Genomic DNA, 87,463 nt, shown 5'->3' on the forward strand with positions numbered 1-87,463 from the left:
GAGAAGATCGAACCGTTGAAAGCGCCATACATCACTGCGATTCCAACTCCTTCCAGGCTTCGATGATCTGAAGCAAGCCACTGTCGAAAACCGCATAACTCTTTGAATCTCAAGGAGTTTTCCGTTTCGACTGCGCCGGAAGTGGGGCGAATTATAGACTTCCAGAATTTGCCGTCAACCGTTAATTTCACTTTTCTTTCAATAACTTGCAGATTGGCTAAAAAACAGACAATTCGCCGTCGAATATGAGGAAAAACCAGCGCCTTCTATATAGAAGGAGATCTTAGAGCACCCCAGCGCCCTTAAGCTCAGCCACCGCACCCGCACTGAGACCCAGCACGCGCTGTAAAACTTCCAGCGTGTGCTCGCCTAATAAAGGAGGAGCATGACGATACTCGACAGGCGTCTCTGACAGCCGAATCGGGCTGGCCACTTGAGGCACCAATCCGGCGAGCGCGTGCGGCAGCTCGATAGCCAGACCGCGCGCCTTCACCTGCGCGTCTTCAAATACCTGCGACAAATCATTGATCGGCCCACAGGGCACACCCGCTTGCTCCAACCGGGCTACCCACTCGGCCGTGGTCTTGAAGACCGTGGCCTGGCGGATCAATGGAATCAACACTGCGCGGTTCGCCACTCGCAGCTTGTTCGTCGCGAAGCGCGGATCATCCGCCCACTGCGGCTGCCCCGCCACTTCGGCAAACTTGCGGAACTGCCCGTCGTTACCCACGGTGAGGATGAAGTCGCCATCAGCCGTAGGAAAATCCTGATAAGGCACGATATTCGGATGCGCATTACCCAGACGCTTTGGCGCATTACCTGTGGTCAGGTAGTTCATGGCCTGGTTGGCCAGACAGGCGACCTGCACATCGAGCAATGCCATATCGATATGCTGACCACCGCCATCATGGTCCCGATGGGCCAACGCCGCCAGAATCGCCACCGTCGAATACAGCCCGGTCAGGATATCCGTCAATGCCACCCCAACCTTCACCGGACCAGCCCCTTCATCGCCATCGGGCCGGCCGGTCAAGCTCATCAAGCCGCCCAGCCCCTGAATCATGAAGTCATAGCCGGCACGCTTTGCATACGGTCCGGTCTGGCCGAAGCCGGTGATGGAACAATAGATAAGATTCGGGTTGATCGCTTTCAGCGAATCATAGTCCAGCCCGTACGCCGCCAGACCGCCGACCTTGAAGTTCTCGATAAGAATGTCCGACTTCGCCGCGAGGTCCCGCACCAGCTTCTGCCCTTCGGCACGTGTGAAATCGATGGTCACCGATTGCTTGTTACGGTTCGCCGAAAGGTAATACGCCGCCTCGGACGTATTCTCGCCATACGCATCTTTAAGGAAGGGCGGCCCCCAGGCACGCGTGTCATCACCATTGCCGGGGCGCTCGACCTTGATCACCTCGGCGCCAAGGTCAGCGAGGATCTGCCCGGCCCACGGCCCGGCCAGCACTCGCGATAAATCCAGTACCCGCAGATGCGACAGCGCGCCCATGGTCAGCCCTCCTATTAATAGAACGCCTGCAAACCGGTTTGCGCCCGCCCGAGGATCAAGGCATGAACGTCGTGAGTACCTTCATAGGTGTTCACCACCTCAAGGTTGACCAAGTGACGGGCCACACCGAACTCGTCAGAGATGCCGTTGCCACCGAGCATGTCGCGAGCCATACGGGCGATGTCCAGCGACTTGCCGCACGAGTTGCGCTTCATGATCGAAGTGATTTCGACCGCAGCGGTGCCTTCATCCTTCATGCGCCCCAGACGCAGGCAGCCCTGCAGGGCCAGCGTGATCTCAGTTTGCATGTCGGCCAGCTTCTTCTGGACCAATTGCGTAGCGGCCAAAGGGCGACCGAACTGCTGGCGATCCAGAGTGTACTGGCGCGCGGTGTGCCAGCAGAATTCGGCAGCGCCCAATGCCCCCCAGGAAATGCCATAGCGCGCAGAGTTAAGGCAGGTGAACGGCCCTTTCAGGCCACGCACGTCGGGGAAAATGTTCTCTTCCGGCACGAACACGTTGTCCATCACAATTTCACCGGTGATCGACGCCCGCAGGCCGACCTTGCCATGAATCGCCGGCGCGCTCAGGCCTTTCCAGCCTTTCTCCAGGACGAAGCCGCGGATGTCGCCGGCATCGTCTTTGGCCCAGACCACGAAGACATCGGCGATCGGGCTGTTGGTGATCCACATCTTTGCGCCAGTCAGGCTGTAGCCGCCGTCGACTTTACGCGCGCGGCTAATCATCGCGCCGGGATCGGAACCGTGATTCGGCTCGGTCAGGCCGAAGCAGCCGATCCATTCGCCGGAGGCCAGTTTCGGCAGGTACTTCTGCTTCTGCGCTTCGGTACCGAATTCGTTGATCGGCACCATCACCAGCGAAGACTGCACGCTCATCATCGAGCGGTAGCCGGAGTCGACGCGCTCTACTTCACGAGCGATCAAGCCGTAGCTGACGTAATTCAAGCCGCTGCCGCCGTACTGCTCTGGGATAGTCGCGCCCAACAGGCCGATTTCACCCATTTCACGGAAGATTGCCGGGTCGGTTTTCTCATGTCGGAAAGCTTCGAGGACACGCGGTGCCAGGCTCTGTTGAGCGAACTGCTCGGCGGTGTCGCGGATCATGCGCTCTTCTTCAGTGAGCTGTTGATCCAGCAGCAGGGGATCGATCCAGTTGAAACTCGCTTTACCGCCCATGGGTGTGTCCTCGCAAATCGGGTGAATTAACGTGGCATTGATCCTAGGCGCGGTTCTCGTTGGCGGCAAACGAGGATTTCGCATGCTGTTGTGTGATTTTCTCACTTCGAAACGGCGTAAACTGCCGTTTGCCCGACGTATCAGTGAGATTAACGTACATGCGCAGGAAGATCCCCAGCACTGCCGCTTTGATCAGCTTCGAAGCCGCCGCACGCCACGAGAGCTTTACTAGGGCCGCCGAAGAACTTTCGCTGACTCAGGGCGCGATATGCCGACAGATCGCCAGCCTCGAGGAGTTTCTCGGAGTGGAACTGTTCCGGCGTTCGCGGCGCGGCGTAAAGCTGACCGAAGCAGGCCTTTCCTACAGTCGTCGTGTGGCGACTCAGCTTGATGCCGTCGAGCGCGACACCCTTTCAGTGATGGGCCAACAAGGCACCAACGTGATAGAACTTGCCGTAGTGCCTACGTTCGGCACGCAATGGCTACTGCCACGGCTCAAGGATTTCCAGCTCAAGCACCCGGAAGTCACCGTTAACCTGACCAACCGCACCCGGCCCTTCCTGTTTGCCGATACCGAATTCGACGCTGCGATCTACTTTGGCGACGCCGATTGGTCCGGTACCGAGTCCCACCGGTTGATGGGCGAAAATCCGATGCCGGTGTGCAGCCCCGCCCTACTCCACAACAAAGAGCAACTGACAGCTCAAGCCATCGCAGAATTGCCCCTGTTGCAACAGACCACTCGCCCGTATGCCTGGCGTCAGTGGTTCAACTCACAACAACTGAACATCCCCCGAGACATGACAGGGCCGCGCTACGAACTATTCTCCATGCTCGCCCAAGCCGCGATGCACGACATGGGGATTGCGTTGATTCCACCTTTCCTGATTCAGCGCGAACTGGCTGAGAAACGCCTGGTGATTGCCAACCCCCAAGCACTTACGAGCATCAAGGCCTATTACTTGATGATTCCCGAGCGAAAGGTCGAATCGGCGTCGCTCAAGGCTTTTCGCGACTGGTTGGTGAATCAGGCACATAGCTACAGCCTAGAGGAATAAGGGCATACAGCACTTCTTGACTGCGTAGTCAGAAAACAGAAAGCACTACAGATATAACTATTTGTCGCAATTTCGCTGACTGTATCCGAAAGTCGTACAGACGTCCCAGAAGCACCTAATTACGTGGCTTTGAGCCTCTGTTGGCGACGCATTAGTGCCTATTCACGCCACCGATGAGAAATTTTTCCATCTTCAGCCAGAATCCTTACAGGGCAAGGTCTGCAAGGGATTCAACTGGCCATCTGCGACATTCGGTCACGGCATGACTTGTAGTTAATTTTCCGTCACCCGTCATAATCCCTTGAAGGGCATAAAGTTCGCCTGCAAAATGCCGCGCCCCGCTCTGATTCGGCGGGACCGTGCTGATCGGCCGCCCCAGTCGCACCATCCGCAGTGCCTGGGTTTACTCAATAAGATCACGCAGGAGATTTGACGTGCACATTGGTGTTCCTCTCGAAACCCAGACCGGTGAAACGCGGGTTGCTGCAACCCCGGAAACCATTAAAAAGCTGATCAGCCAAGGTCATAAGGTCACTGTGCAAACCGGTGCAGGCGTCAAAGCCAGCATCGTCGACAGTGCCTATGAAGCGGCAGGCGCAACCATTGGCAGTGCCAACGATGCGTTTGGCGCCGAGCTGATTCTCAAGGTGGTCGCCCCAAGCGATGCCGAACTGACGCTGATCAAGCGCGGAACGGTGCTGGTGGGCATGCTCAATCCGTTCAACAACGAAACCCTCGCGAAAATGGCCGAGTGCGGGATTACCGCGTTTGCCCTGGAAGCGGCACCACGCACTTCGCGGGCGCAGAGTCTCGATGTGTTGTCATCGCAGGCGAACATTGCTGGTTACAAAGCGGTGTTGCTGGCCGCGCACTACTATCCGCGTTTCATGCCGATGCTGATGACTGCCGCGGGTACGGTAAAAGCGGCGCGGGTGCTGATTCTCGGCGCGGGCGTGGCCGGGTTGCAGGCGATTGCCACGGCAAAACGTCTGGGTGCAGTGATTGAAGCGTCTGACGTGCGTCCAGCGGTGAAAGAGCAGATCGAGTCCCTCGGCGCGAAGTTCGTCGATGTGCCTTACGAGACCGATGAAGAGCGCGAGTGCGCCGTCGGTGTCGGCGGTTATGCGCGGCCGATGCCAGCGAGCTGGATGCAGCGCCAGGCCCAGGCCGTTCACGAACGTGCGAAACAGGCTGACATTGTCATCACCACCGCGCTGATTCCGGGCCGCAAGGCACCAACGCTGTTGAGTGCAGACACCGTGGCGCAGATGAAGCCGGGTTCGGTGGTCATCGACCTCGCTGCCGCTCAGGGTGGCAACTGCCCGCTGACCGTGGCCGACCAGGTTGTCGTGGAAAACGGCGTGACCATCATCGGTCCGACCAACCTGGCTGGTGAAGTAGCTGCGGACGCCTCGGCACTGTACGCACGCAATCTGCTGGACTTCCTCAAGCTGGTGTTCACCAAGGAAGGCCAGTTCGACGTCAACCTCGAAGACGACATCCTCGCCGCGTGCCTGATGTGCCGCGACGGCCAAGTCATCCGCAAAAACGCCTAAGCAGGGATTCAGACGATGGAAGAGCTTATCTCCCCCGGTATCTACAACCTGATCATCTTCGTGCTGGCGATTTATGTCGGTTATCACGTGGTCTGGAACGTTACACCTGCGCTGCACACACCGTTGATGGCAGTCACTAACGCCATCTCGGCAATCGTGATCGTCGGCGCCATGCTTGCGGCCGCATTGACCGTGACCCCGCTGGGCAAAACCATGGGCACGCTCGCCGTGGCACTGGCGGCGGTCAACGTCTTCGGTGGTTTCCTGGTCACCCGCCGCATGCTCGAGATGTTCAAGAAGAAAGCCCCGAAAGTAAAAGAAGAGGCGCCGAAGTAAATGAGCATGAATCTCGTCACGACGCTCTACCTGATCGCGTCGATCTGCTTTATCCAGGCCCTTAAAGGCTTGTCGCACCCGACCACCTCGCGGCGCGGCAACCTGTTCGGCATGCTCGGCATGGCGTTGGCCATTATCACCACGGTTGGCCTCATCTATAAGCTGGGCGCAGAGCTTGCGACTGCCGGCATTGGCTATGTCATCGTCGGCCTGCTGGTCGGCGGCACCGCCGGTTCGATCATGGCCAAGCGCGTTGAAATGACCAAGATGCCGGAACTGGTCGCGTTCATGCACAGCATGATCGGTCTGGCCGCCGTGTTCATCGCTATTGCAGCGGTGGTCGAGCCGCAATCGCTGGGCATCGTCAAACAGCTGGGCGATGCGATCCCGGCGGGTAACCGTCTGGAGCTGTTCCTCGGGGCCGCGATCGGTGCCATCACCTTCTCCGGTTCGGTAATTGCCTTTGGCAAGCTTTCGGGCAAGTACAAGTTCCGCCTGTTCCAGGGCGCTCCGGTACAGTTCAGCGGTCAGCACAAGCTGAACGCCGTACTGGGATTGGCGACGCTGGCACTCGGCCTGACCTTCATGTTCACCGGCAACCTCACCGCGTTTGCGCTGATGCTCGCGCTGGCATTCGTGATGGGCGTGCTGATCATCATCCCGATCGGCGGCGCCGACATGCCGGTCGTCGTGTCGATGCTCAACAGCTATTCGGGCTGGGCGGCAGCGGGTATCGGCTTCTCGCTGAACAACTCGATGTTGATCATTGCAGGCTCCTTGGTGGGTTCGAGCGGTGCGATCCTCTCGTACATCATGTGCAAGGCGATGAACCGTTCCTTCTTTAATGTGCTGCTGGGTGGTTTCGGCAACACCGCCGATGCCGGTCCGACCGGCGCGAAAGAAGCACGCCCGGTGAAATCCGGTTCGGCTGACGACGCGACCTTCCTGCTGACCAACGCTGACACCGTGATTATCGTGCCGGGTTACGGCCTGGCGGTGGCTCGCGCACAACACGCCTTGAAAGAGCTGACCGAGAAGCTGACCCATCGCGGCGTGACCGTGAAGTACGCGATCCACCCAGTGGCTGGGCGCATGCCAGGGCACATGAACGTTCTGTTGGCAGAGGCCGAAGTGCCTTACGACCAAGTGTTCGAGATGGAGGATATCAACTCCGAATTCGGCCAGGCCGACGTGGTGTTGGTGCTCGGTGCGAACGACGTGGTCAACCCGGCCGCGAAGAACGATCCGAAGTCGCCGATTGCCGGCATGCCGATCCTTGAAGCGTTCAAGGCCAAGACCATCATCGTCAACAAGCGTTCGATGGCCAGCGGTTATGCCGGCCTGGACAACGAACTGTTCTACCTCGACAAGACCATGATGGTCTTCGGCGACGCGAAGAAAGTCATCGAAGACATGGTTAAAGCCGTCGAGTAATCTCCCGCAGCGATAACGAACGCCCCGACTTGTCGGGGCGTTTTAGTTTGCGCAAAGCGCTGGACAATTTGCCGCGTTGTTGCCGATCCGGTAACGGTGTTTTACTTGAAAGCCGCTAAATAGACGCCTCATTTGCGACCTTGGTAGCGGGACAGGCGCCCGGCAAATTCACTAGACTGCGCATCCTGCTACTCGCTGCCCGAGAAATCATTCATGTACCGTGACCGTATTCGCCTGCCTTCGTTGTTGGACAAAGTGATGAGCGCCGCCGACGCCGCTGCTCTGATTGAGGACGGCATGACCGTCGGCATGAGCGGCTTCACCCGTGCCGGCGAAGCCAAAGCCGTCCCGCACGCACTGGCCGAGCGCGCCAAGGTCACGCCGCTGAAGATCAGCCTGATGACGGGTGCCAGCCTGGGCAACGACCTCGACAAGCAATTGACCGAAGCCGGCGTACTGTCACGACGCATGCCGTTTCAGGTCGACAGCACCCTGCGCAAGGCGATCAACGCCGGCGAGGTGATGTTCATCGATCAGCACCTGTCGGAGACTGTCGAGCAACTGCGCAATCAGCAGCTGAAGCTGCCGGACATCGCCGTCATCGAAGCCGTCGCCATCACTGAACAGGGCCACATCGTGCCGACCACTTCGGTAGGCAACTCGGCCAGCTTCGCGATCTTCGCCAAACAGGTGATTGTCGAAATCAACCTGGCGCATAACGCCAACCTCGAAGGCCTGCACGACATTTATATCCCGACGTACCGCCCGACGCGAACGCCGATCCCGCTGGTAAAAGTAGACGACCGTATCGGCAGCACGGCGATACCGATCCCGCCGGAAAAAATCGTTGCCATTGTCATCACCCAGCAGGCGGACTCGCCGTCCACGGTGTCGACACCGGACGTTGATACCAACGCCATCGCTGAACATCTGATCACCTTTTTCAAGCAGGAAGTCGACGCCGGGCGAATGACCAACAAGTTGGGCCCTCTGCAGGCCGGGATCGGCAATATTGCCAACGCGGTGATGTGCGGCTTGATCGACTCGCCGTTCGAAGACCTGACCATGTACTCCGAAGTGCTGCAAGACTCGACCTTCGACCTGATCGATGCTGGCAAGCTGAGCTTTGCCTCGGGCAGCTCGATCACCCTGTCGGAACGACGCAACAGCGACGTGTTCGGCAATCTGGAGAAGTACAAGGACAAGCTGGTGTTGCGTCCGCAAGAGATCTCCAACCACCCGGAAGTGGTGCGCCGCCTGGGAATCATCGGCATCAACACCGCGCTGGAATTCGACATCTACGGCAACGTCAACTCCACCCATGTCTGCGGCACGCGGATGATGAACGGCATCGGCGGCTCCGGCGATTTCGCGCGCAACGCGCATCTGGCGGTGTTTGTGACCAAATCGATTGCCAAGGGCGGCGCAATTTCCAGCGTGGTGCCGATGGTCAGCCACGTTGACCACACCGAACATGACGTCGACATTCTGGTGACCGAGGTCGGTCTGGCCGACCTGCGCGGCCTGGCACCGCGCGAACGTGCCCGTGTGATTATCGACAACTGTGTGCATCCGGATTTCCGCCAGGCGCTGAATGACTACTTCACCGCAGCCTGTGCCATGGGTGGGCACACGCCACACATCCTGCGTGAAGCCTTGAGCTGGCATATCAATCTGGAAGAAACCGGACGCATGCTCGCGGTGTAATCGCACAGATAAACCATCGGCGTACACGCAGTGTGTGCCGATGGACTTTCGCACACGTCCTTTCCTGCAAAAACTGTACTGCTGTACCGGTCTATTCCCACGGCAATAGACTGCGATTTAGACTGAATCGGGCATAAATGCACTCAATCGGTGCGGACAGGTACAGTTTGCTCGATTTTGACCCGTACACCGCGTATAAACAGTTAACTGGTCACTCACAATACAGCTGAACTGTATCTACAGAGACTAGGCAATCGAGAGGATCATGGGCACCAGTCAAACCACTACCTGATCCCGCCACAAGCGGAAGGATGTCAACCATGGAACGTACACTCAGTTCCGAACTGTTCTTCGAAGACAAAGCTGCAAAAACCCAGGCTTCCCTGCCTCTGCGCGTTCTCGCCAACCTGATGTTGTGGCAGCGCCGCATCTCCAGCCGCCATCAACTGGCTCGTCTGGATTCGCGTCTGCTGGCTGACGCCGGTATCAGCGAAGCACAACGCTACGAAGAGCTGAGCAAGCCGTTCTGGCGCTAAGTAGCGTCGCTGGCTCTGGTCGCCAAGACCCACCGCCAGCAACCCGAATTGAATAAAACAGAACCCGTCGTGGGAAACCACGACGGGTTCTGTCGTTTTGGACTGCGGTGCCTCTAGCGTGCCGGTTTGCGGCCGACCGTTACAGTTTTATAAACACAAACAATCACCATAACAGTTATGAAAAAGGCACTTGCAAGGGCTGCCATCACTGGGCGAACCGCGCCCGCCAGCCTAATATCCACACAGTACGTGGCGAACGTTAAGCAACTGGCGTCTGACTCCTCAGATACCGAGCCACCTCTCACTACGGTTTATCCAAAGGAGTTACACCATGACCCGTCTTCGTCTGCTCAGTGCCGCTGCCCTGCTGGCTATGGCTACCAATGCCAGCGCTACCAGCTTCATCGTGACCACCGACTCCCTCGTCGGCGCTCTGAAAGCGTCTTCCGACGCCACGTCGGATGTGACGTCCTCCTTTCGTGACGACAAGATCGTCCTGGCCGCTCGTGACGACGCCGCCAGCTTCGTCGCCAGCGAAGGCGAGATCCGTGGCGTGAAGCTGGAAAGCGCGCTGGACCACATTCGCCACCAGGCGCCACAGTTGCAGGCCACCGACGCCCAGTTGGCTCAGGCCATCCTGACGATCTAAGCGACAGAACTGATCGGGACACTTCGCTCGTGTCCCGATGTTTCAACGCTGGCTCTGGTCCGGGCATTGCGCTAGCCTTTGAGCTCGCCAACCATTACCGAGTCTCATGCGTTTTCTTTCAAATCTGCTGCTCCCTCCTGCTGTATTGATGGTCTGCTGGGCGACGCCTGCCAGCGCCTTCGATGCCTTCAACGCGTCGACCCAAGGCACCGTTGTCAGCGGTTACGCCACCAGCATGGTGTCTTCTGCACCGTTCGACCGTAAACTGCTGCTCGCCGCTCACGATGACGCGGCGGTATTCGTTGCCAGTGACGGTGAATGGCGAGGTGCCCGGCTGGAGTCCGCGCTGCATTATCTGCGCAAGACCCGGCCAAAACTTCATGCCAGCGACCTTGAACTGGCCGAGGCAATTCTCGTCCAATAGTTATCCTTGTCCTTCCGGAGTCGTTCCATGCGTAGCCCGCTGATTGCTGCCGCCCTTGGCCTGTTTTTGTTGGCCGACGTGGCCCAGGCGCAAACCCTGGTAGCCACCAGTAACATCATCGTTCGTGCCTCCCAGCGCACCATCGATTTCACCTCCGACACCACCACGTCCATCCGCGATTCGAAAATCATCCGCGAAGCCCATGACGACGCCGCCAGTTTCGTCGCCAGCAACGGCGACATCCGCGGTGCTCACCTCGAAGCCGCGCTCAATACCCTGCGTACCCGCGTGCCGGAAGCGCGTGATGCCAGCGATCAGGTACTCGCCGAAGCCATCCTCGCACTGTGAGGTCCATGGGTGCCTGGCTGCTGGCCGGGGCGTTGTTGCTGATCGGCAACAGCGCCCACGCCGGCCTGCAACTGCGGCTCAAGACTGACGGTCTGAGTCCGGCTCAACAACAGGCCAGCCAGGCGCTGATCGATGAGGCCCTGCAGAAGCTGCCGCCGAGCTTCATCGAGCGGCTGGACCGGCGCATTGATGTCGGCTGGACCGACGACATGCCCGCCAACGCCTACGGTCAGGCCACGCTGGTTGCCGAACTCGACCTGAACCGCAAGTTGCTGCCCGGACTCACCGACGGCAGCGCGGCGAAAGAGAAAACCAATCGCCCCCACGGCACTGTGCGTCAGGAACTGCTCGCAACGGTGTTGCACGAGATCACTCATATTTACGACCGCGCGCGCTTATGGCCGGGCGCCGAGCGCACGCTGATCCAACGCTGCACCCGGCGTTTCGATAGCGCAGGGCTGATCGGTATGCCCGATGAATGTCGCGGGCAGAATGGCCGTCGCTTCACCCTCAGTGACGACCCGCGCCTGCTCGACCTTGCCGGCTGGCAGCAATATGTCGGTCGTCGCGGCGAGCGTGAACAACACAACCGGCAGATCGCCCGCAGCCCTGATCTGTACGAAATTTCCAGCCCCAAGGAATTCGTCGCGGTCAACATGGAGTACTTCCTCCTCGACCCGAGCTACGCCTGCCGCCGCCCGGCGCTGTATCGCTACTACAAGGACCACTTCGGCTGGGCGCCATCGGCCAAGGACACCTGCAGCAAGAGCTTCGCCTTTTTGAATGCGGGCAATGACTTCGCCAGGCAGCCCTTGGGGCGCGTCGATCCGGAACGCGTCTATGCCGTCGATTACCTGCTGGCCGAGGCGAATCAGAACTGGGTCAGCCGCTGGGGCCACAGCATGTTGCGCCTGGTCATCTGCGCACCGGGCCGCCCGCGTGGCCCGGATTGCCGCCTCGACCTCGATCAGCATCTGGTGTTGTCGTACCGTGCTTTCGTTGGCGACGTTCAGCTGTCGAGCTGGGACGGACTGGTTGGCAAATACCCCTCGCGCCTGTTTGTATTGCCGTTGGCACAAGTGATCGACGAATACACCAAGACCGAATTGCGCAGCCTCGCCTCCGTGCCGCTGAAGCTGTCCCGCGAGGAAATCGAAGGCGTGGTCGAACATGCCGCCGAGATGCACTGGAGCTACGACGGCAACTATTTTTTCCTCTCTAACAACTGCGCGGTGGAAGGCTTGAAACTGTTGCGCAGCGGCAGCAACAACAGCCAACTCGTTGGGCTCGACAGCATCATGCCCAATGGCTTGCTCGAAGTGCTAAAGGGCCGTGGTCTGGCCGATACCAGCGTGCTGGATGATCCCAAAGAGGCGCTGCGTCTGGGTTATCGCTTCGACTCATTCCGTGATCGCTATCAGGCGATGTTCGATGTGCTGAAGAAGCAATTGCCGATCAAGCAGACCACCGTCGAGGACTGGCTGTCGTTGACAGCCGAGGAACGCCGGGAATGGTTCGAACGAGCCGACCTGCGTACCAGTGCGGCGCTGCTGCTATTGGAGCAGGCCAGTTTCCGTCGGCAGTTGCTGCTCGCGCAAGACGAGGTCAAACAGCGCTACCTCGGCGCGCGCGAACTAGAGAATGGCGGCATGGATAAAGCCAACGCCACCTTGCAGCAGATCCTCGCCAACAGCGGTTTCCTAAGCCGTCCGGCGGAGCTGCTCGACTCAAAAGGTTATGGATTACCGCAGCCAAGCGAGTTTGACCGGCTGGAAGCAGAAAGCAGTCAGCGGCAGAAGAAGCTGCTGGCCCTGTCCGGCGATCTCGATACCGAAGTGCGCAAGCTGCTGGAGCCCAAGCGAGCCGCCGAGATAGCCGCCAGCGAAGCCAATGTGAAGCAGATCGGCGAACACCTGCGCAAACTGCACAAAGCCTCGGGCGGATTGCAACTGCCCTGATAACAAAAAAGGCTTCAGAACACCTGTTCTGAAGCCTTTTTTCTTTATATCCAGCGGGCTTAGCCGCGAGCCTTGCGCACACCTTGCGACAGCGCTGAACAAAGACTCAACACACCGTCGATCGCCTGCTCAGGCGTATCAGCACTGGCGATGTGATCGATCAACGCCGAGCCCACCACCACACCGTCCGCCAGACGCGCGATCGCCGCGGCTTGCTCCGGCGTGCGAATACCAAAACCAATGCTGATCGGCAGATCGGTGTGCCGACGCAGACGCGCAACCGCCTCTTCGACATGCTCCAGCGTCGCCGCGCCCGCCCCGGTCACGCCCGCAACCGACACGTAGTAGACAAAACCGGAACTGCCGTTGAGCACCCGTGGTAGACGCGCATCATCGGTGGTCGGCGTGGTCAGGCGAATGAAATCCAGGCCGGCCGCCTGCGCCGGGTCGCACAGCTCTTCGTTGTGCTCCGGCGGCATGTCGACCACGATCAGGCCATCAACGCCGGCGTCTTTGGCCTCAGCAATGAAGCGCTCGACGCCGAATTTGTGGATCGGGTTGAAATAGCCCATCAACACCAGCGGCGTGTCGCTGTTGCCTTCACGGAACTCGCGAACCATTTGCAGGGTTTTCGCCAGGTTCTGTTTGGCGCCCAGCGCACGAATGTTCGCCAATTGGATGGCCGGGCCGTCGGCCATCGGATCGGTAAACGGCATGCCCAGTTCAATCACATCGGCACCTGCCGCCGGCAAGCCTTTGAGGATCGCCAGCGAGGTGTCGTAGTCAGGATCGCCAGCGGTCACGAAGGTCACCAGTGCGGCGCGATTCTGTTGCTTGAGGTCGGCAAAGCGGGTTTGCAGGCGGCTCATCAGTGTTTCTCCTGCTGCGATTGTTCCATATGGTGCATGACGGTCTGCATGTCTTTGTCGCCACGCCCGGACAGGTTGACCACCATCAGGTGATCCTTCGGCAGCTTCGGTGCGCGCTTGAACACTTCAGCCAGGGCGTGGGCGCTTTCCAGCGCTGGGATAATCCCTTCCAGGCGGCAGCATTTGTGGAACGCTTCGAGCGCTTCGTCGTCGGTCACCGAGGTGTACTGGACGCGGCCGATGTCGTGCAACCAGGCGTGTTCAGGACCGATGCCCGGATAGTCGAGGCCGGCGGAAATCGAATGAGCGTCGATAATCTGGCCATCGTCGTCCTGCAGCAGAAAAGTCCGATTGCCGTGCAGCACGCCCGGAACACCGCCGTTGAGGCTGGCCGCGTGCTTGCCGGTTTCGATGCCGTAACCGGCTGCTTCGACGCCGATGATTTCAACGCTCTTGTCATCCAGGAACGGGTGGAACAGGCCCATGGCGTTGGAGCCACCGCCGATGCACGCTACAAGGCTGTCTGGCAGACGACCTTCCTGGGCTTGCAACTGGTCGCGGGTTTCTTTGCCAATCACGGCCTGGAAGTCACGAACCATCGCCGGGTACGGGTGCGGGCCGGCCACGGTCCCGATCAGGTAGAAGGTGTTGTCGACATTGGTCACCCAGTCACGCAGGGCTTCGTTCATCGCATCTTTCAGGGTGCCAGTGCCAGCGACTACCGGAATCACTTCGGCGCCCAGCAGCTTCATGCGAAAGACATTGGCCTGCTGACGTTCGATGTCGGTGGTGCCCATGTAGATCACGCAGTCGAGACCGAAGCGCGCAGCAACGGTGGCCGTCGCCACTCCGTGCATGCCGGCGCCGGTCTCGGCGATGATGCGTTTCTTGCCCATGCGCCGCGCCAGCAGGATCTGGCCGATGCAGTTGTTGATCTTGTGCGCGCCGGTGTGGTTAAGCTCTTCACGCTTGAGGTAGATCTTGGCACCACCGCAGAACTCGGTCAGGCGTTCGGCGAAATACAGCGGGCTCGGACGTCCGACGTAATCACGCTGGAAGTAGGCCAATTCTTCTTTGAAGGCCGGATCTTCCTTGGCCGCTTCGTATTCGCGGGCCAGGTCGAGGATCAACGGCATCAGGGTTTCTGCCACGTAGCGACCACCAAACGCGCCGAACAGGCCGTTGGCGTCAGGGCCGTTACGCAGATCAGAGGTGTTCGAAGTCTGGGTCATGGGTCGCTCCAGGTGGATTCGGTCAAAAGACAATGACGACCACTCTACCCCTGACCTTCCAGGCTGAAAACCGATAAGATCGCCACAACCTGTCAGGAAAACTCACAGATATCATGAGCCACGACCTTCCACCGCTGAATGCCTTGCGTGCCTTCGAGGCCACTGCCCGTCTGAACAGCGTCAGTCAGGCTGCCGAGCAGCTGCACGTTACCCATGGGGCTGTCAGCCGCCAGCTCAAAGTGTTGGAAGAACACCTCGGCGTCAGTTTGTTCGTCAAGGACGGGCGCGGCTTGAAACTCACAGATGCCGGGGTGCGTTTGCGCGATGCCAGCGGCGAAGCGTTTGATCGGTTACGCAGTGTTTGCGCCGAACTGACGCAAAGTACCGCCGATGCGCCGTTCGTGCTCGGCTGTTCCGGAAGCCTGCTGGCGCGCTGGTTTATTCCCCGCCTGGGACGTCTGAATGCCGACCTGCCGGACTTGCGCTTGCATTTGTCGGCCGGTGAAGGTGATCTCGATCCGCGTCGGCCCGGGCTGGATGCTTTGTTGCTGTTCGCCGAACCGCCGTGGCCGGCAGACATGCAGGTTTACGAGCTGGCGGCAGAGCGCATCGGCCCAGTGATGAGTCCGTTGTTCAGTGGCTATCAGCGCTTGCGCACAGCGCCCGCTTCGGCATTGCTCAAAGAACCGCTGCTGCACACGACGTCGCGCCCGCAAGCTTGGCCAAGCTGGGCGCAGCAATACGCCCTCGACGCCAAGGCGTTAAGGCTTGGGCAAGGATTCGAGCATTTGTATTACTTGCTGGAGGCTGCGGTGGCAGGCCTGGGCGTGGCCATCGCGCCGGAGCCGCTGGTGACTGAAGATTTGAAGGCCGGGCGCCTCGTTGCACCGTGGGGCTTTTGCGAAACCCCGGCGCAACTGGCGTTGTGGCTACCCAAGCGCGCCGCGGACGGGCGCGCCCGGCAACTGGCGCAATGGCTCAAGAACGAGCTGCGCCAGACGGATCACTCGCCGCGCTTGAACAGCAAATAAGCCGCCAGCAGACCGATTGCACCGACCGCCACGCCGGCGGTGGTCCACGGATGCTCCTGCGCGTAGTCGCGGGTCGCGATGCCGGTCTCGCGGGTTTTCACTTTGACTTCTTCATAAGCGTCGCTGAGCAGGTGGCGCGAGTGCTTCAGCGCACTTTCAGCATTGCTTTTCAGCGCCTTGAGGGTCTTGCGCGACTCGTCCGAAGCATCGTCTTTCAGGCTTTCCAACGATTTGAGCAGACTCTCGATCTCGGCTTCCATGCTTTGCAACGAGGCTTTACGTAAAGAGGTGTTGGCCATGGTGGCTCTCCTGCATTGGTGATGAGTGGCGTGTGTTGGTTGGGACTTCGCCGCTTCGAGAAAGTGCAGAAAATCTGAACTTCGGCAGCGCAACGCCGCCGAAATCAACAGAACGATTCACTGCTAGTCTCAATTCCACACGCCAAGGAGATCGCCATGAGTGACCATCACACCTACAAGAAAGTCGAGCTGGTCGGTTCGTCGACCACCAGCATCGAAGACGCCATCAACAACGCCTTGGCCGAAGCCAATAAAACCCTGCGCAACCTGGAGTGGTTTGAAGTGACCGAGACCCGGGGTCATATCGAAAACGGCCAGGTGGCACATTTTCAGGTGACGTTGAAAGTCGGTTTCAAGATCGCCGCCAGCTGAGTTTGGTCCGGTCTTCTGAACTTGCGCGCTGGCGGAGTGCCATAGGGAATGGCAAAGCGCTATAGGTGAGCGTATCGGGCGAGGTCTCGATGCGCGCCTTTTTCAATCCGACCAGGAGTGCAACCGATGAAGAAGATCATGTTGGCAGTAGGTTTGTTGAGCCTTGCCGGTGGTGCGTTTGCAGCCGGCAAGCCTTGTGAAGAGCTGAAAGCCGAGATCGCGGCGAAGCTCGACGCCAAAGGTGTTTCCGGCTATTCGCTGGAGGTAGTCGACAAGGGCGCGGCGGCTGACGCCAAAGTGGTCGGGACCTGCGAAGGTGGCAGCAAGGAAATCGTCTACAAGCGCGGTTGATTGCGCCTGAAATACAAAAGCCGACGCGGATGCGTCGGCTTTTTTGTGCACATGATTTTTCTTTGTAGGAGTGAGCCTGCTCGCGATGGCATTTTTTCAGTCGCAGCATTTGTGACTATTACACCGCTATCGCGAGCAGGCTCACTCCTACAGGAGAACGCATTAACCCTTCATGACCTGCGCCAGCAGCTCGTAGGAGTGCAGGCGGTCGGCATGCTCATACAGATCACAGGTAAAAATCAGCTCGTCAGCCTGGGTCTGCTCAATCAGCACCTCCAGCTTGGCGCGGATCTTCTGCGGGCCGCCGACCATTGCCAGGCCGAGGAAATCACCGACGGCTTCACGTTCGTGGGGCAACCACAGGCCGTCCATGGTTTTCACCGGTGGGCGCTGCACCAGGCTCTGCCCACGCATCAACGCGAGGATGCGCTGATACACCGACGTCGCCAGGTAATCGGCCTGTTCGTCGGTATCCGCTGCTACCAGCGGCACACCCAGCATCACGTAGGGCTTGTCGAGTACCGCCGACGGCTTGAAGTGGTTGCGATAGACGCGGATCGCCTCGTGCATGAAGCGTGGCGCGAAGTGCGAAGCGAAGGCGTAAGGCAGACCACGCTCGCCCGCCAGCTGGGCACTGAACAGGCTGGAACCGAGCAGCCAGATCGGCACGTTGGTGCCAGTGCCGGGCATTGCGATCACGCGCTGATCCGGGGTGCGCGGGCCGAGATAACGCACCAGTTCCGCGACATCTTCAGGAAAATCGTCAGCGCTGCCGGAGCGTTCGCGGCGCAAGGCGCGGGCGGTCATCTGGTCGGAGCCGGGCGCGCGGCCCAAGCCCAGATCAATCCGTCCCGGGTACAGGCTTTCCAGGGTGCCGAACTGCTCGGCAATCACCAACGGCGCATGGTTGGGCAGCATGACGCCGCCGGAGCCGACCCGAATCGACGAGGTGCCGCCTGCCAGATAACCCAGCAGTACAGATGTCGCCGAACTGGCGATGCCGTCCATGTTGTGGTGTTCAGCGACCCAGAATCGGGTGTAACCGAGTTTCTCGACATGCTGTGCCAGGTCCAGCGAATTGCGCAGTGACTGCGCCGGGCTGCCGTTCTCGCGCACCGGCACCAGATCGAGGGTAGAAAATTTTACGTCGGACAGTTGTTTCATAAGCCTGCATCTCCGGGTGAGGAGGCAGGCTTTTCTTGCGAACGAAAACCTGCCAGATCCATAAGCGTGTTTTGTGCAATAAGGGCATATACCCGAGATTCAATAGCAGCGAAGAAATTTCCTACTAAAAAAGTCAACGATTCAGCCAGGCTGAACTTTGTTCCGCCGTCTATCCTCAGAAGCCTTGCAGGCAACAACCACGACGGCGCGGCGTTGCGCGCCACATTTAGGAGGCAGACATGGCTATCGTGAAAAAGGCATCCGCGCATTGGGAAGGCGACCTGAAAACCGGTCTCGGCTCGATTTCCACCGAAACCGGCGTCCTCAGAGAAGCCCCCTACGGTTTCAAGGCACGCTTTGAAGGCGGCAAGGGCACCAACCCCGAAGAACTCATCGGCGCGGCCCACGCCGGCTGCTTCTCCATGGCGTTTTCGATGATTCTTGGCGATGCCGGCCTGAAGGCGGACAGCATCGACACCAACGCTGAAGTGACCCTCGATCAGGTCGATGGCGGCTTCGCGATCACCGCAGTGAAGCTGATTCTCAAGGCGAAGATCCCGGGCGCGACTCAGCAGCAGTTTGAGGAGTTGAGCAACAAGGCCAAGGAAGGGTGCCCGGTTTCCAAGGTATTGAATGCGAAGATTACGCTGGAGGCTTCGCTGGTCAGCTGATTTGGCGTTTGCTGGTCTGACGCTATCGCGAGCAGGCTCACTCCTACAGGGGATCGCATTCCAACTGGATAAATGCGGTCCCCTGTAGGAGTGAGCCTGCTCGCGATAGCAATCTGAACATCACGCACATCTCAAGGTGTGAGCAAAGTCAGAACCCGCTCGATGAAAATGTGGTCGAATAATCGACAGCAGCTTCAGCGCACGCCCGTGCGCGCTGCCTCAAGGAGCTTCACTGATGAAACGTATTGGCTTGGCGATTCTCTGCAGTGCACTGGCCATGTCCGCTATCGCAGCCCCCAAGGACTGCGAAGAGCTCAGAAAAGAAATCGAAATCAAGATTCAGGCGAAAGCCATTCCGTCGTATACCTTGGAAATCATCACCGCTGAGGAAGCGAAACAGCACGACGAGGCCATGATCGTCGGTTCGTGTGAAAATGGCACAAAGCGAATCATCTACCAGAAAAACGGCAACTGAACCGCTAGATGATGCAGTTGAATTCCCGGTCTTCAGCAACGATCTCGCGCTTGGCGTTGTACAAGCGTGCGCTTGGGGTGAACGCCAACGAGCGCCCTTCCAGCAGATAACGCTGACCGGCCTCGAAGTGGTCGTAACGGATCGTCAGGTAACACAGACGCTCTACCGGGCCGGTCATCAGACTGCCACCGCCGCCAAACACTTCGAAGTCGAAACGCACCCGCAACTCATGGCTACCGGGCGTTACCTGAAAAAAACGGCCGTCGCGCAATCGCTGGTTGTCGAGACGTTCGGCCATCAACAGCTTGCCGCCGGGGCTTGGCGTCGAGAATTCGACCCAGGCCATTTGCGGGTCGACGGCCGGTAACGGCGCCTGACAACCGGCGACAAGACTGGCGATGAGCAACAGCGGCAACCTACGCATGACGGATATCCACAGTTCTGAATCACCAGCATAGCGCCGATCAGCTGCTCTGGCAGCCCGCCGGCGTGCCCTGACCGACGACTTTGCGCTGTTCATCGTAGAGCTTGGCCCATGGCCGGAAGCCGATGCTGCCAGCCTGCAGTTGATAACGCTGGCCGGCGTTGAACTCCTTGAATTTCACGCTCAACTGACAATCGCGCCACAACGTTTCGGCATCGGGGCCTATGTTGGTCGCCTCCACCGGGAATTGATAACGCACCTTCAACTCATGACTGCCGGGCTGTACTTCGAAATAACGTTTGTCGATGGCCTGTCTGGCATCGACTTGCAGCGCTTGCAGCGCAGTGTCCGGTTGCCGGGCATCGAGATCGATCCAGGCTTGCGAAGGGTCCGGATCGGGCATGCCAAAATTGGCACAACCGGCCAGCATCAGCAGGCTTCCTGTCAGCACTAACATGCGCATAGCGGTGCTCCTAAAGGCGGGATAGTCTTGCGTGCAGACTCTCCGGGGGATTTCTTATTGTGATCAGGCCGTTTTCAAGCCTTGGGTTACTTGATCGCGTTTTTGCGTTTTTGTTTCCGGGTGTGTTGTTTTTGTTGCTCAACGGTTGCGCCAGCGTCAGCTATTACGGCCAGTTGGCCAGCGGACAACTGCAATTGCTGCGCGCGCGCGAACCTGTGGAAAAGGTCATCGCCGACCCAAGCCGTGACGCAACTCTGCGGGTCCACCTGGCCCAGTCGCAGAAGGCGCGCGCCTTCGCCAGCGAACACCTGCACCTGCCCGACAACCAGAGCTATCGCCTGTACGCCGACGTTGGGCGCCCGTTCGTGGTGTGGAACGTGTTCGCCACAGCAGAGTTTTCCCTGACCCCGCAAAATCACTGCTTCCCGATTGCCGGCTGCGTTGCCTATCGCGGCTATTACAGCCAGAGCGCCGCGCGGGGCGAAGCGGCAATCCAGCGCCTGCAAGGCATGGACGTGGCGATTGGCGGCGTCGAGGCTTACTCGACGCTGGGCTGGTTCAACGACCCGATTCCCAATTCCATGATGGGCTGGGGCGATGAACGTCTGGCCACGCTGATCTTTCATGAACTGGCCCATCAGCGTTTCTATGTGAAGGACGACACCGAGTTCAACGAGTCCTTTGCCACGTTTGTCGAGCAAGAAGGCACGCGGCAATGGCGCGCGTTTCGCGGGCTGCCAGCGGAGTCGGACGCCAGGCTCAAGCAGCGTGACCAGTTCATCGGGCTGATACTCGACACGCGTTCACGGCTGGAGAAGCTGTACGCGCAGCCATTGGCGGCCGAGCAGATGCGCGAGCGCAAAGCCGCGGAATTCGAACGCTTGCGCCGCGATTATCGGGCCATGAGGGACAGCCAATGGGCCGGGGACAAGCGCTATGACGCCTGGGTCAATGCGCCGCTGAATAACGCACGGTTGTTGCCGTTCGGGCTGTACGACCAGTGGGTCCCGGCGTTTGCCGCGTTGTTCAGGCAGGCAGGAGGGGATTGGTTGAGGTTTTATGCCGAGGTCGAGCGGTTAGGGAAGTTGCCGGTTGGTGAGCGCAAGGCGGCTTTGAAAGGACTGGCAGATCCAGATAGCTGAGGTGGTTGTGAGGACCTCATCGCGAGCAGGCTCACTCCTACAGGGGGGAATGCATTCCAACTGTAGGAGTGAGCCTGCTCGCGAAAGCTGTTTCATCAGCGCTGCAAAAACGCCTGATGCAACTCGGCCAGTGTCTGGAAGTGATAAACCGGTGCCTCGGCCGTCAACTCCTCGAAACTACCAAACCCATAGCCCACCGCCACCGCCGCCAGGCCATTGCTGCGCGCCCCGATCAGGTCGTGTTTACGATCGCCAATCATCAGGGTCTGCGTCGGATCCAGCCCTTCTTCGGCGAGCAAGTGTGCAATCAGCTCGACCTTGTCGGTCCGCGTGCCATCCAGTTCGCTGCCGTAAATCACTTTGAAATGCCGGGCGAAATCAAAATGCCGCGCGATCTCACGGGCAAACACCCACGGCTTGGACGTCGCGATGTACAACTGGCGTCCCTGGCCGCTAAGCGTTTCCAGTAGCGGCGTCACCCCGTCGAACACGCGGTTCTCGTAGAGACCGGTGACTCTGAAGCGCTCACGATAGAAATTCACCGCGTCCCAGGCCTTGGCCTCGTCGAAATCGTAGAACTGCATGAACGCTTGCAGCAGCGGCGGGCCGATGAAATGTTCCAGTTTGCTCAGGTCGGGTTCATCGATGCCGAGCCTGGCGAGGGCAAACTGAATGGAACGGGTGATGCCCTCACGCGGGTCAGTCAGGGTGCCATCGAGGTCGAACAGTACGGTTTGATGATGCATGGGAATTCCTGGGCGGTGGCGAATCGATTCAGAGTGTGTCGTAGCCTTCGGCCAGATGCAGGTCCTTGAGCTTCACATAGTTCGCCGCGCTGTAGGTGAAGAAGGCGTTTTCCTTTTCGCTCAAGGGCCGCACCTGTTTCACCGGGCTACCCACGTAGAGGAACCCGCTTTGCAGGCGTTTGCCCGGCGGCACCAGGCTGCCGGCGCCAATGATCACGTCGTCCTCAACCACCGCACCATCCATGACGATGCTGCCCATGCCGATCAGCACGCGGCTACCGACTGTGCAGCCGTGCAGCATGACTTTGTGGGCAATCGTCACGTCATCGCCGATCAATAAAGGGAAGCCGTCCGGGTTGAATGGGCCGGCATGGGTGATGTGCAACACACAGCCATCCTGGACGCTGGTGCGCGCGCCGATACGGATCCGGTGCATGTCGCCGCGGATCACCGTCAATGGCCAGACGGAGCTGTCTTCGCCGATTTCGACGTCGCCGATCACCACCGCGGAGCCGTCGACAAACGCGCCTTTGCTCAACTGCGGGGTGTGATTCTGGTATTTGCGAAGGGACACGATTAGTTCTCTCTCTGTCGCCGATAGCTGCGGTGAGTGTCGATTGTAATTAAGATGGGCGCATGTTTCTTCCAGCCAAGGTGCCAACCGTGAGCGTGAACAACCCTCTGCTGCAGTCCTACGACCTGCCACCGTTCTCCACGATCCGTGCCGAACATGTCCTGCCGGCCATCGAAACCATTCTGGCCGACAACCGCGCTGCGATCGCCGACATCCTCAAGACCCAGGGCCAGAACCCGACCTGGGCGGGTCTGGTGCTGGCGATGGACGAACTCAACGACCGCCTCGGTGCAGCGTGGAGCCCGGTCAGCCATCTTAACGCCGTGTGCAACAGCGCCGAACTGCGTGAAGCCTATGAGTCGTGCCTGCCGGCCCTGAGCGCTTATTCCACCGAAATGGGCCAGAATCGGGAGCTGTTCCAGGCCTATGAAGCCCTGGCCAACAGCCCGGAAGCTGCGGGCTTCGACGTGGCGCAAAAAACCATTCTGGAACACGCCCTGCGCGATTTCCGCCTGTCGGGTATTGATCTGCCGGAAGCGCAACAGAAGCGCTACGCCGAGGTGCAGAGCAAACTCTCCGAGCTGGGCAGCCGCTTCTCCAACCAGTTGCTCGACGCCACCCAGGCGTGGACCAAACACGTCACTGACGAAGCCGCCCTCGCCGGCCTGACCGATTCGGCCAAGGCGCAAATGGCCGCTGCCGCTCAAGCCAAGGGCCTCGCCGGCTGGCTGATCACCCTCGAATTCCCTAGTTACTACGCCGTGATGACTTACGCGCAAGACCGTGCGCTGCGTGAGGAAGTCTACGCTGCCTATTGCACCCGCGCCTCGGATCAAGGCCCGAACGCCGGTCAGAATGACAACGGTCCGGTGATGGAAGAGATCCTCGACCTGCGCCAGGAATTGGCCGGCCTGCTGGGTTTCGCCAGCTTCGCCGAGCTGAGCCTGGCCACCAAAATGGCTGAGTCCAGCGATCAGGTACTGAGTTTCCTGCGCGATCTGGCCCAGCGCAGCAAACCGTTCGCCGAACAGGACCTGCAACAGCTGCGCGCCTATGCCGCCGAACAGGGTTGCAGCGATCTGCAAAGCTGGGACAGCGGTTTCTATGGCGAGAAGCTGCGTGAACAACGCTACAGCGTTGCCCAGGAAACCCTGCGCGCCTACTTCCCGATCGATAAGGTGCTGGGCGGTCTGTTTGCCATCGTCCAGCGTCTGTACGGCATTGAAATCGCCGAACTCAAAGGCTTCGACACCTGGCACCCGGACGTGCGCCTGTTCGAGATCAAGGAAAACGGCCAGCACGTCGGCCGCTTCTTCTTCGACCTCTACGCCCGCGCCAACAAGCGTGGCGGTGCGTGGATGGACGGCGCCCGCGACCGTCGCCGGACTGTTGACGGCGTGCTGCAAAGCCCGGTAGCCAATCTGGTCTGCAACTTCACCCCGGCTGACAGCGGCAAACCGGCGCTGCTGACCCACGATGAAGTCACCACCCTGTTTCACGAGTTCGGCCATGGCCTGCATCACCTGCTGACCCGCGTTGATCATGCCGGCGTATCGGGTATCAATGGCGTGGCCTGGGACGCGGTCGAGCTGCCGAGCCAGTTCATGGAAAACTGGTGTTGGGAGCCGGAAGGCCTGGCGCTGATTTCCGGTCACTATGAAACCGGCGAACCGCTGCCTCAGGACCTGCTGGAAAAAATGCTCGCGGCGAAAAACTTCCAGTCCGGCCTGATGATGGTGCGCCAGTTGGAGTTCTCCCTGTTCGACTTCGAACTGCACGCCACTCACGGCGATGGCCGCAGCGTGGCGCAGGTGCTCGAAGGCGTGCGCGACGAGGTCTCGGTAATGCGACCACCGGCTTACAACCGCTTCCCCAATAGCTTCGCGCACATCTTCGCTGGCGGCTATGCGGCGGGTTACTACAGCTACAAGTGGGCAGAAGTACTGTCCGCCGATGCCTTCTCGAAATTCGAAGAGGACGGCGTACTCAACGCGGACACCGGTCGCTCCTTCCGCGAAGCGATTCTGGCCCGCGGCGGCTCGCAGGCACCGATGGTGCTGTTCGTCGACTTCCGTGGCCGTGAGCCGTCGATCGACGCGCTGTTGCGTCACAGCGGCCTGAGCGAGGACGCGGCAGCATGAGCGAGGGGCCTGTAATCACCAAGAAACGCTTTATCGCCGGGGCGGTCTGCCCGGCGTGCAGCGAGCCGGACAAGTTGATGATGTGGAACGAGGATGGCGTGCCGCACCGCGAGTGCGTGGCCTGCGGTTATTCCGACACGCTCAACGAACAAGGTCTGTCGGTGCCTAAAGAGCTGGGCACGCGAGTAAACACCAGCGCCTTGAAGCCTGCGCCGGACAAAAAAGTCCAGGCCGTGCAGTTCTTTCCGAACCCGAAGTTGAAGAAAAAGCCCGACGAGCCACAGTGAGTCGGCACCGCCCCCCTGCCGATTGTCGGATGGGGGGTGGTAACTATCTACCACCTCGTCCCTGCGCTTCCTGATTAGGCTGGTCAATCCAGCCATACCTCATGGAAGACGCCATGCCTGACACCAATCCGCTGCTACAACACTGGACGCTGCCACCCTGGTCGGCGGTGCGCGCCGAGCACCTGGTGCCCGCGATCGAAACGATCGTTGCCGACAACCAACGGATCATCAAAAACGTCATCGCCACTCAGGTGGAGCATCCCAACTGGGACGATGTGGTCATCGCCATCGATGAAGCCGACGCGCGCCTGCACGAAACCCAGGCGGTCATCGAATTCCTGACGGTGATCCGTTCCGACGATCCCGACTGGTTACAGCAGAGCGCCCTGAGCAGCGTTGTCGCAGAACAATTCATCGCCGCGAAAAGCACTAATCCGGCATTGCTCCAGACCTGCCAACGGCTGGCAAACAGTTCGATTGCGGCCAGCTTCAGCGCGTCACGCAAAGCCTCGCTGGCGAAGATCCTGCGTGAATTCCAAATGGCGGGAACCGGACTGCCGGACGCTCAGCGGGAAAAACTCGCGCAATTGAACACCGAGATCGACCTCATGCAGAAGCTGTTCATGAGCAATCTCAACGCTGCCAGTGGCGCCTGGAGCAAGCACATTGTCGACGTCTCCCTCCTGGCAGGGCTGACGCCCGTCATGCAGGCGCATCTGGCGGCCAATGCAAAACAGGCAGGACTTCCCGGCTGGCGACTGACACTGGAGCAGAACACCTATCAGCAAATCATGACTCAGGCGCAAAATCGCGCGCTGCGCGAGGAGTGCTACAGGGCGTATTGCACACGTGCTTCGGATCAGGGGCCTGATGCCGAACACCTCGACAACGAGCCAGTGTTGATGGTGTTGCTGGCCTTGCGTCACGAAAAAGCCCGAACACTGGGCTTCGATAATTTCGCCCAACTGCGCCTGCTTGATCGTCTGGCCACTGACACCTCTCAGGTCAGCGCTTTTCTGCGCAGACAAATAGCGCTCAATGCCGCCTCTCTGGCGGTTGAAACCGAGGAGCTGCAGGCTTTCGCTCGGGAGCAGGGCATCGAGCAGGTCGAAGCCTGGGATCAGGATTTTCTGGCTGAGCAGTTTCGTCGTCAACGCGTGGACGGCAAGCTGGATGACTTGCGCGAATATTTTGCGCTGGACACCACGTTGCGCAGCCTTTGCCGATTCAGCGAGCATCTGCTCGGGATCAGAATCAGCGAAGACACCCAAAGCGAGCGCTTCGACGATAACGTCCGCCTGTTCGAAGTCAGCGAACATGGCCAACCGATTGGCTACGTCTATGTCGACCTGTTCCGCCGCGCAGCCGGCAATGACTATGCCTGGACGGGCGTGTTGCGCAACCGGCGAGTCAATGCCGAAGGCCGGCCAGCGCTGCCGATTGCCTCGCTTCAGAGCAATTTTACCGCCGCAGCCGCCGGCCATGAAAACCTGCTGTCGCACCATGACCTGCGCGTATTGCTGCACGAGTTCGGGCATTGCCTGCACCACGTCCTTACCCGTTCGCCGCATTACAACCTCTCGGGTATTTCGCAACTGAGCCGCGACGCTGCCGAATTCATCGGGCAGCTGTTTGAACAATGGGCGCACTCGCCAGAGTTTCTGCGCTGGCTGGCCATTCATCACAAAACCGCCGAGCGCCTGTCCGAAACCCGGATAGCCACCGCGTTGACCGCCCTTGACGCGCAACGCAGCCGGGAAACCGCCATGTTATTGATGAGTGCGCGATACGATTTCGAACTGCACCGCAGTCACGGCGACGGACGCAGCATTCAGCAGGTATTCGACGACGTGCAACGCGAATTCACCCAGTTGGCGATACCGGATTACTGTCGGTTTGCCAACAGCTTCGATTATCTGGCAACCGGGTACGAAGCTTCGGTGTACGCCTATAAATGGTCAGGGGTGATGGCCAGCGAAGCCTTCAAACGCTTCGAGCGCGAGGGCGTGTTCAATCCGCAAACGGGCCGGGATCTGCGCGAGACGCTCCTCTCGGGCGATACGCAGTCACTGCCCGCTGCGCTGGAAACCTTCCTTGGCCAACCGATCAGCGACGCACTGTTTGCCGGGCTGCCGAACTGATCAGCGCTGGACATGAGCCGAGTCGAACCAGCTCTTCATTGAGCAGATGGCGAATGCACTGGTGCTGCATTCGCCATTGACCCAGGCTTCACGCAGCCGGTCGACATCGACTTGCATCACGTAGCGCACACTGTCGCGAAAGTGCTGGCTGTCGCCAAAGCCGCCCTCGGTCATCTCCTTGAGCGCCTGCTCTTTGGTCCAGCCCTGCACCACCAACCGGTACATGGCCGCCATCAGACCGGTGCGATCAGAACCGTGCTTGCAATGCATCAGCACCGGGCCGTCTGCTTCGGCGGATTGAATCGCGCGCAAGACCTTGAGCACATCGCTGTCATCGACATGATTGGTGCGATACGGCAACTGCACCTGCTTGATGCCAGGCTCCGACAGCCAGGCGCTGTCCGCTTCGGGCAGGAAATTGATCACCGTGACGACGTGCAGATTTTTCAGTAGCGGCACCGCGCCAGCGCTGGGCAAGGCGCTGCGATACAGCGTCGGTGACAGGCGGAACAGGTTGAACTGCGCCTCGACTGGCTGCGCCCACTCGGCCGGGCGAGACTGCATCGCGTCGGCAGCCCGGGCGGCGATGCCATGCAACAGGGCAATCAGGGAAAAACACAACACAGGGAAAAAGCGCACTTGGGACATGCTGGGCTGACCGTTTCGGCAATGTTCGTTGAAGGAATCGCAGCTTCGGTGTTTGGCGGTCAAGGCGTCGTGAGCGGGCCGTCAAAGAATCGTGAACCGTTGCGTTCGCGGGCTTTTTTCCGCGCAAGCGGTTTTTCTTGATGCTTAGCCTGCTACCATTTGTCACATGATGTTGCAGACGTGTCGCCTTTTCCCGGGCCAGACTTCCGTCATCGCAACGCGAAATCCCTCGAGCTGCTCGCAGAAGCGGCTGACTTTTTTGCCTGATGAGGTGCCCTTCCATGTCTGATCAAGATCAAGACAACCCGCGGCGTGAGTTTTTACGCAAATCCCTGACCCTGATCCCGGTGGTCACCCTGGCCAGCACCGGCCTGGGCAGCAGCGTGCTGCAAGCCGCCCCGCAAAGCGCGCCAGCCGCTGCCGCGCCACAACCTGCCTCCACCGATGCGCAGGTTTACCAGCCGAACTACTTCACCGCCGAAGAATGGGCGTTCATCAACGCCGCCGTCGCGCAACTGATCCCCAACGATGCCCAAGGCCCGGGTGCGCTCGAAGCCGGCGTGCCGGAATACATCGATCGTCAGATGAACACGCCGTATGCCGCTGGCGCCCTCTGGTACATGCAAGGCCCGTTCAACGCCGACGCCGCGCCGGAAATGGGCTGGCAGAGCAAATTGGTGCCCAAGGACATCTATCGCCTGGGTATCGCCGCCACGGACCAGTGGGCAAAAGCCCTCAACGGTAAAACATTTGCCGAGCAAGACAGCGCTACCCGAGACGAATTGCTCAAGCAACTCGAAGCCGGAAAACCACAGTTTGACGCCGTTCCGGCGAAGGTTTTCTTCAATCTGCTGCTGCAAAACACCAAGGAAGGCTTCTTCTGCGACCCGATCCACGGTGGCAATAAAGGCATGGTCGGCTGGACCCTGATCGGTTTTCCCGGCGCTCGCGCCGATTTCATGGATTGGGTGGAACGCAACGAGCCATACCCCTTCCCGGCAGTGTCGATTCGCGGCGAGAGGGCGTAAGGATGGCAACGGTAATGAAGAAGGTTGATGCAGTCATCGTCGGTTTCGGCTGGACCGGCGCGATCATGGCCAAGGAATTGACCGAAGCGGGTCTCAATGTGCTGGCGCTGGAGCGCGGGCCGATGCAGGACACCTACCCCGACGGTAACTATCCGCAGGTGATCGACGAACTCACCTACAGCGTGAGGAAAAAACTCTTTCAGGACATCTCGAAAGAGACCGTCACCATCCGCCACAGCGTCAACGACATTGCCCTGCCGAACCGCCAGTTGGGCGCGTTCCTGCCGGGCAACGGCGTCGGCGGTGCCGGATTGCACTGGTCGGGCGTGCACTTTCGCGTCGATCCGATCGAGTTGCGCATGCGCAGCCATTACGAAGAACGCTACGGCAAAAGCTTTATTCCCAAGGACATGACCATCCAGGACTTCGGCGTCAGCTATGAAGAGCTGGAGCCGTTCTTCGACTTCGCCGAAAAAGTCTTCGGCACCTCCGGCCAGGCCTGGACGGTGAAAGGCCAATTGGTCGGTCAGGGCAAGGGCGGCAATCCTTACGCGGCGGATCGTTCCAACCCGTTCCCGCTTGAAGCACAGAAGAACACGGTATCGGCACAGCTGTTCGGCGAAGCGGCTACAGAAGTCGGTTACAAACCTTACAACCTGCCTTCGGCCAATACTTCCGGGCCGTACACCAATCCCTACGGCGCGCAGATGGGCCCGTGCAACTTCTGCGGTTTCTGCAGCGGCTACGTCTGCTACATGTATTCGAAGGCCTCGCCGAACGTGAATATTCTGCCGGCGCTCAAGCCCCTGCCGAATTTCGAACTGCGGCCCAACTCCCATGTGCTGCGGGTCAACCTCGACAGCAGCAAAACCAAAGCGACCGGCGTGACTTACATCGACGGCCAGGGCCGCGAGATCGAGCAGCCGGCGGATCTGGTCATCCTCGGCGCGTTCCAGTTGCATAACGTGCGCCTGATGCTGCTCTCCGGCATCGGCAAACCGTACGACCCGATCAGCGGCGAAGGCGTGGTCGGGCGCAACTTCGCCTACCAGAACATGGCGACCATCAAGGCGTTCTTCGACAAGGACACCCACACCAACAACTTCATCGGCGCCGGCGGTAACGGCGTGGCGGTGGACGACTTCAACGCCGACAACTTCGACCACGGCCCGCACGGCTTCGTCGGCGGCTCGCCGATGTGGGTCAACCAGGCCGGCAGCCGACCTATCGCCGGTACGTCGACCCCGCCAGGCACTCCGGCCTGGGGTAGCGCGTGGAAACGTGCGACTGCCGATTACTACACCCATCAGGTGTCGATGGACGCCCACGGCGCGCATCAGTCCTACCGTGGCAACTACCTCGATCTCGATCCGGTGTACCGCGATGCCTACGGCCTTCCGTTGCTGCGGATGACGTTTGACTGGCAGGAAAACGACATCAAGATGAACCGCTTCATGGTCGAAAAAATGGGCAAGATCGCTGAGGCCATGGGCCCGAAAGCCATTGCGGTGATTGGCAAGAAAGTCGGCGATCATTTCAACACCGCGTCGTACCAGACCACCCACCTCAACGGTGGCGCGATCATGGGCACCGATCCGAAGACCAGCGCGCTGAACCGCTATCTGCAGAGCTGGGACGTGCACAACGTGTTCGTTCCGGGGGCATCGGCGTTCCCGCAGGGGCTGGGTTACAACCCGACCGGTCTGGTCGCGGCATTGACCTATTGGTCGGCGAAAGCCATCCGCGAGCAGTACCTGAAAAACCCCGGCCCGCTGGTTCAGGCTTAAGGAGCGATGACCATGAAAAACCTCGTTATCGCCACCCTGGTCCTGCTCGGCAGCGCCTCCGTTCATGCCGCTGAAGCTGATCAGAATCTGATCAAACAGGGCGAATACCTGGCCCGCGCCGGTGACTGCGTGGCCTGCCATACGGCCAAGGGCGGCAAACCGTTCGCTGGCGGGCTGCCGATGGAAACGCCGATCGGCACGATTTACTCAACCAACATCACTCCGGATAAAACCGGGGTGGGTGATTACAGCTTCGAGGATTTTGACCAGGCGGTGCGCCATGGTGTCGCCAAAAACGGTAGTACGTTGTACCCGGCGATGCCGTATCCGTCCTATGCCCGTGTCAGCGAAGGCGACATGAAAGCGCTGTATGCGTATTTCATGCACGGCGTCGAACCGGTGGCGCAGGACAACAAGGCCAGCGACATTCCGTGGCCGCTGAGCATGCGCTGGCCGCTGATGGGCTGGCGCTGGCTGTTTGCGCCAAAGGTCGAGGACTACAAGGCGACAAGTGACGATGCGGTGATCAATCGCGGTGCTTATCTGGTGGAAGGCCTCGGCCATTGCGGCGCCTGCCATACCCCGCGCGCACTGACCATGCAGGAAAAATCCCTGAGTGCGGCGGACGGCAGCGAATTCCTCGCCGGCAGTGCGCCGCTCGAAGGCTGGATCGCCAAAAGCCTGCGCGGTGATCACAAGGATGGCCTCGGCAGCTGGAGCGAGGAGCAACTGGTGCAGTTTCTCAAAACCGGACGCAGTGACCGCAGCGCGGTGTTCGGCGGCATGAGCGATGTGGTCACTCACAGCATGCAGTACATGACCGATGCCGACCTGACCGCGATTGCTCGCTATCTCAAATCGCTGCCGGCCAGTGATCCAGCGGATCAGCCGCATCAGTACGATGCGAAAGCGGCGAAAGCTTTGTGGAACGGGGATGACAGCCAACCCGGCGCCTCGGTGTACATTGACAACTGCGCGGCGTGCCATCGCACCGACGGCCATGGCTACACCCGGGTGTTCCCGGCGTTGGCGGGCAACCCGGTGCTGCAAACGGAAGACCCGACTTCGCTGATCCACATTGTGCTCAAGGGCGGAACCTTGCCGGCGACACACGCCGCGCCATCGACCTTCACCATGCCCGGTTTCGCCTGGCGCCTGTCGGACCAGGAAGTGGCGGATGTGGTGAGTTTTATTCGGGGCAGCTGGGGTAACAAGGGAGCGTCGGTAAGCGCTGATGAAGTCAGCCATTTACGCGCCAGCGATATGAGCAGCACGTCCAACGATGATCTTGGTCAAGTGACCCAGAGCAAATAAAAAACTGCCCGCCTATATAAGGCGGGCAGTTTTTCATGCATTTCAAATTTCAACTTTGAGCATTTAACAATGTCATGGATTCATGATATTGACGTAAGCCTTGGCCAATGCCAGCAACTTGTTCTTGTCATCCGCATCAATATCACCGTCGCCATCGATATCCTTGTCATTACGCACATCGAAAGTTGTTCCTCCATCATAAGAGGCGGCAATAATAATTCGCGAATCCAGCAGGGACTCGGTCGGAACCGCATTGCGCGCGTCCCAGCCGGCTTGCTTCAGCGCGAATTGTATCGACACCAGTACTTCGTCTGGGTCAACCGGAGTTGGGCCGAGTTTTTGCAGAAAGATGCCACGCTGGTTGAAGCTGGACATTATTAATTCCTTTTAAATAGAGTTATAAGAGTTGCAACACGGCGAATACTAACGGGATAAACAGCACGCCTGATACTTAAAAGGTGTGTCTTCGGATTGCGATAATAGTTGGAATAGTTGGCAACTTTCGCGTTAATAATTTTATGGATAGACCTGAGCGCCCAACGGCAGTAGCTATCATTTGAAGCACAGGATACTGTATGCACATACAGCCAACAGGATGCCTGCGATGTCAATCTCCCCGCCCCTTCGTGGTCGCGGCACCGCGACCAACCCGCACAACCGCTTCGCCCCCAGCCGTTCGGTGGCCGAGGACGATGGCTGGTATCAGGAAGTGCCGGACACGCAAAACACCGAGGTGATCATCGAAAAGGCCAAATCGATCATCACCCGCAACACCTCGCCAGACCTGCCCTTCGACCGCTCGATCAACCCCTACCGCGGCTGCGAGCACGGCTGCATCTATTGCTACGCGCGACCCAGCCATGCCTATTGGGACATGTCGCCAGGCCTCGACTTCGAAACGAAGCTGATCGCCAAAACCAACGCGGCCCAAGTGCTGGAAGAGCAGTTGGGCAAAAAAGGCTATCAATGCGCGCCGATCAATCTGGGCTCCAACACCGATCCTTATCAGCCGATCGAGCGCGAGCACAAAATCACTCGCCAGACCCTGGAGGTGCTGCTGCGCTATCGCCACCCGGTGACCATCGTCACCAAGGGCTCGCTGATTCTGCGCGATCTCGACTTGCTGACTGAACTGGCGCAACAACGGCTGGTGGCGGTGATGATCAGCCTGACCACCCTGGACGACGAGCTCAAGCGCATCCTCGAACCGCGTGCCGCTGCGCCCAAGGCGCGCTTGCGCGCAATCCGGGTGATGCGCGAAGCGGGCATTCCCGTCGGGGTGCTGTGTTCGCCGATGATCCCGATGATCAACGACAGCGAGATCGAAAGCCTGCTGACCGAGGCCCACGCGGCGGGCGCGCAGAGTGCCGCCTACATGATGCTGCGCCTGCCGCTGGAAGTCGCGCCGCTGTTCGAAGAGTGGTTGCAGGCGCACTATCCGCAACGCGCCGCGCATGTGCTGAGTCTGATTCGCCAGAGTCGTGGCGGCGAGCTCTACGACAGCCGTTTCGGTGCACGAATGCGCGGTGAAGGGCCATTTGCCGACCTGCTCGCCCAGCGCTTTGCCAAGGCAATAAAAAAGCTCGGCTTGAACAAGCGTGATGGCTATAACCTCGATTGCACAGCCTTCTGTCCGCCGGGTCGCCAGATGTCGTTGATTTAGCGACAATTGACGCAGGGTTGAAGGGTTGGAATCCTTCCGTCGAAACGCCCGGTCACGTTTTTTGTGACCTGGAACACACGTTCTAGAGCGTTTGATTCAGTTTCAGTTAAGTTTCGGCGGCTACCTTGTTCATCGAGTGACTGACGGGTCGGGATGACCCGGATGGTTTAAACAGCCACTGGCTTCATACCGGAATACCGGGGCAAGACTCCCTGAATCCGCACAAGAGGATGAATCATGAGTGACAAGGATAAACAGTCGTTGGCTGCGTCGGGGCAAACCCCGGAAGCGGAATCCGCCGATGCAGCGCTGCGACAGATCGTTGACGGCTTTTTGCGTTTTCACCATGAAGTTTTTCCGCAACAGGAAGAACTCTTCAAAAAGCTCGCCACCGCCCAGGCACCCAAGGCCATGTTCATCACCTGCGCCGACTCGCGCATCGTTCCCGAGCTGATCACCCAGAGCTCGCCGGGCGACCTGTTCGTGACCCGCAACGTCGGTAACGTCGTACCGCCTTACGGTCAGATGAACGGCGGCGTTTCCACCGCCATCGAGTACGCGGTCCTGGCGCTGGGCGTGCAGCACATCATCATCTGCGGCCACTCCGATTGCGGTGCGATGCGTGCGGTACTCAATCCGGACAGCCTGGAAAAAATGCCTACGGTCAAAGCCTGGCTGCGCCACGCCGAAGTCGCGAAAACCATGGTGCACGACAACTGTCACTGCGCCGACGAAAAAGAAAGCATGCCGATCCTCACCGAGGAAAACGTCATCGCCCAATTGCAGCACTTGCGTACCCATCCTTCGGTAGCCTCACGCATGGCGAACGGTCATCTGTTCATCCATGGCTGGGTCTACAACATCGAAACCAGCGAAATCAAAGCTTACGACGCGGACCAGGGACGTTTCCTGCCACTCGACGGCAGTCATCCGATTCCTGTGGCGACGCCCAAAGCGCGCTTCTAAATCTTCCCAACAATCTGTGTGGTATGACGCCGGCCGCTGACTCAGCGGCCCGGCATCCCCACGCCTGAAGAAAACTTCGGGAGAATCGCCATGCGTGCGGCTCAATTGAAAGCTGTGTTGCCACGGGAGCTGCTCGCTTCCGTGGTTGTGTTTCTGGTCGCCCTGCCGCTGTGCATGGGCATCGCCATTGCCTCGGGGCTGCCGCCGGCCAAGGGTTTGATCACTGGCATCATCGGCGGTCTGGTGGTGGGCTGGCTGGCCGGCTCGCCGCTGCAGGTCAGCGGGCCGGCAGCAGGGCTGGCGGTGTTGGTCTTTGAGTTGGTGCGCCAGCACGGCATCGAAATGCTCGGGCCGATTTTGCTGCTCGCCGGCTTCCTGCAACTGGTCGCCGGACGCCTGAAGCTCGGCTGCTGGTTCCGGGTCACCGCGCCAGCGGTGGTCTACGGCATGCTGGCGGGGATCGGCGTGTTGATTGTGCTTTCCCAAGTCCATGTGATGCTCGACGCCTCGCCCAAGCCTTCCGGACTGGATAACCTCACGGCGTTCCCAGGTGCGGTGGCGCAGGCCTTGCCGTCATTTGGCTGGCAGGCCGGTTTGCTCGGTCTGTCGACGATTGCGGTGATGTGGCTGTGGGAAAAATTCCGCCCGCATAAGCTGCGCTTCATTCCCGGCGCGTTGCTGGGTGTAGGCCTGGCGACGGGAGCCAGTCTGATGCTGGCGTTGCAGGTCAAGCGCGTCGAGGTCCCGGCGAATCTGGCCGAAGCGATTGATTGGCTGAAACCGGCCGATTTGCTCAGCCTCGCCGACCCGACGCTGCTGATCGCGGCGTTTGCCGTAGCGTTTATTGCCAGCGCCGAAACCCTGTTATCGGCTGCGGCTGTGGATCGTATGCACAGCGGCGTGCGTTCGGATTTCGACCGCGAACTGTCGGCCCAGGGTGTCGGCAACATGCTCTGCGGCCTGGTCGGTGCGCTGCCGATGACCGGGGTGATCGTGCGCAGCTCGGCCAACGTTCAGGCCGGTGCGACCACGCGTTACTCGACAATTTTCCATGGCCTGTGGCTGCTGGCGTTCGTGCTGTTGCTGTCGAGCGTGCTGCAAAGCATTCCGGTGGCGAGCCTGGCGGGTGTGCTGGTGTATACCGGGTTCAAACTGGTCGACCTGAAAGCCTTCCGCGGCCTGAGTCGTTACGGACGCATGCCGATGTTCACCTACGCCGCCACGGCGCTGGCGATCATCTTCACCGACCTGCTGACCGGCGTGCTGATCGGTTTCGGCCTGACCTTGGTGAAGCTGGCGTTCAAGGCCTCGCGCCTGAAGATCAGCCTGATCGACCTGCCGCAGGACGGCGAGATGGAATTGCGTCTGGTCGGCGCGGGGACATTCCTTAAAGTACCGGCGCTGACACAGGTGCTGAACTCGATTCCACACGGCACGACGGTGCATGTGCCGCTCAACAACTTGAGCTACATCGACCATTCGTGTCTGGAGTTGCTGGAAGAGTGGGGCCGGGCGAATGCAGCGAAGGGTTCGAAGCTGTTGATCGAATCCCGCGGGTTGAAGCGCAGGCTTGAGGGCCGGGTGCGGACCAATACCGGGATTGGTGCGGCCGGCTAGAAATTCTGGCTGCGCGCAAAACCCTGTGGGAGGGGGCTTGCTCCCGAAAGCGGTGGTTCAGTCAACATTGATAGTGACTGAGACATCGCCTTCGGGAGCAAGCCCCCTCCCACATTGGCTTCCCGCAAAGTCCCGGGGTCAGGCAGCTGGCTGATCCAGCTCCAGTCCCACGCCCAAGCGGCGACTCATGCACGGCCAGCGTTTCCACGCCGCGCCAGTGTCCGGACTGCTGAGTTTCTCGCGGTAGGCTTCCACCGATTCCAGGGCAAAGCTCTCGTCGTTGAGCATCTCGTCGAAGGCGTGATGCACGACTTCATCCAGCTGGTTGGCAAATTCTTCACCGATCAATTGGTGAGCAATCAGGTTGGCGACCGTCATGTCCAGCGGGATCAGCGGCTGGCCGAAATGCTTGATGTACAGGTCGTTGACCTCTTCGACAAACCGGTGCGCCAGATAGGCTTCGTCCAGCAGGCTGTCCAGACCGACATGCCCGGCCATGATTGCCGGCGGCTGGAGGAAATACTGCTCGGCGATTTTCAGTACCGGTTTGATCTGCGATTCGATTCCCGCTTCCCTGGCCACTTCATTGGCTGCGTCCAGCAGGTCTGGCACTTCATCGATGTAGGCGGCGACAAATCGCGTCAGCACGCCTTGGGCGTCGGCTTCCGGCAACTGGATCGCCGGGTGTAGATGGGGCAGCTTGCTTTCCAGCTGACGGGTCAGCAGGCCGGTGTCTTTTTCGTGCTGTTGGGCTTTTTGGATCTGCTCGCGCAATGCGGCGGTGTTCATGAAAACTCCAGGAAACAAGGCAATGAAATAGGGAAGACATAACTTAGCTGGCTTACGAAAAACGCTAAGACGCATTTGTCATAATTATTTCATCCTTGATGCACCTGCGTTATATCCATTTGCCACCACTCGTCTGCATCCTTCTCCATTCGTGCCCTTGAATGCAAGTCCCGGCTGTTTCAGTTCATTTACGTCTTCGGGTTGCAATTCTCGGTCGCTGTCTATACTCGCCAATGAATGGAGTTAGCTGATGACGCCCGACTGCACCTGCAGCAAGGCCCGGCGATTCAAGTTCGTAGTCTGATGCAGCCGCTCCCTTGCCGCAGGCGATACGCCGGCGGGATAACAAGAACGATAAGGGGAACCCGCAATGATGCGACATCCACATGTCTGGATGGGCCTCCTGTTGTGGTCGATTTTCAGCCAGGCCAACGCGGCTTGGACTGTGAATATGGCGCCTGGAGCGACTGAAATCAGTCACGCAGTATTCGACCTGCACATGACCATTTTCTGGATCTGTGTGGTGATCGGGATCATCGTCTTCGGCGCCATGTTCTGGTCGATGATGGTGCACCGCCGCTCCACCGGGCAGGTCGCGGCAAAATTCCACGAAAGTACCGGCGTCGAGATCATGTGGACCGTCGTGCCGCTGCTGATTCTGGTGGCCATGGCCGTTCCCGCCACCGCCACGCTGATCAAGATGTACGACACCAGCGAAGCGGACATCGATATCCAGATCACCGGTTATCAGTGGAAGTGGCATTACAAATACCTGGGTCAGGACGTCGAGTTCTTCAGCAACCTGGCCACCCCCGCCGAGCAGATCCACAACAAGGAAGCCAAGGGCGAGCATTACCTGCTCGAAGTCGACAAGCCATTGGTGCTGCCGATCGGCGCCAAGGTGCGCTTCCTCGTCACCTCCGCCGACGTCATCCACTCATGGTGGGTGCCGGCGTTCGCAGTCAAACGCGATGCGATTCCCGGATTCGTCAACGAAGCCTGGACGCGCATCGACAAACCCGGCCTTTACCGCGGCCAGTGCGCCGAACTGTGCGGCAAGGACCATGGCTTCATGCCGATCGTGGTCGAGGTCAAGGAGAAGGCCGACTACGAAGCCTGGCTCGCCGAGCGCAAGGCCGAGGCGGCGCAGCTCAAAGAGCTGACCAGCAAGGAATGGACCCTCGACGAGCTCAAGGAGCGCGGCGACAAGGTCTATCACACCGCTTGCGTGGCCTGCCACCAGGCCGAAGGCCAGGGCCTGCCGCCGATGTTCCCGGCGCTCAAGGGCTCGAAAATCGCCACCGGCCCGATCAAGGATCACCTGAGCATCGTCTTCCACGGCAAGCCCGGCACCGCCATGGCGGCGTTCGGCAAGCAATTGTCGGAAGTCGATATCGCCGCGGTCGTGACGTACGAACGTAACGCCTGGGGTAACAACAAGGGCGACATGGTCACGCCAAAACAAGTGCTGGAGCTGAAACAGGCGGAAAGCCAATGAGCCGGTCAATTGCGTACTGCGTGAACCGGTCGGGGCCAGACGCCCCGGCCCGCCCCGTCCACTCACTTGAAGGAGACCGGCCATGAGTGCTGTCATCGATGACCACGGTCACGCCGACCACGCCCACGGCCCTGCCAAAGGCCTGATGCGCTGGGTGTTGACCACCAACCACAAGGACATTGGCACCCTGTACCTGTGGTTTGCGTTCTGCATGTTCCTGCTCGGCGGCTCGTTCGCCATGGTCATTCGTGCCGAGTTGTTCCAGCCCGGCCTGCAGATCGTGCAACCGGAATTCTTCAACCAGATGACCACCATGCACGGCCTGGTGATGGTCTTCGGCGCGGTCATGCCGGCGTTCGTCGGCCTCGCCAACTGGATGATTCCGCTGATGGTCGGCGCGCCGGACATGGCCCTGCCGCGGATGAACAACTTCAGTTTCTGGCTGCTGCCGGCGGCGTTTCTGCTGCTGGTGTCGACCCTGTTCACGCCGGGTGGCGGGCCGAATTTCGGCTGGACCTTCTACGCGCCGCTGTCGACGACTTACGCGCCGGAAAGCGTGACGTTTTTCATCTTCGCCATTCACCTGATGGGCATCAGCTCGATCATGGGCGCGATCAATGTGGTCGCGACCATTCTCAACCTGCGCGCCCCCGGCATGACACTGATGAAAATGCCGCTGTTCGTCTGGACGTGGCTGATCACCGCATTCCTGCTGATCGCAGTGATGCCGGTGCTGGCCGGGTGCGTGACGATGATGCTGATGGACATTCACTTCGGCACCAGTTTCTTCAGCGCCGCCGGCGGTGGTGATCCGGTGCTGTTCCAGCATGTGTTCTGGTTCTTCGGCCACCCCGAGGTGTACATCATGATCCTGCCGGCGTTCGGCGCGGTCAGCCAGATCATCCCGACCTTCGCGCGCAAGCCGCTGTTCGGCTACACCTCGATGGTCTACGCCACGGCGAGCATCGCCTTCCTGTCGTTCATCGTCTGGGCGCACCACATGTTTGTGGTCGGCATTCCGCTGGTGGGCGAGTTGTTCTTCATGTACGCGACCATGCTCATCGCGGTGCCGACCGGGGTGAAAGTGTTCAACTGGGCCAGCACCATGTGGCAAGGCTCGATGACCTTCGAGACGCCGATGCTGTTTGCCGTCGCGTTCGTCATCTTGTTTTCCATCGGCGGCTTCTCCGGGCTGATGCTGGCGATCGCCCCGGCGGACTTCCAGTATCAGGACACCTACTTCGTCGTCGCGCACTTCCATTACGTGCTGGTGCCGGGGGCGATCTTCGGAATTTTCGCCTCGGCGTACTACTGGCTGCCGAAGTGGACCGGACACATGTACGACGAAACCCTCGGCAAACTGCATTTCTGGCTGTCGTTCGTCGGCATGAACCTGACCTTCTTCCCGATGCACTTCGTGGGTCTTGCAGGGATGCCGCGGCGGATTCCGGACTACAACCTGCAGTTCGCCGACTTCAACATGGTCTCGTCGATTGGCGCGTTCATGTTCGGCGCCACGCAGATTTTCTTCCTGTTCATCGTGATCAAGACCATCCGTGGCGGCGAGCCGGCGCCGGCCAAACCGTGGGATGGCGCCGAAGGGCTGGAGTGGAGCGTGCCGTCGCCGGCGCCGTATCACACCTTCACCACGCCGCCGGAAGTGAAATGAAAACCTCACCAGCTTGCACATTCCCTCGTGGCGAGGGAGCTTGCTCGCCGTTTCGGGGGAGGCATGAACCATGGCTGACTCGATCTCGCTGAAGAAACTGGTCACGCGCCTGTTGCTCGTCGTGGTGGCGATGTTTGTCTTCGGCTTCGCCCTGGTGCCGATCTACGACGTGATGTGCAAAGCCTTCGGCATTAACGGCAAGACCGGTGGCCAGTACGCCGGTGAGCAAGTGGTCGACACCTCGCGCCAGGTGCGCGTGCAGTTTTTGTCGACCAACACCGCCGACATGCCGTGGGATTTCTATCCCAAGCACGACGAGCTGACCGCCAACCCCGGTGCGGTCAACGAGATGGTGTTCATCGCGCGCAACCCCACCGACAAACCGATGAGCGCACAAGCGGTGCCAAGTATCGCGCCGAGCAACGCGGCGGCGTATTTCCACAAGACCGAATGCTTCTGCTTTACCCAGCAGGTGCTGCAGCCCGGTGAACAGATCGAAATGCCCGTGCGTTTCATCGTTGACCGCGACATGCCCAAGGAAGTGAAGCACCTGACGCTGTCCTACACGCTGTTCGATATCACCGCCCGACATCCGCCGGTGGCCGTTAGCACTGGCGGTTGAGCGTGCCCGATAAGGAGAACAATAAATGGCAACTCATGAGCACTATTACGTCCCGGCCCAGAGCAAATGGCCGATCATCGCCACGGTCGGAATGTTCGTCACCGTGTACGGCCTCGCGACCTGGTTCAACGATCTGAAGGCGGCGCGTCCGGATTCCCACGGCCCGCTGATCTTTTTCGTCGGTGGGCTGCTGCTGGCGTACATGCTGTTCGGCTGGTTCGGTGCGGTGATCAAGGAAAGTCGCGCGGGGCTGTATAGCCCGCAACTGGATCGCTCGTTCCGTTGGGGCATGAGCTGGTTCATCTTTTCCGAAGTGATGTTCTTCGTCGCCTTCTTCGGCGCGCTGTTCTATATCCGCGTCGTTTCCGCGCCTGGGCTGGCCGGCGAAGGCAGCAAGGGCCTTTCGGAGATGCTCTGGCCGAACTTCGAATATGTCTGGCCGCTGCTGAACAACCCGGACCCGAAACTGTTTCCGCCGCCCAAGGACGTCATCAGCCCGTGGGGCTTGCCGCTGCTCAACACCATTTTGCTGGTCAGCTCCAGCGTGACCATCACCATCGCCCACCATGCGCTGAAGAAAGGTCATCGCGGCGCACTGAAACTCTGGCTGGCGATCACCGTGCTGCTGGGCGTCGCGTTTCTTGGCTTCCAGGCTGAGGAATACATCCACGCCTACAAGGAACTTGGACTGACCCTCGGCTCGGGCATCTACGGCGCAACGTTCTTCATGCTCACCGGGTTTCACGGCGCCCACGTGACCATCGGCACGATCATTTTGTTCGTGATGCTGATGCGCATCATGAAAGGCCATTTCGACAACGAGCACCAGTTCGGTTTCGAAGCGGCGAGCTGGTATTGGCACTTCGTCGACGTGGTGTGGATCGGCTTGTTCTTCTTCGTCTACATACTCTGAAGCGGCAAGCCTCTAGCTGCAAGCTACAAGCTTTAAGTCAAAGCAGTACGGCTTCTAACTTGCAGCTTGCCGCTTGAAGCTTGCCGCTCGCGTCTACCACGGCACGTGGGAGACCAACTGGCCGCTGTAGAAACCCCAGGCCATCAGGCCGACGGTGACGGCGGCCAGTGCCACCCGAACACTCAAGGCGATGACCAGGCGATTTGAACTGCTGTCGTCCTTGACCAGGAAAAACAGGCCGCTGAACAGGCTGATCACCGTGGCAATCAGCATCAGGACGATCGCTGCTTTGAACATGGCAAGACTCCGGGGGACAGGCGATGCATTTGAGTATAGCGATCGTGACAACTGACTTTGTGGCGCAGCCATGAAGCACTTTCGCCCGGGCGTAATACCGACGGTGGTGGTCGCGTTGTTGCTGCCGCTGATGGTTGCGCTGGGCTTCTGGCAACTGGGCCGGGGCGCTGAAAAAACCACCCTGCTCGCCAGCTACGCCGAACGTCGCGTGGCCGAACCGATGGCCAGCAGCGAATTGCCGGGCAGTGCTGACCCGGCTTATCGCCGCGTGCAGCTACATGGCCAGTTCGATGCTGCTCATACCCTGTTGCTCGACAACCGCCAGCGTGGCGGCAAGGTTGGCGTCGAGTTGCTGCAACCGTTCCAGGATCAGCACACGGGGTTGTGGCTGCTGGTCAATCGCGGCTGGTTGCCCTGGCCGGACCGGCGCGTGCCGCCGCAATTCAGCACACCCGTCGAGACACTGACACTCGACGCCTGGGTCTACGTCGCCCCGGGCGCGACGTTCCAGTTACACGCCGACCCGGTCAGCAGTGTCTGGCCGCAAACCATTACCGCCGTCGAGCCGGCCAGACTCTGGCAAACCCTGGAACGCGACGGTTTCGCCTACGAACTGCGCGCCGAGCCCGGTCCGGTCAGCTATCAGACGGATTGGCCGGTGGTTGCGATGGGCCCGGAAAAACACCTCGGCTATGCCGTGCAATGGTTTGCCATGGCCACGGCCCTGCTCGGCCTCTACCTCTATCTTGGCTGGCACAACGCAAAGGAGAAACGCCATGGGAAGCGCCATGAATCCACCCAGCATGTCTGAAGCCAAACCCGCCCTCAGCCGTCGGCGCGGGCGCATTCAATTGCTGCTGATCGTGCTCGGCGTGGTCGGACCGATGCTGCTCGCCACCGGCATGTACAAGTTGCAGTTCTGGGTGCCGGAAGGACGCAGTTATCACGGCGAACTGATCGGCAACGGCCAGACCCGCGCCGACCTCGGCGTGCAGGCCGATGAGCAGCGCTGGCAGATTCTGGTGACAGCGCCGAAGGACTGCGCAGTCGACTGCCAGCAACTGGTGTATCTGGCGCGGCAGATCCAGATCAGCCTGGGCCGCGAAGCCGGACGCGCCAGCCACGCTCTGGCCGCCGCGCAACCGCTGAGCGCCGACTACGCCGCCAGACTCGACCGCGAATACCCGCAGTTGCAACGCTATCCGCTGGATGCCGGCGTGTTCGCCAGGACCACCGGCGACAAGGCGGCGCCGCAGCTATGGATCGTCGACCCGCACGGCAATCTCGTACTGCGCTACGAGCCGAATGTGAAAGGCAAGGATCTGCTCAACGACCTGCGTCACCTGCTGAAACTGTCGAACATCGGATAAGGGCATCGTCATGGCCAAACCTGGATTTCGCCTCGCGCTGTTTGCCACCCTGCTGGCACTGATTGTGGTGCTGCTTGGCGCCTACACGCGCCTGACCCACGCCGGCCTCGGCTGCCCGGACTGGCCGGGCTGCTACGGCTTTATCAGCGTGCCGGACAGCGAGGCGCAACTGGCCCATGCCGAACTGCATTTTCCCGACGCGCCGGTAGAAGCGCACAAGGGCTGGAACGAGATGATCCACCGCTACTTCGCCGGCAGCCTTGGCTTGTTGATTTCGGTGCTGGCCGGACGCGCCTGGGTCAACCGCCGCCACCCGGGGCAACCGGTGAAGCTGCCGCTGTTTGTGCTGGCGGTGGTCATCGCCCAGGCGGCGTTCGGCATGTGGACGGTGACGCTCAAGCTCTGGCCGCAAGTGGTTACCGGGCATTTGCTCGGCGGTTTTGCCACGTTGAGTCTGCTGTTTTTGCTGACGCTGAGGTTGTCCGGCGTGCTGCCGGCCCTGAGCGTGCCCAAGCGCTTGCAGTATTGGGCGACCGCGGGGCTGTTATTGGTGATCGGCCAGATTGCGCTGGGTGGCTGGGTCAGTTCCAACTACGCGGCGGTGGCCTGCATCGATTTTCCAACCTGTCATGGACAATGGCTGCCGCCTGCGGATTTCGCCAACGGCTTTCACCTGACTCAGCACATCGGCCCGAATTATCTCGGCGGACAGCTGGACAGCGATGCGCGCACGGCGATTCACCTGACCCACCGGATCGGCGCATTGCTGGTGACGTTGGTGCTGCTCGGTCTGGCCTGGCAGTTGAAAGTCGTCGGCATGACCCGTCTGGCCGCTCTGGTGCTGGTCGCCCTCGCCGCGCAGATCACCCTCGGGATCAGCAACGTGTTGTTTCATCTGCCGCTGCCGGTGGCCGTCGCCCATAACGCAGGCGGCGCGGCGTTGTTACTGACGCTGGTGCTGGTCAACTATCACGCGCGCACCAGTCTGCTCCAGGTGGCGCAACCGACGCTGGCGCGCTGGCGCTTCAGCCCGAATAAACCTGCCGTCGCGCCCATTGCATTAAAAGGAGAAACGCCATGGCGAGTCTGATCGGCGAACGTCCCGCGCAAGCGCTGTGGCGCGATTATCTGGAACTGACCAAGCCCAAAGTCGTGGTGCTGATGCTGATCACCTCGCTGGTCGGCATGTTCCTCGCGACCCGCGCCGGAGTGCCCTGGACGGTGCTGGTGTTCGGCAACCTGGGAATCGCGTTGTGTGCCGGCGGTGCGGCGGCGGTGAATCACGTAGTGGACCGGCGCATTGACGCGGTGATGGCGCGCACCCACAAGCGACCGTTGGCCGAGGGCCGGGTGTCGCCGGCGGCGGCGCTGACTTTCGCCCTGGTCCTGGCGCTGCTCGGTCAGGCGTTGCTGCTGACGTTCACCAATCCGTTGACCGCATGGCTGACCCTCGCCTCGCTGCTGGGTTACGCGGTGGTCTACACCGGTTTCCTCAAACGCGCGACACCGCAGAACATTGTCATCGGCGGCCTCGCCGGCGCCGCCCCGCCGCTGCTCGGCTGGACCGCCGCCACTGGCCACGTCAGCGCCGAACCGCTGCTGCTGGTGCTGATCATCTTCGCCTGGACCCCGCCGCACTTCTGGGCGCTGGCGATTCATCGCAAGGAGGAATACGCCAAGGCCGACATTCCGATGCTGCCGGTCACCCACGGCGAGCACTACACCAAAGTGCACATTCTGCTGTACACCTTCGCGCTGCTGGCGGTGAGCATGTTGCCCTACGTGATTCACATGAGCGGCGTGCTGTATCTGATCTGCGCGCTCGGCCTGGGCGCAAGGTTTCTGCAATGGGCCGTGGTGCTGTACCGTGGCACTCGGCCGCACGCGGCGATCAACACCTTCAAGTACTCTATTTATTACTTGTTCCTGTTGTTCATCGCCCTGCTCGTAGACCACTACTTACTGTTGAACCTATGACCCGAACCCAGAAAACCGTCTTCATCCTCGTGGCCGTGATCGCGCTGATCCTGGGCCTGACCGTCAACAAAGTGCTGAGCGGCAAGGGCCAGGGCGACCCCACCGCGCTGATCGACGCCGGGATCATCCTGCTGCCGCAAAGCCGCAACCTGCCGGACGTGACGATGACCGATCAGGACGGCAAACCAGTGGCCATCGATGAGCTGAAAGGCAAATGGAGTCTGTTGTTCTTCGGCTACACCTTCTGCCCGGACATCTGCCCGACCACTCTCGCGCAACTGCGCCAGATCAAGAGTGAGCTGCCCAAGGACGCGGTGGACAAATTACAGGTCGTGCTGGTCAGCGTGGACCCGAACCGCGATACGCCAAAACAGTTGAAGCAGTATCTGGGCTATTTCGATCCGCAGTTCATCGGCCTGACGCCGGCCTCGATTGAAGAACTGCAAAAAGTCGCCAATGCGGTGAGCATCCCGTTTATTCCGGCCGATACCAGCAAGCCGAATTACACGGTAGATCACAGCGGCAATCTGGCAGTGATCGGCCCGGACGGCACGCAGCGCGGGTTTATTCGGGCGCCGCTGAACAATGCCAAGCTGGTTGCGCAACTGCCGGCGATGCTTAGCCGCAAGTAACCCCATGATGAAACCCTGTGGCGAGGGAGCTTGCTCCCGCTCGGCTGCGCAGCAGTCGTAAACCCCAATTGATCCGGTGTAACGGTTAAATCGCATTAGCCGGTTTTGGGGCCGCTTCGCAGCCCAGCGGGACGGTGCGACGATTCGACAAGCTCCCTCGCCACAGATGCCGGCACCCGCAGTAGCTGTGTTTCGGATAAAAAAAGGGGACGCACATGGCGTCCCCTTTTTTGTAGCAGCAACCGGAATCAGAACGCCGGCAATACCGCGCCTTTGTACTTCTCGGTGATGAACTTTTTCACTTCCGGCGTGTGCAGCGCCGCCGCCAGCTTCTTCATCGCATCGCTGTCCTTGTTGTCGGCACGGGACACGAGGATGTTGACGTAAGGCGAGTCGTTGCCTTCGATCACCAGCGCATCCTTGGACGGATCGAGCTTGGCTTCCAACGCGTAGTTGGTGTTGATCAGCGCCAGATCGACCTGGGTCAGCACGCGCGGGATGGTCGCGGCTTCCAGTTCACGGAATTTCAAGTCTTTCGGGTTGGTCGCGATGTCTTTGATGGTCGACAGAATGTTGGTCGGGTCCTTCAGGGTGATCACGCCAGCCTTGGCCAGCAGCAACAGCGCACGGCCGCCGTTGGTGGCATCGTTGGGAATGACCACGTTGGCGCCGCTTGGCAGCTCTTCGATTTTCTTGACCTTGCTCGAGTAGGCGCCCAGCGGCTCCAGATGCACGCCGGTCACAGCGACGAGGCTGGTGCCCTTGGCCTTGTTGAATTCATCCAGGTACGGCTGGTGCTGGAAGAAGTTGGCGTCCAGGCGCTTTTCGGCGACCTGTACGTTCGGCTGAATGTAATCGGTGAAGACCTTGACCTTCAGATCCACGCCTTCCTTGGCCAGGGCTGGCTTGACGAATTCGAGGATTTCCGCGTGCGGCACCGGGGACGCGGCAACGGTCAGGGTTTCGGCATGGGCCGAAAACGCAGCAACGGCAGCGAAAGCAGCAATCAGTTTTTTCATTCAGCTAACTCCTTTTGATGGCGCCCGCCAGCGAAGGCCGGCGCCTCTTGATGACAACAAACCGTTATTTGCGCGAGAAATGCACGACCAGTCGGTCGCCAACCATTTGCAGCACCTGCACCAGAACCAACAGTAGCACCACGGTGACAATCATCACGTCGGTCTGGAAACGCTGGTAACCGAAACGGATCGCCAGGTCACCCAGACCACCGGCACCCACCACGCCGGCCATCGCCGTGTAGGACACCAGTGTAATCGCCGTCACCGTAATCGCTGCGAAAATGCCCGGACGTGCTTCCGGCAGCAAGGCGTTCATGATGATTTGCCGCGTGGTCGCGCCCATCGACTGGGTCGCTTCAATGATGCCGCGATCGACTTCACGTAACGCGGTTTCCACCAGCCGCGCGAAGAACGGGGTCGCCCCCACTACCAGCGGCGGAATCGCACCGGCCACGCCCAGCGACGTACCGGTGATCAGCACGGTGAACGGAATCATCACGATCAGCAGAATGATGAACGGCAACGAACGCAGAATGTTCACCGCCAGCGACATGAACGCGTAGAGGACACGGTTTTCCAGCAACTGACGCGGGCTGCAAAGGAACAGCAGCACACCCAGCGGCAGGCCGAGCAACACGGTGAACAGCAGCGAACCGCCGAGCATCAGCATCGTGTCGTTAGTGGCCAGGCCGATTTCGAGCCAGTCGATGTTTTGGAAGAACAGTTTGATCGCCGCGACTGCGGCGTCGTAATGCTTGATTGCAGCGTCGAACATTTCCATTAACGCAGGACCTCCATGTGAACGTCAGCGGCGGTGAAGCGGGCGAACGCCGCTTCCATGTCGCCACCGGTGACGGCGAGGGTCAATTGCCCGTACGGAATGTCTTTGATGCGGTCGATGCGACCGGCGAGGATGCTGTAGTCGACCCCGGTTTCCCGGGCGACAGTGCCGAGCAACGGCGCGTAGGTCGCGTCGCCCTGGAAGGTCAGGCGCACGATGCGCCCGGGCACGTGAGCGAAATCGTCGCGTTGCTCGTCCTCGTCGATCTGCTCGCTTTCCTGGACGAAACGCTTGGTGGTCGGGTGTTGTGGATGCAGGAACACATCGGCCACCGACCCCTGCTCGACGATCACGCCGGCATCCATCACAGCCACCTGATCGCAGACGCGACGGATCACGTCCATCTCGTGGGTGATCAGGACGATGGTCAGTTTCAGCTCACGGTTAATCTCGGCCAGCAATTGCAGGACCGACGCGGTGGTCTGCGGGTCGAGGGCACTGGTGGCTTCGTCGCACAGCAGAATCTTCGGCTTGGTCGCCAGGGCGCGGGCGATGCCGACGCGCTGCTTCTGGCCGCCGGACAATTGCGCCGGGTACTTCTTCGCGTGGTCAGACAGACCGACCCGCGCCAGCAACTCGTCGACGCGCTGAAAGATTTCAGTGCTCGACAACTCACCGGCCAGGGTCAGCGGCAACGCCACGTTGTCGGCGACGGTCTTGGAGGCGAGCAGGTTGAAGTGCTGGAAGATCATCCCGACCTGCTGGCGGAAACGGCGCAAGCCGTTGGCGTCCAGCGCGGTGACTTCTTCGCCGTCGACGATGATCTTGCCGCCGCTGGCGTTTTCCAGGCGATTGATCAGACGCAGCAGGGTACTTTTGCCCGCACCGGAATGGCCGATCAGGCCGAACACCTGGCCGTTCTCGATAGAGAGACTGGTCGGGTGCAGCGCGGGAATATCCTTACCGGCGACGCGGTAAGTCTTGTGGACGTTTTGAAACTCGATCACGTAGCGAACCTTGTGGGGCGCGTTAGAAAAGGATCAGCGGTTAGCCGGGCGCGCATTTTAGCCTGTCCGTATAGAGGTTCTTAGCATTTATTTCGCAATTAACCTTCGATTTGGCAATAACGCGATCAAAGGTCATATAAACGGAACGGCTGAAACGCTCATCAGTCACTAAGTAAGCGACTTGAAACCCTGGGTGCCGTGCCCGGGAATCACTCAAGGGTCTGCGGAAGGCATCCGGGGCCAAACGAGGAGTTTACGTCTGATGAGCATCAAAAAGCCTGCACCTGATAAAAGCGAGATGGCCGGGACCGATACCCCGGATCGCGCCAATACCAACGCCAAACTCGACAGCCTGGAAAAATTCCGCTCCGACGCTACCGGCCAGGCGCTGCGTACCAATCAGGGCGTGAAGATCGCGGACAACCAGAACACCCTCAAGGCCGGTCCGCGCGGGCCATCGCTGCTCGAAGACTTCATCATGCGCGAGAAAATCACGCACTTTGACCATGAGCGCATTCCAGAGCGCATCGTCCATGCGCGCGGCACTGGCGCGCACGGCTTCTTTCAGAGCTACGAGAACCATGCAGCACTGACCAAAGCTGGTTTCCTACAGGACCCGGGCAAGAAAACCCCGGTCTTCGTGCGTTTTTCCACGGTGCAGGGGCCACGCGGTTCCGGCGATACCGTGCGTGACGTACGCGGTTTTGCGGTGAAATTCTTCACCGACGAGGGCAACTTCGACCTGGTCGGCAACAACATGCCGGTGTTCTTCATTCAGGACGCGATCAAATTTCCTGACTTCGTGCACGCGGTGAAACCCGAGCCGCACAACGAAATCCCGACCGGCGGCTCGGCTCACGATACCTTCTGGGACTTCGTCTCGCTGGTGCCGGAATCGGCGCACATGGTGATCTGGGCGATGTCCGACCGGGCGATTCCAAAAAGCCTGCGCAGCATGCAGGGTTTCGGCGTCCACACCTTTCGCCTGATCAACGTCGAGGGCAAATCGCGCTTCGTCAAATTCCACTGGCGCCCGACGGCGGGTACTTGCTCGCTGGTATGGGACGAAGCGCAAAAGCTCGCCGGTAAAGACACCGATTACCACCGTCGCGACCTGTGGGAAGCGATCGAGATGGGCGACTACCCGGAGTGGGAACTGGGCGTGCAGATCGTCGAAGAGGAAAACGAACACGACTTCGATTTCGACATCCTCGACCCGACCAAGATCATTCCCGAAGAAATCGTACCGATCACACCACTGGGCAAAATGACCCTCAACCGCAACCCGGACAATTTCTTTGCCGAAGTCGAGCAGGTCGCTTTCTGCCCGGGCCACATCGTACCCGGCATCGACTTCTCCAACGACCCGTTGCTGCAAGGCCGGCTGTTTTCCTACACCGACACGCAAATCAGCCGACTCGGCGGGCCGAATTTTCATGAATTGCCGATCAACCGTCCGGTGGCGCCGTTCCATAACGGCCAGCGCGATGCGCAACATCGCACGACGATCGACAAGGGCCGCGCCTCTTATGAACCCAACTCGATTGACGGCGGCTGGCCGAAAGAAACCCCACCGGCGGCACAGGACGGTGGTTTCGAGAGCTACCCGGAGCGCATCGACGCGGCGAAGATCCGCCAGCGCAGCGAGTCGTTCAGCGATCACTTCTCCCAGGCCCGGCTGTTCTTCAACAGCATGAGCGAGCATGAGAAAGAACACATCATTGCCGCTTACAGCTTCGAGCTGGGCAAGGTCGAGCGTGAATTTATCCGCGCCCGCGAAGTGAACGAAATCCTCGCCAACATCGACCTGACCCTGGCCAAGCGTGTTGCGCAAAACCTCGGTTTGCCGGCGCCGGTCAAAGGCACGGTCGAGGTGCGCAAGACTGCGCTGGAACGCTCCCCGGCGTTGAGTCAGGCCAACCTGCTGCCCGGCAATATCAAGACGCGCAAAGTGGCGATTCTCGCCGCCAATGGTGTGGACGATGCGGCCATCGATGCGATGAAGAAAGCGCTGGAAGCCGAAGGCGCCCACGCGAAACTGCTCGGCCCGACCTCGGCGCCGGTGAAAACCGCAGACGGCAAGGCGTTGGCGGTGGATGCATCGATGGAAGGCATGCCCTCAATCGCGTTTGACGCGGTGTTCGTGCCGGGTGGCGCGGCTTCGATCACCGCTTTAAGCGGCGACGGTGTGGCGTTGCATTATTTACTCGAGGCTTACAAACACCTGAAAGCAATTGCGCTGCACGGTGAGGCCAAGCAACTGCAGGACTTGCTGAAGCTGGACGCGGATGCGGGGTTGCTGCAGGGCAAGGATGTGGGTGCGCTGACCAAGCCGTTCTTTGCCGCGATTGGCGAGCATCGGGTGTGGGCGCGGGAGCCGAAGGCCAAGGCGATTCCAGCCTAAAAATCTTCGCTGAAAGTAACAACGCCATCGCGGGCAAGCCCGCTCCCACAGGGTCATATTGTCCTTGTGGGAGCGGGCTTGCCCGCGATGCTTTTTATGGCTTGCGCGGACTTAAAACCATCTGCGCCGGCACTGTGCGCAAAATCTGCTTCTCGATCTGCAGATCAAAATCCGGATCAAGCTTTTTCACGCGCTTGCTCAGCAACGTTGCCAACCACGGATAATCCGCCGTGCGCGGTGCCTGGATGCTGACAGCGCACTCGTAGTACACCACGTCGGCGGCGATCGCATCGAGTTGGCGCTGAAGCTTGTGAATATCGCCGATGTTCAAGGCAACCGTGGTGCTTTCGGCAGTCGGGTCGATCACCTTGGCTTTTGGCTTGGCTTCGGCGGCCAGCAAGGCAGCTTCGGCCTTCTCCAGCTCGGCTTTGCGCGCCTCGGTGATGGCGCCGTTGACGCCGCCGGTCAGTGCCGGAGCCGTGGGCATCAAGGCACGGGCACGGCTTAACGCGGTCGCCGCAGCGTTGACATCGCCTTTTTGCAGGACGATCTGGCTGCGACGCAAATACGCCTCGGCCAGTTGTCGCTGGTATTGCTCCAGGGACTGGTCGTTGGGGGATGCGGCCTGCAACGCGGCCAACTGGTCTTCGGCGGTGGCCAGTTCGCTGCTGGCCAGGCTTTGCTCCAGCTGTGCGATGGCCGTAGCTCGCGCATCGGGGACTTCAGCCACCGGTGGCGTGCTTTGGCAGGCGCCCAGCAGCACTGAAAATGCGACAAGGAGCAGATAACGGGAGGCGAACGGCTTCATTCCTGCGACTCTCTAATTGCGCAAAAAGCGAGCAAGTCTACACCCCTCGACGGGGCAGAACAAAACTCAGCAGAAACAATGCGGCCGCTGTCACAACGATTGACGGTCCGGCCGGGGTGTCCTTGAACCACGACAGCGCCAGCCCGCCACACACCGCGAGCATGCCCAGCAGGCTGGCGCCCAGCGCCATCTGCTCCGGGGAGCGGGCGTGACGCTGTGCCGCAGCGGCCGGGATGATCAGCAGCGAGGTGATCAGCAACACACCGACGATTTTCATCGCCACCGCGATCACCACCGCAATCAACAGCATCAGCGCCAGGCGCAAAGCCGCCACCGGCAGGCCTTCAACCCTGGCCAGTTCTTCGTGCACGGTGACCGCCAGCAGCGGCCGCCACAGGGTCACCAGCAACACCAGCACTGCCGCCGTGCCGCCGAGAATCCACATGAGATCGGTCGGACTGATCGCCAGCAGGTCGCCGAACAGATAGGCCATCAGGTCGATCCGCACTTCATGCATGAAGCTTAGTACCACCAGGCCAAGAGAGAGCGTGCTCGGCGCAAGAATTCCCAACAGCGTGTCAGAGGCCAGTGGCTGGCGTTGTTGCAGGGTCACCAACAGCACCGCCAGCAGCAGGCAGCCGACCGTCACCGCGACGGTAGGACTGACATCGAGCAAGAAGCCCAACGCCACGCCAAGCAATGCGGCATGGGACAAGGTGTCGCCGAAGTAGGCCATGCGCCGCCAGACCACAAACGAACCCAACGGCCCGGCCACCATTGCCAGCGCCAGACCTGCAAGCAGGGCGTACAACAGAAAATCAGCCATGCTTGCAGTGGTCTCCATGAACGTGAGGCTGCCCGGCAACCGGGCCTTTGACCACCGAACCGTGCAGGTCATGGGCATGGTCGTGATGGTGGTGATAGATCGCCAGGCTCGGCGCGTTCTTGCCGAACAACTCGACAAACGCAGGGTCGCCGCTGACTTGCTCGGGGTGCCCGGAGCAGCAGACATGGCGATTGAGGCAGACCACCTGATCGGTGGTGCTCATCACCAGATGCAAATCGTGCGAGACCATCAGCACGCCGCAACCGTGGCGGTCGCGCAGACGGGTGATCAAGCTGTACAGCTCGGCCTGGCCGGCGACATCAACGCCCTGCACCGGCTCGTCGAGCACCAGCAGTTCCGGCTCGCGCAGCAGCGCCCGGGCCAGCAGCACGCGCTGCATTTCGCCGCCGGACACACTCTGCACCGGACTGTCGATAACGTGTTCGGCGCCGACTTCCTTCAGCGCGACCAATGCGCGCGTACGGTCAACGCCCGGCACCAGACGCAGGAAACGCAGGACCGAGAGCGGCAAGGTCGGATCGACGTGCAGCTTTTGCGGCATGTAGCCGACGCGCAGCTTCGGCTTGCGCCAGACGCTGCCGCTGTCCGGTTTCAACAGCCCGAGTACGGCGCGCACCAGGGTGGTTTTGCCGGCGCCGTTGGGGCCGATCAGGGTGACGATCTGCCCCGGCTCGACGCTCAGCTCGATGTTGTCCAGCACGGTCTGTCCGGCAAACGTGACGGCGACCTGGTCCAGACGAATCAACGCGTTGCTCATCAAGCCCCCTGGCACCCGGAGCACAGGCCGACGACTTCGACGGTCTGTGCCTCGACAATGAACCCGACCTCTTTGGCGCTATTGATGATCGCGTCGCTGATCACTTTTTGCTCAAGCTCAATGGCCGCATGGCACTCGCGGCAGATCAGGAACTGACCCTGATGCGCGTGTTCCGGGTGGACACAGCCAACAAAGGCGTTCAGCGACGAGATGCGGTGGACCAGGCCATTTTCCAGCAGGAAGTCCAGCGCGCGGTACACGGTTGGCGGCGCGGCGCGGCGGCCATCCTGCTCGCTGAGTACGGCAAGAATGTCATAGGCGCCCAGCGGCTTGTGACTCTGCCACACCAATTCCAGCACCCGGCGGCGCAGCGCGGTCAGGCGCAAGCCTTTCTGGGCGCACAAGGCATCGGCCTCGGACAAAGCGCTGTGCACGCAATGTGAGTGGTCGTGGGGACGGCTGGCGATCGGTGTAATAGGCATGGGCGGCGACGAGATTTGATAGAGACGTTATTATGTTACCCGTTCTCGCCTCCTTGAGTGGTCATCGTGTCCCGACTTTTTTCTGTTTTTGTAGCTTTTGTTGCCAGTTTTCTGCTGATCGGCTCGGCTCAGGCCGAGGTCAAAGTCCTCACCAGCATCAAGCCGTTGCAGTTGATTGCCGCTGCCGTGCAGGACGGCGTGGCGATTCCCGAGGTGCTGCTGCCGCCAGGTGCCTCGCCGCACAATTACGCGCTGCGCCCATCCGACGTACGGAAAGTGCAGTCAGTCGATCTGCTGTACTGGATCGGTCCTGACATGGAAGGATTCCTGCCGCGCGTGCTCAGCGGTCGCACCTTGCCGAGCATCGCCGTGCAGGATCTGCCAGGGCTCAAACTGCGTCATTTCGGCGAGGACAACCACTCTCACGCCGAAGAGGCCGACGAGGCCGACGAACATGATCACGACCATCGCCCCGGCTCGCTGGACGCGCACTTGTGGCTGTCACCGATCAACGCTCGGGTGATTGCCGACAGGATGGCCGCCGACCTGAGCGCCGCCGACCCGGCCAACGCCGAGCACTATCAGCGCAATGCCAAGGCTTTCGATGAACGCCTGGATGCGCTGGATCAACGTTTGAAGAAGCGCCTGGCCAACGTTGAAGGCAAGCCGTACTTCGTTTTCCACGAAGCCTTCGACTACTTTGAAGACGCCTATGGGCTGAACCACGCCGGGGTATTCGCCGTGGCCGCCGAGGTGCAGCCAGGGGCGCAGCACGTCGCGGCGATGCGCAAGCGCTTGCAGGAAGTGGGCAAGACGTGTGTATTCAGCGAACCGCCGTTGCGTCCGCGTTTGGCGGAAACGCTGGTGGCCGGTTTGCCGGTGAAACTGGCCGAGCTGGATGCGTTGGGTGGCTATACACCGGCGACGGCTCAGGGTTATGAGCAGGTGCTGGAGAAACTCGGCAACGACCTGGCCGGGTGCCTGGAGTCGCTGTAATCCTGTAAACCCTGTGGCGAGGGAGCTTGCTCCCGCTTGAGTGCGCAGCACTCACAAAATCTGCCTAGCAGAATCTTGGGGCCGCTTCGCAGCCCGGCGCGAGCAAGCTCGCTCGCCACAATTCAAAGCGAGAAAGGTAGAGGGCTGCTGATCTTCTGCCGCTGCGCCAAGCGCTGTTCGAACTCCCTCGGATCGTGAATCAACACGTCCTGCCCGGCGAACTGCTCAGCCGCGATCAAGCGTGACAGCCAGAACCGCACACACGCGACGCGCAACATCGTTGGCCACAACTCAGCCTCCGCCGCCGTAAACGGCCGCAGCGCCGCGTAAGCTCCGAGGAACGCCCGCGCGCGCGGGCCATCGATCACGCCCTCCTCATCCGAACACCAGTCGTTCAAGGCGATCGCCACGTCATACAGCATCGGCCCCGAGCAAGCGTTGTAGAAGTCGATCAGCCCGGTCAGGTGCGTGCCTTCGAACATCGCGTTGTCACGGAACAGATCGGCGTGAATATTGGCCCGTGGCAGCGCGAGAATCCTGTCCTTTTGTGCGGTAATTTCATCCAAAGCCTTTTGCAGCAAGGCCTGCGGCTCATCGCTCAGGTGTGACAGGAACTCGCCACCCTCCTCCAGCATCCAGTCCAGGCCACGATCGGTCTTGCGCTTGATCATGCGCTCGCCCTGAGTCGCCAGGTGCAGGTGCGCCTGCAATTCGCCGACCTGCGCGCAATGCTGGGCGTTGGCGATCTTGATGTGTTTGCCGGACAGGCGCGGCTGCAGCAGCGCCGGTTTGCCTTTGAGTTCACGCAACGCCACGCCGTCAGTGGTGCGCAGCGCGTATGGCACCGGCAGATCGGCATGGTGCAGCACATCGAGCAGGTCGATGAAGAACGGCATCTCCTGCACCGGCCCGCGTTCGACCAGGGTCAGGACAAATTCGCCCTGCTCCAGGCTGATAAAGAAATTGGTGTTTTCGCTGCCGGCGGCGATCCCCTGGAAATCAAGCAGGCGGCCGAGCCCGTAAGGGGCGAGAAAGGTTTCCAGCTCGGGCCGAGCCAGGGGAGTGAACACAGACATGTCTTAACTGCCAGTACGGGCGCCGCAAGATGCGGCGCCGAGTGAATTAAAAACTTACTTCCATTCGAAAATCTTCCATGACGGGATCAGCATATCCGGCTGATCCGAGCGGATGAAGTTGGCATCCGTCCCATCGGCGCGCACCAGAAAGTACGGCGGCGCGCCCTTGGGCGTGACTTTGATCGCATACAGGAAACCGTTCTGGCGGTACTCCTGAATGGTCTTGTCGCCTTCCGTGCGGATGGTGACCTCGGGGTCGCCGCCCGGCGCATCATCCGCCGCCATCGCGGCCAGTGGTGAGACAGCGATCAACCCGACCAGCAGCAAGCGATTTAACGTACGCATGATAACCTTGTCCCTTTGTCGTCAACGGTCCCGCTATTCTAGCGCCGGACCCGCCGAAAAGGTTGATCCTGCTCATGAGCCAAGCCCCCCTCGTCCTGGTGGACGGTTCGTCTTACCTGTATCGCGCCTTTCACGCGCTGCCACCGCTGACCACGTCCAAAGGCCTGCCGACCGGCGCGGTCAAAGGCGTGTTGAACATGCTCAAGAGTCTGCGCAAGCAGTACCCGGACAGCCCGTTCGCCGTGGTGTTCGACGCCAAGGGCGGGACGTTTCGCGATGAGATGTACGCCGAATATAAAGCCAACCGCCCGAGCATGCCCGATGACATGCGTGTGCAGATCGAGCCGCTGCACCAGAGCGTGATCGCCCTCGGCTTCCCGCTGCTGTGCGTGGACGGCGTCGAGGCCGACGACGTGATCGGCACCCTCGCCCGCAGCAGTGCGGCGGCGGATCGCCCGGTGATCATCTCCACCGGCGACAAGGACATGGCGCAACTGGTCGACGGCCACATTACCTTGGTCAACACCATGTCCGGTAGCTCGATGGATGTGGAGGGCGTGAAGGAGAAATTCGGCGTCGCACCGGAGCAGATCATCGATTATCTGGCGCTGATGGGCGATTCCTCCGACAACATTCCGGGCGTGCCGGGCATTGGCCCGAAGACCGCATCCGGCCTGCTGGTTGGCGTCAATGGTGGTCTGACCGAGCTGTACGCCAACCTCGACATCGTGCCGACCCTGCCGATTCGCGGCGCTAAAACCCTGCCGGCCAAGCTCGAAGAGCACAAAGAGATGGCTTTCCTCTCCTATCAACTGGCAACCATCAAAATCGACGTGCCGCTGGACATCGGTCTCGATGATTTGCAGATGGGTCCGGAAGATCCGGCCAAACTCTACGAGCTGTACTCCCTGCTGGAATTCAAGAGCTGGTTGAATGACCTTGATCGTGACGCCAAGCGCCTGGAACTGAGCGCGGCTGTCGAGCCTGCGCCGGCCGCCGATCTGTTCAGCACGCCAGAAGCCGAAGCGCCTGCCTCCGCTCAAGCCGCGTACGAAACCATCCTCGATCAGGCACGCTTCGACGCCTGGCTGGAAAAACTGCGTAACGCCAGACTCTTCGCCTTCGACACCGAAACCACTGGCATCGACGCGCAGCAGGCGCAACTGGTCGGTCTGTCGTTCGCCGTGCAGGCCAACGAAGCCGCCTACATCCCGCTGACCCACTCCTACATTGGTGTGCCTGAGCAACTGGATCGCGACACCGTGCTGCGCGCGCTCAAACCGATTCTCGAAGACCCGAACAAACTCAAGGTCGGCCAGCACGCCAAGTTCGACATGAATATCCTGGCCAACTGCGCCATCGGCGGCGATCAGAACGACGGTATCACCGTGCGCGGCATCGCCTTCGATACGATGCTTGAATCCTATGTGCTCAACTCCACCGCGACCCGTCACGACATGGACAGCCTCGCGCAGAAATACCTCGACCACACCACGGTGAGTTTCCAGGACATCGCCGGCAAAGGCGCCAAGCAGCTCACGTTCGACCAGATCGCCCTGGAGCAGGCCGGGCCGTATGCCGCCGAAGACGCCGATATCACCCTGCGTCTGCACCAGACTCTGTTTGACAAGCTCAGCGCCATCCCGAGCCTGGCGAGCGTGCTGACCGACATCGAGATCCCACTGGTGCCGGTGCTGGCTCGTATTGAACGCCAGGGCGCGTTCGTCGATGCCGAACTGCTGGGCATCCAGAGCATCGAGCTGGGCAACAAGATGGTCGCGCTGGAGCGTGAAGCGTTCGAGATCGCCGGGGAAGAATTCAACCTCGGCTCGCCCAAGCAACTGGGGGTGATTCTCTACGAAAAACTCGGCCTGCCGGTGCTGAAGAAAACCGCCAAGGGCCAGCCATCCACCGCCGAAGAAGTGCTGGCGAAGCTTGCCGAGGACGATCACCGCTTGCCGAAGGTGCTGATGGAGCACCGCTCGATGAGCAAGCTGAAAAGCACCTACACCGACCGCCTGCCGGAGCAGATCAACCCGCGCACCGGGCGCATCCACACCTCGTATCATCAAGCCGTGGCCTCGACCGGTCGCCTGTCCTCCAGCGATCCGAACCTGCAGAACATCCCGGTGCGCACCGCTGAAGGCCGACGTATTCGTCAGGCTTTCGTCGCCCCCAAGGGCTACAAACTGCTGGCGGCGGACTATTCGCAGATCGAACTGCGGATCATGGCGCATCTGTCCCGCGATGAAGGGCTGATGAACGCGTTTCGCAACAACCTCGACGTGCACACCGCCACCGCAGCCGAAGTGTTCAAGGTCGAGCTCGACCAAGTGACCTCCGACCAGCGTCGCAGCGCCAAGGCGATCAACTTCGGGCTGATCTACGGCATGGGTGCGCAGAAGCTTGGCAAGGACATCGGCGTCGATACCAAGACCGCCAAGGCCTACATCGACACTTACTTCGCCCGTTATCCGGGGGTTCGCGAGTACATGGACCGCACCCGCGCGCAAGCGGCGGATCAGGGTTACGTCGAGACGTTCTTCGGTCGCCGCCTGTACTTGCCGGAGATCAATTCGAACAAGCCACAGGAACGCGCCGCTGCTGAACGCACAGCGATCAATGCCCCGATGCAGGGCACGGCGGCCGACATCATCAAGAAAGCCATGGTGGCTGTGGATAACTGGCTGGCGACCTCCGGGCTGGATGCCCGGGTGATCCTGCAGGTCCACGATGAATTGGTACTGGAGGTTCGCGAAGATCTGGTCGCGCAGGTCGGTGCCGAAATCCGTGTGCACATGAGCGAGGCGGCGAAGCTGGATGTGCCGTTGCTGGTCGAAGTGGGCGTGGGCAACAACTGGGATGAGGCTCACTAAGCCCTTTGAGGCCCGTGTTGCCGCGAGATCGCGTCGCGGCAGCACAGGCAAAATCAGCTTAGTCCGAAACGCGCTTGAACTTATTCCAAAGCTTTTCGAAAAAAATCTGAACTAATCTGCCAACCGAACACTCAGAGGTACTGAATGGCTGGTGAAGCCCTTCGATGCTCCTATGTTGTGTTAAGTGTTGGCAGATATCTGAACCCCGCCCTAGCGGTTCGGAACTTAAACCCCGGAACTTCTCCCTCCCCAATGAAGTCCGGGGCTTTTTTTGCCCAAAATTTGTCTGTAGCGCGCTCATGCTGCGTTGAAAGCACAGCTCAAATGCTCATTTAGGTCCCCTAAAGTCGAGCGCGACCCCGGCCGCTTTTCACTGTACTTTCGCCTTGCCTGAGCACACTACAAACAAATTTCCATATCCCGATTTACTCGGCTGCCGCCTCGACGCCTTTGTCTGCCAGTTCCATCCAGTTGGCCAATACGGTGTAGGCCTCTTCCAGGCCCATGCGTTTTGGCGCGGAGAACAGCTGAATGGTGATCGAGTCGCCCCAGCCTTTGCGGATTTCCGACTGTACTTTCAGCAGCGTATTTTTTGCGGCGCCGTAGGTCAGCTTGTCAGCCTTGGTCAGCAGAATGTGCATCGGCATGCCGGCAGCCACGGCCCAGTCGAGCATCAGCAGGTCGAAGTCGGTCATTGGATGGCGGATGTCCATCATCAGAATCAGACCCTTCAAACTCTCGCGGCCACCCAGATAAGCCTCAAGGTGACGCTGCCAGTGCTGCTTGAGCGGGATCGGTACTTTTGCGTAACCGTAGCCCGGCAGGTCGACCAGACGCCGATCATCGTCTAGCTTGAAGAAGTTCAACAGCTGTGTGCGACCCGGGGTTTTCGAGGTACGCGCCAGGCTGGCATGCGTCAGGGTGTTCAATGCGCTCGACTTGCCGGCGTTGGAACGACCGGCGAAAGCCACTTCGAAGCCTTCGTCGTCAGGGCATTGATCGACTTTGGCGGCACTGAGCATGAACGTGGACTGTTGGCACAGGCCGAGGATGGGATTCTTGAGTTGCATGGGATTTCCGATGTGGGCGGCGCCGGGATTGGGCGCGGAACGCGGTGTCGCTTCCGTTTCAGTGACGCCAGTATATAATGCCGCAGATTTTGTGTGTGCTTTGTCCCAGCGAAGGATGAAGTTCACGAGAGCGACAGACTTTGATTGCGCATTAGAACGCAGAACGCTCTCAACCCTGAAAAGGTCGTTTTATGACGAAATGGCTGCTGGCTGCCGGAGTCTTGATGCCGCTTTACAGCGCACAGGCTACACAGGATCCGGAAGCTGTGTACAACCGTGTTTGTGGTGCCTGTCATTCCGGCCAACTACCCATGGCGCCCGAAAGAGGCGATCAGGAAGCTTGGACGCCGAGGTTGGCGAAAGGTATGGGGACGCTGGTGCAACACGTGACCCAGGGTTTCAAGGCGATGCCGCCGCGTGGTTTGTGCATGGACTGCAGTGCCGAGGATTACCAGGCCATCATCCTGTGGATGAGCGAGAGTAAACCCGGTCCATAACTTAACCCTTAGCCGTAGTTGGATTAGCTGATGAACAAATTGATCGTGAGTCTGCTGTTGACCGTGGGAATTTCAGGCTTCGCCCATGCTGCCGGCGATGCCGCAGCAGGCCAGGCGAAAGCCGCCGTTTGCGGGGCCTGCCATGGCCCGGACGGCAACAGCATGGCACCAAACTTTCCGAAACTGGCGGGCCAGGGTGAGCGCTATCTGAACAAGCAACTGCACGACATCAAGTCGGGCAAGCGCGTCGTTCTGGAAATGACCGGCCTGCTGACCAACCTGAACGATCAGGATCTGGCCGACATGTCCGCCTGGTTCGCCAGCCAGAAAGGCAGCGTTGGCGCCGCCGATCCGAAGATCGTCGCACGCGGTGAAGCGCTGTTCCGTGGCGGCAACCTGGAAAAAGGCCTGCCAGCCTGCACTGGTTGCCACTCGCCGAATGGCGCGGGCAACGCGGCCGCAGGGTTCCCGCACCTGGGTGGCCAACACGCTCAATACATCGCCAAACAACTGTCCGACTTCCGCAAGGAAGAGGCCGGACGCAGCAACGATGGCGACGCGATGACCATGCGCACCATCGCACGCAAGCTGAGCGATGAAGACATCGCTGCCGTTTCCAGCTATATCCAGGGCCTGCACTAAGGCCTTGATTCCAGCGTTGAACGCGGCGCGCAACGCCTGCCACGTTAACGCTCGATTAATCCTTCGCAGCAAGTATAAAAAGGGTGGCTTTGGCCGCCCTTTTTTGTGGCCGCTGCCGTTACACTACAGCACTCATGCCCGCCAGGATCTGTCCCGAACAACCCGCGCGAGGCGACCCAAATTGTCCAGGAGTAAAGCATGCGTAATCTGATCATCAGCGCCGCCCTCGTCGCTGCCAGCCTGTTCGGCGTGACCGCCCAGGCCGCTGAAGCCCCTGCCGCCCCTTATGTTGAACTGGCTAACCCGGTCCCGGTTGCGGTGCCTGGCAAAATCGAAGTGGTCGAGCTGTTCTGGTACGGCTGCCCGCATTGCTACGCCTTTGAACCAGTGATCAATCCATGGGTTGAAAAGCTGCCGTCCGATGTCAACTTCGTGCGCATTCCCGCCATGTTCGGCGGCCCGTGGGACGCTCACGGCCAGATGTTCCTGACTCTGGAAGCCATGGGTGTCGAGCACAAGGTTCACAACGCCGTGTTCAACGCCATTCAGAAGGAACACAAAAAGCTCACCGACAAAAACGACATGGCTGACTTCCTCGCCACTCAGGGCGTGGACAAGGACAAATTCCTCGCCACCTTCGACTCGTTCGCCATCAAGGGCCAGATCGTCAAGGCTCGCGAGCTGGCCAAGAAGTATGAAATCACTGGCGTGCCAACCATGATCGTCAACGGTAAGTACCGCTTCGACATCGGCTCCGCCGGCGGCGCCGAACAGGCGCTGAAACTGGCCGACCAACTGGTCGCCAAAGAGCGTGCCGCCACCAAGGCCGCTGCCAACTAAGCGCGGCAACCGCCATGCGCCGCTGGAAGTCCGAACGCATCGTTGGCCTGCATGATCCGCAGGTCAACGAGCATCACCTGGCATCGACGGGCTTGCCCGCGGATCAGCGTCTGCGCCTGCTCAGCTTCAACATCCAGGTCGGCATCAGCACCGAGCGCTATCGGCATTACCTGACCCGCAGTTGGCAGCATCTGCTGCCGCACACCGGGCGCTCGGGCAATCTGCAGAAGATCGGCGACCTGCTCGGCGACTTCGATCTCGTCGCCCTGCAGGAAGCCGATGGTGGCAGCCTGCGTTCAGGCTACGTCAATCAGGTCGAACACCTGGCCCACCTCGGCGCCTTCCCCTACTGGTATCAACAACTCAATCGCAACCTCGGCCGGCTGGCCCAGCACAGCAATGGCGTGCTCAGCCGTCTGAAGCCGTGGGCGATCGAAGATCACCCGCTGCCCGGCCCGAAAGGTCGCGGCGCGATCCTGCTGCGTTTCGGCGAAGGCCCGGAAGCGTTGGTGGTGGTGATGATGCACCTGGCCCTCGGAGCGCGGACGCGCAGCCTGCAACTGGCCTACATCCGCGATTTGATCGGTGGCTATAAACACCAGGTACTGATGGGCGACATGAACACCCATGCCAGCGATCTGCTGGAACAGTCGCCGTTACGCGATCTCGGCCTGCTGGCCCCGCAGGTGGAAGCGACCTTCCCCAGCTGGCGCCCACAACGTTGCCTTGATCATATTTTGCTCAGCCCGACCCTGACCCTGGAAAAGGTCGAGGTGCTGGCCCACCCCATTTCCGATCACCTGCCGGTCGCGGTGGAAATTCGTCTGCCGGGTTCGCTCATGGCCGATGCATTGCCCGCGTTGAGCCCTGCCCCTCGCGGAACCTGTGAATGAGCGACGAAGCCCAGCGCTGGAAAGAGAAGTACCTCAAAAGCATCGAACAGCAGGACAAGCTCGAACGACGCTGGGCCGCCCGGCTCGATTTGCTGCGACGCGGACTGGTGCGCAGTACGCTGGCGGCCGAGGGCACCGACAAAGTCGTCGATCAATGCATGAAGGAGATGCGCGAGGTAGTACGCACCGACGACATGGACGCCGGCCTCGCCGCCCTGCTGCCACGCCTGGAAAAAGCCGTGCTCGACTCCGAGCAGCGCCGTGAAACCCGGATCGATCAGGTCAGCACCGCGCTGACGGCACTGGTCACGCAGTTGCAGTCCTTGCCGCTGCCACGCGAAGTCGCCCAGCCATTGAAGAAGTTCGCCAAGCAACTGGACAGCCGCGTCGGTTCGGCACGGGAAATGCCACTGCTGCTCAGCGAATTGAGCGGGCTGCAAGGCAAGGCGTTGAGTCACTTGGAGACGCCAACCGAACCGGGGCGTCCGGGGTTGCTACAACGACTGTTCGGCAGTCGCGACAGCGAGGAAATGCCCGCACCGACCCCAGTCGCCGTCACATCGACGCAGGAAGCACCTGCGGCACCAGCGCCGGTCACGGTCGAGCCACAAGCGCAATCCACGCCAGTGGCCCCGGCTACTGGGACCGAATCACGGGGCGTAGAACCCGCGCCTGTAGATGCGGCGACTGCGCCCGTACCGGAGACTCACGCGGAACCGGACGTGGTGGCCTTCGTCCCGCCAACGGTGGCCACCGACGTGGCCCCTGTGGCGATTACCGACGAAGCCGCCCTGCTGGCACTCGACGCCGCCGCCGAGCCGGCTCAAACGCACGCCACGCCGACCCCTTTCAACCCCGACGAACTGATCCGTCCGGGCGATCCAGCGCCGCCGATCCTCGATAGCCTGCCGCTGCCCGAACCCATCGCCCAAGCCCTGGCCGCGATTGACCCGGAGCAATCGGAACACGACATTCTGTTCGCCCTCCCGGATTCCCCGGAGCCTTCCTACAGCTCGGTAGCAAGGCACATCGAAGAAACGTTGATCGGCCTGCTGGATGACCTCACGCTGCCCGAGCGCCATCGTCCGCAAGCCGAGGCCATGCGAGACCGCCTCCAACACGGGTTGAACTGGTACGAACTGATCCCCATCCTCGACGATCTTGCGACGTTGATGCTGGCGATCACCGACAGCGGCCAGCACGAATTCGAAGCCTATCTGCAACAACTCAACGAGCGCCTCGAGGCGTTCCAGAGCAACCTGCAGGCGGCCAGTGACGGCCATGCCGACAACCGTTCGGCAGCGCGGGCCATGGACACGCAGATTCGTGAACAAGTCGACGGTCTTCAAACCAGCGTGCAAGAAGCGGCGGACCTGGACGACCTCAAGCAAGTGCTGGAGAACCACCTCGAAGGCCTGCTCGGCACCATGGACCAGCACCAGAAGCAACGCGACGCCCGCGAGCAGGAAGTGGCGGCCCGACTCAAGGGCCTGTCCGAACGCGTGGCTCACATGGAGCAGGAAGCCCAGGGCTTTCGCGAGCATCTGGAGGAACAACGCCAGAAGGCCCTGATCGACCCGCTCACCGGTTTACCCAACCGCGCCGCCTGGAGCGAACGCCTCGAGCACGAGATCCAGCAGTGGCAACAACACGGCAACACCTTGAGCCTGGCAATGCTGGACCTCGATCATTTCAAACGGATCAACGACAGCTATGGCCATCTGGCGGGTGACAAGGTTCTAAAGATCATCGCCACGGTGCTGCGCAAACGCCTGCGCGGTTCAGACTTCATTGCCCGTTTCGGCGGCGAAGAATTTGTCTTGCTGCTGCCCGCAACGCCCCCGGCGGCGGGCGCCAAACTGCTCGAAACGTTGCGCGCGGCGATTGAAGCCTGCCCGTTTCACTTCAAAGGCGAACGGGTGACGATCACGATTTCCATGGGGCTGGCATCGTTCAGGGTCGGAGAACATAGCGATATGGTGCTGAAAAGAGCCGATCAGGCGCTGTATCGTGCAAAAAACGCCGGTCGCAACCGCGTGGAACTGAGCTGAAGCAATTGTTCCATTTTGTTTAAATCCGCTGGCTGACCGACTTCGGGCAAATCCGTACGTTACACTGTTGCATTATCGTCTTCTGCGTATCGCTCTCTGCCATGAAATTCTTAGTCCTTGTTGCCTCATTGCTCGTGCTGGCCGGTTGTGCCAGCGGTCCGCGCTTCGATACCAGCCATCCTTCGGCCAATTACGACAGCCGCATCCAGTTCGTGGTCGTGCATTACACCTCAACATCGCTGGAGCGCTCGCTGCAGTTGCTGACTCATGGCGACGTCAGCAGTCATTACCTGATCGGCGACGACAAGGGCGGCACCATTTACAAGCTGATGGATGAAAACCAGCGCGCCTGGCACGCCGGCGAAAGCCAATGGCAGGGCCGCACCTGGCTGAACTCCAGCTCGATCGGCATCGAAATCGTCAATCCCGGCTTCAAGGACACCCCGACCGGGCGCCTCTGGTACCCGTACAGCGAAGCGCAGATTCAATCGTTGATCGTTCTGCTCAAGGACATCAGCCAGCGCAACGGCATCAGTCCTCGCCATATCATCGGCCATAGCGATATCGCGCCACTGCGCAAACTCGATCCGGGGCCGTTGTTCCCGTGGAAGCGTCTCGCGGCCGAAGGCCTTGGCCTGTGGCCCGACGAGCAAGCCGTGGCGCGCCAGCAGGCACTGTTCAACAGCCGCGAGCTACCGGGCATCAGTTGGTTTCAGGCCCAACTGGCGCATCTGGGCTACGACACACCGCAGACCGGCGAACTGGATGTCGCCACGCGTCATGTCCTCGCCGCGTTTCAAATGCACTACCGCCCTTCGCGCTTCGACGGCACGCCGGATGCGCAAACGGCCGCGCTATTACTGGTACTCAACCAGACAAAATAATGACGCCCGCCCGACGGTCAGGGCGAAATTGCAATCAGCAGCTATAACTCATTGGTAAATCTTCGGATATTCCATGATGGTTGCTACCCGAGAGACACTGCGTAGCGGACTCTATCGCCCCGGCGTTCTGGCGATGATCGCGGCTGTCCTCAGTGCGGGCCTGCTCATGGCTGGCGGCACGTTCGTCGCCATGCGCCAGCTCGAATACAACGAAAGTCAGGAAATGAACGCCCAGGGCGAGCGTTTTCTCGCGCGCCTTGAACAGTTGTTCGGTCAATTGCGTGAAAGTCTCGACGATCTCGAAGCCCAGCCTCTGCGCAGTTGTGACGACGAAATGATCGCCACCCTGCAACAAGTCACCTTCAATTACCGCTTCGTCTATGAGGCGGCTTTCATGGACGCTACGCGGGTCTGTTCCAATCGCCCGCGCCAGGACGGCTTGTCGATGGTCCGCGCACCGGACATCGAGGGCCCGACCTATAGCTACTGGCTGAACACCACCACCGAACCCGATGAAAATCGTGCCGCCTTGATGCTGGGGCGTGGCAATTTCCGTGTCGCCACCTCGCGCGGCCATTTGACTGACATGGTCGATTTGTCACCCGGTAGCAGCTTGCTCGTGGTGCTTGATCACGGCACCCGGGCAATCCCGGTGCTCGGCACGGCGCTGACGTGGCCCCCCACCGCACCCTGGCCACCGCAAACCGGCGATGCGCTGCAAGTCACCCAGACCCACCTGATCTACCGCATGCCCACCGATAACCCCGAATATCAACTGATGCTGATCACACCGCGTAACGGTATGCACATTCCGCCCGGCTGGTGGTGGCTGGTGCCGGCCTGTGTGCTCGCCGGGGCGATTGTCGGGTTTCTGGTGTTGTTACTGGTGCGCCAACGTCAGTCGCTGGACGCCGAACTGCACGGCGCCATTCGCCGGGGCGAGTTGCAGGTGCTGTATCAACCGATCTTCGACCTCGACAGCCGCAACTGCGTCGGCGCCGAGGCCCTGCTGCGCTGGCGGCGCCCGGACGGCAGCCTGACCAGTCCCGACCTGTTCATACCGATGGCGGAGAACACGGGGCAGATTCGCCAGATGACCGACTTCGTCCTGCAGCGCTTGCTGGAGCAACTGGGCCAACTGCTGCGAGCCAATCCTCAGCTGTACATCTCGGTAAACCTCGCCGCATGCGATGTGATGGTGCCGCGCATCGGCCAGGTGATGGCGCGGCTGCTGACGCTGCACCGCGTCGCCGCGCGGCAGATCGCCTTCGAAGTTACCGAGCGCGGCCTGATCGATGTCGTGGTGGCGCGGGAAAACCTGCAGGCCCTGCGCGATGTCGGTCATCAAGTACTTATCGACGATTTCGGCACCGGCTATTGCAGCCTCGCCTACTTGCAGACACTGCCGGTGGATTGCCTGAAGATCGATAAATCATTCATCGATGCGCTCGGCCATGACGCGGCCAGCAGCGGCGTCGCTCCGCACATCATTCACATGGCGCAGGCGCTGGACCTGAAGGTGATCGCCGAAGGCATCGAGCTGGAATCACAAGCCCGACTGCTCAGCAGCGAGGGGGTGAAATTCGGTCAGGGCTGGCTGTTCGCCCATGCGCTGAGCGCGGTGCAGTTCATCGAACTGATCACCCGGGGGCGCCGGCTCGTCGGGCGCAGGATGGATGACGAAGCCTAAACCGCGAGCGCCATGTAGAACTGCGTGCCCTGCCCCGGCCGCGAATAAACGCCCATCCGCCCACCGTGCAGTTGGACGATTTCCTTGCACAGAGCCAGGCCGAGACCCGCGCCGCCCTTCTTGCGCCCGACCTGCACGAACGGCTCGAAGATCCGCCCCTGCTGGCCATAGGGAATCCCCTCGCCGTTGTCTTCGACACTGATGATCACTCGCTCGCCATGGCGCCGCGCCTGCAAGCGGATCTGCCCGTCGCGCGTGGTATGGCGCAAGGCATTGTCGATCAGATTGTCGAGTACCCGGTCGAGCTGCGCCTGGTCGGCCTGCAAACGCGGCAACGGCCCTTGCACCTCCACGGTTAACGCAATGCCTTGGGCTGCGGCAACATCGGCAAAGCGTGATTGCGCCTGCTCCAGCAAATCGTCGATGGAACACGGCGCCAGCGTCAGCTTCTGCAGGCCGTTCTGATACCGCGAGAAGTTGAGCAAGTCATTGATCAACTGCATCAGGCGCTGCATTTCTTCGTTCACGGTATCAAGCAGGTCGGCTTCGCGAGACTCGGGGGCAAACTGCGTCCGCTCGCGGAACAGACCAAACGCCATGTGCATGCCAGTGACCGGTGTGCGCAGTTCATGGGAAGCACGCAAGACGAACTCACTGCGCACGCGCTCAAAGGCGCGTTGCTCGGTAACGTCGTGCAAGACCATCACCGCGCCGAGGATATGTCCTTGCGTGTGGCTGACCGGCGTCAGGCTGTAGGTCAGCAAGCGCGACTCGCCATCGATCTCGATGTTCAAGTCTTCCGGCGCGCGCTCCAGCGTACCGCCGCGCAACACCAGTTGTAGCTGCGCGTCGAGTTCCGGGCGCCCGAGAGCGGTCCCCAGCCCCTGCCCCAGACGATCGTCTTCCCAGCCCAACTGGCGCTGCGCCACCGGGTTGAGGTGCTCCAGATGGCCCTGTCGATCGATCATCAATAAGCCGTCGTCGATACTGTCGAGCACCGCCTGCAAACGTTGCTGGCCGGCGAGCAGCTCATCCACGTTGGTTGCCTGGTGCTGGCGCAACGCCTCGGCCATCAGGCCGAAACGCCGAGATAACAGGTTCACTTCCATGGCCGATGAAATCGGCAAGGTCACATCGTAATTGCCCTGGCCGATACTGTCGGCGGCCTTGGCCAGCGCCTCGATGGGCGCACCGAAGCGTCGGGCGATGCCCTGGGCCGTCACGAAACCAATGATCAACACTGCCAGGCCCACCAGCCCGAGCAGTCCGGCGATGAGCAAGGCGCGCTCACGCGCGGCGTGTTGCACCGCGTTGATGTTGTCCAGGGCCTGCTTGTGCTCGGCGATCAAGCCACTGCGCAGAATATTGAAGCGCTCACGGAAGTCGGCACTGGCGCTGGCGTCTCTGGCCGCCTCTGCCGAGACATCGAAGGACGCGAGAAACTTGAGGTAATCGGCCTTGGCCTGCTTGAAGCCGTAGGCCAGCTCATCGCTGCCCTGTTGGGCGATACCCTGATCGAGCAATTCGAAATAATGCTGCTTGGACGCTTCAAACGCGACCGGATCGGGCTTCTGCGCGAGCATGATGATCAATTGATCGCCCAGCGTCTGCCGCAGCTTGAGGCCCAGGTCCAGGGTGATGAAATTGCTGCGCACCAACGCTTCCTGCGAACCGGCCATCTGCAACACGCTGACCAGCCCGAGCAGAAGCCCGAGCAAAGCCACCGTGATTAATGCAGAAATGCTCAGGAACAGGCGCGTGCGCAGCTTCATCGCCAGTTTCATCGCGCGGCGCTCACAGGTTGTACTGCTTGCGCTTGCGATACAGGGTCGAAGCGTCGATACCCAGGGTCTTCGCCGCCTGATCGAGGGTGCCGGCAGTGGCGAGCACGGCGCCGATATGCGCCTTCTCCAATTCATCGAGGCTCAGCGCTGCGCCGACACGAGGCGCATTGTTGGCCGGTTGCTCGGCCATGCCGAGGTGACTGATCTCCACGCGTTCCTGTGGGCAGATGATGCTCGCCCGCTCGACCACGTTGCGCAATTCACGAATATTGCCCGGCCAGCGATAGCCGAGCAGCGCTTCGCGGGCTTCATCGCTGAACCCCCGCGCTGGACGCGCGTACTCTTTGACGAAACGCGCAAGAAAGCGGTCGGCCAGGGTCAGGATGTCCTCGGCGCGCTCGCGCAACGGCGGCAAGTGCAGCGTAATAACGTTCAGGCGATACAACAGGTCTTCCCGGAAACGCCCATCGCGGACCATGTCTTCAAGGTTGAGGTTGGTCGCGGCGAGAATTCGAACATCCGCCCGGCGCGTGACCGGATCGCCGACCCGCTCATATTCCTTGTCTTGAATGAAGCGCAACAACTTGGGTTGCAACGTCAAAGGAAAATCGCCGATCTCGTCGAGAAACAACGTGCCGCCGTCGGCCTGATTGACTCGCCCCAACGTGCTTTCGCTGGCGCCGGTAAAAGCGCCGCGGCTGTGGCCGAACAACTCGCTTTCCATCAATTCGGCGGTCAGCGACGGGCAGTTGATGGTCACACAGGACTTCTTCTCGCGCTTGCTCCAGCCGTGAATGGCCCGGGCCAGCTCACCTTTACCGGTACCGGACTCGCCAAGAATCAGAATGTTGGCGTCAGTGCTCGCCACTTGCCGCGCCGTCTCCAGTACGACTTTCATCGCCGGGCTGTGGGAATCGAGACCGTCCTTGGGCTTGCGCATCTCGCCTTCGAGGGCTTCGAGGCGCGCCGAGAGCTGGCGCACTTCCAGTTGCTTGGCAGTCGCCAGACGCAATTGATCGGGGCTGCACGGTTTGACCAGATAATCGGCGGCGCCCGCCTGAATGGCATCCACAGCGGTGTCGACCGCCGAGTGTGCGGTGACGATCACCACGCGCATCCACGGCGCCTGGATACGCATTTGCGCGAGGACGTCGAGACCGTTGTCCTCGCCCAGGCGCAAATCGAGAAAGCACAGATCAAAGACCTGGCGTTGCAGCAATGCTTCGGCCTGTGCCGCGCTATTGGCGGTGGCCACTGTATAGCCTTCATCTTCAAGGCAATAACGGAACGTACGCAGGATGGCGGATTCGTCGTCCACCAGCAGAATGCGGCCTTGATGCTCAGTGGCAGATTCCATTTTTCCTACGCTCCATAGTGATTAGTCTTGGGTTAGTCCCGGAAAAATCGGGCAAGTTGCATGGTTGATTCTGAACGAAGCCAGTCATGGGAGGGTAGCCCTCTCCTGCCTTTACAGCCAATCCTTTGATTTTGTTGATTTTTTAAACAAACCGAGATTTCACGACGCGCCTTACGTCCTGTTCTGACATCTGCATCCTGCCATCAATTCCATAACTATGAATTCTCCTACGAAATAATCGTGCATTGCGCACGACCGCAGATGAGCCATCGTGCAGGATGCGTCGTAGCCTTTTTCCATATCAATCATAAGCTGTTGATTTTATTGCGTTTTTTTTCAATGAAAAAACTGGCATGCAGACTGCAATACCTCCGGTAGCCCGGGCAGACATGAACTGCCCCAACCGAATAAGAGTGAGGAACCCAGGATGACTCGCCAACGTGCCGCCCAACTGCGTATTTCGCCACTGCACATTCAGCAAGCTCTGTTTGGCGCACTTGCCCTGTTGATCACCCTGATTGCCTGTCAGCAGTACCTGCGCTGGGAAAGCAGCCAGCAGCGTGAGCCGCTGATCTCGGTCCAGCACACGACGCAAACGCACTTCAGTGCCGTCAGCAACAGCCAGGCCGAGAGCGCCTCGATGCGCATGATGGATGTCGACCAGGCGCAGCCACTGGACGAGCTACCACGGCAGGAACGCTGGGTGTTCTGAACGAGTGAATGAATGAATTCGGCGCCAGACGCCGGAAACGCAAGATCCCTAAATAGAGAAGTAAGGAGAATCACCATGTTGAGTTGGGCAATCACATTTCTGATCATTGCCATCATCGCTGCAGTTCTGGGCTTCGGTGGTATCGCGGGCACCGCCACGGGTATCGCCAAGATTCTCTTTGTCGTGTTCCTGGTGATGTTCATCGCTTCCTTCTTCTTTGGCCGTCGCGGCCGAGGTTAACGATGAGTGCGTTAAAGACATTGGCAGCCGCCCTGCTCCTGGGCGGCAGTGCCATGGCGATGGCGGCCAACGACGGCCAGACCCGGGTCAACGAATTGCTCGCTTCAGACGAGCAGTACCGCGAAACTTGGGAAGGCGTGATCAAAAAGGAAGAGCGTGTACCGGAGTGGGTGATCAACCTGTCGGGTACCTCCGAGCAACAGATGCATGCCGTCACTGAAGATGGCGACAAATATCTGGTCGGCCCGCTCTGCGAAAATCAGGACAAGTGCCTGAACCATCGCTTGATCGTCGCCTTCAGCTTCGACAAGGACGAGGCTTACGCCATGCTGGTCGATGTGCCCGAAGGCCTGCCGCAGGACAAGTCGCCGACGCGACACGCCACCTACCGCTTCTTCGGCAAACCCGACCAGGGCATGCAGGATCTGTTGATGGAAACCCTCAAGAAAGATCCGAAGTGGTATTGAATTGATTCGCACATGAAGGCAGCAGCCCTGCTGCTTTCCACTGCCCGACCCACCCAGGGTCGAGGCATGACCAGGGGGCCGGGACGCTCTGACTGTTACAAGGTCGGAGTGACCTACGGGTACAGGGAGTGCCTGCGCGAGGGCCGGGTCAGGGTCAGTAAAAGCTGCAACGCAGGTTCGCCAGCCCACCGCGGCTCGACGGACTTGCGCTGAGCTTCCCATCCAGCAAAACGTTGATCCAGAGCGCCCAGCTCAGCGTTGGAAGCGACGACACTGCGCAGGAAAACATTTCGCGGTATTTCCTGGCGACCGTATATCGACAAAGAGACCGTCCAAACAGTAAGACTTCTAGTCTCCCTACGTAGGCTTTTTCCGAGATTTTTCGCCGATTTTTTTCGCTCAAAAAATAATCAATCTACGCTGCAATGGCCGGTTCACGGCACTTTTGCCGGCTGAAATGTCACAATCGAACCGGTTGGGACGCCAGTTTCATTTAAAAAAGCTCATGCCGATTCGGCATAGGGTAGGCGTTTACGGCATTAGACGGCGCAACCTTGCATCGGAATAGTTGCGCCTTTTTTCGCCTGCCGAAGAGCCGTAAATACGCGCTTCGGGGCACCTTATACGGAGGCAGATGCACAGACTTTTCCGCTGATGAGCGTTCCAGTTCCTGCATGTGCCTGAGTCAAACGCAAGTAAGGGTAAAGATAATGAAGAAGGCAAAGCTTAGCCTCGCCTGGCAGATCCTCATCGGTCTGGTATTGGGGATTGCAATTGGTGCGTTGCTCAACCACTTCAGTGCCGAGAAGGCCTGGTGGATCAGCAACGTCCTGCAACCGGCAGGCGATATCTTTATCCGTCTGATCAAGATGATCGTGATTCCGATCGTCATCTCTTCCCTGATCGTCGGCATTGCCGGCGTCGGCGACGCCAAGAAGCTGGGGCGGATCGGCCTGAAGACGATCATCTACTTCGAAATTGTGACGACCATCGCGATCGTCGTCGGTCTGGTGCTCGCCAATGTGTTCCACCCGGGCACCGGCATCGATATGAGCACCCTGGGCACGGTCGATATCTCGAAGTACCAGGCGACCGCCGCCGAAGTGCAGCATGAGCATGCGTTCATCGAGACCATTCTCAACCTGATCCCGTCGAACATCTTCGCGGCCATGGCCCGCGGCGAAATGCTGCCGATCATCTTCTTCTCGGTGCTGTTCGGTCTCGGTCTGTCGAGCCTGCAGTCGGACCTGCGCGAGCCGCTGGTAAAGATGTTCCAGGGCGTCTCGGAAAGCATGTTCAAAGTCACCCACATGATCATGAACTACGCCCCGATCGGCGTGTTTGCACTGATCGCGGTGACCGTCGCCAACTTCGGTTTCGCCTCGCTGGTGCCGCTGGCGAAACTGGTGATTCTGGTTTACGTCGCCATCGCCTTCTTCGCCTTCGTGGTGCTGGGCCTGATCGCCAAACTGTTCGGTTTCTCGGTGATCAAGCTGATGCGCATCTTCAAGGATGAGCTGGTGCTGGCCTACTCCACCGCTTCTTCGGAAACCGTGCTGCCGCGGGTCATCGAGAAGATGGAAGCCTACGGCGCGCCGAAAGCCATTTGCAGCTTCGTGGTGCCGACCGGTTACTCGTTCAACCTCGACGGTTCGACCCTGTACCAGTCGATTGCCGCCATCTTCATCGCTCAGCTGTACGGCATCGACTTGTCGATCAGCCAGCAATTGCTGCTGGTGCTGACGCTGATGGTCACCTCCAAAGGCATCGCCGGCGTACCGGGCGTGTCCTTCGTCGTGCTGCTGGCGACGCTGGGCAGTGTCGGTATTCCGCTCGAAGGCCTGGCGTTCATTGCCGGTGTCGACCGCGTCATGGACATGGCCCGTACCGCATTGAACGTGATCGGCAACGCCTTGGCAGTGCTGGTCATCGCACGCTGGGAAGGTATGTACGACGACGCCAAGGGCCAGCGCTACTGGAACTCCCTGCCGCACTGGCGCAGCAAGGAAAAACTTCCGGTGGGTGAAGTCTCCAAGAACTGACACAAAACCTTGTAGGAGTGAGCCTGCTCGCGATAGCGGTGTGCCAGACAACAGAGATGTTGAATGTGCGGCCCTCATCGCGAGCAGGCTCACTCCTACAGGGGACCGAGTCGAACATACAAACCCCGGAGCAATCCGGGGTTTGTCGTTTCTGGCGACCCCGCTATCATTCGCCGCATTCTTCGGGGGATTTGACTGATGCTTAATGGCCTGTGGCTTGGCTTCTTCATCGTGGCAGCCGTGTCGGCGCTGGCTCAGTGGCTGATTGGCGGCAACGCCGGAATTTTCGCGGCAATGGTGGAAAGCATTTTTGCCATGGCCAAGCTGTCGGTCGAAGTCATGGTGCTGCTGTTCGGCACCCTCACCCTGTGGCTGGGCTTTCTGCGCATCGCCGAGAAGGCCGGGATCGTCGAATGGCTGGCGAAAGTCCTTGGGCCGCTGTTCCTGCGGCTGATGCCGGAAGTGCCGGCCGGCCACCCTGCCCTTGGCCTGATCACCCTGAACTTCGCCGCCAACGGCCTGGGCCTGGACAACGCCGCCACGCCGATCGGCCTGAAAGCCATGAAGGCGCTGCAAGAGCTCAATCCCAGCGCCACCATCGCCAGCAACGCGCAAATCCTGTTTCTGGTGCTCAACGCCTCCTCCCTGACCCTGCTGCCGGTGACCATCTTCATGTACCGCGCGCAGCAAGGTGCGCCGGATCCCACCCTGGTGTTCCTGCCGATTCTGCTGGCAACCAGTTGCTCGACGATCGTCGGCTTTCTCTCAGTGGCGTTCATGCAGCGCCTGCGCATCTGGGACCCGGTGGTGCTGGCCTATCTGGTGCCCGGTGCGCTGATTCTCGGCGGTTTCATGGCCCTGCTCGGCACCCTTTCGGCCACCGCTCTGGCGGGATTGTCGTCGATCCTCGGCAATCTCACGCTGTTCGGGCTGATCATGCTGTTTTTGATCATCGGCGCTTTACGCAAAGTGAAGGTCTATGAGGCGTTCGTCGAGGGCGCGAAAGAAGGCTTTGACGTGGCAAAAAATCTGTTGCCGTATCTGGTGGCGATGCTCTGCGCGGTTGGCGTGTTGCGTGCGTCAGGTGCGCTGGATTTCGGGCTGGACGGTATCCGACATCTGATCGAATGGGCCGGTTGGGACACGCGCTTTGTCGATGCGCTGCCGACGGCGATGGTCAAACCGTTCTCCGGCAGCGCCGCGCGGGCGATGCTGATCGAAACCATGAAGACTTCGGGCGTCGACAGCTTCCCGGCGCTGGTCGCGGCGACGATTCAGGGCAGCACCGAGACGACGTTCTATGTGCTGGCGGTGTATTTCGGTGCGGTGGGGATTCAGCGCGCGAGACATGCGGTGGGCTGTGCGTTGCTCGCGGAGTTTGCCGGGGTGGTCGGCGCTATCGGGGTTTGCTACTGGTTCTTTGGCTGATTATCGGCCGGACACATTTTCTGTGGCGAGGGAGCTTGCTCCCGCTGGGCTGAGTAGCAGTCCCGTTTTTCAGGGACGCTTCGCGCCCCAGCGGGAGCAAGCTCCCTCGCCACAAAGGCATTTTGCGCAATGTCAGGGCTTTTGTGGGGCGAGTTTCTGGCCTTGCTCGACCGCCCAGGCCACAACCTTGGCGGTAAGCCGATCACTGGCCTGGCCAAACCCGGCCACCACCGCCGGGACCTGCACATCGTTCAGCGGCTGGCGCTCTTCAAAGCGGCGGCTGGCGAGGATTCGTTGGTCATAACCGCGCACCAGCAATGCGTCGACCCGCACCACGACGCCGGCCTGCGTGCCCTGATACTCCGTCTGAAACGCCTGCAAGCTGCCGCCCAGTTCCAGATCCGCCTGGAAGTTGCTGTCATCAGTGCTCAGCAACGTCACCCGACCATCACGCGCAAAGCCGTCGAGCAAGCGGTTACGCAGCAACACCGGCGCCGGATCGCTCCAGCGCGAGCCCTTGTAGCTGCTGATCATGTCGCCCTGGGGGATCACCGCAATACTCGGCCGATTCAATGCTTCGCTCGCCTGCCATTTATTCAGCCGCAGCGACCACGACTGAGCCGCCGCCGGACTGGCCGAGGCGGGCGCCTGCGCGGCGGGCAAGCGGTAGACATCCGAAGGCTCCGACTGGGGCAAAATCGAGCACGCGCCGATCAGGCTCAAGCCAGCGACGAGCAGGGCGATTCGAGTCAGTTTCATGGGGTGAATTCCTTGTTCTTGTCGCTGCCCAGCAGGTAACCGCTGGGGTTGGCCTCGAGGCGTTGGGAAATGGCGCGCAGCGAGGTCAGCGTCTCGCGCAGTTCGCGAATCGCCGGGGCCAGGCCGTTGAGGCCCTGCATGCCGTTATCCAGCGAATTCTGGTTTTTGCTGAGCAAGCCGTTGATGGTCACGCTGCTTTGCTCCAGCGACTTCATCGCCTGTTCGGCACTGCCCAAGGCCTGTTTGCCCTGATCGTTGAGCAAGCCATTGGCGTTGCGCATCAGCAGCGAGGTCTGTTCGAGCATGCTGCCGGCCTGTTTGCCGACAGTCGCCAGTTGCTGCATGGCCTGTTTGATGTCGCCGCGCTGGTCGTTGATCGTCCCGGTGGTCTGCTCGAGATGGGCGAGGGTGCTGCTGACGCGTTCGACGTTCTCGGCGGAAAACATCTGGTTGGCGTTGTGCAGCAGCGCGCTGATGCCCGTCATCAAGTCGCTACTGTCGTTGAGCAGGCGCGAAATAGGCGAGGGCGAGGCGATGAGGGTCGGCAACTGGCCGTCGTGACCGCGCAGTTTCGGACTCTCGGGCGTGCCGCCGCTGAGCTGGATGATCGAGGTGCCGGTGATGCCGGTCAGCGCCAGTTTGGCCTGGGTGTCTTCCTTGACCGGCGTGTCGCCATCGAGGCGAATCCGCGCCAGGACTCGCCGTGGATCCTGCGGGTCGAGGCGCAAGCTGACCACGTCACCGACCTTGATCCCGCTGTACTGCACCGAACTGCCCTTGGACAAACCGCTGACCGCCTCGTTGAACACCACTTCGTAATCCTTGAACTCGGTGTCGACGCTGGATTTGGCCAGAAACAGGCCGAAGAGCAGGGCGCCCGCCACGACGATTACCGTGAACAGGCCGATCAACACATGATGGGCTCGGGTTTCCATGTCAGACCTCGTTGAGCAGTTTGGCGGCGTCCAGCGCCGAGCGGCCGCGCGGGCCGTGGAAGTATTCATGAATCCAGGCGTCGTCGGTTTCCGAGACGACGTCGATGGGGCCGGCGACCAGCACCTTCTTCTGCGCCAGCACCGCCACGCGATCAGTGATGGTATAGAGCGTGTCGAGGTCGTGGGTCACCAGAAATACGCTCAGGCCCAGCGCGTCACGCAGGGTCAGGATCAATTGATCGAACTGCGCCGCGCCAATCGGATCGAGGCCGGCGGTGGGTTCGTCGAGAAACAGAATGTCCGGATCCAGCGCCAGCGCCCGCGCCAGGGCCGCGCGCTTGATCATGCCGCCGGACAGCGACGCCGGGTATTTGTCCGCCGCCGACAGCGGCAGCCCGGCCAGTGCCAGTTTTACCGCCGCCAGGTGCTCGGCGTCATGGCGGCTGAGGCCGGCGTGTTCGATAAGGGGCAGGGCGACGTTCTCGGTCACGGTCAGCGACGAGAACAGCGCGCCTTTCTGGAACAGCACGCCAAAGCGACGTTCGATCAGCGAGCGTTCATGCTCAGCCAGGCTCGGCAGGTTCTGGCCGAAGACTTTGACGATGCCTTCGCTGGGCCGGTTCAGCCCGACAATGCTGCGCAGCAGCACCGATTTACCGGTGCCGGAGCCACCGACCACGGCGAGAATTTCGCCTTTGTAGACATCCAGATCGAGGTGTTCGTGCACGCTCTGGCTGCCGAAGCGATTGCACAGGTCACGGACTTCAATCACCGCCTCGGAGGGCGCGCGGGGTAAACGACTCACCAGCCCATCTCCATGAAGAACAGCGCGGCCACCGCGTCGAGCACGATCACCACGAAAATCGACTGGACCACGCTGAACGTGGTGTGAGCACCAACCGATTCGGCGCTGCCGCTGACCTTGAAGCCTTCCAGGCAGCCAATCGCCGCGATCAGGAAGGCGAAGATCGGTGCCTTCACCAGGCCCACCAGAAAATGCTGGATACCGATGTCCGATTGCAGCAGCGAGAGAAACATCGCCGGCGAAATATCCAGCGACACCGCGCAGACCACGCCGCCGCCAACAATCCCCGAGAGCATCGCCAGAAACGTCAGCATCGGCAGCGCCACCAGTAGCGCCAGCACGCGCGGCACCACCAGCAATTCGATCGGGTCGAGGCCGAGGGTGCGGATCGCGTCGATTTCTTCGTTGGCCTTCATCGAGCCGATCTGCGCGGTGAAAGCACTGGCGGTGCGCCCGGCCATCAGGATCGCGGTGAGCAGTACGCCAAATTCACGCAGGAACGAAAAGCCGACCAGATCCACGGTAAAAATCGTCGCACCGAAACTGGCCAACACCGTCGCACCGAGAAAGGCCACCACGGCGCCGACCAGAAAGGTCAGCAGCGCCACGATGGGCGCGGCGTCAAGGCCGGTCTGCTCGATGTGCGCGATCATCGGCGTAATACGCCAGCGTTTGGGCCGGAACAGGCCACGGGCGATGACTTCCAGAATCAGCCCGACGAAGCCGAGCAACTGCATCGTGTCTTTCCACACCGTATCCACCGCTCGGCCGATGCGCATGAGCAGTTGCACGCTGACGCTGATTTCCGGCTCTTTGATCGGCACGCAAAAATCGTTCAGCGAGCAATACACCGTTTGCAGCAGCGCGCGGTCGGCGGTGGACAGGGTGCAATCGGGGTGTTCGGCGGATTTGCCCAAGCGCTCGGCACCGAGCAATTCGACCAGCAACGAGGCGCCAGCAGTATCGAGGGCGCCGAGGCCGTTCAGATCGATCGAGGTACTGCCGTCGTATTCGCCGTGCAGCTGTTCGGTCAGGCGTTTGAGTGCGGCGTAATGGGCGAGCGTCCAGTCGCCGGTGACCCGCAGGCGGGCGGGGCTGAGCGAGGTGTCCAGGTGGGCACTGCCGGGCGTTGGGCTGCTGGTCATAAGCTCCGTGCTTATACGGCTGTTACAAGAACCTACGTAATAGCACGAACCGGATTACTTTTCTTTGGCCGGTGTGCTGTCCGTGATGGCGAAGCGCAGCACGCCGATCAACTGGCCGTCCTCGGTCAGCACCCGCACCTGCCATTTGCCCGCCGGGTTGCCGGGGAAGTTCTGCTTGTGCGTCCACGCCCGGTAGCCTTCCTTGCGGCCGCCATGGATATCGAGGGCGATGCGATCGACCTCTTTGCCGTTGAATTGCCAGACGTGATAAATCCGCTCGTCGAGGCCACGCGGTGCGTTGATCGCGGTGTAGGCGTAGAGCCCGCCGTTGCGGATCTGCTCGGCGCTGACGGTATCCAGGCTAGCGCCAGGGGTGCGGTCCTGCAGTTGCGTACTGATCGCCACGTCAGTCATCCACAGCGTCGCCGGCGGCACCCACGACCGCAGCGCCCAACCGACGCCGCCGATGCCGACGGTGATAAACAAAATTGCCAGGGCATTACGCACGGTGCGGATCGGGAAGATCGACGCCAGGCTCGGGAACGACAGCAGCACGGCAATCCCCAGCGCCCATTTGAAACTCTGCGCGGTGGTCAGGTGCATGATCACCGGCAGCGCCGTGAGCAGGGCGGCGAACAGGGTCAGGGTATGCAGCGCCAGAAACGCCCAGCGCCGTGGCGCCAGCCATTTGTAATAAAGCGGATCGACGATGGAAATCAGTGCGGCGATGCTGAGCAGGCCGGTGAAGATCAACTGGCCGCTGTTCCACGTCGTGGTGATAAAGAAAAACGGCAGAACGAAAAACAGGCTTTCCTGATGGATCATCTGCGTCGCGTAACGCAGCAACGGCTGGGGAATTTCGCGTTTGAAAATCCGCGTGAACAACCCGGTCAGGGTGTTCTCCAGCATCAGCCAGATCCAGCTGAGCAGCATGATCACGGTGATCCAGCTCGCCAGCCCCTGTTGGCGATCGACCAGAATGAAACTGCCGACCCCGGAGATGAAACCACCCGCCGCAATGACCCCGGGATAGCGCTTCATCAGTTCGAGAAGGCGCTGGATCAGGAGGGTAATTTTCGACATGGGGGCGATTCACGACAAGGTAGGGAAATACTCCGACAGAGTAGCGTCCGCCGGGCGTTGTGGCGAGGTTGCGGTCGCGGAAACCAACACATACTTCCTGTAGGAGTGAGCCTGCTCGCGATAGCGGTCTCATTTTCAAAACTGATATCGACTGACACACCGCTATCGCGAGCAGGCTCACTCCTACAGGGGTTAGTGTTCGGCGGGTTTTCGGCGGTGAAGGCGCCAGCCGATAAGGATCAGCAGCAACACCCCGACACCACCCGCCACCAGCCACAGCACCTGATCATCACTGATCAACGGCTTTTCGATCCTGAAATACCCCGGCTGCAACAGCAGCTCGCGCATGGCCTTGTTCGCTTCTTCCAGCGTCACGCCTTGCAGCTCCCGCGCCGGGTTGGCGAAGCGGCCGTCCTCGTAGTCGTTCAGCGCACTCCAGTAAAAATCCGCTAGGGCGCTGTTGCCCTGCACGGCCCAAGCCTGGTGGGCGATGGCGGCTTGTTTGATGCGGGCGAAGGTGGTCGGGTCGAGGCCGTTTTTCAGCAGGTCGGCCTTGAGATCCTCGAGCACCTGGATGGCTTCGTCGACGTCATCGCGATCCAGGTCGGCATTGAGGCTCATGAAGCCGACGCCGCCAAACACTTCGCGCTCGGCCCACGGCCCGTAAGACAACCCATGGTTGAGGCGAATCTGCCGGTACAGCGCCCAGTCGAGGTAATCCTTGAGAATGTCGAACGTCTCGTCGTGCTGATCGTTCAGCACCGGCTCCGGCACCAGCCAGTGCAGCTTGGCGCCATCGCCCATGAAACCACGGGTGAGGGTGCGCTCATGCGCGGCGCTGACGCGCAGGTCCGGCAGCGGACGATGTTCGCTCGGCTCGACGGCTTGCAACGCGCCCCAGGTGCGCTCCAGATACGCCGGCAGCAACTTGTCGAGCTCGCCGACGACGATCAGCGTCATGTTGTTCGGCGCGTACCAGGCCTGGCGCACTTTCTCCAGTTGCGCTTGGGTCAGGTGGCCGACTTCGGCGCGCTGCGGGCATTTCAGGCCCAGCTCGACCGCCAGTTGATTGCTCGCGGAGTGGCCCAGGTCCTGACGATCGAGGAAGCGGCGCAGGCGCGTGTAATGGCCGCCGTCCTCACGCTCGACCACGCGTTTGGCGGCGTTGATCGCGTTGTCGTCGATGCGTGTCTGGGTCAACAGCGCGAGCAGCAGGTCGAGGACCTTGCGCTGGTTTTTCGCCGGAGCCTCGATAACAAACGTGGTGTCGGCGTTACTGGTGAACGCGTTCCAGTCGCCACCGAGCGCCTGCATGCGTTCTTCCAGGCCGCCTTCGCCCGTGGCATCGATGCCGCTGAACAGCAAGTGTTCGAGCAAATGCGGCAGCTCTTTGTCTGCGCAATCGAAGTCATCGAGACCGACGCCGACCACCAGACGAATCGCCACGTGGCCGCGCTCGGTGCCGGGTTTGAGCAGCAACTGCAAACCGTTGGGCAACGCATAGCCTTCAACCTGAAAACGATCCAGGGCAAAAGCGGGCAGGGAACCGAGCAACAGACAGGCGAACAACAGGCAACGCATAACAGGCTTCCATACGGCTGGTTTGGAGATCCGTGTCGCTATTCAGACCGCTATCCGCGAACAGGTCGAATCGTCGCACCCTGTGGGAGCGAGCCTGCTCGCGAAGATCTTGAGGCTGAATCACTGTAACTGACTGACCCCAGCCCCAGACGTTCAAGGCGAATGCGTAATGTCGGCGATATCATCCACGGCCAGCGCCCCGGTATCCGCCGTTTCCAGCACCACATAGGCACTGCCGCAAAACAGCGAGTTCAGACGTTTCATATCGGCAATCAACTCCAGGTGCAGCGAACTGGTCTCAATACTCTGCACGATCTTACGTTGCAAACGGCTGACGTGGGCATGGGCCAAGCGCCGTTCTTGTGCGCGAAAGCGGCGTTTCTCGCGCAGCAACTGCCGGGCACTCTCCTTGTCGCCACTGAGAAACACCGACAGCCCCAGCCGCAGATTGGCGATCAGTTGCTGCTGCAGCCCGGCCAGATCTTCCAGGCCTTCCTCAGAGAACGAACGCCGTTGCGAGGTTTTCTGCTGCTGGATTTTGCGCAACATGCGCTCGATCAAATCAGCACCCAGTTTCAGGTTGATTGCCAGTTCGATGATCTCGGCCCAGCGCCGGCTGTCCTGCTCGCCAAGGTCCTCGCGCGGCATCTGCGCCAGGTAGAGCTTGATTGCGCTGTACAGCGACTCGATGTCGTCCGTTATCCGGCGAATTTCCTGAGTCACTGCCGTTTGCTTGCCGCGCAGGACATCAAGGCTGGCGTCGAGCATGTTGTCGAGCAGATCGCCCATGCGCAGGGTTTCTCGCGCCGCGTTGGCCAGCGCCAGACTCGGCGTCGACAGCGCGGTCGCATCGAGGTGACGGGGCTTGGCCGTGCCATTGACCTCCGGGCGCTCCGGCAACAGCCAGGCACACAACCGCGCCATCGGCCCGACGCTTGGCAGCAGAATCAGGCAGCGCGCGGTGTTGTACAGCAGGTGAAAGCCGATGACCATTTCCTGCGGGCTGAAATCGAGGCTGTCGATCCAGTGCACCAGTGGATCAAGTACCGGGATGATCAGCAGCAGGCCGATCAGTTTGTACAGCAGGCTGCCCAGCGCCACCTGGCGGCCGGCGGCGTTCTGCATGCTGGTGCTCATGAACGCAAGAATGCCGCTGCCGATGTTGGCGCCGATCACCAGACCGATCGCCACCGGTAAGCTGATCACCGCAGCGCCAGCCAGCGTGGCGGTGAGCAGCACGGCGGCGAGGCTGGAGTAGGAAATCATCGCGAACAACGCGCCGACCAGGGCGTCGAGCAGAATGTCGCCGGTCAGCGAGGCGAAGATCACCTTCACCCCTTGCGCATGGGTAATCGGCGCGGCGGCCTCGACGATCAATTGCAGCGCAAGAATGATCAGCCCCAGGCCGATCGACACCCGGCCCATCTGCCCGAGCCGCGTCTGTTTGCGCGAGAGAAAGAAGATCACCCCGAGGAAAATCAGCAGCGGCGACAGCCACGACAGATCGAAAGTCAGCACTCGTGCCATCAACGCCGTACCGACGTCGGCGCCGAGCATGGTCGCCAGTGCCGGGGTCAACGCCATCAGGCCCTGCCCGACAAACGAGGTGACGAGCATGGCGGTAGCGTTGCTGCTTTGCACCATTGCAGTGACCAGAATACCGGCAACAAACGCCAGCCATTTCTTCGACATGTTCTGGCCGATCACATGTCGCAGGTTGGTGCCGTAGACCCGCAAAATGCCGGTTCGGACGATGTGCGTCCCCCAGATCAGCAGGGCGACGGCGGAGAGCAGATTGAGCAGGGTGAGCATGCAGACCCCCTGTAGTAGCAGCGCCCCAGAGGGGCAAGTGGACGGCACCGCGCGGTTTCTACGTGTTGGATACTTAAGCTGTAGTTGGCGAACGGTCTCGGCGCCAGCATTGCACAGCTAAAGAGTGGATTGAAACAAAAGTGTCATGAAAACAGCTTCGTCCGATCTTTGAACGCAGCGCAAACAAATGTAGGAGTGAGCCTGCTCGCGATAGGGCCATCAGCTCCAACATCATCGTTGACTGACAGACCGCTATCGCGAGCAGGCTCACTCCTACAGGTTTGTGGCTTTGCAGGATCAATCGCTGAAGTGGTCTCTGCTCAGGCCAACGTCAATTAAATACCTGGCCGTCTTCACATTCCGCTCATCACATCGCGCATAGCACTTGATGTGCATCAGCAGGCTGTATTTGTGTGGAACCAGAAGAATGACCCCATCCGCCTGATCAAAAAGCTTCGCTTGTAGCTGTCGCCTTTCATCATCGCTCTGCACTTTGATCCAATCATTTCCCTCAACGGGTTCAGGAGTCCAGTTGGCGTTCCTGAACATCGTTTGCAGCTCGTCCAAGAGCGCAGTTGTCTTATCGAAGGGAAGCGATTCAACCATTGGCGACGTCGTTATGCCGTCTACTTTTCCCTTGGTGTAGCCCACCGCGCCGTAGATTGTTTTGGGCAAGGTAAAGCCATGCTCGGGATCATCAAAAGTAATCACGACCGGGCTGCTTATCCAGGTCGAGTCGACCTTGGGAGGGTCACTTGGATATATGGCTGTTTTCCGTTCAACAGGGAAACTGGAGTCTTCGACGACTTCGGCGTATGGCTTGCCAATATGAACAACCAGAAAATCCATTGGAAAGTGAAAAGACGTCAGGCACACGAACAACAAGCAGAACATTGCTGTGCGCCAATATCGACTGTGCCCCCCGTAGCAATTTTTCACTTGCGACTTCGGTTATGAGCCGTATAGCGCTTGCTCATTCGCTGTAGTAATCCTTTCCTACGCTGACATCGATCAGATACTTAGCTGTCTCCGGATCGCGCTCATTACAGCGGGCGTAACATTTGACGTTGAGCGCGAGACTGTACTTATGAGGGATCAAGAGCACTGCCACCTTGACGTGATCAAACAACTCGACCTGAAGCGCCTTTCGACTGGTTTCATCAGCCGTATTCACCCAAGGATTTGTCTCACTGTTCCACTCTACCCATCCGGCGCTTTTAAGATGGCTCTGAAGTTGATCAAGCACCGCCATGAGTTGGTCGAAGGGCAACGTTTCGAGCATCGGAGAGGTCGTCATATTCGAAACCTTTCCCTCGTCAAATCCGATTGAGGCGAATTTGGTGGCAGGCAACGTAAAGCCGTGCTCCGGGTCATCGAAATGGATAATAACTGGTGAGGAAATCCAGGCTGAGCTCGGATGCGGAGGATTTCCAGGGTAAGTCACAGTGTGAGCTGCCACGCTAAATGTGGAATCGGCAACTGTCGCATCGTAAGTCTTTCCGATATGAACTCGCAGGGTGTCCGTACCCCAAGTGGAATACGCGATTCCCGCCCCAATTAAAGCAGCAGCGAGAATTATCACGAAGCGCTTTCTCGACAGCTGGATCACTGCACTCCCCCACCCTTAGAAATTTCTGTTATGGACTGCGTGAGTTTTGCTCGTGAAGCAGGGTCTTTGAGCAATGCATCGAACTGACTAGCCGCTCGGATGACGAACTCCATCCGTTGATCTTTGTCAGCCAAATTAGCCAGTGGGTTGCTACCAAATGCGACTTTTCTTTCGTCCGGAGCTTTGCATTGACTTGCAAGGGTCAACTGAATTTCCTCAGCGGCTCCTGACATAATTCCGGTAACCACGGATACCGCGTTGCCTGCGTGTGTCCCGCGCATCAGGTAGGAAAAGTGTGCATCGTCGTACATCGCTGGCTGCAAAATATTGATTTGTTCGTGCTGAGCCATGAACTCAACACTTTTGGAAATCCTTCCTTCATCAATGGCTTTGAACGTGTCACTGACTTGCGATTGCACCAGCCCAAATTCAACTTTACTGGAAATAGGCCACAGCACTTCGTTTTTAAGTTTATTGCGCAGCGGGAGACACGCTTGCATCTCTTTGAATCCCCGCACCATAAAAAACCGGTGCAACGGATAAACGTCCAGAAACAGCGATGTATTACCCAGCGCCAACATCTCATACACATAGTCCAGCTGTTGCTGAACTACTGAACGTGGGTTATCGCCGAAGGTGATGTCCTCGGTCGGCATCGGATTGGCCGCCCGAGCCTTTTCCAGTTCCTGCTCTGCCTCGGGATTGGTCCTGCTGAATTTGAAGCCGAAACCTTCGAACAGCGTTTCAGATGGTGCGGTTCGGAGCTTTTCCTGTGCCGCCTTCTGTGCAGCGATGGCGGTTTGCAGTTTAGTGGCGTGGATCAGCCCACACCCCACCTGCTTCGAAGCAAACGCCGCCAACCCTGCCCACTGAAAGCGGTTATCCGCCAACCACAACTGCGCGTACGCGGCGTTGATCTTACGGTTGCGAGCCTGGGGGTCAGCGATGAGGACGCCGCCGGGGGCGACCCAGTCTTCGGCTTCTTTCTGGAAGCGCCGCCACAGGCAGTTGCAGGTCAGCAGCGGGACTTCGACGCGGGTTTTCGGATTGGGGCCGGCGGTGCTGGTTTCCCGTTTGCAAGTGGGCAGCTCACAGGTGCTGTCCCAGAGTTTTTTCATGTCCAGGTCGTCTGGCGCGATGCATTGTGCAGTCATTGTTTCTTCCTTGAAGCTCAGGCAGTCCAGCGTACGACGGCGAGATCGGGCTGCAGGGTCGCGACGCTCTGAGTCATGCCCTGCGCATTGGTCAGGCCTTTGACGATACGGCCTTCAGCAGTTTCGATTTCATAGCCCTGTTCGGCGATGGGTTCGCCGTTGCCGGCACTGATCGCTTTGAATTCGACCAAGGGCTGGCCGATGATCGGCAACGGTGGAACGAACGGCGCAGGGGTGTGCGAGCTGCCGATAATCACATTGCCGGAACCGCCAATCACGACGCCGCCATGGCTGGCGGTGCTGTCGATAGTCATGGCGTTCTTGCCGTTGATGAACACAGTCGACGAAAAGGCGCCGCTGAGCGCCTGGCCGCAGGTGCACTTGTCGCCGAGGCGGGCGGCGGCGAGGCCGTTGAAGAAGACGTCGCCGGAACCGCTGGCAATCGGGTTTGTGCCGTGGCCGGGAATCGGGCAAGTGGTCGGGTCCGTGACGCGCGCGGCGGGTTTTCCAGACATGAACGTTCCTTGTTTGTCGCTGAGGCGAGCAGGGACGCTAACGAGCGAAGGTCGGTGAGTCAACCTTTTCGGCCTGTTTCGAATGGATGCGATATGCCGCTGTGGGAGCGAGCCTGCTCGCGGAAAGCGGTGGGTCAGACAGCCTCTTCTTCGACCGATATGGCGCCTTCGCGAGCAGGCTCGCTCCCACAG

General features: G+C 60.1%; 87 protein-coding genes. 49 read left to right on the forward strand and 38 right to left on the reverse strand.

The window, feature by feature from the left end:
• From HU743_RS27250 to HU743_RS20905, 3 genes are all read right to left on the reverse strand, one after another.
• On the reverse strand, positions 1 to 191 hold a 191-nt coding region (locus tag HU743_RS27250; protein ID WP_238351770.1), incomplete at its 3' end, for a hypothetical protein.
• Positions 192 to 283: 92 nt separating this feature from the next.
• Positions 284 to 1,504, reverse strand: a complete 1,221-nt coding sequence (locus HU743_RS20900) for a CaiB/BaiF CoA-transferase family protein (protein ID WP_186650968.1) — start codon at positions 1,502 to 1,504, stop codon at positions 284 to 286.
• Positions 1,505 to 1,518: 14 nt separating this feature from the next.
• Positions 1,519 to 2,700 (reverse strand): acyl-CoA dehydrogenase, encoded by a 1,182-nt coding sequence (locus HU743_RS20905; protein WP_186650971.1) that lies wholly within the window; start codon positions 2,698 to 2,700, stop codon positions 1,519 to 1,521.
• Positions 2,701 to 2,858: 158 nt separating this feature from the next.
• Here HU743_RS20905 and HU743_RS20910 point away from each other — a divergent pair, with 158 nt between their 5' ends.
• From HU743_RS20910 to HU743_RS20955, 10 genes are all read left to right on the forward strand, one after another.
• Positions 2,859 to 3,758: a LysR family transcriptional regulator gene (locus HU743_RS20910; protein WP_186546331.1), complete on the forward strand. Its 900-nt coding sequence runs from the start codon at positions 2,859 to 2,861 to the stop codon at positions 3,756 to 3,758.
• Positions 3,759 to 4,192: 434 nt separating this feature from the next.
• A complete protein-coding gene (locus HU743_RS20915) occupies positions 4,193 to 5,314 on the forward strand; it encodes a Re/Si-specific NAD(P)(+) transhydrogenase subunit alpha (RefSeq protein ID WP_186650972.1) in 1,122 nt (373 codons plus the stop codon).
• A gap of 15 nt (positions 5,315 to 5,329) precedes the next feature.
• Positions 5,330 to 5,650, forward strand: a complete 321-nt coding sequence (locus HU743_RS20920) for an NAD(P) transhydrogenase subunit alpha (RefSeq protein ID WP_003187417.1) — start codon at positions 5,330 to 5,332, stop codon at positions 5,648 to 5,650.
• Positions 5,651 to 7,084: an NAD(P)(+) transhydrogenase (Re/Si-specific) subunit beta gene (locus HU743_RS20925; protein ID WP_186630854.1), complete on the forward strand. Its 1,434-nt coding sequence runs from the start codon at positions 5,651 to 5,653 to the stop codon at positions 7,082 to 7,084. It abuts the gene before it with no gap.
• A 213-nt stretch (positions 7,085 to 7,297) separates the two neighbouring features.
• Positions 7,298 to 8,791 carry an acetyl-CoA hydrolase/transferase family protein gene (locus HU743_RS20930; RefSeq protein WP_186650974.1) on the forward strand — a complete coding sequence of 498 codons (1,494 nt, stop codon included), beginning with the start codon at positions 7,298 to 7,300 and terminating at the stop codon, positions 8,789 to 8,791.
• Positions 8,792 to 9,111: 320 nt separating this feature from the next.
• Positions 9,112 to 9,327: a DUF1127 domain-containing protein gene (locus HU743_RS20935; protein ID WP_007924247.1), complete on the forward strand. Its 216-nt coding sequence runs from the start codon at positions 9,112 to 9,114 to the stop codon at positions 9,325 to 9,327.
• Positions 9,328 to 9,658: 331 nt separating this feature from the next.
• A complete protein-coding gene (locus HU743_RS20940) occupies positions 9,659 to 9,976 on the forward strand; it encodes a DUF2388 domain-containing protein (protein WP_186618924.1) in 318 nt (105 codons plus the stop codon).
• A 106-nt stretch (positions 9,977 to 10,082) separates the two neighbouring features.
• Positions 10,083 to 10,400 carry a DUF2388 domain-containing protein gene (locus HU743_RS20945; RefSeq protein ID WP_186650976.1) on the forward strand — a complete coding sequence of 106 codons (318 nt, stop codon included), beginning with the start codon at positions 10,083 to 10,085 and terminating at the stop codon, positions 10,398 to 10,400.
• A gap of 27 nt (positions 10,401 to 10,427) precedes the next feature.
• On the forward strand, positions 10,428 to 10,748 hold the full coding sequence (locus HU743_RS20950; RefSeq protein WP_186546325.1) for a DUF2388 domain-containing protein: 321 nt from the start codon (positions 10,428 to 10,430) through the stop codon (positions 10,746 to 10,748).
• The gene (locus HU743_RS20955) at positions 10,745 to 12,706 is read left to right on the forward strand and encodes a DUF4105 domain-containing protein (protein ID WP_186650978.1); all 1,962 of its coding nucleotides are present in this window, start codon (positions 10,745 to 10,747) and stop codon (positions 12,704 to 12,706) included. Before HU743_RS20950 ends, HU743_RS20955 begins: the two co-directional genes overlap by 4 nt.
• 59 nt (positions 12,707 to 12,765) lie before the next feature.
• Here HU743_RS20955 and trpA read toward each other — a convergent pair whose 3' ends face one another.
• On the reverse strand, positions 12,766 to 13,575 hold the full coding sequence (trpA, locus tag HU743_RS20960) for a tryptophan synthase subunit alpha (protein WP_186630852.1): 810 nt from the start codon (positions 13,573 to 13,575) through the stop codon (positions 12,766 to 12,768).
• The gene (trpB, locus tag HU743_RS20965) at positions 13,575 to 14,807 is read right to left on the reverse strand and encodes a tryptophan synthase subunit beta (protein ID WP_186618920.1); all 1,233 of its coding nucleotides are present in this window, start codon (positions 14,805 to 14,807) and stop codon (positions 13,575 to 13,577) included. The genes trpA and trpB overlap by 1 nt, the downstream gene beginning before the upstream one ends.
• Before the next feature lie 113 nt (positions 14,808 to 14,920).
• Here trpB and HU743_RS20970 point away from each other — a divergent pair, with 113 nt between their 5' ends.
• Positions 14,921 to 15,838 (forward strand): LysR family transcriptional regulator, encoded by a 918-nt coding sequence (locus HU743_RS20970; protein ID WP_186546321.1) that lies wholly within the window; start codon positions 14,921 to 14,923, stop codon positions 15,836 to 15,838.
• Here the strand turns inward: HU743_RS20970 and HU743_RS20975 are convergent.
• Positions 15,811 to 16,137: a DUF883 family protein gene (locus tag HU743_RS20975; RefSeq protein WP_007911686.1), complete on the reverse strand. Its 327-nt coding sequence runs from the start codon at positions 16,135 to 16,137 to the stop codon at positions 15,811 to 15,813. The two genes, HU743_RS20970 and HU743_RS20975, sit on opposite strands and share 28 nt — an antisense overlap.
• Positions 16,138 to 16,293: 156 nt before the next feature.
• Between HU743_RS20975 and HU743_RS20980 the strand changes: the two genes are divergently transcribed.
• Both HU743_RS20980 and HU743_RS20985 read left to right on the forward strand, forming a co-directional pair.
• Positions 16,294 to 16,509 (forward strand): dodecin, encoded by a 216-nt coding sequence (locus tag HU743_RS20980; protein WP_016772305.1) that lies wholly within the window; start codon positions 16,294 to 16,296, stop codon positions 16,507 to 16,509.
• Between the two features lie 126 nt (positions 16,510 to 16,635).
• Positions 16,636 to 16,860 (forward strand): DUF1161 domain-containing protein, encoded by a 225-nt coding sequence (locus tag HU743_RS20985; RefSeq protein ID WP_186546320.1) that lies wholly within the window; start codon positions 16,636 to 16,638, stop codon positions 16,858 to 16,860.
• A 162-nt stretch (positions 16,861 to 17,022) separates the two neighbouring features.
• Here HU743_RS20985 and HU743_RS20990 read toward each other — a convergent pair whose 3' ends face one another.
• Positions 17,023 to 18,024 (reverse strand): LLM class flavin-dependent oxidoreductase, encoded by a 1,002-nt coding sequence (locus tag HU743_RS20990; protein ID WP_186650980.1) that lies wholly within the window; start codon positions 18,022 to 18,024, stop codon positions 17,023 to 17,025.
• A 239-nt stretch (positions 18,025 to 18,263) separates the two neighbouring features.
• Between HU743_RS20990 and HU743_RS20995 the strand changes: the two genes are divergently transcribed.
• Together HU743_RS20995 and HU743_RS21000 are read left to right on the forward strand one after the other, a co-directional pair.
• Positions 18,264 to 18,695 carry an OsmC family protein gene (locus tag HU743_RS20995; RefSeq protein WP_016772308.1) on the forward strand — a complete coding sequence of 144 codons (432 nt, stop codon included), beginning with the start codon at positions 18,264 to 18,266 and terminating at the stop codon, positions 18,693 to 18,695.
• Between the two features lie 235 nt (positions 18,696 to 18,930).
• Positions 18,931 to 19,170: a DUF1161 domain-containing protein gene (locus tag HU743_RS21000; protein WP_186618915.1), complete on the forward strand. Its 240-nt coding sequence runs from the start codon at positions 18,931 to 18,933 to the stop codon at positions 19,168 to 19,170.
• 4 nt (positions 19,171 to 19,174) lie between these two features.
• Here the strand turns inward: HU743_RS21000 and HU743_RS21005 are convergent, their stop codons facing one another.
• Together HU743_RS21005 and HU743_RS21010 are read right to left on the reverse strand one after the other, a co-directional pair.
• Positions 19,175 to 19,594 carry a hypothetical protein gene (locus HU743_RS21005; protein WP_186618914.1) on the reverse strand — a complete coding sequence of 140 codons (420 nt, stop codon included), beginning with the start codon at positions 19,592 to 19,594 and terminating at the stop codon, positions 19,175 to 19,177.
• Between the two features lie 40 nt (positions 19,595 to 19,634).
• The gene (locus HU743_RS21010; protein WP_186650982.1) at positions 19,635 to 20,057 is read right to left on the reverse strand and encodes a hypothetical protein; all 423 of its coding nucleotides are present in this window, start codon (positions 20,055 to 20,057) and stop codon (positions 19,635 to 19,637) included.
• Between the two features lie 59 nt (positions 20,058 to 20,116).
• Between HU743_RS21010 and HU743_RS21015 the strand changes: the two genes are divergently transcribed.
• Positions 20,117 to 21,199, forward strand: coding sequence for an aminopeptidase (locus HU743_RS21015; protein ID WP_186650984.1), 1,083 nt, complete (start codon positions 20,117 to 20,119; stop codon positions 21,197 to 21,199).
• A 95-nt stretch (positions 21,200 to 21,294) separates the two neighbouring features.
• On the opposite strand, the gene HU743_RS21020 is transcribed toward HU743_RS21015, so the two are convergent.
• Both HU743_RS21020 and HU743_RS21025 read right to left on the reverse strand, forming a co-directional pair.
• Positions 21,295 to 21,945 carry an HAD family hydrolase gene (locus tag HU743_RS21020; protein WP_186650986.1) on the reverse strand — a complete coding sequence of 217 codons (651 nt, stop codon included), beginning with the start codon at positions 21,943 to 21,945 and terminating at the stop codon, positions 21,295 to 21,297.
• A 28-nt stretch (positions 21,946 to 21,973) separates the two neighbouring features.
• Positions 21,974 to 22,519: a gamma carbonic anhydrase family protein gene (locus HU743_RS21025; protein WP_186618911.1), complete on the reverse strand. Its 546-nt coding sequence runs from the start codon at positions 22,517 to 22,519 to the stop codon at positions 21,974 to 21,976.
• Positions 22,520 to 22,581: 62 nt separating this feature from the next.
• Here HU743_RS21025 and prlC point away from each other — a divergent pair, with 62 nt between their 5' ends.
• The 3 genes from prlC (at position 22,582) to HU743_RS21040 (ending at position 27,088) form a co-directional block, all read left to right on the forward strand.
• On the forward strand, positions 22,582 to 24,660 hold the full coding sequence (prlC, locus tag HU743_RS21030) for an oligopeptidase A (RefSeq protein ID WP_186650988.1): 2,079 nt from the start codon (positions 22,582 to 22,584) through the stop codon (positions 24,658 to 24,660).
• Positions 24,657 to 24,947: a YheV family putative zinc ribbon protein gene (locus HU743_RS21035; RefSeq protein ID WP_186546310.1), complete on the forward strand. Its 291-nt coding sequence runs from the start codon at positions 24,657 to 24,659 to the stop codon at positions 24,945 to 24,947. The genes prlC and HU743_RS21035 overlap by 4 nt, the downstream gene beginning before the upstream one ends.
• Positions 24,948 to 25,060: 113 nt before the next feature.
• Positions 25,061 to 27,088: a M3 family metallopeptidase gene (locus HU743_RS21040; RefSeq protein ID WP_186650989.1), complete on the forward strand. Its 2,028-nt coding sequence runs from the start codon at positions 25,061 to 25,063 to the stop codon at positions 27,086 to 27,088.
• Here the strand turns inward: HU743_RS21040 and HU743_RS21045 are convergent, their stop codons facing one another.
• Complete coding sequence (locus tag HU743_RS21045; protein WP_186650991.1) at positions 27,089 to 27,736, reverse strand: tyrosine-protein phosphatase; 648 nt, start codon at positions 27,734 to 27,736, stop codon at positions 27,089 to 27,091. It lies immediately after the preceding gene.
• A gap of 281 nt (positions 27,737 to 28,017) precedes the next feature.
• On the opposite strand from HU743_RS21045, the gene HU743_RS21050 reads away from it, so the two are divergent.
• The 3 genes from HU743_RS21050 to HU743_RS21060 are packed head-to-tail and all read left to right on the forward strand — an operon-like array spanning position 28,018 to position 31,865.
• Positions 28,018 to 28,764 carry a gluconate 2-dehydrogenase subunit 3 family protein gene (locus HU743_RS21050; RefSeq protein ID WP_186650993.1) on the forward strand — a complete coding sequence of 249 codons (747 nt, stop codon included), beginning with the start codon at positions 28,018 to 28,020 and terminating at the stop codon, positions 28,762 to 28,764.
• 2 nt (positions 28,765 to 28,766) lie between these two features.
• Positions 28,767 to 30,551, forward strand: a complete 1,785-nt coding sequence (locus HU743_RS21055; RefSeq protein WP_186650995.1) for a GMC family oxidoreductase — start codon at positions 28,767 to 28,769, stop codon at positions 30,549 to 30,551.
• Between the two features lie 12 nt (positions 30,552 to 30,563).
• Positions 30,564 to 31,865: a cytochrome c gene (locus HU743_RS21060; RefSeq protein WP_186650997.1), complete on the forward strand. Its 1,302-nt coding sequence runs from the start codon at positions 30,564 to 30,566 to the stop codon at positions 31,863 to 31,865.
• Positions 31,866 to 31,937: 72 nt separating this feature from the next.
• On the opposite strand, the gene HU743_RS21065 is transcribed toward HU743_RS21060, so the two are convergent.
• Complete coding sequence (locus HU743_RS21065; RefSeq protein ID WP_186650999.1) at positions 31,938 to 32,240, reverse strand: hypothetical protein; 303 nt, start codon at positions 32,238 to 32,240, stop codon at positions 31,938 to 31,940.
• Between the two features lie 229 nt (positions 32,241 to 32,469).
• Here HU743_RS21065 and HU743_RS21070 point away from each other — a divergent pair, with 229 nt between their 5' ends.
• The 3 genes from HU743_RS21070 to HU743_RS21080 all read left to right on the forward strand — a co-directional run bounded on the left by HU743_RS21070 (position 32,470) and on the right by HU743_RS21080 (position 36,111).
• On the forward strand, positions 32,470 to 33,528 hold the full coding sequence (locus HU743_RS21070) for a PA0069 family radical SAM protein (protein WP_186546303.1): 1,059 nt from the start codon (positions 32,470 to 32,472) through the stop codon (positions 33,526 to 33,528).
• A 237-nt stretch (positions 33,529 to 33,765) separates the two neighbouring features.
• Complete coding sequence (locus HU743_RS21075; protein ID WP_186546302.1) at positions 33,766 to 34,494, forward strand: carbonic anhydrase; 729 nt, start codon at positions 33,766 to 33,768, stop codon at positions 34,492 to 34,494.
• Positions 34,495 to 34,584: 90 nt separating this feature from the next.
• Entirely contained in the window at positions 34,585 to 36,111 is a 1,527-nt protein-coding gene (locus HU743_RS21080) for a SulP family inorganic anion transporter (RefSeq protein WP_186546301.1), read from the forward strand.
• Positions 36,112 to 36,249: 138 nt separating this feature from the next.
• Here HU743_RS21080 and HU743_RS21085 read toward each other — a convergent pair whose 3' ends face one another.
• Entirely contained in the window at positions 36,250 to 36,900 is a 651-nt protein-coding gene (locus HU743_RS21085) for a hypothetical protein (protein WP_186546300.1), read from the reverse strand.
• Positions 36,901 to 37,270: 370 nt separating this feature from the next.
• On the opposite strand from HU743_RS21085, the gene coxB reads away from it, so the two are divergent.
• The 4 genes from coxB (at position 37,271) to HU743_RS21105 (ending at position 41,602) form a co-directional block, all read left to right on the forward strand.
• Positions 37,271 to 38,398 carry a cytochrome c oxidase subunit II gene (gene coxB / locus HU743_RS21090; RefSeq protein ID WP_186651001.1) on the forward strand — a complete coding sequence of 376 codons (1,128 nt, stop codon included), beginning with the start codon at positions 37,271 to 37,273 and terminating at the stop codon, positions 38,396 to 38,398.
• 82 nt (positions 38,399 to 38,480) lie between these two features.
• Complete coding sequence (gene ctaD / locus HU743_RS21095; protein WP_042609004.1) at positions 38,481 to 40,067, forward strand: cytochrome c oxidase subunit I; 1,587 nt, start codon at positions 38,481 to 38,483, stop codon at positions 40,065 to 40,067.
• Between the two features lie 70 nt (positions 40,068 to 40,137).
• On the forward strand, positions 40,138 to 40,689 hold the full coding sequence (locus HU743_RS21100) for a cytochrome c oxidase assembly protein (RefSeq protein WP_186546298.1): 552 nt from the start codon (positions 40,138 to 40,140) through the stop codon (positions 40,687 to 40,689).
• 25 nt (positions 40,690 to 40,714) lie between these two features.
• Positions 40,715 to 41,602, forward strand: a complete 888-nt coding sequence (locus HU743_RS21105) for a cytochrome c oxidase subunit 3 (protein ID WP_186618903.1) — start codon at positions 40,715 to 40,717, stop codon at positions 41,600 to 41,602.
• A gap of 93 nt (positions 41,603 to 41,695) precedes the next feature.
• Here HU743_RS21105 and HU743_RS21110 read toward each other — a convergent pair whose 3' ends face one another.
• On the reverse strand, positions 41,696 to 41,899 hold the full coding sequence (locus HU743_RS21110) for a twin transmembrane helix small protein (RefSeq protein WP_186618902.1): 204 nt from the start codon (positions 41,897 to 41,899) through the stop codon (positions 41,696 to 41,698).
• A gap of 70 nt (positions 41,900 to 41,969) precedes the next feature.
• Here HU743_RS21110 and HU743_RS21115 point away from each other — a divergent pair, with 70 nt between their 5' ends.
• Genes HU743_RS21115 through HU743_RS21135 form a run of 5 tightly spaced genes read left to right on the forward strand, consistent with a single transcriptional unit; the run spans position 41,970 to position 45,878 of the window.
• Entirely contained in the window at positions 41,970 to 42,710 is a 741-nt protein-coding gene (locus HU743_RS21115) for an SURF1 family protein (protein ID WP_186651003.1), read from the forward strand.
• Positions 42,676 to 43,269 carry a hypothetical protein gene (locus tag HU743_RS21120; RefSeq protein ID WP_186618900.1) on the forward strand — a complete coding sequence of 198 codons (594 nt, stop codon included), beginning with the start codon at positions 42,676 to 42,678 and terminating at the stop codon, positions 43,267 to 43,269. Before HU743_RS21115 ends, HU743_RS21120 begins: the two co-directional genes overlap by 35 nt.
• Positions 43,270 to 43,279: 10 nt before the next feature.
• Entirely contained in the window at positions 43,280 to 44,359 is a 1,080-nt protein-coding gene (locus HU743_RS21125; protein WP_186651005.1) for a COX15/CtaA family protein, read from the forward strand.
• Positions 44,347 to 45,246, forward strand: coding sequence for a heme o synthase (gene cyoE, locus HU743_RS21130; RefSeq protein WP_186651007.1), 900 nt, complete (start codon positions 44,347 to 44,349; stop codon positions 45,244 to 45,246). Before HU743_RS21125 ends, cyoE begins: the two co-directional genes overlap by 13 nt.
• The gene (locus HU743_RS21135) at positions 45,243 to 45,878 is read left to right on the forward strand and encodes an SCO family protein (protein ID WP_186651009.1); all 636 of its coding nucleotides are present in this window, start codon (positions 45,243 to 45,245) and stop codon (positions 45,876 to 45,878) included. The genes cyoE and HU743_RS21135 overlap by 4 nt, the downstream gene beginning before the upstream one ends.
• Positions 45,879 to 46,126: 248 nt before the next feature.
• On the opposite strand, the gene HU743_RS21140 is transcribed toward HU743_RS21135, so the two are convergent.
• From HU743_RS21140 to HU743_RS21150, 3 genes are all read right to left on the reverse strand, one after another.
• Positions 46,127 to 46,897 carry a MetQ/NlpA family ABC transporter substrate-binding protein gene (locus HU743_RS21140; RefSeq protein WP_186651011.1) on the reverse strand — a complete coding sequence of 257 codons (771 nt, stop codon included), beginning with the start codon at positions 46,895 to 46,897 and terminating at the stop codon, positions 46,127 to 46,129.
• Positions 46,898 to 46,961: 64 nt separating this feature from the next.
• Entirely contained in the window at positions 46,962 to 47,672 is a 711-nt protein-coding gene (locus HU743_RS21145; RefSeq protein WP_186618936.1) for a methionine ABC transporter permease, read from the reverse strand.
• Positions 47,673 to 47,677: 5 nt separating this feature from the next.
• Entirely contained in the window at positions 47,678 to 48,685 is a 1,008-nt protein-coding gene (locus HU743_RS21150) for an ATP-binding cassette domain-containing protein (RefSeq protein WP_186651013.1), read from the reverse strand.
• Positions 48,686 to 48,947: 262 nt separating this feature from the next.
• On the opposite strand from HU743_RS21150, the gene katE reads away from it, so the two are divergent.
• Positions 48,948 to 51,089, forward strand: coding sequence for a catalase HPII (katE, locus tag HU743_RS21155; protein ID WP_186651015.1), 2,142 nt, complete (start codon positions 48,948 to 48,950; stop codon positions 51,087 to 51,089).
• Between the two features lie 94 nt (positions 51,090 to 51,183).
• Here katE and HU743_RS21160 read toward each other — a convergent pair whose 3' ends face one another.
• Genes HU743_RS21160 through HU743_RS21175 form a run of 4 tightly spaced genes read right to left on the reverse strand, consistent with a single transcriptional unit; the run spans position 51,184 to position 53,983 of the window.
• Positions 51,184 to 51,897 carry a PA5502 family lipoprotein gene (locus tag HU743_RS21160; protein WP_186651018.1) on the reverse strand — a complete coding sequence of 238 codons (714 nt, stop codon included), beginning with the start codon at positions 51,895 to 51,897 and terminating at the stop codon, positions 51,184 to 51,186.
• Positions 51,898 to 51,934: 37 nt separating this feature from the next.
• Positions 51,935 to 52,723, reverse strand: coding sequence for a zinc ABC transporter permease subunit ZnuB (znuB, locus tag HU743_RS21165; protein ID WP_186618892.1), 789 nt, complete (start codon positions 52,721 to 52,723; stop codon positions 51,935 to 51,937).
• Complete coding sequence (znuC, locus tag HU743_RS21170) at positions 52,716 to 53,501, reverse strand: zinc ABC transporter ATP-binding protein ZnuC (protein ID WP_186651020.1); 786 nt, start codon at positions 53,499 to 53,501, stop codon at positions 52,716 to 52,718. Before znuC ends, znuB begins: the two co-directional genes overlap by 8 nt.
• Positions 53,501 to 53,983, reverse strand: coding sequence for a Fur family transcriptional regulator (locus HU743_RS21175; protein ID WP_186546284.1), 483 nt, complete (start codon positions 53,981 to 53,983; stop codon positions 53,501 to 53,503). Before HU743_RS21175 ends, znuC begins: the two co-directional genes overlap by 1 nt.
• 66 nt (positions 53,984 to 54,049) lie before the next feature.
• On the opposite strand from HU743_RS21175, the gene znuA reads away from it, so the two are divergent.
• Complete coding sequence (gene znuA / locus HU743_RS21180) at positions 54,050 to 54,979, forward strand: zinc ABC transporter substrate-binding protein ZnuA (protein WP_186651022.1); 930 nt, start codon at positions 54,050 to 54,052, stop codon at positions 54,977 to 54,979.
• Between the two features lie 122 nt (positions 54,980 to 55,101).
• Here the strand turns inward: znuA and HU743_RS21185 are convergent, their stop codons facing one another.
• Positions 55,102 to 56,055 carry a homoserine kinase gene (locus HU743_RS21185; RefSeq protein ID WP_186651024.1) on the reverse strand — a complete coding sequence of 318 codons (954 nt, stop codon included), beginning with the start codon at positions 56,053 to 56,055 and terminating at the stop codon, positions 55,102 to 55,104.
• A 54-nt stretch (positions 56,056 to 56,109) separates the two neighbouring features.
• Positions 56,110 to 56,400 (reverse strand): DUF2782 domain-containing protein, encoded by a 291-nt coding sequence (locus HU743_RS21190; RefSeq protein WP_039757137.1) that lies wholly within the window; start codon positions 56,398 to 56,400, stop codon positions 56,110 to 56,112.
• A 74-nt stretch (positions 56,401 to 56,474) separates the two neighbouring features.
• Between HU743_RS21190 and polA the strand changes: the two genes are divergently transcribed.
• Positions 56,475 to 59,276, forward strand: coding sequence for a DNA polymerase I (gene polA, locus HU743_RS21195; protein ID WP_186651025.1), 2,802 nt, complete (start codon positions 56,475 to 56,477; stop codon positions 59,274 to 59,276).
• A gap of 425 nt (positions 59,277 to 59,701) precedes the next feature.
• Here polA and yihA read toward each other — a convergent pair whose 3' ends face one another.
• Positions 59,702 to 60,346, reverse strand: a complete 645-nt coding sequence (gene yihA, locus HU743_RS21200) for a ribosome biogenesis GTP-binding protein YihA/YsxC (protein ID WP_186651027.1) — start codon at positions 60,344 to 60,346, stop codon at positions 59,702 to 59,704.
• Between the two features lie 191 nt (positions 60,347 to 60,537).
• On the opposite strand from yihA, the gene HU743_RS21205 reads away from it, so the two are divergent.
• From HU743_RS21205 to HU743_RS21235, 7 genes are all read left to right on the forward strand, one after another.
• On the forward strand, positions 60,538 to 60,843 hold the full coding sequence (locus HU743_RS21205; RefSeq protein WP_186546279.1) for a c-type cytochrome: 306 nt from the start codon (positions 60,538 to 60,540) through the stop codon (positions 60,841 to 60,843).
• A gap of 30 nt (positions 60,844 to 60,873) precedes the next feature.
• Positions 60,874 to 61,485, forward strand: coding sequence for a c-type cytochrome (locus HU743_RS21210; RefSeq protein ID WP_186651029.1), 612 nt, complete (start codon positions 60,874 to 60,876; stop codon positions 61,483 to 61,485).
• Between the two features lie 198 nt (positions 61,486 to 61,683).
• Entirely contained in the window at positions 61,684 to 62,325 is a 642-nt protein-coding gene (locus HU743_RS21215) for a thiol:disulfide interchange protein DsbA/DsbL (protein ID WP_186630828.1), read from the forward strand.
• 14 nt (positions 62,326 to 62,339) lie between these two features.
• Positions 62,340 to 63,218: an endonuclease/exonuclease/phosphatase family protein gene (locus HU743_RS21220; RefSeq protein ID WP_186546276.1), complete on the forward strand. Its 879-nt coding sequence runs from the start codon at positions 62,340 to 62,342 to the stop codon at positions 63,216 to 63,218.
• Complete coding sequence (locus HU743_RS21225) at positions 63,215 to 65,269, forward strand: diguanylate cyclase (protein WP_186651031.1); 2,055 nt, start codon at positions 63,215 to 63,217, stop codon at positions 65,267 to 65,269. The genes HU743_RS21220 and HU743_RS21225 overlap by 4 nt, the downstream gene beginning before the upstream one ends.
• Positions 65,270 to 65,370: 101 nt before the next feature.
• Positions 65,371 to 66,153: an N-acetylmuramoyl-L-alanine amidase gene (locus tag HU743_RS21230; RefSeq protein WP_186651033.1), complete on the forward strand. Its 783-nt coding sequence runs from the start codon at positions 65,371 to 65,373 to the stop codon at positions 66,151 to 66,153.
• A 73-nt stretch (positions 66,154 to 66,226) separates the two neighbouring features.
• The gene (locus tag HU743_RS21235; RefSeq protein WP_186651035.1) at positions 66,227 to 67,843 is read left to right on the forward strand and encodes an EAL domain-containing protein; all 1,617 of its coding nucleotides are present in this window, start codon (positions 66,227 to 66,229) and stop codon (positions 67,841 to 67,843) included.
• On the opposite strand, the gene HU743_RS21240 is transcribed toward HU743_RS21235, so the two are convergent.
• Positions 67,840 to 69,627 carry an ATP-binding protein gene (locus HU743_RS21240; RefSeq protein ID WP_186546272.1) on the reverse strand — a complete coding sequence of 596 codons (1,788 nt, stop codon included), beginning with the start codon at positions 69,625 to 69,627 and terminating at the stop codon, positions 67,840 to 67,842. The two genes, HU743_RS21235 and HU743_RS21240, sit on opposite strands and share 4 nt — an antisense overlap.
• A gap of 10 nt (positions 69,628 to 69,637) precedes the next feature.
• A complete protein-coding gene (algB, locus tag HU743_RS21245; RefSeq protein ID WP_186546271.1) occupies positions 69,638 to 70,984 on the reverse strand; it encodes a sigma-54-dependent response regulator transcription factor AlgB in 1,347 nt (448 codons plus the stop codon).
• A 427-nt stretch (positions 70,985 to 71,411) separates the two neighbouring features.
• On the opposite strand from algB, the gene HU743_RS21250 reads away from it, so the two are divergent.
• From HU743_RS21250 to HU743_RS21270, 5 genes are all read left to right on the forward strand, one after another.
• Complete coding sequence (locus tag HU743_RS21250; protein ID WP_186651037.1) at positions 71,412 to 71,696, forward strand: hypothetical protein; 285 nt, start codon at positions 71,412 to 71,414, stop codon at positions 71,694 to 71,696.
• 75 nt (positions 71,697 to 71,771) lie between these two features.
• Positions 71,772 to 71,936 (forward strand): DUF1328 domain-containing protein, encoded by a 165-nt coding sequence (locus tag HU743_RS21255; RefSeq protein WP_003177151.1) that lies wholly within the window; start codon positions 71,772 to 71,774, stop codon positions 71,934 to 71,936.
• Positions 71,937 to 71,938: 2 nt separating this feature from the next.
• Positions 71,939 to 72,403, forward strand: a complete 465-nt coding sequence (locus tag HU743_RS21260) for an inhibitor of vertebrate lysozyme family protein (protein WP_186651039.1) — start codon at positions 71,939 to 71,941, stop codon at positions 72,401 to 72,403.
• A 710-nt stretch (positions 72,404 to 73,113) separates the two neighbouring features.
• Entirely contained in the window at positions 73,114 to 74,445 is a 1,332-nt protein-coding gene (gene gltP, locus HU743_RS21265; protein WP_186651042.1) for a glutamate/aspartate:proton symporter GltP, read from the forward strand.
• Between the two features lie 198 nt (positions 74,446 to 74,643).
• Entirely contained in the window at positions 74,644 to 75,873 is a 1,230-nt protein-coding gene (locus HU743_RS21270) for a spore maturation protein (protein WP_186651044.1), read from the forward strand.
• Between the two features lie 132 nt (positions 75,874 to 76,005).
• Here the strand turns inward: HU743_RS21270 and HU743_RS21275 are convergent, their stop codons facing one another.
• The 11 genes from HU743_RS21275 to HU743_RS21325 all read right to left on the reverse strand — a co-directional run bounded on the left by HU743_RS21275 (position 76,006) and on the right by HU743_RS21325 (position 87,271).
• Complete coding sequence (locus HU743_RS21275; protein ID WP_186651046.1) at positions 76,006 to 76,632, reverse strand: ABC-type transport auxiliary lipoprotein family protein; 627 nt, start codon at positions 76,630 to 76,632, stop codon at positions 76,006 to 76,008.
• Positions 76,629 to 77,567, reverse strand: coding sequence for an MlaD family protein (locus HU743_RS21280; RefSeq protein ID WP_186651048.1), 939 nt, complete (start codon positions 77,565 to 77,567; stop codon positions 76,629 to 76,631). Before HU743_RS21280 ends, HU743_RS21275 begins: the two co-directional genes overlap by 4 nt.
• Before the next feature lies 1 nt (position 77,568).
• The gene (locus HU743_RS21285; RefSeq protein ID WP_186651050.1) at positions 77,569 to 78,372 is read right to left on the reverse strand and encodes an ATP-binding cassette domain-containing protein; all 804 of its coding nucleotides are present in this window, start codon (positions 78,370 to 78,372) and stop codon (positions 77,569 to 77,571) included.
• On the reverse strand, positions 78,369 to 79,517 hold the full coding sequence (locus HU743_RS21290; RefSeq protein WP_186651052.1) for an ABC transporter permease: 1,149 nt from the start codon (positions 79,515 to 79,517) through the stop codon (positions 78,369 to 78,371). Before HU743_RS21290 ends, HU743_RS21285 begins: the two co-directional genes overlap by 4 nt.
• Positions 79,518 to 79,571: 54 nt before the next feature.
• Entirely contained in the window at positions 79,572 to 80,600 is a 1,029-nt protein-coding gene (locus tag HU743_RS21295) for a DUF5924 family protein (RefSeq protein WP_186651054.1), read from the reverse strand.
• Between the two features lie 192 nt (positions 80,601 to 80,792).
• Positions 80,793 to 82,181: an insulinase family protein gene (locus HU743_RS21300; RefSeq protein ID WP_186651056.1), complete on the reverse strand. Its 1,389-nt coding sequence runs from the start codon at positions 82,179 to 82,181 to the stop codon at positions 80,793 to 80,795.
• Between the two features lie 153 nt (positions 82,182 to 82,334).
• Positions 82,335 to 83,993, reverse strand: coding sequence for a Na/Pi cotransporter family protein (locus HU743_RS21305; protein WP_186651058.1), 1,659 nt, complete (start codon positions 83,991 to 83,993; stop codon positions 82,335 to 82,337).
• Positions 83,994 to 84,290: 297 nt separating this feature from the next.
• Positions 84,291 to 84,887 (reverse strand): hypothetical protein, encoded by a 597-nt coding sequence (locus HU743_RS21310; protein ID WP_238351771.1) that lies wholly within the window; start codon positions 84,885 to 84,887, stop codon positions 84,291 to 84,293.
• Between the two features lie 79 nt (positions 84,888 to 84,966).
• Positions 84,967 to 85,602, reverse strand: a complete 636-nt coding sequence (locus HU743_RS21315; RefSeq protein ID WP_346656527.1) for a hypothetical protein — start codon at positions 85,600 to 85,602, stop codon at positions 84,967 to 84,969.
• Positions 85,599 to 86,756, reverse strand: coding sequence for a hypothetical protein (locus HU743_RS21320; protein ID WP_186618871.1), 1,158 nt, complete (start codon positions 86,754 to 86,756; stop codon positions 85,599 to 85,601). Before HU743_RS21320 ends, HU743_RS21315 begins: the two co-directional genes overlap by 4 nt.
• Before the next feature lie 17 nt (positions 86,757 to 86,773).
• Positions 86,774 to 87,271, reverse strand: coding sequence for a PAAR domain-containing protein (locus HU743_RS21325; RefSeq protein WP_186618870.1), 498 nt, complete (start codon positions 87,269 to 87,271; stop codon positions 86,774 to 86,776).
• Between the last annotated feature and the right edge of the window lie 192 nt (positions 87,272 to 87,463).

The organism is Pseudomonas sp. SWRI99, assembly GCF_014270125.1.
Lineage (GTDB): Bacteria > Pseudomonadota > Gammaproteobacteria > Pseudomonadales > Pseudomonadaceae > Aquipseudomonas > Aquipseudomonas hamedanensis.

Excerpts from the sequence above, each read along its gene's own strand:
- HU743_RS20900 (WP_186650968.1), bottom strand. The coding sequence starts at position 1,504 with ATGGGCGCGCTGTCGCATCTGCGGGTACTGGATTTATCGCGAGTGCTG.
- HU743_RS20905 (WP_186650971.1), bottom strand. The coding sequence starts at position 2,700 with ATGGGCGGTAAAGCGAGTTTCAACTGGATCGATCCCCTGCTGCTGGAT.
- HU743_RS20910 (WP_186546331.1), top strand. The coding sequence starts at position 2,859 with ATGCGCAGGAAGATCCCCAGCACTGCCGCTTTGATCAGCTTCGAAGCC.
- HU743_RS20920 (WP_003187417.1), top strand. The coding sequence starts at position 5,330 with ATGGAAGAGCTTATCTCCCCCGGTATCTACAACCTGATCATCTTCGTG.
- HU743_RS20925 (WP_186630854.1), top strand. The coding sequence starts at position 5,651 with ATGAGCATGAATCTCGTCACGACGCTCTACCTGATCGCGTCGATCTGC.
- HU743_RS20930 (WP_186650974.1), top strand. The coding sequence starts at position 7,298 with ATGTACCGTGACCGTATTCGCCTGCCTTCGTTGTTGGACAAAGTGATG.
- HU743_RS20935 (WP_007924247.1), top strand. The coding sequence starts at position 9,112 with ATGGAACGTACACTCAGTTCCGAACTGTTCTTCGAAGACAAAGCTGCA.
- HU743_RS20940 (WP_186618924.1), top strand. The coding sequence starts at position 9,659 with ATGACCCGTCTTCGTCTGCTCAGTGCCGCTGCCCTGCTGGCTATGGCT.
- HU743_RS20945 (WP_186650976.1), top strand. The coding sequence starts at position 10,083 with ATGCGTTTTCTTTCAAATCTGCTGCTCCCTCCTGCTGTATTGATGGTC.
- HU743_RS20950 (WP_186546325.1), top strand. The coding sequence starts at position 10,428 with ATGCGTAGCCCGCTGATTGCTGCCGCCCTTGGCCTGTTTTTGTTGGCC.
- trpA (WP_186630852.1), bottom strand. The coding sequence starts at position 13,575 with ATGAGCCGCCTGCAAACCCGCTTTGCCGACCTCAAGCAACAGAATCGC.
- trpB (WP_186618920.1), bottom strand. The coding sequence starts at position 14,807 with ATGACCCAGACTTCGAACACCTCTGATCTGCGTAACGGCCCTGACGCC.
- HU743_RS20970 (WP_186546321.1), top strand. The coding sequence starts at position 14,921 with ATGAGCCACGACCTTCCACCGCTGAATGCCTTGCGTGCCTTCGAGGCC.
- HU743_RS20975 (WP_007911686.1), bottom strand. The coding sequence starts at position 16,137 with ATGGCCAACACCTCTTTACGTAAAGCCTCGTTGCAAAGCATGGAAGCC.
- HU743_RS20980 (WP_016772305.1), top strand. The coding sequence starts at position 16,294 with ATGAGTGACCATCACACCTACAAGAAAGTCGAGCTGGTCGGTTCGTCG.
- HU743_RS20985 (WP_186546320.1), top strand. The coding sequence starts at position 16,636 with ATGAAGAAGATCATGTTGGCAGTAGGTTTGTTGAGCCTTGCCGGTGGT.
- HU743_RS20990 (WP_186650980.1), bottom strand. The coding sequence starts at position 18,024 with ATGAAACAACTGTCCGACGTAAAATTTTCTACCCTCGATCTGGTGCCG.
- HU743_RS20995 (WP_016772308.1), top strand. The coding sequence starts at position 18,264 with ATGGCTATCGTGAAAAAGGCATCCGCGCATTGGGAAGGCGACCTGAAA.
- HU743_RS21000 (WP_186618915.1), top strand. The coding sequence starts at position 18,931 with ATGAAACGTATTGGCTTGGCGATTCTCTGCAGTGCACTGGCCATGTCC.
- HU743_RS21005 (WP_186618914.1), bottom strand. The coding sequence starts at position 19,594 with ATGCGTAGGTTGCCGCTGTTGCTCATCGCCAGTCTTGTCGCCGGTTGT.
- HU743_RS21010 (WP_186650982.1), bottom strand. The coding sequence starts at position 20,057 with ATGCGCATGTTAGTGCTGACAGGAAGCCTGCTGATGCTGGCCGGTTGT.
- HU743_RS21020 (WP_186650986.1), bottom strand. The coding sequence starts at position 21,945 with ATGCATCATCAAACCGTACTGTTCGACCTCGATGGCACCCTGACTGAC.
- prlC (WP_186650988.1), top strand. The coding sequence starts at position 22,582 with ATGTTTCTTCCAGCCAAGGTGCCAACCGTGAGCGTGAACAACCCTCTG.
- HU743_RS21035 (WP_186546310.1), top strand. The coding sequence starts at position 24,657 with ATGAGCGAGGGGCCTGTAATCACCAAGAAACGCTTTATCGCCGGGGCG.
- HU743_RS21040 (WP_186650989.1), top strand. The coding sequence starts at position 25,061 with ATGCCTGACACCAATCCGCTGCTACAACACTGGACGCTGCCACCCTGG.
- HU743_RS21045 (WP_186650991.1), bottom strand. The coding sequence starts at position 27,736 with ATGTCCCAAGTGCGCTTTTTCCCTGTGTTGTGTTTTTCCCTGATTGCC.
- HU743_RS21050 (WP_186650993.1), top strand. The coding sequence starts at position 28,018 with ATGTCTGATCAAGATCAAGACAACCCGCGGCGTGAGTTTTTACGCAAA.
- HU743_RS21055 (WP_186650995.1), top strand. The coding sequence starts at position 28,767 with ATGGCAACGGTAATGAAGAAGGTTGATGCAGTCATCGTCGGTTTCGGC.
- HU743_RS21060 (WP_186650997.1), top strand. The coding sequence starts at position 30,564 with ATGAAAAACCTCGTTATCGCCACCCTGGTCCTGCTCGGCAGCGCCTCC.
- HU743_RS21065 (WP_186650999.1), bottom strand. The coding sequence starts at position 32,240 with ATGTCCAGCTTCAACCAGCGTGGCATCTTTCTGCAAAAACTCGGCCCA.
- HU743_RS21070 (WP_186546303.1), top strand. The coding sequence starts at position 32,470 with ATGTCAATCTCCCCGCCCCTTCGTGGTCGCGGCACCGCGACCAACCCG.
- HU743_RS21075 (WP_186546302.1), top strand. The coding sequence starts at position 33,766 with ATGAGTGACAAGGATAAACAGTCGTTGGCTGCGTCGGGGCAAACCCCG.
- HU743_RS21080 (WP_186546301.1), top strand. The coding sequence starts at position 34,585 with ATGCGTGCGGCTCAATTGAAAGCTGTGTTGCCACGGGAGCTGCTCGCT.
- HU743_RS21085 (WP_186546300.1), bottom strand. The coding sequence starts at position 36,900 with ATGAACACCGCCGCATTGCGCGAGCAGATCCAAAAAGCCCAACAGCAC.
- coxB (WP_186651001.1), top strand. The coding sequence starts at position 37,271 with ATGATGCGACATCCACATGTCTGGATGGGCCTCCTGTTGTGGTCGATT.
- ctaD (WP_042609004.1), top strand. The coding sequence starts at position 38,481 with ATGAGTGCTGTCATCGATGACCACGGTCACGCCGACCACGCCCACGGC.
- HU743_RS21100 (WP_186546298.1), top strand. The coding sequence starts at position 40,138 with ATGGCTGACTCGATCTCGCTGAAGAAACTGGTCACGCGCCTGTTGCTC.
- HU743_RS21105 (WP_186618903.1), top strand. The coding sequence starts at position 40,715 with ATGGCAACTCATGAGCACTATTACGTCCCGGCCCAGAGCAAATGGCCG.
- HU743_RS21110 (WP_186618902.1), bottom strand. The coding sequence starts at position 41,899 with ATGTTCAAAGCAGCGATCGTCCTGATGCTGATTGCCACGGTGATCAGC.
- HU743_RS21115 (WP_186651003.1), top strand. The coding sequence starts at position 41,970 with ATGAAGCACTTTCGCCCGGGCGTAATACCGACGGTGGTGGTCGCGTTG.
- HU743_RS21120 (WP_186618900.1), top strand. The coding sequence starts at position 42,676 with ATGGGAAGCGCCATGAATCCACCCAGCATGTCTGAAGCCAAACCCGCC.
- HU743_RS21125 (WP_186651005.1), top strand. The coding sequence starts at position 43,280 with ATGGCCAAACCTGGATTTCGCCTCGCGCTGTTTGCCACCCTGCTGGCA.
- cyoE (WP_186651007.1), top strand. The coding sequence starts at position 44,347 with ATGGCGAGTCTGATCGGCGAACGTCCCGCGCAAGCGCTGTGGCGCGAT.
- HU743_RS21135 (WP_186651009.1), top strand. The coding sequence starts at position 45,243 with ATGACCCGAACCCAGAAAACCGTCTTCATCCTCGTGGCCGTGATCGCG.
- HU743_RS21140 (WP_186651011.1), bottom strand. The coding sequence starts at position 46,897 with ATGAAAAAACTGATTGCTGCTTTCGCTGCCGTTGCTGCGTTTTCGGCC.
- HU743_RS21145 (WP_186618936.1), bottom strand. The coding sequence starts at position 47,672 with ATGTTCGACGCTGCAATCAAGCATTACGACGCCGCAGTCGCGGCGATC.
- katE (WP_186651015.1), top strand. The coding sequence starts at position 48,948 with ATGAGCATCAAAAAGCCTGCACCTGATAAAAGCGAGATGGCCGGGACC.
- HU743_RS21160 (WP_186651018.1), bottom strand. The coding sequence starts at position 51,897 with ATGAAGCCGTTCGCCTCCCGTTATCTGCTCCTTGTCGCATTTTCAGTG.
- znuB (WP_186618892.1), bottom strand. The coding sequence starts at position 52,723 with ATGGCTGATTTTCTGTTGTACGCCCTGCTTGCAGGTCTGGCGCTGGCA.
- znuC (WP_186651020.1), bottom strand. The coding sequence starts at position 53,501 with ATGAGCAACGCGTTGATTCGTCTGGACCAGGTCGCCGTCACGTTTGCC.
- HU743_RS21175 (WP_186546284.1), bottom strand. The coding sequence starts at position 53,983 with ATGCCTATTACACCGATCGCCAGCCGTCCCCACGACCACTCACATTGC.
- HU743_RS21185 (WP_186651024.1), bottom strand. The coding sequence starts at position 56,055 with ATGTCTGTGTTCACTCCCCTGGCTCGGCCCGAGCTGGAAACCTTTCTC.
- HU743_RS21190 (WP_039757137.1), bottom strand. The coding sequence starts at position 56,400 with ATGCGTACGTTAAATCGCTTGCTGCTGGTCGGGTTGATCGCTGTCTCA.
- polA (WP_186651025.1), top strand. The coding sequence starts at position 56,475 with ATGAGCCAAGCCCCCCTCGTCCTGGTGGACGGTTCGTCTTACCTGTAT.
- yihA (WP_186651027.1), bottom strand. The coding sequence starts at position 60,346 with ATGCAACTCAAGAATCCCATCCTCGGCCTGTGCCAACAGTCCACGTTC.
- HU743_RS21205 (WP_186546279.1), top strand. The coding sequence starts at position 60,538 with ATGACGAAATGGCTGCTGGCTGCCGGAGTCTTGATGCCGCTTTACAGC.
- HU743_RS21210 (WP_186651029.1), top strand. The coding sequence starts at position 60,874 with ATGAACAAATTGATCGTGAGTCTGCTGTTGACCGTGGGAATTTCAGGC.
- HU743_RS21215 (WP_186630828.1), top strand. The coding sequence starts at position 61,684 with ATGCGTAATCTGATCATCAGCGCCGCCCTCGTCGCTGCCAGCCTGTTC.
- HU743_RS21220 (WP_186546276.1), top strand. The coding sequence starts at position 62,340 with ATGCGCCGCTGGAAGTCCGAACGCATCGTTGGCCTGCATGATCCGCAG.
- HU743_RS21225 (WP_186651031.1), top strand. The coding sequence starts at position 63,215 with ATGAGCGACGAAGCCCAGCGCTGGAAAGAGAAGTACCTCAAAAGCATC.
- HU743_RS21230 (WP_186651033.1), top strand. The coding sequence starts at position 65,371 with ATGAAATTCTTAGTCCTTGTTGCCTCATTGCTCGTGCTGGCCGGTTGT.
- HU743_RS21235 (WP_186651035.1), top strand. The coding sequence starts at position 66,227 with ATGATGGTTGCTACCCGAGAGACACTGCGTAGCGGACTCTATCGCCCC.
- HU743_RS21240 (WP_186546272.1), bottom strand. The coding sequence starts at position 69,627 with ATGAAACTGGCGATGAAGCTGCGCACGCGCCTGTTCCTGAGCATTTCT.
- algB (WP_186546271.1), bottom strand. The coding sequence starts at position 70,984 with ATGGAATCTGCCACTGAGCATCAAGGCCGCATTCTGCTGGTGGACGAC.
- HU743_RS21250 (WP_186651037.1), top strand. The coding sequence starts at position 71,412 with ATGACTCGCCAACGTGCCGCCCAACTGCGTATTTCGCCACTGCACATT.
- HU743_RS21255 (WP_003177151.1), top strand. The coding sequence starts at position 71,772 with ATGTTGAGTTGGGCAATCACATTTCTGATCATTGCCATCATCGCTGCA.
- HU743_RS21260 (WP_186651039.1), top strand. The coding sequence starts at position 71,939 with ATGAGTGCGTTAAAGACATTGGCAGCCGCCCTGCTCCTGGGCGGCAGT.
- gltP (WP_186651042.1), top strand. The coding sequence starts at position 73,114 with ATGAAGAAGGCAAAGCTTAGCCTCGCCTGGCAGATCCTCATCGGTCTG.
- HU743_RS21270 (WP_186651044.1), top strand. The coding sequence starts at position 74,644 with ATGCTTAATGGCCTGTGGCTTGGCTTCTTCATCGTGGCAGCCGTGTCG.
- HU743_RS21275 (WP_186651046.1), bottom strand. The coding sequence starts at position 76,632 with ATGAAACTGACTCGAATCGCCCTGCTCGTCGCTGGCTTGAGCCTGATC.
- HU743_RS21280 (WP_186651048.1), bottom strand. The coding sequence starts at position 77,567 with ATGGAAACCCGAGCCCATCATGTGTTGATCGGCCTGTTCACGGTAATC.
- HU743_RS21290 (WP_186651052.1), bottom strand. The coding sequence starts at position 79,517 with ATGACCAGCAGCCCAACGCCCGGCAGTGCCCACCTGGACACCTCGCTC.
- HU743_RS21295 (WP_186651054.1), bottom strand. The coding sequence starts at position 80,600 with ATGTCGAAAATTACCCTCCTGATCCAGCGCCTTCTCGAACTGATGAAG.
- HU743_RS21300 (WP_186651056.1), bottom strand. The coding sequence starts at position 82,181 with ATGCGTTGCCTGTTGTTCGCCTGTCTGTTGCTCGGTTCCCTGCCCGCT.
- HU743_RS21305 (WP_186651058.1), bottom strand. The coding sequence starts at position 83,993 with ATGCTCACCCTGCTCAATCTGCTCTCCGCCGTCGCCCTGCTGATCTGG.
- HU743_RS21310 (WP_238351771.1), bottom strand. The coding sequence starts at position 84,887 with ATGTTCTGCTTGTTGTTCGTGTGCCTGACGTCTTTTCACTTTCCAATG.
- HU743_RS21320 (WP_186618871.1), bottom strand. The coding sequence starts at position 86,756 with ATGACTGCACAATGCATCGCGCCAGACGACCTGGACATGAAAAAACTC.
- HU743_RS21325 (WP_186618870.1), bottom strand. The coding sequence starts at position 87,271 with ATGTCTGGAAAACCCGCCGCGCGCGTCACGGACCCGACCACTTGCCCG.